This is a genomic window from Butyricicoccus faecihominis (assembly GCF_024462775.1).
Lineage (GTDB): Bacteria > Bacillota > Clostridia > Oscillospirales > Butyricicoccaceae > Agathobaculum > Agathobaculum faecihominis_A.
Genome location: NZ_JANGCE010000002.1, coordinates 115,343 through 230,685, shown reverse-complemented (window position 1 = coordinate 230,685; position 115,343 = coordinate 115,343). Strand labels below are relative to the sequence as shown.

94 protein-coding genes, 1 tRNA gene and 1 pseudogene (2 of these 96 running past the window's edge) are annotated in these 115,343 nt (G+C 54.8%); 72 read left to right on the top strand and 24 right to left on the bottom strand.

Translation table 11 applies throughout. From position 1 onward, the window contains the following. From NE562_RS02630 to NE562_RS02595, 8 genes are all read left to right on the top strand, one after another. Positions 1-569, top strand: partial view of a lysophospholipid acyltransferase family protein gene (locus NE562_RS02630; RefSeq protein ID WP_280960840.1) — the 3' portion only. 16 nt of this gene lie to the left of the window's left edge; 569 of the gene's 585 nt are visible here — the last part of the coding sequence; its start codon lies off the left edge, out of view; its stop codon occupies positions 567-569. Beyond that, positions 566-2,500, top strand: a complete 1,935-nt coding sequence (locus tag NE562_RS02625) for a bifunctional 4-hydroxy-3-methylbut-2-enyl diphosphate reductase/30S ribosomal protein S1 (protein WP_280960839.1) — start codon at positions 566-568, stop codon at positions 2,498-2,500. The genes NE562_RS02630 and NE562_RS02625 overlap by 4 nt, the downstream gene beginning before the upstream one ends. Positions 2,501-2,677: 177 nt before the next feature. Further along, positions 2,678-3,361, top strand: coding sequence for a sporulation protein YunB (gene yunB, locus NE562_RS02620; protein ID WP_280960838.1), 684 nt, complete (start codon positions 2,678-2,680; stop codon positions 3,359-3,361). Positions 3,362-3,550: 189 nt separating this feature from the next. Beyond that, the gene (gene ligA, locus NE562_RS02615) at positions 3,551-5,548 is read left to right on the top strand and encodes an NAD-dependent DNA ligase LigA (protein WP_280960837.1); all 1,998 of its coding nucleotides are present in this window, start codon (positions 3,551-3,553) and stop codon (positions 5,546-5,548) included. Between the two features lies 1 nt (position 5,549). Continuing rightward, positions 5,550-5,837: an Asp-tRNA(Asn)/Glu-tRNA(Gln) amidotransferase subunit GatC gene (locus tag NE562_RS02610; RefSeq protein ID WP_280960836.1), complete on the top strand. Its 288-nt coding sequence runs from the start codon at positions 5,550-5,552 to the stop codon at positions 5,835-5,837. Between the two features lie 18 nt (positions 5,838-5,855). Then, on the top strand, positions 5,856-7,322 hold the full coding sequence (gene gatA / locus NE562_RS02605; protein ID WP_280960835.1) for an Asp-tRNA(Asn)/Glu-tRNA(Gln) amidotransferase subunit GatA: 1,467 nt from the start codon (positions 5,856-5,858) through the stop codon (positions 7,320-7,322). Positions 7,323-7,435: 113 nt separating this feature from the next. Further along, positions 7,436-8,866, top strand: coding sequence for an Asp-tRNA(Asn)/Glu-tRNA(Gln) amidotransferase subunit GatB (gene gatB, locus NE562_RS02600; protein ID WP_280960834.1), 1,431 nt, complete (start codon positions 7,436-7,438; stop codon positions 8,864-8,866). Between the two features lie 19 nt (positions 8,867-8,885). After that, positions 8,886-9,494: a carbonic anhydrase gene (locus NE562_RS02595; protein ID WP_280960833.1), complete on the top strand. Its 609-nt coding sequence runs from the start codon at positions 8,886-8,888 to the stop codon at positions 9,492-9,494. A gap of 307 nt (positions 9,495-9,801) precedes the next feature. Here NE562_RS02595 and NE562_RS02590 read toward each other — a convergent pair whose 3' ends face one another. Continuing rightward, complete coding sequence (locus NE562_RS02590) at positions 9,802-10,785, bottom strand: hypothetical protein (protein WP_280960832.1); 984 nt, start codon at positions 10,783-10,785, stop codon at positions 9,802-9,804. A gap of 206 nt (positions 10,786-10,991) precedes the next feature. Between NE562_RS02590 and NE562_RS02585 the strand changes: the two genes are divergently transcribed. From NE562_RS02585 to NE562_RS02525, 13 genes and pseudogenes are all read left to right on the top strand, one after another. Next, entirely contained in the window at positions 10,992-12,026 is a 1,035-nt protein-coding gene (locus NE562_RS02585; protein WP_280960831.1) for a M20/M25/M40 family metallo-hydrolase, read from the top strand. Then, on the top strand, positions 12,023-13,048 hold the full coding sequence (locus NE562_RS02580; RefSeq protein WP_280960830.1) for a M42 family metallopeptidase: 1,026 nt from the start codon (positions 12,023-12,025) through the stop codon (positions 13,046-13,048). Before NE562_RS02585 ends, NE562_RS02580 begins: the two co-directional genes overlap by 4 nt. Continuing rightward, on the top strand, positions 13,041-14,036 hold the full coding sequence (locus NE562_RS02575) for a M42 family metallopeptidase (protein ID WP_280960829.1): 996 nt from the start codon (positions 13,041-13,043) through the stop codon (positions 14,034-14,036). The genes NE562_RS02580 and NE562_RS02575 overlap by 8 nt, the downstream gene beginning before the upstream one ends. 229 nt (positions 14,037-14,265) lie before the next feature. Further along, on the top strand, positions 14,266-15,108 hold the full coding sequence (locus NE562_RS02570; RefSeq protein ID WP_280960828.1) for a sigma-E processing peptidase SpoIIGA: 843 nt from the start codon (positions 14,266-14,268) through the stop codon (positions 15,106-15,108). Between the two features lie 13 nt (positions 15,109-15,121). Further along, entirely contained in the window at positions 15,122-15,820 is a 699-nt protein-coding gene (gene sigE / locus NE562_RS02565) for an RNA polymerase sporulation sigma factor SigE (RefSeq protein ID WP_280960827.1), read from the top strand. A 130-nt stretch (positions 15,821-15,950) separates the two neighbouring features. Next, positions 15,951-16,862 carry a DMT family transporter gene (locus NE562_RS02560; RefSeq protein ID WP_280960826.1) on the top strand — a complete coding sequence of 304 codons (912 nt, stop codon included), beginning with the start codon at positions 15,951-15,953 and terminating at the stop codon, positions 16,860-16,862. Positions 16,863-17,012: 150 nt separating this feature from the next. Beyond that, positions 17,013-17,300 (top strand): annotated as a pseudogene (locus tag NE562_RS02555) (sigma-70 family RNA polymerase sigma factor); the annotation flags it as partial. A gap of 84 nt (positions 17,301-17,384) precedes the next feature. After that, the gene (locus NE562_RS02550) at positions 17,385-18,671 is read left to right on the top strand and encodes an amidohydrolase (protein ID WP_280960875.1); all 1,287 of its coding nucleotides are present in this window, start codon (positions 17,385-17,387) and stop codon (positions 18,669-18,671) included. 18 nt (positions 18,672-18,689) lie between these two features. After that, positions 18,690-19,505 (top strand): purine-nucleoside phosphorylase, encoded by an 816-nt coding sequence (locus NE562_RS02545; protein ID WP_280960825.1) that lies wholly within the window; start codon positions 18,690-18,692, stop codon positions 19,503-19,505. 87 nt (positions 19,506-19,592) lie between these two features. Next, positions 19,593-19,669 (top strand) — tRNA-Pro (locus NE562_RS02540). A 408-nt stretch (positions 19,670-20,077) separates the two neighbouring features. After that, positions 20,078-23,701 (top strand): HD domain-containing protein, encoded by a 3,624-nt coding sequence (locus NE562_RS02535; RefSeq protein WP_280960824.1) that lies wholly within the window; start codon positions 20,078-20,080, stop codon positions 23,699-23,701. A 26-nt stretch (positions 23,702-23,727) separates the two neighbouring features. Continuing rightward, positions 23,728-23,853, top strand: coding sequence for a hypothetical protein (locus NE562_RS02530; RefSeq protein ID WP_280960823.1), 126 nt, complete (start codon positions 23,728-23,730; stop codon positions 23,851-23,853). 140 nt (positions 23,854-23,993) lie between these two features. Beyond that, the gene (locus NE562_RS02525) at positions 23,994-24,836 is read left to right on the top strand and encodes a MaoC/PaaZ C-terminal domain-containing protein (RefSeq protein ID WP_280960822.1); all 843 of its coding nucleotides are present in this window, start codon (positions 23,994-23,996) and stop codon (positions 24,834-24,836) included. A 122-nt stretch (positions 24,837-24,958) separates the two neighbouring features. On the opposite strand, the gene NE562_RS02520 is transcribed toward NE562_RS02525, so the two are convergent. Beyond that, complete coding sequence (locus tag NE562_RS02520; protein WP_280960821.1) at positions 24,959-25,402, bottom strand: MarR family winged helix-turn-helix transcriptional regulator; 444 nt, start codon at positions 25,400-25,402, stop codon at positions 24,959-24,961. A 400-nt stretch (positions 25,403-25,802) separates the two neighbouring features. On the opposite strand from NE562_RS02520, the gene NE562_RS02515 reads away from it, so the two are divergent. The 8 genes from NE562_RS02515 (at position 25,803) to NE562_RS02480 (ending at position 34,912) form a co-directional block, all read left to right on the top strand. Then, the gene (locus tag NE562_RS02515; protein WP_280960820.1) at positions 25,803-26,981 is read left to right on the top strand and encodes an acyl-CoA dehydrogenase family protein; all 1,179 of its coding nucleotides are present in this window, start codon (positions 25,803-25,805) and stop codon (positions 26,979-26,981) included. Between the two features lie 49 nt (positions 26,982-27,030). Then, positions 27,031-28,209, top strand: a complete 1,179-nt coding sequence (locus tag NE562_RS02510; protein WP_280960819.1) for a CaiB/BaiF CoA transferase family protein — start codon at positions 27,031-27,033, stop codon at positions 28,207-28,209. Positions 28,210-28,246: 37 nt separating this feature from the next. Next, complete coding sequence (locus NE562_RS02505) at positions 28,247-29,449, top strand: CaiB/BaiF CoA transferase family protein (RefSeq protein ID WP_280960818.1); 1,203 nt, start codon at positions 28,247-28,249, stop codon at positions 29,447-29,449. Positions 29,450-29,546: 97 nt separating this feature from the next. Further along, on the top strand, positions 29,547-29,843 hold the full coding sequence (locus NE562_RS02500) for a 4Fe-4S dicluster domain-containing protein (protein WP_280960817.1): 297 nt from the start codon (positions 29,547-29,549) through the stop codon (positions 29,841-29,843). Beyond that, positions 29,840-30,253, top strand: coding sequence for an acyl-CoA thioesterase (locus NE562_RS02495; RefSeq protein WP_280960816.1), 414 nt, complete (start codon positions 29,840-29,842; stop codon positions 30,251-30,253). Before NE562_RS02500 ends, NE562_RS02495 begins: the two co-directional genes overlap by 4 nt. Positions 30,254-30,286: 33 nt before the next feature. Continuing rightward, on the top strand, positions 30,287-31,936 hold the full coding sequence (locus NE562_RS02490) for a BCCT family transporter (protein WP_280960815.1): 1,650 nt from the start codon (positions 30,287-30,289) through the stop codon (positions 31,934-31,936). A 281-nt stretch (positions 31,937-32,217) separates the two neighbouring features. Then, the gene (gene groL, locus NE562_RS02485; RefSeq protein WP_280960814.1) at positions 32,218-33,834 is read left to right on the top strand and encodes a chaperonin GroEL; all 1,617 of its coding nucleotides are present in this window, start codon (positions 32,218-32,220) and stop codon (positions 33,832-33,834) included. Positions 33,835-33,955: 121 nt separating this feature from the next. Continuing rightward, positions 33,956-34,912 carry a DMT family transporter gene (locus tag NE562_RS02480; protein ID WP_280960813.1) on the top strand — a complete coding sequence of 319 codons (957 nt, stop codon included), beginning with the start codon at positions 33,956-33,958 and terminating at the stop codon, positions 34,910-34,912. A gap of 244 nt (positions 34,913-35,156) precedes the next feature. On the opposite strand, the gene NE562_RS02475 is transcribed toward NE562_RS02480, so the two are convergent. The 3 genes from NE562_RS02475 to NE562_RS02465 form a co-directional block, all read right to left on the bottom strand. Then, positions 35,157-36,533: an IS3 family transposase gene (locus tag NE562_RS02475; protein ID WP_280960812.1), complete on the bottom strand. Its 1,377-nt coding sequence runs from the start codon at positions 36,531-36,533 to the stop codon at positions 35,157-35,159. Between the two features lie 198 nt (positions 36,534-36,731). Further along, on the bottom strand, positions 36,732-36,965 hold the full coding sequence (locus tag NE562_RS02470) for a hypothetical protein (protein ID WP_280960811.1): 234 nt from the start codon (positions 36,963-36,965) through the stop codon (positions 36,732-36,734). A 202-nt stretch (positions 36,966-37,167) separates the two neighbouring features. Continuing rightward, positions 37,168-39,186 carry a sigma-54-dependent Fis family transcriptional regulator gene (locus tag NE562_RS02465; RefSeq protein ID WP_280960810.1) on the bottom strand — a complete coding sequence of 673 codons (2,019 nt, stop codon included), beginning with the start codon at positions 39,184-39,186 and terminating at the stop codon, positions 37,168-37,170. A gap of 289 nt (positions 39,187-39,475) precedes the next feature. Between NE562_RS02465 and NE562_RS02460 the strand changes: the two genes are divergently transcribed. The 11 genes from NE562_RS02460 to NE562_RS02410 all read left to right on the top strand — a co-directional run bounded on the left by NE562_RS02460 (position 39,476) and on the right by NE562_RS02410 (position 50,620). Beyond that, positions 39,476-40,672: a CaiB/BaiF CoA transferase family protein gene (locus NE562_RS02460; RefSeq protein WP_280960809.1), complete on the top strand. Its 1,197-nt coding sequence runs from the start codon at positions 39,476-39,478 to the stop codon at positions 40,670-40,672. 9 nt (positions 40,673-40,681) lie between these two features. Further along, positions 40,682-41,635 (top strand): CoA transferase subunit A, encoded by a 954-nt coding sequence (locus NE562_RS02455; protein WP_280960808.1) that lies wholly within the window; start codon positions 40,682-40,684, stop codon positions 41,633-41,635. After that, the gene (locus NE562_RS02450; protein WP_280960807.1) at positions 41,583-42,392 is read left to right on the top strand and encodes a hypothetical protein; all 810 of its coding nucleotides are present in this window, start codon (positions 41,583-41,585) and stop codon (positions 42,390-42,392) included. The genes NE562_RS02455 and NE562_RS02450 overlap by 53 nt, the downstream gene beginning before the upstream one ends. A gap of 30 nt (positions 42,393-42,422) precedes the next feature. Beyond that, positions 42,423-43,919: a sugar ABC transporter ATP-binding protein gene (locus NE562_RS02445; protein WP_280960806.1), complete on the top strand. Its 1,497-nt coding sequence runs from the start codon at positions 42,423-42,425 to the stop codon at positions 43,917-43,919. Beyond that, entirely contained in the window at positions 43,912-44,877 is a 966-nt protein-coding gene (locus tag NE562_RS02440; RefSeq protein WP_280960805.1) for an ABC transporter permease, read from the top strand. Before NE562_RS02445 ends, NE562_RS02440 begins: the two co-directional genes overlap by 8 nt. A gap of 30 nt (positions 44,878-44,907) precedes the next feature. Continuing rightward, positions 44,908-45,798, top strand: coding sequence for a CoA transferase subunit A (locus tag NE562_RS02435; RefSeq protein ID WP_280960804.1), 891 nt, complete (start codon positions 44,908-44,910; stop codon positions 45,796-45,798). Position 45,799: 1 nt separating this feature from the next. Continuing rightward, a complete protein-coding gene (locus NE562_RS02430) occupies positions 45,800-46,681 on the top strand; it encodes a CoA-transferase (protein WP_280960803.1) in 882 nt (293 codons plus the stop codon). Further along, positions 46,678-47,652 carry a substrate-binding domain-containing protein gene (locus NE562_RS02425; RefSeq protein WP_280960802.1) on the top strand — a complete coding sequence of 325 codons (975 nt, stop codon included), beginning with the start codon at positions 46,678-46,680 and terminating at the stop codon, positions 47,650-47,652. Before NE562_RS02430 ends, NE562_RS02425 begins: the two co-directional genes overlap by 4 nt. A gap of 62 nt (positions 47,653-47,714) precedes the next feature. Then, positions 47,715-48,116: a cupin domain-containing protein gene (locus NE562_RS02420; RefSeq protein ID WP_280960801.1), complete on the top strand. Its 402-nt coding sequence runs from the start codon at positions 47,715-47,717 to the stop codon at positions 48,114-48,116. Between the two features lie 60 nt (positions 48,117-48,176). Then, entirely contained in the window at positions 48,177-49,298 is a 1,122-nt protein-coding gene (locus NE562_RS02415; protein ID WP_280960800.1) for an iron-containing alcohol dehydrogenase, read from the top strand. A 14-nt stretch (positions 49,299-49,312) separates the two neighbouring features. Further along, a complete protein-coding gene (locus NE562_RS02410) occupies positions 49,313-50,620 on the top strand; it encodes an acetyl-CoA hydrolase/transferase family protein (RefSeq protein WP_280960799.1) in 1,308 nt (435 codons plus the stop codon). Positions 50,621-50,816: 196 nt separating this feature from the next. On the opposite strand, the gene NE562_RS02405 is transcribed toward NE562_RS02410, so the two are convergent. After that, positions 50,817-51,857 carry a zinc-dependent alcohol dehydrogenase gene (locus NE562_RS02405; protein WP_280960798.1) on the bottom strand — a complete coding sequence of 347 codons (1,041 nt, stop codon included), beginning with the start codon at positions 51,855-51,857 and terminating at the stop codon, positions 50,817-50,819. Between the two features lie 28 nt (positions 51,858-51,885). Continuing rightward, positions 51,886-52,953 carry a GntR family transcriptional regulator gene (locus tag NE562_RS02400; protein WP_280960797.1) on the bottom strand — a complete coding sequence of 356 codons (1,068 nt, stop codon included), beginning with the start codon at positions 52,951-52,953 and terminating at the stop codon, positions 51,886-51,888. A 483-nt stretch (positions 52,954-53,436) separates the two neighbouring features. Here NE562_RS02400 and NE562_RS02395 point away from each other — a divergent pair, with 483 nt between their 5' ends. The 10 genes from NE562_RS02395 (at position 53,437) to NE562_RS02350 (ending at position 63,937) form a co-directional block, all read left to right on the top strand. Continuing rightward, positions 53,437-54,444, top strand: coding sequence for a sugar ABC transporter substrate-binding protein (locus tag NE562_RS02395; RefSeq protein WP_280960796.1), 1,008 nt, complete (start codon positions 53,437-53,439; stop codon positions 54,442-54,444). A gap of 124 nt (positions 54,445-54,568) precedes the next feature. Next, positions 54,569-55,522, top strand: a complete 954-nt coding sequence (locus NE562_RS02390) for an ABC transporter permease (protein WP_280960795.1) — start codon at positions 54,569-54,571, stop codon at positions 55,520-55,522. 86 nt (positions 55,523-55,608) lie between these two features. Then, complete coding sequence (locus NE562_RS02385; RefSeq protein ID WP_280960794.1) at positions 55,609-56,532, top strand: ABC transporter permease; 924 nt, start codon at positions 55,609-55,611, stop codon at positions 56,530-56,532. A gap of 10 nt (positions 56,533-56,542) precedes the next feature. Then, positions 56,543-58,057 (top strand): sugar ABC transporter ATP-binding protein, encoded by a 1,515-nt coding sequence (locus NE562_RS02380; protein WP_280960793.1) that lies wholly within the window; start codon positions 56,543-56,545, stop codon positions 58,055-58,057. Continuing rightward, complete coding sequence (locus tag NE562_RS02375; protein ID WP_280960792.1) at positions 58,015-58,863, top strand: type I 3-dehydroquinate dehydratase; 849 nt, start codon at positions 58,015-58,017, stop codon at positions 58,861-58,863. The genes NE562_RS02380 and NE562_RS02375 overlap by 43 nt, the downstream gene beginning before the upstream one ends. Continuing rightward, positions 58,860-59,669, top strand: a complete 810-nt coding sequence (locus NE562_RS02370; RefSeq protein WP_280960791.1) for a type I 3-dehydroquinate dehydratase — start codon at positions 58,860-58,862, stop codon at positions 59,667-59,669. The genes NE562_RS02375 and NE562_RS02370 overlap by 4 nt, the downstream gene beginning before the upstream one ends. Before the next feature lie 3 nt (positions 59,670-59,672). Next, positions 59,673-60,851, top strand: coding sequence for a scyllo-inosose 3-dehydrogenase (iolM, locus tag NE562_RS02365; protein ID WP_280960790.1), 1,179 nt, complete (start codon positions 59,673-59,675; stop codon positions 60,849-60,851). Positions 60,852-60,863: 12 nt separating this feature from the next. Beyond that, entirely contained in the window at positions 60,864-61,709 is an 846-nt protein-coding gene (locus NE562_RS02360) for a sugar phosphate isomerase/epimerase family protein (RefSeq protein WP_280960789.1), read from the top strand. Positions 61,710-61,747: 38 nt separating this feature from the next. After that, entirely contained in the window at positions 61,748-62,770 is a 1,023-nt protein-coding gene (locus tag NE562_RS02355; protein WP_280960788.1) for a Gfo/Idh/MocA family protein, read from the top strand. A 15-nt stretch (positions 62,771-62,785) separates the two neighbouring features. Further along, the gene (locus NE562_RS02350) at positions 62,786-63,937 is read left to right on the top strand and encodes a Gfo/Idh/MocA family protein (RefSeq protein ID WP_280960787.1); all 1,152 of its coding nucleotides are present in this window, start codon (positions 62,786-62,788) and stop codon (positions 63,935-63,937) included. An 81-nt stretch (positions 63,938-64,018) separates the two neighbouring features. On the opposite strand, the gene rbr is transcribed toward NE562_RS02350, so the two are convergent. The 3 genes from rbr to NE562_RS02335 all read right to left on the bottom strand — a co-directional run bounded on the left by rbr (position 64,019) and on the right by NE562_RS02335 (position 69,859). Further along, a complete protein-coding gene (rbr, locus tag NE562_RS02345) occupies positions 64,019-66,076 on the bottom strand; it encodes a rubrerythrin (protein ID WP_280960786.1) in 2,058 nt (685 codons plus the stop codon). A gap of 411 nt (positions 66,077-66,487) precedes the next feature. Continuing rightward, positions 66,488-67,411 (bottom strand): glycyl-radical enzyme activating protein, encoded by a 924-nt coding sequence (locus NE562_RS02340; RefSeq protein WP_280960785.1) that lies wholly within the window; start codon positions 67,409-67,411, stop codon positions 66,488-66,490. Between the two features lie 66 nt (positions 67,412-67,477). Further along, positions 67,478-69,859 carry a glycyl radical protein gene (locus NE562_RS02335; RefSeq protein WP_280960784.1) on the bottom strand — a complete coding sequence of 794 codons (2,382 nt, stop codon included), beginning with the start codon at positions 69,857-69,859 and terminating at the stop codon, positions 67,478-67,480. A 303-nt stretch (positions 69,860-70,162) separates the two neighbouring features. On the opposite strand from NE562_RS02335, the gene NE562_RS02330 reads away from it, so the two are divergent. From NE562_RS02330 to NE562_RS02320, 3 genes are all read left to right on the top strand, one after another. Further along, positions 70,163-71,872 carry a sigma-54 interaction domain-containing protein gene (locus tag NE562_RS02330; RefSeq protein WP_280960783.1) on the top strand — a complete coding sequence of 570 codons (1,710 nt, stop codon included), beginning with the start codon at positions 70,163-70,165 and terminating at the stop codon, positions 71,870-71,872. Positions 71,873-72,228: 356 nt separating this feature from the next. After that, complete coding sequence (locus tag NE562_RS02325) at positions 72,229-73,668, top strand: sodium:solute symporter family protein (RefSeq protein WP_280960782.1); 1,440 nt, start codon at positions 72,229-72,231, stop codon at positions 73,666-73,668. A gap of 185 nt (positions 73,669-73,853) precedes the next feature. Beyond that, entirely contained in the window at positions 73,854-74,771 is a 918-nt protein-coding gene (locus NE562_RS02320; RefSeq protein WP_280960781.1) for an exopolyphosphatase, read from the top strand. Positions 74,772-74,841: 70 nt separating this feature from the next. Here the strand turns inward: NE562_RS02320 and NE562_RS02315 are convergent, their stop codons facing one another. Beyond that, positions 74,842-77,784: an ATP-binding protein gene (locus NE562_RS02315; protein WP_280960780.1), complete on the bottom strand. Its 2,943-nt coding sequence runs from the start codon at positions 77,782-77,784 to the stop codon at positions 74,842-74,844. Then, a complete protein-coding gene (locus tag NE562_RS02310) occupies positions 77,777-79,054 on the bottom strand; it encodes an ABC transporter substrate-binding protein (protein WP_280960779.1) in 1,278 nt (425 codons plus the stop codon). Before NE562_RS02310 ends, NE562_RS02315 begins: the two co-directional genes overlap by 8 nt. 340 nt (positions 79,055-79,394) lie before the next feature. On the opposite strand from NE562_RS02310, the gene NE562_RS02305 reads away from it, so the two are divergent. Both NE562_RS02305 and NE562_RS02300 read left to right on the top strand, forming a co-directional pair. Further along, entirely contained in the window at positions 79,395-80,174 is a 780-nt protein-coding gene (locus NE562_RS02305) for a sporulation initiation factor Spo0A C-terminal domain-containing protein (protein WP_280960778.1), read from the top strand. 69 nt (positions 80,175-80,243) lie between these two features. Then, a complete protein-coding gene (locus NE562_RS02300) occupies positions 80,244-81,170 on the top strand; it encodes a YitT family protein (protein WP_280960777.1) in 927 nt (308 codons plus the stop codon). 64 nt (positions 81,171-81,234) lie between these two features. Here NE562_RS02300 and NE562_RS02295 read toward each other — a convergent pair whose 3' ends face one another. Then, positions 81,235-84,327, bottom strand: a complete 3,093-nt coding sequence (locus NE562_RS02295; RefSeq protein WP_330645824.1) for an S-layer homology domain-containing protein — start codon at positions 84,325-84,327, stop codon at positions 81,235-81,237. Positions 84,328-85,842: 1,515 nt separating this feature from the next. Here NE562_RS02295 and NE562_RS02290 point away from each other — a divergent pair. Then, positions 85,843-86,232, top strand: a complete 390-nt coding sequence (locus tag NE562_RS02290; protein WP_280960775.1) for a hypothetical protein — start codon at positions 85,843-85,845, stop codon at positions 86,230-86,232. On the opposite strand, the gene NE562_RS02285 is transcribed toward NE562_RS02290, so the two are convergent. The 3 genes from NE562_RS02285 to NE562_RS02275 all read right to left on the bottom strand — a co-directional run bounded on the left by NE562_RS02285 (position 86,229) and on the right by NE562_RS02275 (position 91,035). Continuing rightward, positions 86,229-88,523, bottom strand: coding sequence for an S-layer homology domain-containing protein (locus tag NE562_RS02285; RefSeq protein ID WP_280960774.1), 2,295 nt, complete (start codon positions 88,521-88,523; stop codon positions 86,229-86,231). The genes NE562_RS02290 and NE562_RS02285 overlap by 4 nt on opposite strands. Positions 88,524-88,933: 410 nt before the next feature. Then, a complete protein-coding gene (locus NE562_RS02280; protein ID WP_280960773.1) occupies positions 88,934-89,806 on the bottom strand; it encodes a DegV family protein in 873 nt (290 codons plus the stop codon). 29 nt (positions 89,807-89,835) lie between these two features. Then, on the bottom strand, positions 89,836-91,035 hold the full coding sequence (locus tag NE562_RS02275; protein ID WP_280960772.1) for a M24 family metallopeptidase: 1,200 nt from the start codon (positions 91,033-91,035) through the stop codon (positions 89,836-89,838). Between the two features lie 143 nt (positions 91,036-91,178). Here NE562_RS02275 and cls point away from each other — a divergent pair, with 143 nt between their 5' ends. The 6 genes from cls to iolG all read left to right on the top strand — a co-directional run bounded on the left by cls (position 91,179) and on the right by iolG (position 96,856). Continuing rightward, positions 91,179-92,705 carry a cardiolipin synthase gene (gene cls, locus NE562_RS02270; protein WP_280960771.1) on the top strand — a complete coding sequence of 509 codons (1,527 nt, stop codon included), beginning with the start codon at positions 91,179-91,181 and terminating at the stop codon, positions 92,703-92,705. 21 nt (positions 92,706-92,726) lie between these two features. Then, positions 92,727-93,488, top strand: coding sequence for a threonine/serine exporter family protein (locus NE562_RS02265; protein ID WP_280960770.1), 762 nt, complete (start codon positions 92,727-92,729; stop codon positions 93,486-93,488). Next, entirely contained in the window at positions 93,488-93,952 is a 465-nt protein-coding gene (locus tag NE562_RS02260) for a threonine/serine exporter family protein (RefSeq protein ID WP_280960769.1), read from the top strand. Before NE562_RS02265 ends, NE562_RS02260 begins: the two co-directional genes overlap by 1 nt. 382 nt (positions 93,953-94,334) lie before the next feature. Further along, positions 94,335-95,477 carry a Gfo/Idh/MocA family protein gene (locus tag NE562_RS02255; RefSeq protein WP_280960768.1) on the top strand — a complete coding sequence of 381 codons (1,143 nt, stop codon included), beginning with the start codon at positions 94,335-94,337 and terminating at the stop codon, positions 95,475-95,477. Then, positions 95,417-95,785: a Gfo/Idh/MocA family oxidoreductase gene (locus NE562_RS02250; RefSeq protein ID WP_419195982.1), complete on the top strand. Its 369-nt coding sequence runs from the start codon at positions 95,417-95,419 to the stop codon at positions 95,783-95,785. Before NE562_RS02255 ends, NE562_RS02250 begins: the two co-directional genes overlap by 61 nt. Before the next feature lie 51 nt (positions 95,786-95,836). After that, complete coding sequence (gene iolG / locus NE562_RS02245; RefSeq protein WP_280960766.1) at positions 95,837-96,856, top strand: inositol 2-dehydrogenase; 1,020 nt, start codon at positions 95,837-95,839, stop codon at positions 96,854-96,856. 42 nt (positions 96,857-96,898) lie between these two features. Here iolG and NE562_RS02240 read toward each other — a convergent pair whose 3' ends face one another. Together NE562_RS02240 and NE562_RS02235 are read right to left on the bottom strand one after the other, a co-directional pair. Further along, on the bottom strand, positions 96,899-97,222 hold the full coding sequence (locus NE562_RS02240) for a permease prefix domain 1-containing protein (RefSeq protein WP_280960765.1): 324 nt from the start codon (positions 97,220-97,222) through the stop codon (positions 96,899-96,901). Beyond that, positions 97,209-97,559, bottom strand: a complete 351-nt coding sequence (locus tag NE562_RS02235) for a PadR family transcriptional regulator (protein ID WP_280960764.1) — start codon at positions 97,557-97,559, stop codon at positions 97,209-97,211. Before NE562_RS02235 ends, NE562_RS02240 begins: the two co-directional genes overlap by 14 nt. 158 nt (positions 97,560-97,717) lie before the next feature. On the opposite strand from NE562_RS02235, the gene NE562_RS02230 reads away from it, so the two are divergent. Then, positions 97,718-98,212, top strand: a complete 495-nt coding sequence (locus NE562_RS02230) for a COG2426 family protein (RefSeq protein ID WP_280960763.1) — start codon at positions 97,718-97,720, stop codon at positions 98,210-98,212. Positions 98,213-98,258: 46 nt separating this feature from the next. Here the strand turns inward: NE562_RS02230 and NE562_RS02225 are convergent, their stop codons facing one another. From NE562_RS02225 to NE562_RS02215, 3 genes are read right to left on the bottom strand one after another with little or no spacing between them, the layout of a single operon-like run. Beyond that, a complete protein-coding gene (locus tag NE562_RS02225) occupies positions 98,259-99,437 on the bottom strand; it encodes an MFS transporter (RefSeq protein WP_280960762.1) in 1,179 nt (392 codons plus the stop codon). 24 nt (positions 99,438-99,461) lie between these two features. Then, on the bottom strand, positions 99,462-100,202 hold the full coding sequence (locus NE562_RS02220; RefSeq protein WP_280960761.1) for a sulfite exporter TauE/SafE family protein: 741 nt from the start codon (positions 100,200-100,202) through the stop codon (positions 99,462-99,464). Next, positions 100,199-101,104, bottom strand: coding sequence for an AraC family transcriptional regulator (locus NE562_RS02215; protein ID WP_280960760.1), 906 nt, complete (start codon positions 101,102-101,104; stop codon positions 100,199-100,201). Before NE562_RS02215 ends, NE562_RS02220 begins: the two co-directional genes overlap by 4 nt. Positions 101,105-101,851: 747 nt before the next feature. Here NE562_RS02215 and NE562_RS02210 point away from each other — a divergent pair. From NE562_RS02210 to NE562_RS02175, 8 genes are all read left to right on the top strand, one after another. Continuing rightward, positions 101,852-102,871 carry a sugar ABC transporter substrate-binding protein gene (locus NE562_RS02210; RefSeq protein ID WP_280960759.1) on the top strand — a complete coding sequence of 340 codons (1,020 nt, stop codon included), beginning with the start codon at positions 101,852-101,854 and terminating at the stop codon, positions 102,869-102,871. A 136-nt stretch (positions 102,872-103,007) separates the two neighbouring features. Beyond that, positions 103,008-104,507, top strand: a complete 1,500-nt coding sequence (locus NE562_RS02205) for a sugar ABC transporter ATP-binding protein (RefSeq protein ID WP_280960758.1) — start codon at positions 103,008-103,010, stop codon at positions 104,505-104,507. After that, a complete protein-coding gene (locus NE562_RS02200; protein ID WP_280960757.1) occupies positions 104,504-105,532 on the top strand; it encodes an ABC transporter permease in 1,029 nt (342 codons plus the stop codon). The genes NE562_RS02205 and NE562_RS02200 overlap by 4 nt, the downstream gene beginning before the upstream one ends. 578 nt (positions 105,533-106,110) lie before the next feature. Further along, positions 106,111-107,283, top strand: a complete 1,173-nt coding sequence (iolM, locus tag NE562_RS02195) for a scyllo-inosose 3-dehydrogenase (RefSeq protein WP_280960756.1) — start codon at positions 106,111-106,113, stop codon at positions 107,281-107,283. Between the two features lie 71 nt (positions 107,284-107,354). Beyond that, positions 107,355-108,317 carry a 3-dehydro-scyllo-inosose hydrolase gene (gene iolN / locus NE562_RS02190; RefSeq protein WP_280960755.1) on the top strand — a complete coding sequence of 321 codons (963 nt, stop codon included), beginning with the start codon at positions 107,355-107,357 and terminating at the stop codon, positions 108,315-108,317. A gap of 96 nt (positions 108,318-108,413) precedes the next feature. Further along, positions 108,414-109,493, top strand: coding sequence for a zinc-dependent alcohol dehydrogenase (locus tag NE562_RS02185; protein WP_280960754.1), 1,080 nt, complete (start codon positions 108,414-108,416; stop codon positions 109,491-109,493). A gap of 115 nt (positions 109,494-109,608) precedes the next feature. Beyond that, entirely contained in the window at positions 109,609-110,427 is an 819-nt protein-coding gene (locus tag NE562_RS02180; protein WP_280960753.1) for a sugar phosphate isomerase/epimerase family protein, read from the top strand. 197 nt (positions 110,428-110,624) lie between these two features. Next, the gene (locus NE562_RS02175; RefSeq protein ID WP_280960752.1) at positions 110,625-111,398 is read left to right on the top strand and encodes a DeoR/GlpR family DNA-binding transcription regulator; all 774 of its coding nucleotides are present in this window, start codon (positions 110,625-110,627) and stop codon (positions 111,396-111,398) included. Positions 111,399-111,562: 164 nt separating this feature from the next. Here the strand turns inward: NE562_RS02175 and NE562_RS02170 are convergent, their stop codons facing one another. Genes NE562_RS02170 through NE562_RS02160 form a run of 3 tightly spaced genes read right to left on the bottom strand, consistent with a single transcriptional unit; the run spans position 111,563 to position 114,511 of the window. Further along, positions 111,563-112,525, bottom strand: coding sequence for a transketolase family protein (locus tag NE562_RS02170; RefSeq protein ID WP_280960751.1), 963 nt, complete (start codon positions 112,523-112,525; stop codon positions 111,563-111,565). A gap of 3 nt (positions 112,526-112,528) precedes the next feature. Next, positions 112,529-113,371, bottom strand: coding sequence for a transketolase (locus NE562_RS02165; protein ID WP_280960750.1), 843 nt, complete (start codon positions 113,369-113,371; stop codon positions 112,529-112,531). 24 nt (positions 113,372-113,395) lie between these two features. After that, the gene (locus NE562_RS02160; protein WP_280960749.1) at positions 113,396-114,511 is read right to left on the bottom strand and encodes an iron-containing alcohol dehydrogenase; all 1,116 of its coding nucleotides are present in this window, start codon (positions 114,509-114,511) and stop codon (positions 113,396-113,398) included. Positions 114,512-114,987: 476 nt separating this feature from the next. On the opposite strand from NE562_RS02160, the gene NE562_RS02155 reads away from it, so the two are divergent. Next, positions 114,988-115,343: the 5' portion of a LacI family DNA-binding transcriptional regulator gene (locus tag NE562_RS02155; protein ID WP_280960748.1), read on the top strand. It continues 664 nt past the right edge of the window; the window shows 356 of its 1,020 coding nt (coding positions 1-356); it begins with the start codon at positions 114,988-114,990; the stop codon falls past the right edge of the window.

Here is a 115,343-nt window from a genome sequence, read left to right as displayed (position 1 = left end):
ATCGCTGGTTTCAGCGCATCGCGATCCCGTTCGTGGCGCTGGCCTATCATATCTATTATGGCTTTACGGTAAAAGGGCGGGAAAACATCCCGGCGGGCGGCTGCGTCGTCTGTCCCAACCACTGCCAGCTGTCCGATCCGCCGCTGGCCGCGTCCGCGCTCGGCGGCAAGGTGCCGCTGCGGCTGATGGCGAAAAAGGAGCTGTTCCAGAAGGGCTTGCTCGGTCCGCTGATCACTTGGCTGGGCGCGTTCCCGATCGACCGGGGCGGCGCGGATATCACCGCGATCAAAACGGCGCTGAATACGGTAAAGCAAGGGCAAAAACTCATCATCTTCCCGCAGGGCACGCGCGACGCGGCCGAGGGGGAGACGAAAAAGGGCGCGGCGATGCTCGCGGTCAAGACCCGCGCGCCGATTCTGCCCATGTACATTTCAGAGGGCAAGGGCCGCCGCTGCCATGCCACGGTCGTGATCGGCAAGCCGTTCCTGCCAGATTCCAAGGAAAAGGATTACGCGGTGATCGCGGACGATATCCTGCGCCGCATTTATGCGCTGAAGGATACCATATGAGTGTGACCGTCGCCAAAACCGCCGGGTTCTGTTTCGGCGTGCGCCGCGCGGTCGAGCTGGCAGAGGCGGAAGCTGAAAAACGCGGTCGCATTTACGCTTACGGCGAGATCATCCATAACCAGCATGAGATAGACCGGCTCACCGAAAAGGGCGTGCAGACCGCGGGGGAGATCGCGCTGATTCCGGACGGCGCGCCCGTTTTGATCCGCGCGCACGGCGTGCCCCGCGCGGCACTGAGGCAGCTGGCCGAAAAGCGCTGCGAGATATTCGACGCGACTTGCCCCTTTGTGCATAAGATCCATAAAATAGCAGACGAGCAATCGGCCGACGGGCGGCTCGTCGTCATCTTCGGCAGCCCGGGCCATCCAGAGGTGGTGGGCATACAGGGCTGGTGCGGGGAATCGGTCGTTCTGGCAAGCGAAACGGAGACCGCGCGCGCCGTGGAAGACCCCGCCTTTTGCCGGCGGCCGATCTCTGTCGTCGCGCAGACGACAGTAAACCGAACGCTTTGGAATAAATCTATCGGCTTACTAAAAAAAAGGTGTACAAACCTCAAAATTTTTGATACAATATGTAAAGCGACGGATGAGCGCCAGTCGGAGGCTCGTCTGCTTGCCGGTGCGTCGGATGAGATGATCGTAATCGGTGATAAAAAAAGTTCCAACACCAAACGGCTGTACGAGATCAGCCGCTCGCTGTGCGGAAACGTCCTGCTCATCGAGGACGCCGAGGAGCTTCAGGCACAGGAGCGCGGGCACGGCCGCAGGGTCGGGATCACGGCGGGAGCATCCACACCGGCATGGATAATTAAGGAGGTCAGTAACATGATGAGCGAAGAAACGAAAATTGAAAATGGTGAAGACTTTGCGGCGATGCTCGAAGAGTCCTTCAAAACTTTAAATACAGGAGAGAAAGTCACCGGTACGGTAGTAGCGATTTCCTCGACCGATGTGCAGGTCGATTTAGGCGTTAAGCATACCGCTTACATCCCGCTGAGCGAGCTGTCCGACGACCCGTCCTACGACGTAAACGCCAATATCCACCCCGGCGATGAGATCGAAGCCGTTGTCGTTCGTGTCAACGACGGCGAGGGTACCGTTACCCTGTCCAAGAAGCGCGTCGATCAGCTCAAGGGTTGGGAGACCATCGAGAAGGCGTTTGAGGACCACGCGGTCGTCGAAGGCATTATCGTCGAAGAGAACCGCGGCGGCGTTGTCGCCACGGCGTTCGGCGTGCGTGTGTTTGTGCCCGCCAGCCAGACCGGCGTGCCCAAGGATCAGCCGATGAGCCAGCTGGTTAAGACCAAGCAGTCCTTCTATATTACCGAGATCAACCGCCAGCGCAAGCGCGTGGTCGGTTCGATCCGCCAGATCCAGCAGGAAGCCCGCAAGGTTGCCGCTGAAAAGATCTGGGAGACCATCGAGGTCGGCAACGAGTACGACGGCACCGTAAAGTCCCTGACGAGCTACGGCGCGTTCGTAGACATCGGCGGCGTGGACGGCATGGTCCATATCTCCGAGCTGTCTTGGGGCCGCATCAAGCACCCGAGCGAGGTCGTCGCTGTCGGCGATCAGATCAAGGTGTTTGTAATCGGTCTGGACAAGGAAAACAAGAAGATCTCTCTCGGCTACAAGCGCGAGGAGGACAATCCGTGGAACGTATTTAAGTCCAACTACGCTGTGGGCGACGTAGCGGAAGTCAAGATCCTCAAGTTCATGCCCTTCGGCGCGTTCGCTGAGATCGTACCGGGCGTGGACGGCCTGATCCACATTTCGCAGATCGCCGATCACCGCATCGCCAAGCCCGAGGATGCGCTGACCGCCGGCCAGCAGGTGGATGCCAAGATCATCGACATCAACGATGAGAAGAAGAAGGTATCCCTTTCCATCCGCGCTCTGCTTGTCGATGACGACGAGTACGACGACGAATAAGTTTCAAATGCGTTCAAAGGCCCGCTGCATGCTGCAGCGGGCCTTTTTGTCTTTAGAAAACGTCCATCATGCGGCGGCGGGCACAAAATAGAAAACAGCAGGCGGGGTGCCGCGTTCAATCTTTGTGATACCAGACTGCGTGTTCCGCGTATACTGACCCTGAAGGGGTTGGTGTGAATGCGGCGAAGAAGGTACCGGAGAAGAGGGCGGGGCGCGCGGTGGCTGGTCGTTTGCGCGCTGGTTGTATTGGCGCTCGCCGCTGTGATCACGTTGCGGTTTCGGCCGGTTTTTATGGAATATGCAGTGAATTTATGCGAAGACAGCGCCTTGCAAGAGATCAACAACGTTTTGCAGGATAAAATATACGCAGACCGAGAAACCTATGAAAATCTGGTCGTACTGGAAAGAGACGACGAAAACCATGTCACCGCGCTGAAAACCGATGTAATCGCGATCGGCCAGATCAAGGCCGCGCTCGTCAACGGCCTATTTGAACGGCTGGAGGATCTGGAGCAGACAACGGTAGAGGTGCCGCTCGGCTCGGTGTTCGCGCCCTCGCTGTTCAGCGGCATGGGGCCGACGGTGGATGTCGGCATGACCGCGCTATCGCAGATGTCCGCCGAGTTCGTCAGCGCGTTTTCCTCCGCCGGCATCAACCAAACACGGCATAACATCCTGATCGAGGTGCGGGCGGGCTTCCGCATCCTGACCCCGTTCGGCGTGACGTATAAAGAGGTGAAGACTTCCTATCCGGTGACGGATACCGTGATCATCGGCACCGTACCCGAGCAGTATACCTATATCGACGATACGAGGGACGGTCTGCTGGGAAAAATCAACGATTACGCGGAAACCAATTAGGAATTAGTAGTTAGGAATTAGGAATTAAAAACAAGGAATGGCCGCGGGCCGATTGATTTGATGATCGCGCCCCGCGCGATACCACAATTACTAACTACTCATTACTAATTCCTAATTAATTAAATTCCCTCTTTCAGTGGGCGAGAAAATTTGGTATAATAAACTGTATTGGGATTGGAGAAGGTGCTGATGGATACGCTCAGTCAGATCACCGCGCTGCGTGAAAAGCTGCGGTATCACAATGAAAAATACTATAACGAAGACGCGCCCGAAATTTCGGATTATGATTATGACATGCTCCAGCGCGAGCTGCGCGCGCTGGAAGCCGAACACCCGGAGTACGCCGACGCTGATTCGCCGACCCAGCGGGTCGGTGGTTCGGCATCCGGCCGTTTCGCCAAGGTGCGGCACGCGTATCCGCTGGAAAGCTTGCAGGATGTGTTTTCCTTCGAGGAGCTGGGTGAGTTTTTTGCCCGTGTCGAAGGCGCGGTGGGCGAAGCCGAATATGTGGTCGAATACAAGATCGACGGACTTTCGGTCGCGCTCTTGTATGAAAACGGCGTATTCACGCAGGGTCTTACGCGCGGAGACGGTCAGGTGGGCGAGGATGTGACCGCCAACCTGAAAACGATTAAGGACATCCCGCTTAAGCTGGAGGACGCGCCGCCGCGGCTGATCGTTCGCGGCGAGGTGTATATGAAAAAATCGGTGTTTGATGCGCTGAACGCCGAACTGGAGCTGCACGAAAAGCCTCTGCTCGCCAACCCGCGCAACGCGGCGGCGGGCTCCTTGCGGCAAAAGAGCAGCAAGGTCACCAAGGAGCGCCGCCTTTCGATCTTTTGCTTCAACATCCAAAACGCGGACGAGCTGCCCCTTGGCAGCCATACGGAGTCGCTCGATTATTTAAAAAAACTGGGTTTTCCGGTCAGTCCGGTGTATCCGATCTTCCACACAGCGGATGAGTGCCACAGCGAGATATTGCGCATGGGCGAGACCCGCGGCGCGCTGGATTTTGATATCGACGGCGCGGTGATCAAGGTAAACGACTTTTTGCAGCGTGAAACGCTTGGCTCCACCGCGAAATTCCCGCGCTGGGCGGCGGCGTATAAATATCCGCCCGAAATCAAGCAAACGCTTTTGAAGGATATCGTCATTTCGGTCGGCCGCACGGGCGTGTTGACGCCGAACGCCGTTTTAGAGCCGGTCCGCCTCGCGGGCACGACCGTGTCCCGCGCTACGCTGCACAACCGCGATTTTATCCGGGAGCTCGATGTGCGCGTGGGCGATACGGTATCGGTGCGTAAGGCGGGGGAGATCATTCCGGAGATCGTCGAGGTGGAGCTGGACAAGCGCCCGGCGGACGCGGCGCCTTATGAAATGCCGCGCTTTTGCCCGGCTTGCGGCGCGCCCGTATTCGAGGACGAGGAGGAAGCCGCCATTCGCTGCACAGGCGCGGCCTGTCCGGCGCAGCTTTTGCGCAATTTGATGCACTTTGCCTCGCGCGACGCGATGGATATCGACGGCTGCGGCGAAGGAAATTTGGTCAAACTGATTGACGCGGGTCTTGTCCGTTCGGCGGCCGACCTGTACGACCTAACGCTCGAACAGCTGTTGCCGCTTGGCAAAAAGGTCGATGTGTGGGCGGGCAATCTGCTGCGCGGCATTGAGGACAGTAAAACGCGCGATCTGTCGCGGCTGCTCTTTGCGTTCGGCATTCGCCATGTCGGCCAGAAGGCGGGCAAGGTACTGTCCAACCACTTCGGCAGTCTGGACGCGGTTTTGGCCGCCACGGTGGAGGAAATGACCGAGATTCGCGATATCGGGCAGACCACGGCGGAATCCATCGCCGCGTGGCGCGAGCTCGACCAGTCGAAGACGCTGATCGATCAGCTGCGCGCGCACGGCGTGAACTTTACCGGCGAAAAGACCGCCAAAAGCGATCTGCTCGCGGGCAAAACAATCGTCGCCACCGGCAGCCTGACGCTTTACAGCAGGCAGGAGATCAACGATCTAATCGAGTCGCTGGGCGGTAAAGCGTCCGGCTCGGTTTCCAAAAAGACAGCTTACGTCGTCGCAGGGGAAAACGCGGGCAGCAAGCTGCAAAAAGCGGCTGAACTCGGTATTCCCGTGCTGACAGAAGAAGAATTTCAAAACATGATACGAGAAGCAGCAGAGGAGGAAAAATAATATGGCAATTTCGCGGGGTGAGATCGAGCACATCGCCGTTTTGGCGCGACTCGATTCCAATGGCGGCGTGTTCGACCGGCTGGCGGAGGATATGCAGGGCATCGTCGGCATGGTGGACAAGCTGGCCGACCTTGATCTGGGCGATATCACCGATGTGATCGACACCGAACGCAAGAACGCGTTCCATGAGGACGAAGTGATTCAGGAATTTACACCGGACGAGCTGGTCGCGCCGAACGCGCCGGACTTTCAGGCGGGCGGCGTGGCCGTGCCGCGCGTCGTCGAATAAGGGAGGGACAGCAGCAGAATGGAACTTTTTAAGCAGACAGCAGCGGAACTGTCCGATAAGCTCCGCAATAAGGAGATCTCCGCCGTCGAGCTGGCGCAAGACGTGCTGGCGCGCACCAAGGCCGTGGAGGACAAGGTACAGGGCTATGTGACCGTGACCGAGGACGCGGCGCTTGCCGCCGCGAAGGCGGTGGATGATAAGCGCGCCGCGGGCGAAGCGCTTTCGCCGCTTGCGGGCATTCCGGTCGCCGTGAAGGATAATATTTGCACCAAGGGAACGCTGACCACCTGCGCTTCCAAAATGCTTTATAACTTTAAGCCGCCGTATAACGCGACGGTCGTGGAAAAGCTGGCCGCGCACGGCGCGGTCATCACCGGCAAGGCCAATATGGACGAGTTCGCCATGGGCTCTTCCTGTGAAAATTCAGCCGTGCATCCGACGCATAACCCGCACGGGCTGGACCGCGTGCCGGGCGGCTCCTCCGGCGGCTCGGCCGCGATCGTGGCCGCGGGCGAAGCGCCGCTTTCGCTCGGCTCCGACACCGGCGGATCAATCCGCCAGCCCGCGTCGTTCTGCGGCGTGGTCGGCCTCAAGCCGACGTACGGCGCGGTGTCCCGCTATGGCCTGATCGCGTTTGCATCCTCGCTGGATCAGATCGGCCCGTTCGCCCGTTCGATCGAGGACGCGGCCATGCTGCTGGACGCGATCACCGGCCACGACCCGCTGCACGATTCGACCTCGGTCAAGACGCCGTTTGAGGGCTCGGTCCGCCAAAACCTGAACGCGGACGTCAAGGGCATGAAGATCGGCCTGCCGAAGGAGTATTTCGGCGCGGGCGTTTCGGATGAGGTTCGCGAAAACGTGATGAAGGCCGCCGAGACCTATAAAAGCCTAGGCGCCGAGGTATTCGAGATCTCTCTGCCGCTTGTGGAGTATGCGCTGCCGGTTTATTACATTTTGTCGTCGGCGGAAGCGTCCTCCAACCTCGCGCGGTTCGACGGCGTCAAGTACGGCTACCGCGCCGAAGGCTTTGAGGATCTGATCGACCTGTATGTTAAAAGCCGTTCGGAGGGCTTTGGGGCCGAGGTGCAGCGCCGCATTATGCTGGGCACCTATGTGCTGTCCTCCGGCTATTATGATGCTTACTACAAAAAGGCGCGCGCCGCGCAGCGCAAGATCAAAGAGGAGTTTGCCGAAGCGTTCCGGAAGTGCGATGTGATTCTAACCCCGGTCGCGCCGACGACGGCGTACGAGCTGGGCTCCAAGACCGCCAGCCCGATCGAGATGTACGCGGGCGATATCTGCACGGTATCGGTCAACATCGCGGGCCTGCCCGGTTTGGTGCAACCCTGCGGCTATGACGCGGCGGGCCTGCCCGTCGGCATGCAGCTGATCGGCCCGCGCTTTGGCGAGCAAAAGCTTTTAAACGCCGGCCTTGCGTTTGAGCAGGCGTCCGGTCTCAAGAATATTATCGCGGCACTGTAAGTTACCCGCATCGTCTTCCTGAGCGCAGCGAAGGAACTCGCGCGTACGCGCGGGATTCTTCCTCGCTCCGCTCATCAGAATGACAGATAGGTTTAAGGAGTGAATACATTTAAATGAAATACGAAGCTGTCATCGGCCTTGAGGTGCACGCGGAGCTATCGACGAAGAGCAAGATCTACTGCTCGTGTTCGACCGGATTCGGTGCGCCGATCAACACCCATACCTGCCCGGTCTGCACGGGCATGCCGGGCGCGCTGCCCGTATTGAACCGCGAGGTCGTGCACTATGCCGCCAAGATGGGCAAGGCCACCGGTTGCACGGTAAACCGGCTGTGCAAGGCCGACCGTAAGAATTATTTTTACCCTGACCTGCCCAAGGCCTACCAAATTTCGCAGTTCGATGTGCCGATTTGCGAAAACGGCGAGGTGTTCTTCTATGTGGACGGCGAAAAAAAGTCCTGCCGGTTGGAGCGCATCCATTTTGAGGAGGACGCGGGCAAGCTGTTGCATGACGAGATCGACGGCACGGTCGTCGACTTTAACCGCTGCGGCGTGCCGCTGATCGAAATGGTCACGCGGCCCGACCTGCGTTCCTCTGCGGAGGCCAAGGAATTTCTCGAAATGATCAAGACCACGCTCGGCTACCTCGATATCTCGGATTGCAAGATGGAGGAAGGCTCGATCCGCTGCGACGTGAACGTGTCCATCCGCCCGGAAGGATCGGATACGCTGGGTACGCGCGTGGAAATGAAGAACGTCAACACCTTCTCGGGCGCGGTGCGCGCCATTGATTACGAGATCGCGCGCCAGATCGATCTGGTAGAGCACGGCGGTGAGGTACAGCAGGAAACGCGCCGCTGGGATGATGTGAAGCTGAAAAACACCGTCATGCGCACCAAAGAGGACGCGCAGGACTACCGTTATTTCCCCGATCCCGACCTGATTCCGGTCGAGATCGACGACGAGTGGATGCGCCGGATCGAAAGCGAGATCCCTGAGCTGCCGATCAGCCGCTACGAGCGCTATCTGAACGAGTACGGCATGACCGCGATGGAAGCGCGCCTGATCTCGGAGAACTTCGCCAAGGCGGAGCTGCTCGACCGTTGCGCGAAATCCGGCAAGGTAAAACCCAAGGCGGCCGCCAACTGGATTCTTTCGGATATTTCCAAGTATCTGAACGACAAGGCGGTCGAGTTGGAAAGCACGAGGCTGAACGCCGATAAGCTGATCGATCTGATCGTGCTGATCGATCAGGGCACGATTTCGGGCGCGGCAGGCAAAAAGGTGCTGCCCGCCATGTTTGAGACCGACGAAGCGGTCGAGGCGATCGTCGAACGCATGGGCCTCAAGCAGGTGTCCGATGAGGGCGCGATTCGCGCGATCGTGCAGGACGTGCTGGCAAACAATGAAAAGGCCGTTTCCGACTTCAAGGCCGGTAAAAACGTCACCGGCTTCCTTGTGGGCCAGTGCATGAAGGCCTCCAAGGGACAGGGCAATCCGCAGATCATCAATAAGCTGATCGCGGAGGAGCTTGCAAAGCTGTAACAGGGAAGGGGCCGATGGCATGAAGCAAAGCGGGCAAGGCCGGGCGGTGCTGGAAAGCCTGCTGGAGGGCAACCGCGCCTTTCGCGAAGGGCAAGGCCCCGCCATCGCGGACCGGACGGAGATTGCCCGCCTCTGCAACGAAGGGCAGCGGCCGCGGGCGGCGGTGCTGTGCTGTTCGGATTCCCGCGTCACGCCGGAGCTGGTTTTTTGCCAAGGGCTGGGGCAGATTTTTTCGATCCGCACAGCTGGAAACGTGGTTTCGGATTTTGAACGCGGCAGCGTGGAATACGCGGTCGCCGATCTGGGCGCGCGGCTGGTGCTGGTGATGGGCCATTCGGGCTGCGGCGCTGTGGCGGGCGCGCTGCAAGGCAAGGGAAACGGCTGCATGAAGCGGGTGCTGAGTCATATCGCCCCCTCGGTCGAACAGGCGATCCGACAAGCGGCCTTGCCCGAGCAGGTGGCCGAACAAGCGGAGAATTTCAATATTTTAAGCAGCCTTGCCCTGCTTCGGGCAGACCCCGTGCTGGCAAGCGTGCCCGATTTGACCTTTGCCGCCGCCAAGTACAATACCCAAACCGGCGAGGTCACGCTTTTACAGGTGAATGAGCCGGAAAACTCAAAAGCATGATAAAAAGGAGGAGGGACAACCGTTTGGTTGTCCCTCCTCCTTTTTAGCGTGTCGACAAAGTCGACACGCTGTCTAGGGGGCACGGGGTGCCCCCTAGACACTCGACCAGTTTCGGAGAAACCGGTCTCGATACCCCCGGGTTACGCGCCCGGTGGCGCGGGTCGAGGTGTTTTTTCGAGGTACACGCCCCCGAAAAAACAGATTTTACGTCGCTTCGCTCCATTTTCCATTCTATGCGCGCTGCGGCGTGACCACACGCCGCCGTTTTGTCCACCATGGGGGAGAGCTGCGGTAGCTTGCCGCGTCTTTACTGAAACATTGGATAGAGCCGCAGGCGCGCGCCGTAAACGGGTACGCGTAAACCTACGCCGCCGACGGGTACGGCGCTGGGCACGGCCTCGTACAGAACATTATCGATCCGCAAAAGCGGTACCTTGCCGGTTCGCAGCACCTCGACTTCGTGGTTTTTAAGACGCTCCAAAACATGAGCCAAAAAGTCCTCGTTCGATTCGTACAGCTTTTCCACATCGATAAAGACTGATTGATTGCGCTGAAAAACAGGGAAAAGAAAGTTCAGGCCGACCCCGCAGTCTGCGGTGGACATGTTCTTTTTCCCCACCAAAAATTCCTTGATCTTTTTCTCCATATTTTTATGGATCTCGAGCGGAAACAGCACTTTGGCGAGTGGGGAAAAGGCGCTTGCTTTTTGCATCTGCACATGGACCGTGGGCATCTCGCCTTCGGAAAACAAGTCGTGGATGCAGCCGCTTTCGCGCAGCAGGAAAAAGAACAGCACGTTTTCATCGTCCATTTGGTCGTCCGTCAAAATCTCGGTGTGGAGGGCTTCGGCGATGGAATGATACGCCTCCCGCTCCGCGCGGTATTCGAGCAAATCCATGTTTTGTACGTCAAAATCCATATCGCACGCGAGCAGGGATTGAACCTCGTCCAGCAGATTTCGGCCTTTTAACAGATCGGTCACCGCGCGCTCAACGGCGGCGAGCGCCTTATCATGCAGATGCGCGGTGCGCGCGAGCAGGTCGATGGCCGTGTCTGCAGGCTGGGGGTCCAGCGCTTCAAGCGCCGCCTGTTGGTAAAGCGACAGAGAAGGATCGCCCGGCGCGGTGAGAAAAGCGCTATCCAGCGGAAAGCCGCGATCAAGCTGTACTTCACAAACAGCGGCGGCAGCCGTGCAGCGCAGCGCCATGCGCTTGGCAACTGTCATATGCAGGCTATCCTGTGCATTGAGAGAAAGCAGCGCAAAACGCGCGGCAAGGGTGAGCTCGGTCATGTTCGATCCCTCCATTTTCAAAAAGGTAAATAATATTTACGTTTTGCTATAACAACAATATACCACCGCGTGGCAAGGCCGTCAAGTGAGAATCAACAGAAAAGGGAATTATAGCGGCAAAGCAATCAGATTTTATTGTAATGGGAGGGCCCAAAGGGTATAATATTCCTTGACAAAACAAATCAGGAAAGGGAGGAATGAATGTTTTGGAGATATTTGAGACCCTAAAAACGCTGTGCGCCCTGCCGGCGGTGAGTGGGTTTGAGCCAAAGGCCGCGGAAACGGTAGCGGATATGCTGCGGCCCTATTGCAGCGAAGTCTCGGTCGATGTGCACGGCAATGTGCTGGCGCGCAAAAGCTGCGGCAAGCCGGACGCCCCCACCATCCTGCTGGACGCGCATCTGGATCAGATCGGTTTTCTGGTGACCGATGTGCTGGAGGGCGGCTTCTTGCGTTTTGCGCCGGTGGGCGGGGTTGACCCGCGTATGCTGCTGGCGGGAGAGGTGACCATCCTAGCGGAAGAGCTGTTGTTCGGCGTGGTATCCTGCCTGCCGCCGCATCTGCTGAAGGCGGGCGAGCAGGACAATGCCGTACCGGTCGACGAAATGCTGATCGACACCGGTCTTTTGAACGCGAAGGAGAAAATCACGATCGGCACGCCGATCGTGTTCGCGGGCGAGCCGGTGAGGCTCGCGGGCGACTGCGTTTCGGGCAAAAGCTTGGATGACCGCGCGGGCATTGCCGCCATCCTCAGCGCGATGGAGCGGCTTGCGGGTGAAAAATCGCTGCGATGCGATGTGGCCGTATTGATCAGCGCGCAGGAGGAAGTGACCGGCCTCGGCGCGGCCACGGGTACGTTTGCGGTGCAGCCTTCGTTTGCGATCGCGGTGGATGTCAGCCATGCCAAAACGCCGGACGCACCGGCGGAGGGCGTGTTTGAATACGGCGGCGGCCCGCTTATCGGCGTGGGCCCCAACCTGCACCGGGGGCTGACGACGGCTATTCAGAAGACCGCCAAGGCGGAGGATATCCATTATCAAACCGAGGTGATGGAAGGGAATACCGGCACCAACGCTTGGACGATGCAGATCGTCGCGCACGGCGTGGCGACCGCGCTGCTCTCCATTCCGCTGCGCTACATGCACACGCCGATCGAAGCGATCCGTCTGTCCGATCTGACGGACACGGCTGATCTGATCTACCAGTTTGTCCGCAAATTCGATGGGGAGGTGGGCGCATGATCGAGCTGCTGAAAACCCTGTGCGCGCTGCCCGGCCCCTCGGGCTGTGAGGACGCGGTACGGGACTTTATCCGTGGACAGGCCGAACCCTTTGCCGACGAAATACGCGAGGATGCGATCGGCAACCTGATGGTATTGCGCCGGGGCGAAAAAGCGCCCGAGCGCCCGGTCGTGCTGGCCGCGCACATGGACGAGGTCGGCGTGATTGTAAAGCGCGCGACCGAGGACGGCATGCTGAAATTTGGCTTTGTCGGCGGGGTCGATCCCCGCGTCGTCATCGGACGGCGCGTGCGCTTCGGCAAAACGGTGGGCGTGATCGGCATTAAGGCCGTACACCTGACCACGGCGGCGGAACGAAAACACATGCCAAAGACGCGCGACCTGTATATCGATATCGGCGCGGAGAACCGTGCTGCGGCGGAGGCGCTTGTCGCGCCCGGCGATTACGGCGTGTTTGATTCCCCGCCCGTTTTGTTTGGCGATGGCTTTTTAAAGGCCCGCGCGATCGACGACCGGATCGGCTGCGCCGTGCTTTTGACGATGCTGAAGGACAAGCCGCCGGTTGATACGTGGTTTTGCTTCACCGTGCAGGAGGAAACCGGCCTGCGCGGATCCGCGACCATGGCGTATGCGCTCGACCCCGGCTTTTGTCTGGTGATTGAGGGCACGACCGCGGCGGACCTGTACGATGTAAAGGATGGCAAGGCTGTCTGCCGCCTGCGCGGCGGCGCGGTCATTCCGTTCATGGACGGTTCGACGATCTACGACGCCGCGCTGTTCGAGCTGCTGCGGGACGCCGCGGCTACGCGCCATATTCCGTGGCAGACCAAAAGCCGCGTTTCCGGCGGCACGGACGCGGGCCGCATCCACAAGAGCCGCGCGGGCGTGCGCGTGTGCGCGGTCGCCGCGCCGGTGCGCTATATCCACTCGCCCGCAAGCGTCGCGGCCACGGCGGACTGTGAGGCTGTTTTGGCGCTCTGCCGCGCATTTTTAGAGGAACTCGGAGGGAACGACGATGAGTAAAATATTTGACCTTTACCAGAAGGTGGGCGGTGCGTTCGGGCCGTCCGGCCGCGAGCAGGGGGTGCGCGAGACCATTGCCGCCCTCGCCGCAGACTATGTGGACGATATGACGACGGACGCGCTCGGCAGCCTGATCTGCCGGAAAAAAGGCGGCGGCAAAAAGATCTTGCTGGCCGCGCATATGGATACGATCGGTGTGGTCGCCACGTATATCGACGATAACGGCTTTCTGCGCTTTTCGCCGGTCGGCGGCCTATTTAAGGGCGATCTGATCAATATTCAGGTGCGGTTTGCAAACGGCACGCGCGGCGTGATCTCCTATGAGGAAAAAACGCCCTTTAAGGAGCTGACGCTCGACAACCTGTTTATCGACATCGGCGCGAAAGACCGCGCAGAGGCGGAGCGGCAGGTTCAGGTGGGTGATTTCGCCGTGTTTGCCGCGCCGAGCTTTTCACAGAACGGCGTGCTGTGCGGCCCCTATCTGGATAACCGCATCGGCTGCGTGACGCTGCTGCTCGCGATGGAGCAGCTCGCCGAAACGGATAACGACCTATACTTTGTGTTTACCTCGCAGGAGGAGGTCGGCCTGCGGGGCGCGGGCGCCGCCGCGTTCGCGGTTGAGCCTGATCTGGCGCTCGCGGTCGATGTGACCGATACCGGCGACCTGCCCGAGCGCAAAAGCCCCATGGCGGTATCGCTCGGCGGCGGCCCCGCGATCAAGGTCATGGATCGCTCGGTCATTTGCGCGCCGCAGGTCGTCGCGGGGCTGACGCAGGCGGGCGAAGCGCTCGGCCTGCCGCTCCAGCGCGAGATATTGCAGTTTGGCGGCACGGATACGGCCGCCCTGCAAAAGACGCGCACGGGCGTTTTGTCCGGCGCGGTGTCCATCCCGACGCGGTATATCCACTCCCCAAGCGAAATGTGCGCCGAAAGCGACGTCGCCGCCGCGGCCGCGCTGCTCGCACACGCCGTTTGCCATACGTTTTAATTTTTAAAGTAGGGGTTAGGAAGTAGTAATTAGAAATTAGTAATTAGTAATGGTGGAGTTCCGGCAAAGCCGGATATTCAATCATCGCGCTTTGCGCGATACCACAATTCCTAACTACTAATTACTAATTTCTCATTACTTCCTATCTCCTATTTTTTTGCTTGTGTCCTTTCGTCAAAAAGCTCGGCCGCAAAGTGATATGATAGCAATCGGCGGAGGGAGGGCGCGTATGACGGTCTATGTGGATGTGCTGTTCGCGGTGAACGCACTGATGGATTACGCGACCCTGCTGGCCGCGGCCCGGCTGGGCGGTATACATAGCGGAAGAGGGCGCATCGCCCTCGCGGCGCTGCTGGGCGGCGCTTATGCGGTGCTGGGCGCCGTAATGCCGGTACTGGGAGCCCTGCCGCTGCGGCTTGCAGCGGGCGTGGGGATTTGCGCCGCGGCGTACTATGGCAAAGGGCCGTTCGTGCGTGTCTGCGCGCTTTATCTGCTGGTATCGGCCGCGTTCGCGGGTGTGGCGCTGGCGCTCGGCGCGGCGACCGGGAAACGGCTGCTGTTCGGCGCGGGCTATTACCTCGCGGTGCCGCTGCGCTTGCTGCTGCTGGCCGCCGCCGTGGGATACGCGGTAAGCGGCGTGCTGCTCCGGGGCGACGCGGCTCACGGCGCGGTACGGCGGCAGATCGGTACGGTCACGGTCTCGTTGTTTGATAGGCGCATACAGGTGAATGTGCTGCGCGACACAGGCAATGAGCTGGCCGAGCCCGCTTCCGGAAAACCGGCGCTTATTCTGGGGCAAAGCGCCGCTGCGCGGCTGCTGGGCGAACGGTTTGCCGCGCTGCAAGGGCTGACGGCGGGGAACGCCGCCGCCTGCTTTGCCGCCCTGCCGCCCGAGCTGGCGCGGCGCGCGGGGCTGCTGCCGTATCAGGCGGTCGGCACGGCGAACGGCCTGCTGTTGTTTTTCAGGCCGGACGGGGTATGGGACGCCGCCGGCAAAAAAATAGATTGTGTATTGGCGATTGGAACGGAACGAATGGATCAGGGCGGTTACGAAGGCTTGCTGGGCGTGTGAAAGGGAGAGCATCATGCTGAAAAAATGGCTGGGAAAATTACTGAACTTGCTGAAACGGCGCGGGCGCGTCTATTATATCGGCGGCAGCGAGGTGCTGCCGCCGCCGCTTTCCGCCGTGGAGGAGGCGCAGCAGGTCGCCGCCTGTCAGGCGGGAAGCGAAGCCGCGCGCAATACGCTGATCGAGCACAACCTGCGCTTGGTCGTTTTTTTGGCGCGTAAATTTGAATCGAGCGGCGTTGGCACGGAGGATCTGATCTCGATCGGCACGATTGGGCTGATCAAGGCCGTGGGTACTTATAAAAGCGATAAAAACGTGAAGCTTGCCACCTATGCCTCGCGCTGTATCGAAAATGAGATTCTAATGCATCTGCGCAAGATCGGCAACCAGCGCACGGAAATTTCTTTTGACGAACCGCTTTCCTCGGATTGGGACGGCAACGAGCTGCTGCTTTCCGATATATTGGGTACAGAGGCCGACAGCGTGCTGCGTCCACTGGAGGACGATGTGGATCGGGCGCTTTTGCTGCGCGCGCTAGACCGCTTGCCCGAGCGGGAGAAGCGCATTATCTCGCTGCGCTTCGGCATCGGCATGGCCGAAGCCATGACGCAGAAGGAGGTAGCCGATCTGCTCGGCATTTCGCAAAGTTACATCTCCCGTTTGGAAAAGCGCATCATCGCGCGCATGCGCAAGGACATTCTGAAGTGGGTATGAGTGTGGTTCCCGCACTGAAACGCCGCGGCTTTTGCCGCGGCGTTTTTTTACCGGCTGCACCGTGCTGTAAAACTTGCATGGAGCGGAAAAATGCGGTAGAATAAAAACGTGTCTGGGGGAAACCAATAAAATGAAAAAAGCGTATTTACTCATCGTTGCGGCTGCGGTGTGCTGGGGCGCGATCCCGGTGTTTTACAGCGGGCTATCTGCCGAGGGTCTGACGAGCATGCAGACGATTACCATGCGGTTTGCACTCGCCGCGGTGGGATATGTGGTGTATCTCGCGGTGCGCGATCCGGCGGCGCTGCGCATCAAACGGCCGCGGCATTTGCTCTACTTTATCGGCACGGGCGTGTGCAGCTTGGCCTTCTTTAATTTTTGCTATATCACCTGCATCAAATATGCGGGCGTCGCGGTGGCGGCGCTGCTGCTGTATACCGCGCCGGTTTTTGTCATGGTGCTTTCCGCCGTACTGTTTCATGAAAAGCTTTCCGCGCGCAGCGTGACCGCGTTGGCGCTCACGGTATTGGGCTGTGTGTTCGTGGCGGGCGTATTTACCGCGGGCGGGGTACGGCTCACGCCTGTGGCGCTTCTCTGGGGGCTCGGCTCTGGCTTTGGCTACGCGTTATATAGTATTTTCGGCAAGTTTGCGCTTGTTCATTACAAGCCGGAGACCATTACCGCCTATACAGCGGTATTTGCCGCATTGGCGACAATCCCGCTGTCGCAGCCGGTACGGCTTTTGGGGCTGTGCCGCAGTCCTGCGGTTTTGCGAAACGCGCTTGGCTGCGCGCTGGTGTGCACGGTCGTGGCGTATCTGTTATACACGGCGGGACTGGCTAAGGTGCCCGCCGGACAAGCCGCCATCCTTTCCACGGCGGAGCCGGTCGTCGCCACTGTTCTCGGCGTAACGCTGCTACACGAAGCGGTATCGTGGGATAAGCTTTGCGGCATTCTGCTCGTCCTCAGCGCGATCGTGCTGCTGAACCTGCCCGCAAAATTAAAAAAGAACAAAATGGAAAGCGCGGGCGACAGTCTGTAAGGCGTTTGCCGGTATAAGCACAAACCCGGGCAAAATCCAGTCGAAAAAAGTCGGCTGGCAAAAAATTTCGGCAGTATATTCATTTGGTGCGCAGGGGAAAATCCTCATGTTGAACACTTGCTCTTTGGATCAGGGACAGGAGGTTTTTTCGTGCAAACAAAGGTAGAGATATGCGGGGTCAATACGGCCGGGCTCACCGTATTGACCGCGAAGGAGACCGACGCGCTGCTGCGTCGCGTTAAGGATGGGGATAAACAGGCGCGGGACGAGCTAATCCGCGGCAATCTGCGGCTGGTGCTTTCGGTCATCCAGCGGTTTCACGGGCGCGGCGAATCGCCGGACGATCTGTTTCAGGTCGGCTGCATTGGACTGATGAAATCGATCGATCATTTTAATATCGATCTGGGCGTGCGTTTTTCTACCTATGCCGTGCCGATGAACGTTATTTGGGGAAAACGCCTCCACAATATTTGTAGTTAAGCCGCCAAACCCATACATACACCCAAAGGACAGGTGAAAATCATGTTATTTTGCAATATTGATCTGTTAAACGAACAACTGGAACTGGAACGGGACCGGTATGTCGGCGTAAAAAACGGCCGTATCGCCTATATCGGCGAAACCGCGCCGCAGGAGGATTACGGCGAACGCTATGACGGCCGCCGCCGCCTGCTGCTGCCTGGCTTTTACAATGTGCACAGTCACGCGCCCATGGTGCTGCTGCGCGGCTATGCGGAAAACCTGCCGCTGGACAGGTGGCTGAATGAAAAGGTGTTCCCGTTTGAGGACTGCCTGACGGATGAGGATGTGTACTGGGCCACGCAGCTGGCCATTGCCGAAATGGTGCAGTGCGGTACGGTATCCTTTACCGATATGTATTTTGAATGCCAAGCGATGGCGAAGGCCGTTTTGGAAAGCGGCATCAAGTGCAATCTCAGCCGGGGCCTGACCGTATTCGACGGCAGCGCTTACGAGCAGATTCAGGCGTACCGCGACAATGAGGAGCTGCTGCGCGATTATCAGGGCGCGGGCGATGGGCGGCTTACGATCGACCTGTGCATTCATGGGGAATATACCTCCTCTCCGGCGGTGGTGGAAGCCGTGGCCGCGCAGGCGAAAGAGCGGGGCACGCGCATGCACATCCACCTGTCCGAGACCGAGTCCGAACACAAGGGCTGCAAGCTGCGGCACGGCATGACGCCCGCCGCTTATATGCAGGCGCACGGCATTTTTGATGTGCCCACAACGGCGGCGCACTGCGTCTGGCTGGAAGGGGAGGATTTTGAAATTCTTCGTTCTCACGGCGTTACCGTGGCCTGTTGTCCGGCCAGCAACCTGAAGCTGGCTTCGGGCTATGCCAACGTGCCGGAGCTGATGCGGCGCGGTATCTCCGTGGCGATCGGCACGGACGGCGCGGCTTCCAACAACAACCTGAATATCTTGCAGGATCTGTATCTGTTCGCCACAGCCTACAAGGGTTACTACCATGATTCCACGCTCATTACGCCTAAGGAAGCGCTGTACGCGCTGACGCGCGCGGGTGCGCACAGCCAAGGCCGGGAGGACAGCGGCGCAATCAAGGTGGGCGGTCGGGCCGATCTGTGTGTGATCGATACCGATTCGCCGCAGTTTACCCCGATGACGAACGCCGCCTGCAATGTGGTCTACGCCGCCGGCGGCAGCGATGTCAGACTAACCATGGTGGACGGTAAGGTGCTTTATCGCGACGGCGCGTTCCTGACGCTCGACATCGAGCGGGTCAAGGCGGAAGCGCAACGCAAAACAGACCGCATTCTGGCGGGCCTGTAAAAAGGGAAGGAGACGCTCATGGATCATCAGCAGGTACGGCAGGCGGCGGAAGCCGTCGCGAAGCGGCTATCGCAAAAGCCGGAAATCGGTCTAGTGCTCGGCTCCGGGCTGGGCCCGATCGCCGATGAGATTGGGGACGCGGTCTTTGTGCCCTATGGGGAGATTCCACACTTTAAAACCTCTACCGCGCCCGACCACGTGGGCCGGTTCGTTTGCGGCAAGCTGGCGGGCAAAACCGTTTTGTGCATGCAGGGGCGCCTGCACGGCTATGAGGGTTACGAGCCCGCGGACATCGCTTTTCCGGTTTATGTCATGCAGGCGCTCGGCGTGCGCGCGCTGGTGCTGACCAATGCGTCGGGCGGTATCAATACGGACTTTTCGGTCGGCGACCTGATGCTGATCGAGGATCATATCAATATGACCGGCAAGAGCCCGCTCACCGGTCCAAACGATGCGGCGCTGGGTACGCGCTTTCCGGATATGACGTTTGCCTATGCGCCCGCTCTGCGTGAACTGGCCAATCAGGCTGCCGCGGATTGCGGTATTGCGCTGCGCCACGGTGTTTATTGCGGTGTGAACGGCCCGCAGTTTGAAACGCCCGCCGAAATTCGCGCGTTCCGCGCGCTCGGCGCGGATGCCGTCGGCATGTCGACCGTGTACGAGGCGATCGCCGCCGCGCATTGCGGCCTGCCGGTTGCCGCCGTGGCGATGATCACCAATATGGCTTCCGGCGTTCTGATGCAGCCGTTATCCGGCGCGGAGGTAAACGAAATCGCCGCCGCGCGCGGCCCCGTGTTCCGTTCGTTCATCCTCGCGCTGATCTCCCATATATAAAATTAAAAATTGAGTGAAGAAATAGTTGACAACACCTCATAAATTCGATATAATAATAAAGCTGTCACAGGAAAAAGACAGCATAATCGAGGTGTGGCTCAGCTTGGTAGAGCGCTTCGTTCGGGACGAAGAGGCCGCAGGTTCAAATCCTGTCACCTCGACCATATTTTTAGACCGCCCAACACGTTAGAAATGATGTGTTGGGCGGTCTTTTTGCGATTTTTATAAACTTTTTAGATGCGACGATATAAGTGGCCTCTCTTATGCACCGACTTCGACTACACTCGTAATAGACTGTTCCGCGTTATTTGCTTTGATATTCAAAACAAACAAAACTTCTAAAATGTCCCAAAATGACCAAGGATAAGGTGGAAATTCTGAAATAGTATGATATAATATATACAAAACAAGTGGGCGGCGGCAAGGGGAGTGTGGTCGTTATGACGAATCCAATTTGCCGTAAACTCCTATGCAATACTCTGCGAGCAACGATCAGCAGCCTGCCGCCTGCTGTTACTGAGTACTGTACTGACTGAAGCTACAAATGAACGGAATAGGTAAAAGGTGATACTATGAAAACGATCCTTCAGCTGTCAGATTTTCATATCAAAGCGACAATGGGGGAGCCGGAGGACAATGTTGTTTTTTGCACAATGGTGGATTTTATCAAGGGGCTCAACCTATCGAATATTATTTTGGTATATAACGGGGATGTAATTGATAGCAAATGTATCGGACGGCGTATTCCAGAATCCTCTTCGGCGGAAGAAAAGGCGGCGCTATGGGAAAAGGAAGCCAGCACAGCCTTTGCATTGGCCGAAAAGTACTTTGCCTATCTGATGCGGGAACTTGATATTGCGAATAACAGAATGATCATATGCTGCGGTAATCATGATGTCAATATGTTCGCTGCCGGAAATAACAAGGTGGTTTGCGAATTGCATAATGTGGAATATGGCGATAGGAGATTTTCCTTGATCAGCCGGTTCATTGATAAAATGATCATGAAGAAAAACACCTATGAAACACATTTCAGGAAAATTGAAGGAATTAATTTTCTGGTTCTAAACAGCCATTGGATTGATAAAGGTACGCAGAAGCTTTGCGTGGATTGCGATTCGATTGAAAAAAACATAGAGAAAAACAAAGATGCGTTGATTAAAACGAAAAACAATTTAAGCAAGCAGCACAATGTATTGGTGGCTCATGCGCCGAGAACGGATTATTGTGAGCACGCCTTGTTGACCTACCCGGAAAACGAATACACCGCTGTTCTTGACCAAATAGAAACACTGTTCGGTTTGCAGCTATATGGCGATAAGCATACGGATAGCGCGCATAATTATGACTATATTGTCGGCGCGCCCTTGGATAGCGACCATATCACATGCGGCTTGCACCAATTCAGCGATACCAATCAGTATTATCACCGTACGATCGTGTACAAGGATGAGAAATGGCAAATTGTCGGTTCTCTCAATGACATCGAGCGGATTTTGGAGCTGAGTGAATCGTCGCTCAAACGGCAAGCGTTACGGTATTTGTTCGGTACAAAAGAGGTGCACAATCTGGCGGAACGGGTCAAGAGCTTTGAGGCGGTTCGTTCCGGACCAGAATGGAGATTGATCGACATTCTTTTCCGTTCCTTTGCAACCCTGCAGCAGCCGCAAGCGGGCATGGCAGGCAACGTAATCAGTGCGAAGGATGGTTTGATCAATACACTATCACAATTGATCCAGAAATCTGAAAAACGGGTAAGCGTAACATTAAGGGGCGAAGCCAGACTAGGGAAAAGCCTTTTTATGTCAATCACCTATTTAAATTTGCTTTATAAGTTTGGCAGCGGTACCTTTGATTTTTTGCCGATCTATATCAATCTGGAAGAGATTATTCATACGCATTCCCGACAGAATGAGAATAAGGATTCGGCAGCCTATGTCAATAAAATAAAACGGAAGGTAGAAGATATACTCAGACGGGGACTAGATCTGTCGAAGAAATACAACTGCCGGCCGTGCTGCATGATAGATGGACTGAGCCAGCATGTATTTTATCATAACGCACGCATTGAGAAAATGATCGACCAAACGATCAATAGCAAAGAGTTTCAGCCATATGCACACTTTATTTATGGGATCGATACGGATGAGGATCTCAATCTTGAGTTTACGCCGCAGCAAATCGCGCGCGATGCCGAATATTTAATTTATTTCAACCGGATCCGAACACATAAGGTCAATTCTACGATCAAATATGAAAACTTTATCAGGGCGTTTTGCGATTTGAACAGCTATGAAGACGATACGTATGACTGTATCATGGAAAATATCAATAGAATGCAGATTCTAGAGATCGACCTGAACATACTGGTTGTTTTTGGAGAATACCTGTGCAAGCGAAATACACACACCTTCTTTGATATGTTAGATGACTTTGTTAGATCTAAACTGGGGAACGCCAATATAGCAAAAGCGGCAGAAATGAGCTATCACCTGTACATGGGGAAACCGCAAAAGAATTATACTTGGATCCGTGAGCATGTCAAGCAGATCAGCAATCAGGATTTTGAAGTAATCCGAACCCAAAAGCTGATTGCAAGGTATTTGCTTGCAGCGAACTATGTACTTAGCGCGCAAAACGTGAAAGCCATCACGGAAATATCGCCACATTCAGGTCTGGATCAGCTATATGGACACGAAATTTGTTCTTATATCCGGGGCTTTGTAGACAAATTGAATCTGCATGCGGAAATGATCTCGTTTGCGCAGTTACAATATGACAAGCTATCGTATACTGGGAAATCAACGATTTCGCACCTGCTGGGCCGCACGCGGGGAGATAACGATACAATTCTTCAACTTTTGGCAGAGCAGGAACAAAGTTTGGATCAGCTGGCGCAAGCAGGAACGATTGCAAGTGCGGATTTTTATGAGTTTTCTGTTGCGAAGCGGTCGATCTGTTTAAGCAGAATTGCAAATTCTAACAACCAAGATGAAATGATTGACGCGTACATCGACCGGTTGCTGTCCGATAAATGGGAGAGAAAGGTCAATCGCGATTTTTACCTGCAATTTTACGGCGATCGGAAGGCGGAAGACATTTCGATCAGAGAGGATGTCGTATACGAAGGGTTTGATATTTACAATACGTATCATCTTTTAGCGAGCCGTTTGAAAACGCGGATCGGTGCAAATAAGCACTATCCCTTGCTGCGGCTGGAACTTTTCACCCTATGCGATCTGGTGCAGGTTCGTATTGATTCGCCCCTTGCACTGAGAAAAAACAGCGAAAAGAAAATCCGTTCCTTTTTTTACAACAGTAAATATAATACATATGACGACCCTATGGCAATTAATATTTTATCATCACTGATTGAAATAATCGATATCTATGTCAGACGGTTTCAAAAAACGAACAGGAAGGAACTTTTTATCCAGTATCTTATTCATCAAAAGACTGCTTTTGAAACGTGTAAAGAAAGAATGCGTTCGGGGGATGCTCTGCGTCCGGACGATCTCTTTGATCCCGGTGCGCTTTTGGAAGAATTGTCTCAGTTGGAACGGGTAAAAAAGACTGGCTGGTGCATCCCGGATAAACAAGACAGCTTAAGCAAAGCGGATTATTTACGAATCGTTCAGAACGGCGAGCAGCATGAAACCACGCTCGAGCATGTGTTTGAAGCGTATTTGATCGGATTGCTGTTCCTGCCAAGCAAAAGCTATACCCATAGTGATTATGATAAGCAAAAAATTCTCAATATGCTGCTGATACATGATATGGGCGAGGCCTATACGGGCGATTACCCGCCATGCTGCGTGCAATATGAGGGGATGAAAGAGCTGGAAAGCAATTACTGCGAGAAGGTGTTCTTATCTGGCACGCACCGCGATGTAGCAGATTTGACGGAATATCTGAAGCTATGGTTTAGCTGGGATGATCAAACGATCACGGATTATAATATAAAAATAGCAAAAGATATCGATAAACTGCAAATGCTTTATAAGCTGCTCACGCTTTTGCATAAAAGAGAATTGCATTTGACCCGGGCACGCTTTTTAGACTTTTGGAAGGCGGTCAACACGATCCGTACCGATGAGGGAAAGAAAATATTTAACGTTATCATCGCGAACAATAGGGCGTTTACAGAAACCGCGCAAGAGTATGATGTACCGCTGCAAAAGTTTGAGTTGGAGTGATATTCTATATGCAGAACGGCTTGGTAATGCAAAAAGTAAAACCGCCGTGGAGCGTCAGCAAAGTAATCAGTACGCTTTTTAAACAAATGGACGGTGTGGCGTTGGAAGAAATTAACGCGGATACCTATGCGCAATACGCCATGCAATGGTAACCGTGAAAGATCAGGGGGCGGCTGGCGGTTTCACGTGCAGGAATGAAGTGCATGAAAGCAAAACCGCTGCTGCTTGCAATCAGTCCGGCGCCTGTGATATAATGGAAAAACAATGCAAACGAAAGGGGCGAACGGTCAGGGTGGCGCTGAAATTTGAAGTAATCGGCCGGAAAAGCGCGCCGATGGAGCTGCGCTACGATTGGCGCAAGCTGGCTCTTTACGCGCTCAGTGTCGGTGCGAATGTCGATGGCGAGCTGGAATATGTATACGAGAAAAATATGAAGATCATTCCCACCTATTGGGCGGCGATCCTCGGTTTTAAGACGTTTACCGATGCCTACGAATACGGACAGAGCCTGCCCGATACGCTGCACTACGGTTTTGAGATCGAATATCACAAGCCGATCACCAACATCGAAGGCAGGATCGGCTATTCTGTTGAGCTGCTGGATATTTATGACCGTGGCTTAGGGCGCGGCAGTTTGGCGTTCATTCAAGCCGAAGCGTTTGACGAACAGGGAGACAAGGCGTTCACATTGCTGACCAAGGATATCGATATGTCCACCGGTGGTTTCGGTGGCAAAAAGCCGCCCAATGTGACGGTGGAGTATCCCAAACGCGCGCCCGACTTCGTGGTGGACGACCATATCGGCCCGAATCAGGCGGCGCTTTACCGCATTGATAACGATCCGAATATCCTGCATATCGATCCGGACTTTGCCGCTCTTGGCGGTTTCGACCGGCCTATCCTCATGGGGATGTGTACGGCCGGCTATGCCTGCCGCGCGCTGATCAAGGCGGTCTGCCCGGGGCGGCCGGAGGCGATCTGTTCTCTGTCCGTTCGCTTTACCTCGGCGCTGGAGCCTAACCGCCCGGTGCAGACGCAGATCTGGAAGATGGATGACCGGCAAATCGTGTTCCGGCTGATCGACCTGACGACCGGCGACGCGGTCCTCAACTTCTGCACCGCGCGGATCGAATAGGAGAGAGGCGGTCCCGCTTGGGATAAAAACAAATATGGAACGCAGAAACAGAAATCGGCGGCCCGTATAAAACGAGCCGCCGATTCTTTTGCTTTTCAGGGGGGTATAATCCCTGCTGTTTTTTATTCTTCCCCCAAGGCGTGAGCCAAGCCGTGCCACAGCTTTTCCATATTGTCCACAAAGGCGATTTGGTCCTCACCGGAAAGCGCCTCAAACGCGGATAACTCGATGCGGCGCATCGCACGGCCCATCTCGCGGCCGGACGCCCGTCCCTGCTCGGTTAAGCTGATCACACGGCTGCGCCGGTCGCCCTCGGCTATGCTGCGCGTGACCAGACCGCGCGCCTCCAGACTGTCTACCACGCTTGTCACGGTCTGTCTGGATAGGTTAAGTTCCTTGCTCAGTTCATTCTGTGTCATGGGCGCGCGCTGCTTATAGAGCAGCGTGAGAATATTCATGATATTTGAGGTGACGCCATGGTTGGCTGCGATTTTATCATACGCAGACTCTATCCCGCGCCAACTTTTATAATAACGGTCAAATAGTTCATTGAACTGATGTTGCATGGTCATTTCCCCCTTAGTCCATACAATTATAATTCTATATATTATATGCCATATACAGCCTGCGCGTCAATGGTTTTATATGCCAAATGACATAAAATCACACAATCATTCTGCTTTAAGAAACAAAAGGGGACGTAGCACGCGCCCGGTATGACGGCGGTCCGTCAATTATGCCCACGGCAGTTCGGATTCCTCGTACTGCACAAAGTTGGACGGGCTTTTCTGTGGAAACATACAAATCGAACAAAAATGAAGAGAATGCTATTGACTTTTTGGGCAGATGACATATAATAAAACCATAAATTATCCGATGCCGGACAAACCGAGAACAGACAAACAAATAACAGACAAACCGACATCGGTCTAACTAAAATCTCTTTTTATGAAAGGAAGCGTTAGTATGGATTTCAAACTGAGCAAGGAGCATCGCGCACTTCAGGAGAAGGCAAGAGAATTTACCGAGCAGGTACTGTTCCCGTACGAGATGGAGTGCGAGGAGAATAACGGCATCTCTCCCGAAACGCACAAATATATCACGGAGCAGGTTATGGAGTGGGGCTTCAACGCCACCAACCATTCCAAGGAGCACGGCGGTCAGGGCATGACGTTGTTCGAGCAGATGCTCTGCAGCGAGCAGTTCGGCATGTCCACCGGCGCGATCTGGGATGCGGTTCCGCAGCCGTCCTTCCCGATGAAGTTCGGCACCAAGGAGCAGATCGACGAGTACCTGATCCCCAGTAACCAGTGCAAGCGCCGCGATGCATACGCCATCACGGAAGCTGACGCCGGTTCCGACCCGACCATGTGCCAGACCACTGCTGTTAAGTGCGACGGCGGCTACAAGATCAACGGCGAAAAGTGGTACGTAACCGTTGGTAATATTGCCGACTTCTTGCTGGTACATACCCACATCGACGGCGATGCAAACAAGGCCACCGTATTCTTCGTTGAGAAGGACGCGCCGGGCGTAAGCGTTAAGCGCACCCCCGAGTTTACGCATCACTTCGCGTTCAAACACCCCGAATTCCTGTTCGAGGACGTCGTTGTTGACGAATCCAAGATCCTGAAGGGCATCGGCGAAGGCTTCAACATGACCAAGGACTGGTTCGTAGAAGCTCGTCTGGGCATTGCGGCTCGCTGTGTAGGCGGCGCGGAGCGCGTGCTGAAGGAAGCCAACGACTTTGCGGCCAACCGCGTTCAGGGCGATCGCGTGATCCGCGACTATCAGGTAATCGAGCACATGCTGGTTGACATGACCATGGAGATCATGGCCGCTAAGAGCCTGCTGTACCGCGTATGCTGGGAGATTTCCGGCGATATGGACCGCAAGCTGAAGCATGCCCGTGCATCCGCCATCAAGCTGTGGTGCTCTGAAATGGTTAACCACGTAACCGATAAGGCTGTTCAGATCCTTGGCGGCCGCGGCTACATGCGTGAGAACGCTGTCGAGCGTCTGTGGCGCGACCAGCGCGTTGACCGCATCTGGGAGGGTACCTCCGAGATCCAGCGCAACGTCATCGGCGGTCAGATCAAGAAGCGCGGCGTAGAGCTGTACACTGGCTGGGCTTACGAGGAGTAATTAAAAACAAACCCGTGAGGCTTTCTTCTCACAGTAATAGGAGGTCACTATGTATCCTTTAGAAGGAATCAAAGTACTCGATTTGATGACACTTTCCGGTTACTGCGGGATGGAACTGGCTGATTACGGAGCGGAAGTTATAAAAGTTGAAGCTCCGGAGACCGGGGATCCGCTGAGAATGCTGGCGCCATTAAAAAATGGCGCCAGTATTCATCATAGCTTCCGTGATCGCGGCAAGAAGAGCATTACGCTCGATCTGAATCATCCCGAGGGCAAAGAGATATTCAAAAAGCTGGCGGCCACGGCCGATGTTGTTTTGGAGAACTTTCCTGCCGGCACGATGCAGGCGCTTGGTCTGGGATATGAAGAATTATCAGCTATCAAACCATCCCTCGTATATGGACGCATTTCGGCATACGGTTCGACCGGCGAAGGGGCGAACACACCGCAGTACGATCTGATCGCGCAGGCCAAAAGCGGCGTGATGCACTTTACCGGCTTCCCGGAAAATCCGCCCGCGCGGATCGGCTTCTCAATCTCGGAGCGCTACGCGGCGAGTTTCCTATCCTCCGCGGTGTGTCTGGCGGTCTATCACGCCAAGGAAACCGGCGAAGGTCAGCTGGTGGAAACGACGCTTTGCGGTTCGGCCATCGCTATTTCAGAGGATAAGGTCATCACCTACGGCGCGGAGCATGAGGACCCGATGCGCACAGGCAACGCCCATCCGCTGATCAACCCCTATGATATTCTTAAATGCAAAGACGGCTACGTCGCCATGGGCATTTCGTCGGATGCACAGTGGGCCAAGTTCTGCGATGCATTTGAACGGCCGGAGTGGAAGGAAGACGAGTTGTACTGTTCCAATCTGGTGCGCGGCTACCATTATTTCGGCGATCTGCGCGTCAAGCTGGAAACGCTGTTCTCGACCTACTCCATGCAGGAAATTGCAGATATTTGCGATAAAACGCTGATTCCGGGCACGATGTGTTCGACGACCAAGGAAGCGCTCCAGCAGCCGCAATTAAAGGTAAGAAATATGATCGTTTCTGTGAAGGATAACGATCTGGGCGAACTGGAAATGCCGGGCAAGCCGGTCAAGTTCGCCGAAGAGCAAGAGGAGCCTCTGCGCGCCGCGCCGGCGATCGGAGAGCAGAACGCGCAGCTCTACTCCGCCTTGGGGATCGATGCAGCGGCGCTTACAAAGCTGCAGCAGCAAGGCGTCGTTTGAGCGGCGTGTGTGGATAAGATAAGTGAGGAGAGTGAAAATGAAGAAAGGACCTCTTAACGGGATCAAAGTTCTTGATTTTTCTCAGGTTCTATCTGCTCCGTTCTGCGGGATGATGCTGGCGGATATGGGCGCGGAGGTAATTAAGATCGAACGGCCCGGCGCGGGCGATATCTCGCGCGAATACGGACCGTACGTCAATGATATCAGCTTGTATTTTTGCCAATACAACCGAGGCAAGAAGGGCATTGCGATCGATATGCGCTCCGAAGAAGGCAAGCGCGTCGTCCTTGATCTGGTCGCGCAGGTGGACATCGTTATCGAGAACTTCAAGGCAGGCACGCTGGAAAAACTCGGCATCGGTTACGATAAGATGCTCGAAGTCAATCCCGGCTTGATCTATGGCTCGATCTCCGGTTTTGGTACATATGGACCGCTGTCCCACCTTCCGTGCATGGATATTATCGCCGCGGCCCGCAGCGGTCTGGTAGGGCAGACCGGTATGGCGGGAGACGCGCCGATCAAGCCCGGTTTCTCTCTGTGCGATACTTGGGCCGGCTTGCAGCTGCTGCGCGGCCTGTCCATGGCGCTTCTGCACAAGCAGCGGACCGGCAAGGGACTGCGCGTGGACATTGCGATGCTCGACTGCGCATTTTATATGTGCGAGTCGCCGGTGCTGGAGCACTCCATCACGGGCGAGTTCACCGAGCGCACGGGCAACCATTATGTATGGTATGCGCCTTACGGTGAATTTGCGGCCAAGGACGGCAACGTCGTTGTGGCTGTGACCAAGGAGGAAGAGTGGCGGGCGCTGTGCAATACGCTGGGGCTGGACGCTCTTGTATCGGATCCGCGCTTCGCCGGCAACGAGCAGCGGGTTCAGAACAGGGAAGCATTGATCGCGGAGCTGGAAAAAGCGACAAAATCCATGGGCCGCTATGATTTGGAGAATAAACTCGGCAAGGCCGGCGTACCAGCAGCTGCGGTACAGTCGCTGCAGGAGTTTGATAACAACCCACAAACAAAATCACTCAATGTGATAACCAAGATCGATCAGCTTGGCGTAGGCGAGTACACCGTTACCAATACGCCCATCCTATTCAGCAAGACGCCGGTCGACCCGAACGCGTCGGCGGCCGGTTCCCCGGGTGCAAACAGCAAAGAGATACTCAGCGGGCTGGGATACAGCCAGCAGAAGATCGATAGCCTGATCGCAGATGGAGCTGTGCACCAAGCAGGTTGAAAAATGTTATGGGTGCAACAAACGATCCACCCAATGCACAGCCTGCATGAAAATGCAAGGCGGCGCATTGGGTGGATTTTTTGGAAAGGACATAGTTGTGAGAACCGTTGAACTGATTTCGCCGGATAAGGAAAAATGCGTTAAGTGCAATGCCTGTGTCGACATTTGCCCCATGCGCGTGATCGAGGTCGACGAGGAGGGCTATCCGCGGGGGATTACCACAGCCTTTCTGACCTGTATCAACTGCGGGTACTGCGTAGACGTGTGCGCCTTTGGCGCGCTCCGGCACAAAGTGCGTAAACGCTCGGCCAACGCGGCCGCTGCATTGCGCGCGGCGCAAAAGCGCCTGAATAGATCTCGCGAATACCGGAAGAAACAGGGAGAATCAAAATGAGAAAAGACTGCGTTTTCTTCTGCCCCTTGCGCGTTCGCTTTGGCGAGGTTGACCGCCAAGGCATTGTGTATAACGGCAATTATGTGGCATATACCGATTTGGCTTTTGAAGAATTTCTCCGCTCAAGAGGATATTCCTATAAAGAGCTTGCGGAAAAGTACGACTCCGAGGTGTGCCATAAAAAGTCTACCTACGAATTTGTTTCCAGTGCATATGAAGGGGATATGCTCGAGGTCGGCATTCGCAAGATCAAGATCGGCCGCAAGAGCTTTACCATTGAGTTTGAAATATACCGGCAGGGAGAGGACGATCTGATCCTGTGGTGCGAATCTGTATATGTAGGCTATGATATAGAAAAACGCGCCAGCCGTCCGATCACTGACTTGATGAGGAAAATATTAACGGTATGACCTAACAATAAACAGAACGGAGGCGAGGAAAGAATGGGAAAAAACACAAAGCAAGGCAAAAATTCAGATGTTGAAGTCGGTTTGATCGTCGTAAGCGTGGCGGTGCTCATTGTATTCATCATCTTCATGATCTTGAACCCGGAATCGACGCTGAACGCGATCAGTTCCTTCTTTAATTTGATGATTTCCGGATTGGGATCGATTTTTGAGGTAGTGGCGTTTGTGACCTTTATCGTTGGACTCTATCTCTGTTTCGGTAAGTATGGCAAGGTCCGGCTCGGAAACTGTAAGCCGGAATACTCTAATTTCAGCTATTTTTCAATGATGCTGTTGGCGTCGCTCGCGTCGGCCGCACTATATTGGTCCTTTACCGAGTGGGCGAGTTATTATCAAACGCCCGGTCTCGGCATGGTGCCCGGCAGCGTGGAGGTCATCGAGTCGTCTCTTGGTTATCAGTTCTTCCACTGGGGCGTTGTCAACCAATCCATGTACACCATCATGGGTGTGGCAATCGCCTACGGCGTATATGTCAGAAAGTTGAAGTCCTTCCAAACGAGCGCGGTCTGCTGCGCGATGCTGGGCGAAAAGGTAAAGGGAAAGAACGCTATTGGCAAGGTCATTGATTTTCTGGTTATTTTCGGCATTTTAGGCGCGCTGAGCTCTTCTTTGGGGTTGGCGGTGCCGCTGGCAACCGGCGGTCTCAAGCAGCTGTTCGGCTGGGAGGCAACTCCGGTGGTGCAGATCGGTGTCATTGCGTTCATCGCGGTCGTTTACTCGATCACGGCCTATCTTGGCACACAGAAGGGTATGAAAGTCATTAGCAATGCCGCTTCGATCCTCTGTGTACTGTTCCTCCTGTTCGTGTTGTTTATGGGGCCGACCACTTTTATTCTCAAGAACATCGTCAATTCGCTGGGCCATATGATCGTAAAGCTTCCCAGAATGGCGCTGTTCACCGATCCGGTCTCCAATACCGGTTTCCCCGAAGCGTGGACGATCTACTTCGTGGCGTTCTATCTCAACTATGTGGCGATGATGGGTATTTTCATTGCCAAGGTATCTAAGGGAAGAACGATTCGGGAAGTAGCCATCTACACGATGTTTATCATGACGGGCGGCGGTATCGCGATTTTCGGCATCAACGGCAGCTTTTCCATCTTTACGCATCTGCAGGGTACGGTCGATGTAATCGGTCTGGTTACCAGCGGCGTGGGCGATGCGGCGATCTACCGGATTTTAGAGGTACTGCCGCTAGGAAAAACACTGCTTCCATTTATTATACTATTGCTGATCGTTGGCTTCGTGGCGCCGTCCATGGACTCGGCCTCGTTGGCGCTGGCTGAAACTGTGACAAAACGGGGAACGCCTAAAATGGCCTTGCGTTTGTTCTTCTGCGTATTGCTCGCGGTGATCCCAATGGCGATCATTTTGGTTGGCGCAAGCTTTACTGCGATTAAGCAAATCGCGATCATTCTTTCAGCGCCGTTTTTAGTTATTCTGGTGGGCACGCAAATCGGACTGATGCGATGGCTCAAGCATGACGACCGAATCGGCCTGCACGCGAAGATTATTGCGCAGCAGGAAGAGGAGGAACGGCAGGAAGCGTTGGCGGAAGATGAGAAACAGGCTGATGAAGCAAAGCCACAAGAAAAGGTAGAAGAGAAGGTGGCAGTCAAGGTTTGATTGCCATACGGAAAGCGCCGAGGCCGTTTTAGGCAGCCGCGGCATCCAAGGAGCCTCGCGAAAGCGAGTCTCCTTGGCTTTTTTCGGATATTCCCACGCGGCGCGGTTCTTTCGGAGAAGAATCTAAAAAAGGCTTCAGCAGACTTGTGCGGTCCAAGGCTTTGCGCTGTTTTACTGGAATTACCAATTAATTTGTAGTATAATATAATTCGGTGGTATTTGCTTCCTTTCAAATCCTTAGATATCACCCATAATTGGATAAAAAGTTAGGAGAGACAAATATGGCAAGAGATTTATATTATGGTGAGGACGCCAGAAACAAGCTTTGGAACGGCGTGGATAAGCTCGCAAGCGCGGTGAAGGTCACGCTGGGGCCAAAGGGCAGGAATGTTTTGGTGGACAGGCCGTCCGGCACGCCGCTCATTGCAAACGATGGGGCGACTGTCACCAATGGCATCGAATTGGAGGACATCACTGAAAACCTAGGCGCGCAGATGCTCAAGGAGGTTGCCGATAAAACCAATAGCGAAGTCGGCGACGGCACGACGACGACGATCCTGCTGACGCAGGCCATCATTCGTGAGGGCCTGAAAAATATCGCCGCGGGCGCGAACCCCATGGCGGTCAGAAGAGGCATCCACGGCGCGGTCGACGTGGTGGTCAAAGCGCTGGACGAGCAGGCGTATCGCGTGGAAAAGACGGAAGACATCGCACGGGCCGCGACCGTGTCCGGTTCTGACGAAGCGGTTGGCCGTATGATCGCTCAAATCATGGAGCAGATCGGTCAAGACGGCGTTATCACGGTCGAAGAGGGAAAAACGCTGGACACCACGTTTGAGATCGTAACCGGTACGCAGTTTGACAAGGGCTATCTTTCCTCTTATATGGTAAGCGATAAGGAACGGATGGAAGCGGTGCTGGATCATCCTTATATCCTGTTTACAGATAAGAAGATCAGCGACTTGCAGGATGTCATTCCGCTGCTCGATCAGGTCGCGCAACGCAAACGGACGCTTTTGATCGTGGCCGATGACGTCGAGGGCAAGGCGCTCACGGCGTTGATCGTAAATAAGATGCAGGGTGCGATCGACGTTGTTGCGGTCCGCGCGCCCGGCTTTGGCGACAGAAAGAAGGCGCTGGTGGACGATCTGGCGCTTTTGACCGGCGCAACGGTGGTCCGGGAGGAAACGGGCGACGTGCTGAGCGAGGCGACCGTCGATATCCTCGGTCAGGCTGAAAAGGTTACGATCATGAAGGATCGGACGCTCATCATCAATGGCGCCGGCGATCAGGAGAAGATCGCGGATCGAATGGCGATGCTGCGCAGGCAGCTCGCGGAAGCAAAGACCGAATTTGATATCGATAAGGCGCGGGAACGGCTGGGTAAGCTCGCCGGCGGCGTGGGCGTCATCAAAGTCGGCGCTGCGTCCGAGGTAGAACTGAAAGAGAAGAAGCTGCGGATCGAGGATGCTTTGAATGCGACGCGCGCCGCTTTGGCGGAAGGCGTAGTCGCCGGAGGCGGCCTTGCTCTCTGCAATACGGTTGCCGCCGTGGAAGCGTATGCACAGGAGCTGACGGGCGATGAGAAAACCGGCGCGCGCATCATTTGCCGGGCGATCGAGGAGCCGGCCAGACAGATCGCGGAAAACGCGGGTTGCAGCGGCGATGTGGTCATAGCCGAGTCGATGCGGCGCGGCGAGGGCATCGGTTTTGACGCCGAAACCAATACTTATGTACCGATGATCGAAGCAGGCATCGTGGATCCTGTGAAGGTGACCAAGCAGGCGCTGAAAAACGCTGCCTCAATGGCCTCCACGTTTTTGACCACGGAAGTGGACGTGATCGATCCTAAGGACGAAGCATGGCTGCGCAAGCATGGCGGTAATCCGCTGATGTGACCCTGTGAGAAAGCTTTTCACTGTTCCATACAAGGCTTTCACCATATGCATACGGCTATGAATTTGCGCAAGAGCCGCCGGTTTGACGCAGCGAACATTTCCAATATGAGGGAGGATTCATATGGGAAGATACAAACGCATCGGTTATTTTATGGCGGCCTTTGGCGGTATGTGCTGGGCCTTTTCAGGCGCTTGCGGTCAATATCTGTTTATGAACCGCGGCCTCAATGCCGATTGGCTGGTTTCGGTGCGGCTGACGGTCGCCGGTATCCTGCTGACGCTGTATTCGCTTGCGCGCTGGCGCGGCAAAGCGACCGCGATGTTTCGCTCCGCGCGGAAAGTGGGCGCGTTGGTGGTGTTTGGGCTATTTGGCATGGCGCTGTGCCAGTATGCGTTTTTTCGCTCTATTGAGCTCTCTAACGCGGCTACGGCAACGACGTTGCAGTATACCGGTCCGGCGATCGTATTGGTCTGGCTGGCGCTGCGCGAAAAACGTATGCCGAGCAAGCAGGAATTGCTGGCTGTTTTGTGTGCGATCGTGGGCGTATATTTGTTGGCGACGCATGGCGATCCAACGCAGCTCGCGCTGAGCGGCAAAGCGTTTGTCTGGTGCATGATCGGCGCGTGTGCGTTTGCGGTATACAGCGTGCAGCCGCGCGCATTGATCGAACGGTATGACACGGTGCCGGTCACCGGCTTCGGTATGCTGATCGGCGGTATCGCGCTGGGAGCGATCTTTCAGCCTTGGCATATCGTTGGCCAATGGGATGCGGTTACGGTTTGTGGTTTGATTGTTATCGTTCTGTTCGGAACGATCTGCGCCTTCTGCTGCTATCTGGAAGGCGTGCGCCGCATCGGCGCGGCGAAGGGCAGCATTATTGCGGCGGTTGAGCCGGTTACTTCGGCGATTTTAAGCGTGTTTTGGCTGGGCGTACCGCTGCAAGTCATGGATTATGCCGGCATTGCGTTTATCGTCGCGGCAATGATATTGCTGGCGGGCAAGGACAAAAAGCCGATACCTGAGCCGGAAGCGGCGGAGCAACCTGCGCCAGCTGTGTCCGACGGAGCCATAGAATAAAATGCAGCAGATTAGCGGTGCTGCACTTGTATAACGAAAGAAAAAGCCAAGGCGTTTCGATTGGGCGAAACGCCTTGGCTTTTTTAACGCCGCACTTATATAAAAAAGAGAGCGCTGTTAAGCGCTCTCTTTGCAGACTGTCAAAGAACCTCCACGCGCCGCAGCGCGCATAAAATAGGATTTTGCCGCAAGAGCAAAATCCATAAAATCCGGGAGCATGGGAGGTGCGGACCAAAAGTTGGACTTACGCACAAAGCCCGAAATTTAGTCGATACTCGAGGGGGCTTCTCCCGCCAAGAGAGCATTTGATACGTTTTTCACGATACCAGAGCATATAGTCATCAAGCAACTGGATAAAGCTTTCAATGGAAACGTTAATCCAAGAAACCCCATAGAACATTTCATTTTTTATACGGCCAAAGAAGCCCTCACAGGCGGAATTATCCGGCGGGCAGCCTTTTTTCGACATGGAACGTTGCAGCTTCGCCTGCTCCATCCGTTCAATCCAGCCGGGCCAGCGATAGTGGCAGCCACGATTGGTGTGGACGACGGGATGCTCCCCTTCTTTTAGCGTAGAGATCGCGTCATCCAGCATTTGATTGACCAGTTCTGCATTGGGAGACGTGCCGATACGCCAGCAGACAGGCATGCCGTCAAAGCAGTCGATGATTGGGGAGAGATAAACTTTTCCTGCTGGAATGGCAAACTCCGTAATATCGGTCAGCCACTTCTCATTGGGGCGGTCTGCGTGAAAGTTACGCGCAATTACATTGGGGACCGCCAGCGTAATTTCACCTCGATAGGAGTGATACGCCCGTTTTCTTGGAATGGGCTGTATCTGTTCCTGTTTCATCAAACGGCGGATTACCTTTTCGGAAAGCTGTATACCGCGCTTTTTGAGCGATAAATAGATCCTTCTATACCCGTAGCATAGATGGTTTTCTTCAAAAATTGCTCTAATGTAGATCCGTTGTGTCACATATTGATCTGGCCGGTTTATTCTCTTGTTTTGATAATAGTAGCTGCTACGAGCACATTGTAAGGCCGCAAGCAACTTCGACAGCGGATACTTATTCTTCAGAGCGCCGATGATCGCTGCCTTCTCCGCATTCCGGAGTGTTGTCCGATCGACGCCGGGGTCTTTTTTTAATATGTTAAGCGTCTCCTTCAGAATATCGATCTCCATCTGCATATCCTGTATTTGAGCCTTCAGCTGGCCCATTTCTTCTGAAGACGACGGCCTGCACGGCACAAGCTTTTTTCTTGGATTGTCTTTTCGATTCATCAGTGCGACCGCCCCTTCCTGCTGGTACTTCCGTCGCCAGCTATAAATGCTGGCTCGGCTGTATCCGATCTCATTTGATACTAATCTTACATCTTCTCCAAGCTCAAAGCAACGGTGCAACGCTGCTAATTTCACTTTCACCGGCGGATGACGGGGGTGCTCCGGTGTATTGATCCCACGAAACCGCGATTTTTCCCTTGGCGGCTGTGCCTGTGCCTTGAGCCATCGATATAAGGTCTCACGTCCGGGATAGCCTAGCTCTCGTATGGTCTCGGTGACAGATTTGCTCTGCCTATATAACTCTATGGCACGCAGGCGCTTTTCTTCAGTGAACATCGTGCTTCCCTCCTCTTGGAGCCTTCACTTGTCCAACTTTTTGTCCGCACCTCCATGTATCTCGGATTTTATACAAACCGACTTCAAGTGTGCCTGTAAGGCGCGCGCAGAAGCCGGAATTCTCGATCGAAATGGGGCTTTGTTTCGATCGACAGACTGTCAAAAATAGTTTTTTGACAGTCTGAAAAGAGAGCGCTGTTAAGCGCTCTCTTTGTATGTTGGAGATAACTTTTCAATAACATCGGCGATAGAAAGACCGCTTTTTGTTAAGAACTCCATTAAGCGTTTGGCATCGGCCTGCTGCTGCAAATCCACGATTTCTTTGCGGCGGGCTTCTAGTGTCGATATCTGTGCTTTGTGTCTATTGATCTTTGCGTCGATCTCGGCTAGTTCGGCCGTATAATTGACTTCTCTTTTTACACCACGGGGCATAATACCACTTCCTTGTCAAAGATGAAAATAGTATAGCACCAATGAACTGGGAATAAACACGAATACTGGCACAAGAAAACGTAATGCACGAATACGGCGTGGACTGCATTACCATTATTTGCATAGTGAGTTGCCTGCAAAATGGATATAGAATAAATAATAGGTGAAGAAAGCTCGCTGAATGATTTATGAAGAATGTATTTTAAAATAGCTTGCGGATTCCATGGTAATCGATGTGATATTTATCGACCTTTCGATACAGTGTGCGGCGGCTGAGACCTAATCGCTCGGCCGTTTCTTTGATATTACCGCAGCAAATTTTCAGTGTGGTTTCGATCAACTCTTTTTCGGCCGCCTCAACGGGGCGGATCGAAGAGCCGGAGGATGCTATTTGAATGCGAAAAGCCTTGTCGTCACGCTGCGAAGAAGCGGAATTGTGAAATATTGTACCTTTCAAAATGTTAATGGGCAAGTGTTTGGGCGAGATTTCGTGCTCTTGGGTGAGTAAACACGCGCGCTCAATCGTGTTTTCAAGTTCGCGGATGTTGCCGGGCCAAGGATACTGTAGAAATAACTGCCGTACGGAAGGAGAAATGCCAAGTAACGATTGCCTGTGCGGCTGCTGGTATTTTTGAATGAAATAATCGGCCAATAGGAGCGCATCCTGTTCACGCTCTCTAAGTGGAGGGATGTGAAAGGTCAGTACATTTAAGCGGTAGTATAGATCACGCCGAAACGTTTTTTTCGCGATGGCTTGCTCCAGATCGACGTTGGTGGCGGCGATGATTCGGATGTTCAGTGGGATTGGCTTGGTTCCGCCGATCCGCGTGACTTCTCTCGTTTGCAGTATGCGAAGCAGATCGATCTGCACCTCATATGGCATATCGCCGATTTCGTCAAGAAATATAGTGCCGTTGTTCGCAAGCTCAAACTTGCCGGCGTTACCGGACCGTTTGGCGCCAGTAAAAGCGCCGGATTCATAACCGAACAACTCGCTTTCGATTAAGGTGCGGGGAATCGCTCCGCAGTTAACCGCAATGAACGGGCCATTGCAAAAGCTGCTGCTGTTGTGAATGGATTGTGCAAATAGCTCCTTGCCGGTGCCGCTTTCGCCAACTAACAGAACGTTGGAGCCGTTTTGCGCAGCGATTTGTGCGTTCTCTTTGACCGATACAATCGCGGTGGATTCGCCAATGATATCGTCGAAGGTAAAGTAGGCATTGGAACCAATGTACTTGTTGACAAGATTATGCACACGCTCAGACTCTCTAAATACGATCAGGAAAGAATGATAGGCATCCTGATCGATCCTATGCAGGGTGACAAAAAAATTTTCTGTTTTAAATCGTGTGTGAAACGATAGCTCTACATCATAGACAGCGGATTCAACATTTGAAAAATCCAGCTTTTTAATAAAAGAAAAGACCGACTGATTAATGATCTCATGCTTGCCAAATCCCAAAAGCTTTTGGGCGGTACGGTTCGCATCGATGATCGTATAATTGCTGTCAATCAGAAAAACGCCCTGATCAAAGGTGTCCAAGATCGTTTGCAGCTGGTTTTTGGTGGTAGCGAGCTGCGTGTTGGTTTGCTGCAAAGCAAATTGCTCTTCAATGGCTCTGCTGGCGGCGGTGATCATACCAAGCGTATGCCGATGTACTTTGTTGGGGGGACCGGACATGGATAAAGCGCCGATCGGCGTCCCGTTGGCTAAGATGATGGGAGCGCCTGTACCGCTCACCGGATGAGGCTCCAAACGGAAATGCTGGTTGGGCGTCAACTGAATGGGCTTGCGCAGAGCGAGCGACGTTCCTATACCGTTGGTGCCAAATATATTTTCGCTGCGGCAGGAACCTTCAACCAAGGGGTTGTCTTTATGCTTATAGTCCCGCAGAATAGACGGATCGCCAATGAGCTTTAAGATGTAGCCGTCGCTATCCGATAGCATAATTGAAAAATCAGTATCCTTGACGACCTGATAAAGCAATTCCATGAATGGTACGGCAATCGATAAGAGCTGCGCGTTTTGATCGCAGCGCATTTTAAATTCACCTTTGGATAAAACCTTTTTCATGGGAGCCGCGGGATCAAGATGATGTGCTAGACAGCGCCTCCATGAGTCATAGATTTCCTCCGGAAAAATGTTGAGATCGCAAAAGCCTTGTTCAAAAAAAAGCTGCCGCGCCTGCTGCTCTCTTTGCAATGACAAATCATTACTCATAGAATCACCCCGATTCAATGCTACATTTTATTTGGTCTTTCTATTGTATAGAAAGATTGCATAAAAAGCAAGCGCGTTGATTTGATATATTATAACATGTGACAAAATGGACGCACGCACATGTCGCATGTGTCAATTATGACACAAAAGTTTGCGCTGTTCGGAGATGGGAAGTAGCAAAAATAGCCCTAATAACGCGATAAAAAATATTTTTCGATTTTTGCAGAGTTGGCACGGTAATTGCTTCTAACTAAGTATCCAAATATGCAACGAAAGAGGGGATTCACCAATGGTGCCGTTTTTAAAGGGAATGAAGGTATTGGATCTTTCGCGTTATATTTCAGGACCGTTTGCAGGCATGCTGCTCGGCGACTTAGGCGCAGATGTGATCAAAGTAGAAAAAGCCGGCGTGGGAGATGATACAAGAAGCTTTGAACCTAAAATCCATGGGGAAAGTATCTACACTTTTGCGGTAAACAGAAGCAAGCGCAGTTTGGAATTGAATTTCCGCACGAAGGAGGGTCAAGCGCTACTGCGAGACCTCGCAAAAGAAGCGGATGTGCTAATCGAAAATTTTCGACCGGGAACGATGGAAAAGATGGGATGCGGCTGGGAAACACTACACGAAATCAATCCGCGTCTGATCATGGTCTCTATTTCTGGGTTCGGCTCGAAAGGTCCCTACCGTGATAAACCGGGATTTGACGCGGCGATTCAGGCAATGAGCGGACTGATGTCGGTAACCGGCGACCCCGACGGCCCGCCGATGGTGCACGGCACTTTTACGGTAGATCATGTGACCGCAATTTATGCCGCATATGCGATTCTAGCGGCCTATATCGGCCGACAGCAAAACGGGCAGGGGCAGTTGATAGAGCTTTCGTTGTTGGAATGCGCCGCCACACTGCTGCTCAGCAGCATACCGGATCAGGCGGCAAACGGAAAAATCGCTTCCCGTGTGGGGAATCAAGATCGCTACTTATCGCCGGGCAACTGCTATCGAACGATGGATGGAGCGCACATATTATTGATCGCCGGCAGCCAACCGCATTTTAAAGCACTGTGTGAGGCAATGGCCCAAACCGACCTTTTGAAAGATGAACGCTTTGCGAAGCAGCAAGCCCGCTTCCAGCATCGCGACGAGATCGACAGGATCGTGGGCGCATGGATCGCTGAAAAACGCGCGGAGGAAGTGCAGCTTATATTGGAACAACACGGGTTGGTATGTTCACGGGTGGAAAACACGGCTGATCTGATCAAAAATCCGCAGCTCCGCTATCGGAAAAAATTGATTCAAATAGAGCATCCGATCATGGGTAATGTGACCATGATGGATATGCCTTACCATTTTTCAGCGTTGGATATTCCGCCACAGCGGGCTTGTCCGGTGTTGGGACAGCATAATGAGGAGGTGTTGAAGGATTGGCTGCGGCTGGATGACGTACAACTGGAAGAATTAAAGAATAGACATGCAATTACGCAATAGGAGTTTCATATGTCAAAAAGAAAATCAAAACTATGCAGTATGCGGCAGGCAGTTTCGCTCATTCGGGATGGCGATCGTATCGCGCTTGGCGGCTTTGCGATCTATCAGAAGCCCATGGCGTTGGTGCATGAGCTGATCCGGTCGCAGAAAAGGGACCTAACCGTAGTTGGCTCGGTGAACTCGATCGACGTGGATATGCTGGCGGGGGCCGGTTGTCTCAAAGGTGTGGAAACCTCGTATGTCGGTCTTGAAAAGTTTGGTCTTGCCGCAAATTATCGCCGTGCGGTACAAGCCGGTGAGATACGCGTGGTGCATTATCCGGAGCTCATCAGCTGGGACCGTTTTCGGGCAAACGCGGAGGGCCTGAGTTTTTGGCCGGTCTCCTATTTAGGCGGTTCGGATATTGTCAATCTGAATCAGGATATTCAAACCTTTCTAGATCCAATAACCGGAAAGACACTGTATGCCGTTCCGGCGGCAAACCCGGATGTTGCGGCGATACATGTCCCGGCGGCGGATATCTATGGAAATGTCAGAATACAGCCGAGACATTTGCTGCCGCAAAGCATGGACGTGGCGATAGCAAGAGCGACGCGGAATCTGATCGTGACAGCCGAAAAGATCATTAAAACAGAAGAGATACAAAAAACTCCGCATTTGAATGTGATACCTGCGTTCCGCGTTCGGGCGGTCGTGCATGCGCCGAACGGTTCTCATCCGACGCCGGTGCTCGGTGTACGCAAGATGGATGATGCGTTTTTTGAAAAATACGTAGAAGCCTCGGCGGATCCACAAGCCTTTCATACGTTTCTGCAAACGCTGATCTTGCAAACGAGGGATCAGGCGGCGTATTTAAAGCAAATAGGGTACGAACAGATCGGTGCATTGACGGAAGAAAAGGAGGGGAAAGATGGAGTACAACATAGCGGAGTTGTTGGCGGTGAATTTGGCCCATACAATTAAGGACAACGAAGTGGGATTTACCGGTCTGGCAACAGGAAAGTTAGCAGCAATGTACAATACCAACATACCGCTCTTGGGAATGGAGTTGGCAAAGCGGACCCATGCCCCGAATCTAACGATCTTGCTATGCGGCTGGCTGCACAACCCCGTGCTGAGCAAGCTTACCGCAATGCCGTCCTGTGAATTCAGCAATGATCTGCTCAATCTGGAATGCGAGGCGCAGATGCAGGATTATCCGGGCACATGGGCTTACAAAGCGGGCGACATTGATTTTGCATTTGGAACAGGCGTTCAAGTGGATCGTGAAGGCAATATCAACTGTACGTACATTGGTGAGCCCAAGGCGGTGAAAGTACAATTAGTCGGTCCGATTTTTCTGCCCGAGCATTTCGCGGTATTCGGTCGCGAATATATCATGATGCCACATCATGATAAAAGAAACTTCGTAAACAAGGTGGATCATATTTCAGGCGTCGGTTATCCCGGCGGCATACAGGGACGCCGCCGACTCGGCTTGCCGGGAAACGGCCCCAAATATATCTTTACCCCAAAATGTATTTTTGCGTTTGATGAGTATGGAAAGATCTATGTTAAATCCGTTCATAAGGGAGTTTCCAAACAAGAGCTCATTGAAAGCACCGGCTTTGACATAGGCGATCTGGGTGAGGTGCCGATGACAACGGAACCCACGCAAGAAGAGCTGAGACTTTTGAGAAAGGAGATTGATCCAAAAGGAATTTTACAGGGAGGAACATGATGGGAAAGCGTTTGAAGGAGGGTGAGAACAGTGCATGAGGATTACATGGTCGAAATGCGAGGAATAAAAAAGCAATTTCCCGGTGTTTTGGCCTTGGATCAAGTGGATTTGTTTGTGAAACGGAAGCAGATTCATGCTATTGTCGGCGAAAACGGCGCGGGAAAGTCCACCTTGATGAAGGTGCTGAGCGGGATATATCCGAAAGATGAGGGCGAAGTGCTGTATGATGGCAGAAAGGTCGAATTCCGCAATGCGATGGATGCGAGAAATGCCGGGATCGGTTTGGTTCATCAAGAGCCGCAAATCATTCCGACCATTTCTATCGCAGAAAATATTTGCTTGGGAGAACTGCCGAAAAAGGGTTTCTTTGTCGATCAAAAGGGATTGTTGGCGGAAAGTAAAAAGGTTTGCGAGCATTTGGGTATCCAGAAGCCCGTAACCATACCGGCTGGGCGCTTAAGTATGGGAGAACAGCAACTGCTGCAATTTGCGCGGGCGTTGTATTATCGATCACGACTGATTATTATGGACGAGCCTACCTCCTCTCTGACCGAGCATGAGAAAGAGCATATTTTTGGAATCGTACGGAAGTTGCGTGCGGAGGGCGTTACCTTTGTATATATCACACATCGAATGGAAGAACTGTTTGAGCTATGCGATGAAGCGACGATATTAAAAGATGGAAAACTGGTAGACACGGTCAAAATCAGCGAGGTGGACAAAAAGAGTCTGGTCAATTTAATGGTAGGGCGCGAAGTTGGATTGAATTTCCCGAAAAAGGCGGATACCGTCGGCGACGAGATCCTTCGTGTGGAAAATCTCGGTGTGAAGGATGTGTTCCGGAATATCAGCTTTTCTGCGTATGCGGGTGAGGTGTTGGGATTCGGCGGTCTGATCGGAGCGGGGCGCACGGAGATCATGGATGCAATTTTCGGTATGCGTCCGGCAGATGCCGGAACTGTCGTGGTAAAGGGGCGTACAGTCAAAATCAACTCACCCAATGATGCGATTGCGGCCAAGATCGCCTATGTAACGGAGGACCGCCACAGCGGTATGGTCATGCATGCCTCGATCCGCGAAAACATGACATTGGCTTCGCTCAAGATGTTTGTAAAACACCTGTTCATCAATGAGACAAAGCGTGGAGAGGCTGCAAAAAAATACAAGGCCAGACTGTCGATCCGTGCGCCGGACCTTATGACCCCGGTGGACAGTTTAAGCGGAGGCAACCAACAAAAAGTAGTGTTTGCAAAATGGCTGATGAGAGACGCTGATCTATATATTTTCGACGAGCCGACGCGCGGCGTGGATGTCGGCGCAAAGGAAGAAATATATAAGCTGATCAGAGAGCTGACAAATGCGGGGAAAGCGGCGATCGTCATATCCTCGGAGCTGCCCGAATTGATCGGTATGAGCGATCGGATATTGGTAATCCATAACGGAGAAATCGCAGGAGAACTTGCTGGTCAGGATGCCACGGAAAGCTTGATTATTCAATATGCGACGGGAGTGGTGAAAAATGGATAGAAATACTGCGGCACAGCCGTACAGCTTTTCAAAAGTAAAAAATTTTTTTAGTTTTAAAGCAAACGATAAATTAGGCATATTGATTGCGCTTTTGGTATTAATCATTGTTTCATCTGTTTTTTCGCCGTCGTTTTTAAAAGTAAACAATTTACTGAATATTCTGCGGCAAAATGCCATGCTGGGCATTGTACTGATCGGCATGACCATGGTGATCATTGGCGGCGGCATTGATCTGTCTGTAGGCTCCACGGTGGCGATCTGCGGTCTCGTAACCGGCTATTGTATGCATTTGCCGCCGGTGCTCACGCTGGTAGCGGTGCTGGCTACTGGCATAGCGGCGGGAATGCTTAACGGCTATCTGGTGGCATATCAGAACATGGAGCCTTTTATTGTGACGCTAAGCACACAAATCGCCTTGCGCGGGCTGTGTCTGTTTCTGACCGGCGGGACCTATATTTCCAATGTGAAAACCTATTCCTGGCTAAACAGCAAGATTGGAGTGGTATCCGTGTCGGCCATCATTCTGGTGGCAATGTTTATTATTTTCGACGCTATTGCGGTTAAAACGATATTTGGACGCAACGTATTTGCGAGCGGCGGCGGAGAGATCGCGGCGCGTTTATCCGGTATTCGGACAAAAAAGGTACGAATGATGACCTATGTCATCAGCGGCGGCATGTGTGCCATTGCGGCGCTCATCAATGTCGCACGGCTGTCCACTGCGGAGCCGTTGGCGGCAGAGGCATTGGAGGTTGATGCGATCGCGGCGGCTCTGGTGGGAGGGAACAGCCTGCTCGGCGGCAGAGGATCGATTTCCGGCGCATTTCTGGGACTGTTGGTGTTCGCGGTTTTGGCGAACTTCTTTAACCTGATCGGTTTGGGCTCTTCGGAACAACAGATTCTAAAGGGGATCATCATTGTGATCGCGGTGCTGATCAGTCAGCGGCAGAAAAGATAATCAAAACTTTGCGAAGGGAGCTGAATCATAATGACTGCTCGTTTGGAAAGCCGCACCATTAAATTGAAAAGTATACACGACGCGGTCGCGCCCATTCGGTCGGGAAGCGAGGTCGCCATTGGCGGTTCTTATAATCGCCGCCATCCAATGGCCTTGGTGCACGAATTGATCCGTCAGCAGAAAACGGATTTGGTGCTGAAAGGTTGGAATAACGGAATCGATTATGATCTTTTGATCGCGGCGGGGCTGGTGCGTGAAGCGCATTCATCGTACGTGGGAATGGCAAATTTGGGACTGGCAAAAAATTTTCGCAGGGCCTATCAAGAGCGTCGCATACGGTATGTGGATCATACGGAAACAACAGCGCAGGAGAGGTTCTTGGCAGCGAGCAAAGGCCTGACTTTTGCGGTATCAAAAGTTCCCCTACATACGGCGCTGATGGAGCAGGCTGATTACCAAAAAACCATTTCCTGTCCTTTCACAGGGGAACGATATGTTGCCTTACAGGCATGGACGCCCGACTATGCCTTAATCCATGCAAGTCGGGCGGATGAATACGGAAACATTCAGTTCGATGCGGTGCGCATGATGGAAAATGAACCCGATATTTTTATTGCGAAAAGCGCAAAAAAGCTGATCGTTTCGGTCGAAGAGATCGTTGATACGGAGGTGATTATGAAAAGCAAATTCCAAACCTTATTGCCGGGTTTTTTAGTGGAAAGCGTTTGTCTGGCGCCGTTAGGCGCACACCCGAACTCGTGCGATGCGCGCTATGATTTTGACTTGAAACATGGCGAATACTATCAGGCATGCTGTGCAACGGATGAAGGCAGCCGGCAGTATATTGAAGAGTTCGTCATGGCCCCCGGAGACTGGCAAGAGTATTTGGCCAAAGTAGCGATACAAAGGGAGGGGAAGTGAAATGAAACCATGTGACTATACGTTGGAAGAGCTTCTGGCGGTTGAAATGTCACGCCACATTAGGCCGGATGATCTATGCGGTTTTATCGGAACAGGGACGGGCGGCAAGGCTTATATTCGTGCGGTGGGCATTCCGGCGGTGGCGGCGCGGTTAGCGCAACTAAGACAAGCCCCTGATTTTATCATGTGTCTGGGCTCGGTGGTAGATATGGAACTGGATGGGGACTGCATACCGGAAACGAACTTTGAACCGGACGTATTGGCGTGGCCCGGCCGCGCGCAGCTACCGTCCCACGATGTGCTCAACTTTTTTATGCGGGGACACGTCAGTATCGGTTTTATTTCTGCGCCGCAGGTCGATCAATTCGGCCATACTAATCTTGTGCAGATCGGCAGGGGAGAGCGCATCAAAGCACGTTTTCCGGGCTGTCTGGCGCAAAGCGAGATCATGTCTATGGCCAAGCGAACGTTTGGCATTTTTCAGCACGACCGCCGTACCTTTGTGGACCATGTGGACTTTGCATCTTCGGCAGGCCAAAATGACCGGGAAGGCTTGCCGGGCGCGGGACTGGTGCTCGTATTGACACAGTACGGCGTCATGGAATTTGGGATAGATGGCAAAATGAAAGTGCGAAGTATCCATCCCGGCTGTACCAAACAAATGATAGTCGAAAACACAGGGTTTGCCATTTCCATACCGCGAGACGTTTCGGTAACGGAACCGCCGACAAAAGAGGATCTGGCGCTGATTCGCACGAAGATCGACCCCAAACGAAAATTCCTAAATGCAGGCATAACAGGAGAACCGGCAACTTTGCAGATTGATCTCCAAAAAGTTGCGTCTGACGAGAATAATCATACGAAAAGGAGCGAAAAAGAATGAAAAAGCGATTTGCACTGATTATGGCAGGGTTCATGCTGGTCTCTGGTCTGGCAGGCTGCACGGGCGGCGAAACAAATGCGGATGGGAACGAGGAAGTTCGCAGCGACGGCGCCGAAAAGCTGGTGATTGGTTTTTCGCAGGATAAGAACGATATCGATTGGACGCAAAGTATGAAAGAGGACATTCAGGCGACTTGCGAAGAAAATGACGTGGAACTGACGATCACGGATGCGAACGGCAGCGGGGAAAAAGCAGCTTCCGATATTGAAGATTTAATCACCCTTGGCGTGGACGCGATCATTGTACAGACATATCACGCGGATACGATTGCAAACGCGGTGCAGGATGCGGTCGACGCGGGCATTCCGGTGATCGCACTGTCATCCGAGATCCCGGGGGCAAACGTAACGTCTCTGATTACTGTGGACGCGACGGAAACCGGACGGATGATGGGAGAATATGTACAGAATAAATTCCCGGACGGCGCCTATATCGTGCAGCTCACAGGCAAGGAAGGGTCGCTGGTCAATGTGAACCGCGGCGTGGGGTTCCATGAGATTATTGACGCCAATACGAAATTTACGGTTTTGTCCGAACTTTCCTGCAACTATGAACGCAGCAAAGCTATGACCGCTATGGAAGATCAACTGCAAGCGCACGGGGATAAGATTCAGGTCGTGTACTGCCATAACGATGACATGGCGCTGGGCGCGATTCAGGCGATCGAATCGATGGGGTATACGGCGGATATCGATCATGGCATTTGTGTGGTATCCGCTGCGGACGGTATGATTCCCGAGGTTTTGGATAATGTTGAAAACGGGAAAATGGTTTCCGGTTATTTTCCCACCTTTGGCAAGGAAGGCGTCGAAAACGCACTGAAAGCCATTCGGGGTGAAGCGGTGGAGGCTAAAATATTGGTTCCCTCCGAGGTGATCACCACGGAAAACGTCGACCACTACAGACGTTAAACGGAGCGGCGGAGACTGGTTTTTTTACACAGTCTCCGCCACGAATGAAAGGTGGTAAGACAATGAATTTATGCAGCAATGAGCGCGATGGAGAAAAGCGCGATATGAATGGCCGCCGGGTTTATTGGTTGCAAACACCGCAAAAAACAGGCGGCATGTACAGCTCTGTTTGTACGGTCGTTTATGAACCGGGCGCCAGAGCCAAGCCGGCCCATGCGCATGATCATGGAGAGGAAACCGTTTTTGTTCTTTCAGGTACGGGTAAAGTAAAAGTAGGTGGTGAAACTTTTGGGCTGGAGCCGGGAGCTTGCGTTTTGTTTCCGCAGGGCGTTCCGCATATGGTTTGGAACACGGGGGAAATCCCGCTGCACCTCGTGTGTTTTTATGGACCGAAGCCGGATGCTGTTCAGTACACCTTTTATGAGGATTTTGATTTTCCGGAATTTTCTCAAGAGAAGAGGTAGCGGCTCATTCGCGTCCAATCGGAAGAAAGTCCAAAGGAAGGAATCGGGTGAAAGACGAATATGAAAGATTTTAAAATTGTCACCGGTATGAAGGAGTTTGCAAGCTTTCAGCAGTTTGCCAATGAAGAACATTTGGGCATCGATGATTTAATACTGACCAATGCGTATATTTATGAACCGGCAATCGCACGGCTGGATTTGTCCTGTCAGACTTTGTTCCAAGAGGAGTTTGGTGCGGGCGAGCCTACCGATGTGATGGTGGACGGGATTTTGCAGTCGCTTCGCGGCCGGAAGTACCGCCGGATCATTGCGGTAGGCGGCGGCACGGTGATCGATATTGCGAAGGTTCTGGCGGTCGCCCAACGCGATGATACGGTAGATGCTATGTACGGGCGTATGGCCGCGCTGCAAAAGGAGCATCCGCTGATCCTTGTCCCCACGACCTGTGGTACGGGCAGCGAGGCGACGAATATTGCGATCCTCAATCGAACGAGGAAGGGGATAAAGGTCGGGCTGGTATCGCCGGCGATGTTTGCGGAAAAAGCTGCGCTTATACCGGAGTTGCTTGCTAGTCTGCCATATCCGGTGTTTGCAACAAGTTCGATCGACGCTATGATACACGCGGTGGAAAGTTACTTAAGCCCGAACGCCTGTGCGCTGAGCGAGGTGTTTTCCGAGCGTGCGCTGCAGCTGATACTGCGCGGGTGGAAAATTACGGTGAATTGCGGGGGGCCGGAAGGATGGAAGGGGCAGGCGTTGGAATTTTTGCGTGCGTCTAACTTTGCCGGTATTGCATTTGGCCATGCGGGCTGCGGGGCTGTACATGCGTTGAGCTATCCGCTGGGCGGTGTGCATCATATCCCGCATGGACAGGCCAACCAGCTGATGTTCGCGGATGTGATGCGCAAATATCAGGAGAAAAAACCGGTGGGCAAGCTGAACCGGCTGCAGGAATTGCTCTCGGCTGCGCTGTGCAGTACGCCTGAACGCGCGCTGGACGAGCTGTATGGACTGATGGACAAGGTGATGAAAAAAACGCCTTTGCGCATGCACGGCGTGACAGAGGAGGAGCTTCCGGTGTTCGCGCGGAATGTGCTGAATACGCAGCAGCGTCTACTTGAGAACAACTATGTGGAGCTTTTGGAAGACGATATTTTGGATATCTATCGGCGGGCGTTTTGAGCAGGGAGGGCGCAATGGATTGGAGGACCTATTATAAAGAGCATACGCTAACGCCTGAGCAAGCCGTATCGGTGATTCATAATGGCGACCGTGTGGTGTTCGGCCATGCGGTGGGCGAGCCGATCGTCTTTCAGCGTACGATGGCGCGCATGGCCGATCGGTTCAGCGGCGTTGAGGTCGCGCATATGGTCTATCTCGGTTCGGGTGAGTATTTGCAGCCCGGCATGGAGGGGCACTTTCGGCACAACGCGTTATTCGTCGGTGGGCCGGCGCGCAAGGCAATCGCGGAGAACCGGGCGGATTATACGCCGGTTTTCTTCTCCGATGTACCGCGAATGTTTCGTGATGGAACACTTCCCGTGGATGTTTTCGCATTCACCTGTTCGCCGCCGGATGAGCGCGGATATGTGTCGCTCGGTCTTTCATGCGATTACGGCGCGCAGGCGGTCAAATCGGCCAAAACGGTGATTGCTGAAGTCAATTCCAATATGCCGCGTACTTATGGAGAGAGCTTTGTGCATGTGTCCGAAATTGACGGCTTTCTTTGTTCATGGGAACCGCTGCCGGAGAGCAAACCGGCTGTAATCGGAGAAATCGACCGCAAGATCGGTGAACATATTGCGGGCCTTGTTCAGGATGGAGATTGTCTGCAGCTGGGGATCGGTGCGCTGCCGGATGCGGTGTGCACGTTTCTGGGTAGCAAAAAGGATCTTGGTTTGCATACCGAAATGATTTCAGATGGTGTGTTGCCACTACTGGAAAGCGGTGTGATCAATGGCAAACGTAAGCAACGCGATATCGGTAAAGTCTCGGTCACCTTCTTGATGGGAACGCGGCGTTTGTACGATTATGTCAACGATAACCCGATGATTCGTATGCTTCCGGTGGACGTGTGCAACAATCCCGCAGTGATTTCGCAAAACGACAATGTTGTTTCCATCAATTCCTGCGTGCAGGTCGATCTGCAAGGGCAGGTTTGCGCGGAAGCGATCGGCCTGCGGCAGATCTCTGGCATTGGTGGCCAGATGGATTTTGTGCGCGGCGCCAATCTTTCAAGCGGCGGACGGTCGATCATTGCCCTGCATGCGGCAACAAACGACGAATCCGCGTCCAAAATCGTGTCCACCTTGACAGACGGCGCGCCTGTGACAACAAGCCGTTGCGATGTGGGCTATATCGTGACCGAATACGGTGTCGCGTGCTTGCGTGGTCAGACGCTGCGCGAGCGAGCGAAACGCCTAATCGCCATAGCGCATCCGAAGTTCCGCAAGGAGCTGGCCGAGGAATATCAGGCGCGTTTTGGGACATGTCCGTCATTTTGAAAAAGTATGTGCGATACAGGGTATAGCAAGCCTTCCGTAGCTTGATTGTATCGGTGACGCGATACGAAGGACGACATTTGCATGGTTGCAAGACCGTGCAAATGTCGTCCTTTCGCCGTGTCAAAGAACCCTTCGCGCCGCAGCGCGAGGGGGTTCTTTTTTGTAGCGCCAGTGAGGAGGCGACGGGCAGGGGCACTTAAGCAATAGGCGAACCGTTTGGATAAACAATCACGCGGCATGCTTCCTTCCGGCGCATCAGATCAATGCCTTGCAGGATGTCGTCCAGTGCGAGCCGGTGTGTAATAAAGCGGTCGAGCGCAAGATCCTTGCGCTTTAAAATTTCAAGCGCGGAGGGAAAGTCTTTGCCCAGCACGCCGCAAACGGAAAGTTCGTTTAAGGTAAAGAGAGAAGGCGGCAGTGTGGTGGAAGCGTTGGCGTCAAAACCAAACAGGATAAGTCGGCCCTGCGGGTTCATCAGCGGCAGCGCCTCGGAAAAGATCGGGCCGCGGCCGACCGCGTCGATGACTAGGTCCGCGCCGTATGGCCAGTGCGCCCGCATCACGTCCTCCACTCGTTCCTTTTGCGTATCCACGACGATGTCCGCCCCGCAATTTCGCGCCTCCTGCACCCGCCGTTCCCCTTTGGCGGTGACGATAAGGTTCTGTATGCCGAACAGCTTCAGCACGCGGACAAAGGTCAGCCCGATCGGCCCGGCGCCGTACAGCAGCACATGGTCGACCGGCGTGGGGCGCGCCCGATGGATGGCGTTCATTACGCAGGCGAGCGGCTCGGCTTGCGCCGCGATTTCTGGGGGAATGGACGGATCCACGCGGTAAAGCTGCTTCGCTTCGACCAAAGCGTACTGCGCGAAACCGCCGTCCCCGGTCTGGCCGTAGTGGTAGGAATTGGAGCAAAGATCGCCCTTTCCGTGGGTGCATTCATAGCAGGCGCCGCAGCGCACGCGGGGATTGACCGCGACCCGCTCGTTCAAGGCGAAGCCTTGAACGGCTTGGCCCATTTTAACGATGGTACCGCAAAACTCGTGCCCGTAGACGATGCCGGGCTTCATGTACTGTCCCGGCGGTACGGCAAGTCCGTGCAGATCGCTGCCGCAAATGCTGGCCGCCTCGATTTTGAGCAGCAGCTGGGTATCTCGCTGGAGCTGGGGGATGGGGACGGACTTGACCGTTAATACGCCGTTTCCTTCAAAAATCGCGGCACGCATCAGATTGCTCATGGGATGAATCAGTCCTTTCGTAAAAAAATTATGGGTCGGCGATACGCCGTACGGAGGAGCGCTCGACGATTTCGGGTTCAAAGATATAGGTCGCGTCAAAATTCGGATCATCAATTCGCCGCAGCAGATGTTCCGCCGCGACCCTTCCCAACTCGTTGAGCGGATAGGAGATGCAGGACAACTCGAGCGGGTGCATGGACAAGAGCGAATTATCATAGCTCATCACCGAAAGGTCGTCCGGGATCTTGACGCCGCGCTGCAGCAGCGCCGGCACGACCTTGGCGGCAATGTCGTCGTTGTAAAAAAAGACCGCGGTACACTGCTGAATCTTTTGGCATAGGGACTCCATCAAGCCCTCCGGAACATTGGTATAGAGCGGTTCGGTGACCCAAAATACGTGATCCTCGGAAAACGCAAGCCCATGATCCGTTAAAGCGCCGACATAGCCTTGATACCGCAATACGCCTTGCAGATCATCGATCTTCCCCACGTGGAAGATTTTTTTGTGTCCGTGTCGGATGAGATATTCCGTGGCTTTATAGCCCCCCTTGCGGTCGTCTAACGATACATAGGGGATCTCGGGGAAATCGGGATAGTATCCGTCGATCAGGATGACGGGGAGCTTTTGGCTCAATTCGGCGATCAGCTTGCTGGAACGGGGGATCACTGCCTTGGTGATCTCGATGATCGCGCCGGCATAATTGGTGGATAGGATCTCGCGGATGGTGTTTTCCTCATAGTCGATCCGGTTGTTGGTGACGAATACATTGCTGATATAACCGTGTTTGGTCAAAACGCCATTGATGCTGGCTGATTTGTAGGGAAAAATGTAACTGTCCGCGTCCGTGATCAGCACGGCGATGTTTTTGGAATTGGTGGGCGGAAAAACGCTTTTGAAAACAAAAGTGCCGGAACCCTTGACGGTATAGATCAATTTCTTTTTCAAAAGGCAAGAAAACGCGTTGCGGATCGTCTGCCTGCTGACGTGGAACTGGCTCATCAGTTCCTTTTCGGTAGGGAGCTGTGTGCCAGGCTGTAAGGTATGGGACAGTATCTGCTGCTCGATTTGGTCGGCGATTGATAAATATTTTGGCATAATAACCTTCGCTCCATCATCCTACATGCTCTAAAACATGAAGATATCCTATGTATGTTGCTGTATCGATCCTATATATCATACATTTTAGCACGGTTATTCTGCAAAAACAACCCGATCGTCCGCTGAAAAAGGGTTGGATGGTACGCGGTTAAGGGAAAGATCGTTCTTACTGCGTATATACATGTTTGCAAATCCTGTTGTTAATATGTATTTGATATGTACTAAAATTAGAATAAGACATATTGATGTCAAACGCAATGGATATTGTGCTGAAATGGGCAGCGGAAAAATGTATAGAATGCATAAATTAACGATTGATTCAAAGAAATAACAAGCGATGTGGCTAAATATAGCCTATAAAATTTGGGAGAATAATGCATTGAAACAGATGGAAGGAAGGATGTACTATATAAGCATACAAAATACATGATTCTAAAAAGAATATGTATTTAAAATGCATTGTTGAAAGGAGCATGAAAAATGGCAAAGAGAAGAAGAGGTATCGCGTTGCTGATGGCCGCTGGGTTGACGGTGGGTCTCGTCGGATGCGGAACGCCGCAAAGCGATGTCGGAGGTTCAGCAACAGCCGCGGGCTCGGACAATGAAAAGGGGACCATCGTTTTCAGCACCAAAACGATCACAAACAACGAATTTCAGCGGGTTATGGTCGAAGAATGCCAGAAGGAAGTGGAGGCGGCGGGCTTTAAGTTCGAGCTGACGCTGGCGGGCGATGAGTTGACGGTATCAAAGCAGGTGGAAAACATTGAAAACGCCATCAACCGCGGGGCGAAAGGTATCGTCATAGCGCCTATGGACGGCAACGCGATCATACCGGCGCTCAAGAAGGCGAAAGAAGCGAATATCCCGGTGATTATCGCCGACGCCGCCGTGGCGGAAGGCAACGAGGATCTATATGTGACCTATATCGGCTCTGACAACTATAAAATTGGCTATGAAGCGGGCAAGCGGATGATCGAAAAGGTCAAGGAGGGCAAGGTCTGTACGGTTCGCGGCGCGTCCGGCGCCATGGGCGGCGAGCTGCGTGCGCAGGGCTTCCAAGAAGCGATTGAGGAGCAGGACAAGGTCAAGCTCGTCAACCAGCAGGCCGGCAACTGGCTCAGCGACGTCGCGATGCAGGTCACGGAGAACATGCTGTCGTCCGATCCCGATATGAAGGGCATTTTCCTCTGCTCGGACGCCATGCTTTCCGGCGTGATCAGCGGCGTGCAGAACAAGGGACTGAATCCGGCGGATATTGCGATCATATCGGTGGACGGCAACAAATCGGCGTTGGATTCCATCAAAGCGGGCAACTGCTACGGCTGTGTCGCCCAGTATCCCGGCGTGATCGGGCAGAAAAGCGGAGAGATCATGGCCGATATTGTAAGCGGCGAAACCAAAGCGGAGGATTACGACAAATACATCGACTCGGGCTACTTTTTCATCAATCCGGATAATACCGAAGAAGCGGAAGACGTGGTATTCTAATGCGATATTTCATATGAAGTTGCCGCCGAATGCTTAGGCGCGGTCGGGCGGCGTTCGGTTCGGGTGAATAATCTTTGGTTATTCACCCGAACTTGTACCCACGGAAAAAGGAGGAGTATCGGAAGTGAAGCGTAAGAGCGTTCAAAAGAAGCATATTTTTTATTTGGCCTTACTGATCCTGCTTTGCGTCTGCGGAAGCTTTATCCCGGGCTTTTTTACGTTCAATAATATCATGAACGTTACCAGACAGGCTTCCACCATCGCGATCTGTGCGTTGGCCATGACGCTGGTACTGATTATTAAGGGCATCGATCTGGGTACCGGCGGCGTGATGGCCTTTTGCGCCATGGTCAGCGGGTTCTTGATGCTGGGAGGTATCAATATCTATCTTTCCATGCTAACGGGCGCGCTTGTCGGCATGCTCATTGGCGTGTTGAACGGTATTTTGGTATCCAAGATCAATATCCCCCCCTTCATCGCCACCTACGTCACCGGACAGATCATGCTCGGCCTTGCGCTGGTGGTAGGCAAGGGCACCTCGATCAGCGGTCTGCCGGATTCCTACGCCGCCATTGGAAACAACCTGATCCTCCGTATCCCAATCAACACATGGATTATGGTGATTCTGTTTGTGATCACGTCGGTAATCCTGCGTTACACCCGTATGGGCAAGCATATTTACGCGCTGGGCGGCAGCGAGAACACGGTCAAGACCGAAGGAATTTCTCCCTCTCGCGTGAAGATTTTCGCGTTTGCCGTTTGCGGCCTGTTTTCCGCGATCGCGGGCATTCTGCTGAGCGCGCAGATGGCGACCGTGCACCCGACGCAGGGCGCGGCTTATCAGTTGGACGCCGTCGCGGCTTCGCTGATCGGCGGCGTAAGCATGCTGGGCGGCGAAGGCAAGGCTTGGATGAGCGTGGTGGGCGCGCTGATCATCGGCTTTTTGCGCAATGCTTTGGATATGCTGGCCTTCGATCCGTTTTATCAGAATTTAGTCATCGGCGCGGCGATCATCGTCGTGGTCGGCGTAAGCGTATTGAACAAGAACAAAGAGCTCAAATCGGCGAAGGTCTTTTAACGGACGGAGAGGTGTAAACAATGGCTGCTGTAAAAAATGTTGCCGCACCCTCGAAGGGGAGCGGAAAACAAAATGTAAAGCATTTTGTGAAATCCTATGGTAATGTCATTATTTTTGTTGCCGTCTGGCTGTACGGCATGCTGTTTGTCGAAAATTTTATCGGCGTCGACAATGGCGTCAATATCATCACACAGGGCTCGATTGCCGCAATTTGCTGCTTGGGCATGACCTTTGTATTGATGACCGGCGGCATTGATCTGTCGGTCGGCTATTTGGTCGGCTTTTGCGCGTACATCTTTGGGTTTTGTTCGGTCACAAAGGGCATGCCGGTTCTGACCGCCATCCTCCTTACGCTGCTCGTTGGCGCGCTGTTCGGCCTGCTCAACGGGATTCTGGTGCAGCTTCTGCACATTCCGGCGTTTATTGTAACACTCGGAACGGGGTATATCATTTATGGCATCGCGCAGATCTTCAGTAACGGCTCGGCAATCACCAACCTGCCGGAATCCGTGCTCGCGGTCGGCCGCGTGCAGATCTTGGGGTTGTCCTCTACCGTTTGGATCATGCTGCTGGTCGCGCTGGTCTGCTTTTTTATCCTGCATAAATCTACTTACGGCCGGGCGCTGACCTCGGTCGGACTGAACGCGGCCGCCAGCCGCCTGAGCGGCATCAACGCCGCCTTTACGACTGTCGCGGTGTATGTGATATGCGGCCTGTGCTCCGCGTTGGGCGCGGTGCTGATGGCGGCGCGCGTCAACAACTGCGTGTGCACCATGGGGGGGACCGACTTTACGTTCACGGTCATCACCGCGGCCGTGCTGGGCGGCGCGAGCCTGTTCGGCGGCATCGGTTCGGTGTGGGGATCGCTGCTGGGCGTCATGACGATCTTCACCATACAGAATATATTGGGTCTGATGAGTGTGAACTATTACATGTACACAGCGGTACAGAGCATTATTATTTTAGCTGCGATTATCTTTGAAAACGTGAAAAACCGAGTGATTCAGTAAAGGCGGCGGCATGATGGCAAAAATATTAGAGATGAAAAACATCACGAAATATATCTTTGATGAATACGGCAAAAAGATCGCCGGCACCACGGTAAAGATCCTCGACCGGGTGAATTTTGATTTGGAACACGGAGAAGTACACGTTCTGATGGGAGAAAACGGCGCTGGCAAGTCCACCCTGATGAAGGTGCTTGGCGGCAATATCGCGGCCGACGAAGGAGCGATCACGCTGGACGGATCGGCCTATTCGGTCAAGGGCCCGAAAGAGGCGCGGGAAAAGGGCGTGGCATTTATCCACCAAGAGCTCAACCTTTGCTTGAATCTGGATATCGCGCATAACATTTTTCTCGGGCGGGAACCGGTAAGGCGCGGCTTTGTTGACCATCAGTATATCTATCAAAAAAGCCGCGAGTATTTGGACGAATTCGGCTTCCGCGAGATCGACCCGAAAACCATGATCCGTGACCTTTCCACCGCGCGGCAGCAGGTCGTGGAGATCGTCAAGGCGCTTTCGTACCAATCAAAGATTCTGATCATGGACGAGCCGACCGCGTCGCTGACAGCCAGCGAGATCAATCATTTGTTCGACCTGATCCGCAAGCTCAAGGCAAACGGGGTCAGCATCATCTACATCTCCCACCGTATGGACGAATTACAGGAGATCGGCGACCGCCTCACGGTGCTGCGCGACGGGCAATCGATCCAGACCATCTCCATGCGGGAATTTGATCAGGATAAGGTCGTTAAATTAATGGTCGGGCGTACCATCTCGAACATGTATACCTGTACGCATACCGTGGGTGCCGAGGATGTGATCGAGGTGGAAGGCCTGCGGATAGGGCCGAATACCGAGCCGATTGACCTGCACATCAGAAAGGGCGAGATCGTCGGCATGGGCGGCTTGGTCGGTTCGGGCCGGTCGGAGCTGGCCCGGAGCATCTTCGGCGTGCGGACGTACTTCGGCGGGAAAATCGTTTACAAGGGCCAAACCTATACCGCGCCGACAGCGGGCCGATCCATCAAACAGGGGATCGCCTACCTTTCCGAGGATCGAAAGATCGATGGATTGATCATCGATAAGGACATTAAAGAAAATATTTCACTGGCTTCGCTCTATCGGCTGTTTCAAAACCATATGGTGAACAAAAAATTGGAGCGGCAGGAGGCCGCCGCGAAGATCGAGGAGTTAAACGTTATTTGCCGTTCCATGGATCAGCCGGTCAGCACGCTCAGCGGCGGCAACCAGCAAAAGGTGTTGTTCGCCAAGTGGCTGGAAAGCAAGCCCGACCTGCTCATTTTGGACGAGCCGACCCGCGGTATCGACGTGAACGCCAAGGCGGAAATATATGAGATCATGGACGGCATTGCGAAGCAAGGCGTGGCGATCATGATGATCTCGTCCGAGTTGCCCGAGCTGATCGGCATGAGCGACCGTATCTATGTGATGAAAAAGGGATCGATTTCGCTGGAAATAGAGGATAAATGCCAAATGACGCAGGAACGGATATTGGAAAGCACTTTGTAAAGGAAAACGGTGAGATCATGAAGCTGCAAAGCAAGAAAAAGGTACGGGCAAAAACGTGTGAAATCGGCGGTAGCCGTTATCGGGTATTCGGAAGCATGGCGCCGGAAAACGCGGAAGCGCTGCGGCGGCAGCTGAACCTGCCCTGTGTCGGTACGTTGGACGTGTTAGAGATCGTCTTGAACCAATACGGCGCGCTTAACCGTTTCGCGGAGGATCTTGCGGCGTGCGTTTCGCTAGAGATCCCTATCAGCCTTCGGATAAAGGAGCAAGGCGCCGACGACCCGGTTGACAAAACGCTGGGCCTTGCGGTACTGGAAGCCTGTGTGCGCAACGGCCTTGCTGATTTTGTGGATATAGAGCCGGAGGACAGCGGGTTTGTTTCACAGGTAAAGGCGCTGCTTTCGGGCACGGGCGTAAAGCTCATCCTGACCCGGCAAAATTACCGGGGCGTTGGCAGTAAGGCGGAAGTGTTACAGGCGGCACAGACGGTCGAAGCGATGGGACCGGCGCTGACGCGGGTGCTGTATCTGGCGGTGGACGATGTGGATATGCTCCACATCGCGCAGGCGGCGCGAAGCGCAAAGCAGCAGGGCATGCTCGAAACGCCGTTTTGTATTTCCGCCATCGGCGAAGCGGGGCTGATGCTGCATCTTTTCGGCGAGCGCTGCGGCAATGATTTCGGAAGCTATCCGCTCAGCCGGAAAGCGAACGAGGGCATGGCGCTGGAGACCCTTGACGAGTACCGAAAGCTGCGGCGCATATACGCGATCGATCATGAGTACGATGGGGACGGTGACGGGACATGAAATTATCAAGCAGGCTTCAATATCCAATGAACGGCGTGACCATGGGCGGTGAAAAATACCTTTCCTGCATCATGGTCAAGGAGGGCAGCCAGCACGCGATCCTTGCGGCGGCCGAAGAAGTCATGCTGCATGCGCCGGACATCGTGGAATGGCGGCTGGATTACGTAGCCCCCATGGCGGATACGGATTTTGCCGAGCGCCTGCTATGCGAGACCGCGAACCGTTTGGCCGATATTGTCAGGGATTCCACGCTGCTCGTGACCTTCCGCGTCAAGGAGCAAGGCGGCGTGCGTGCGTTCCCGCGCGATCTGCGGCTGCGCATGGTCAAGGCCTGCATCCAAACCGGGCGTATCGGCATGGTGGACGTGGAGATCGACAGCGATGAAGCATATATCGAAGCGATCAAGGAAACGGCCGCGCGCTTCGGCACCAAGGTGCTGCTTTCGTTCCATGATTGGGACCGCGTACCGGATAACGAATTTATGCTGAACAAAGTGCGGGAAGCGATGGACAAGGGCGCGGACATCCCCAAGTTGTATTTGACCGCGCACAGCTACGAGGATGTGATCCGCATCGCGGAAACGGCGAAACGGATTCGGGAGCAGGGCATATGCAAAACGCCGTACTGCATGTGCGGTATGAACCACATTGCCATGGTCACGCGTATTTTGGGCGGCGAATGCGGTTCGGATTTTGGATATTTTACGTGCAGCGGCGCGCGCGGCGGCTACGAAGAGGACGAGGATTATTTTAAGGCCATTCTCGAGGTGTTTGATATGACGGAAAGCGAACTGGGGGTGCGGTAAACGATGCGTGCATTTGTGTTGCGAGGGGAATGGGCGCCGACCGGCGGGGTCAAGCTGGGTGAAAGGGAGCAGAAGGAGCATCGCTCCTATACCTCCGGCTTGTGCTGGAAGAATCTGTCCTATCAGATGGAGGATGTGCGGACGCCCGAACCCAAAGAGGACGAGGTGCTGATTCGAGTCGGCGCTTGCGGCGTTTGCGGGAGCGATATCCACTCCATTGCATCAAAAGAAAACGGTTATATGCAGTACAACTGCCATACGCGGCTGCCGGTCATTCTAGGGCACGAGTTTTCAGGCGAGATCGTGCAGACCGGAAAAAACGTAAAGGAGTTTAAGGCTGGCGATCTGATCGCGGTCGAGCAGATTCATTATTGCGGGAAATGTAACAACTGCCGCATCGGCCTTTACAACAACTGTGATGAGCGCGAGGACATCGGCCTTTCCGCGGATGGCGGTTTTTGCGAATACGCGGTCGTGCCGGAAAAGTATTGCTGCAAGATCAACGACATCGCGGAATTGCTGGGCAGTAAAATGGCCGCTTTGGAAGCGGGCGCGCTGGCTGAACCGACCGGCGTTGCCTATCATTCGGTCGTGATCAACGCGGGCGGGATCAAGCCGGGCGCGCATGTCGCGGTATTCGGCGCGGGGCCGATCGGTCTGTCGGCGGTGGCGCTCTGCCGTGCGGCGGGCGCGGCGAAGGTCTTTGTGTTCGATACGGTTCCCGAAAAGCTGGACCTTGCAAAGAAAATGGGGGCGGACGTTTGCTTGAACCCGTTGGATTATCCGGCGGCAGGCGAGCTGCCGGGCATTGTATTAGAACTGACCCACGGCATCGGCTGTCATATGTGTATTGAAGCGGCCGGCAACCCGGGCCAAACCTATCCGCAGATCGCGGGCATGATGTCCGCGCATGCCAAGCTGGTACAGATCGGCTTGCCCGGGCGGGTGCCGCCGATCGATATGACGCCGTTCATCTACAACGGCACCTCGGTATACTGCTGCAGCGGTTCGGCGGGCAGCGACATTTTCCCGAGCGTACTGCGCATGTTCGCGACAAAGGTACTGGATATGCGGCGCTGCATCGGCGGCCGTTATCCGCTCGAAAAGACCGATCAGGCGATCGCGCGGGCCGGTTCGGGCTGCGCGGGCAAAATTTTAGTCAGCCAGTTTTATGAGGCGTAAGGAGAATACAAGATGTGTACTGCGTTTGATTCGGAAAAATATAAGCTGGCCGTACCCGAATGGTGTCTGCCGGGCGATAGTATTTTTAGCATGAAAATGGCCGCCGCGCTGGGGATGGACGGGGTGCAGATCGAAGCGGGGTTTTATGAGACCGGGTTCAAACTGGGCCATCCGTGGGTTCGGTCGCTGTATCGGGAGGCGGCCGAGCAATATGGGGTCGAGTTAATTTCCATTGTCATGAACGATTTAAACGTTCACGGCTTGCGCAACGGCCGCGGCACGGCATTTGGCGATATTGCCTATGAAGGGCTGGATATCGCGCTGGAAGCGTCGGCGGCGCTGGGCGTTCCGGTGCTGATGATCCCCAGTTTTGTCGATAACGATATGCGCACCGAGCGGGATATCGAAAACACGGTGGAAGCGCTACGGTATGCATGCGACGAAGCCGCGCAAAGCGGCACGATCATCGGGACCGAAACCGCGATCTCGTCGGCGCAGCTGCAGCGGCTGCTCGGCTTAGTGAATCGTGAAAACTTAAAGCTGTTTTACGATTCGCAGAATTACAGGTGCTTTCGCGGCTATGACCCCATGGAGCATTTGCCGATTGTCTATCCCTACATGGTAAACCAACTGCATGTAAAGGACGGCTTGGGCGAAGCCTACAGCAGCAAATGTCTGGGCGAAGGAGATTCGCGTTTTGAGGAGCAAATCCGCTTTTTGCGCGAACAGGATTATCGGGGCTGGTTTGTTTTTGAAAACTATTATACAAAGCTGCCCCTGCGGGGAGAAGCGAAGGACCCCAATGATCTGTTCCGGAAGGATATTGCGAAGCTGCGATACGAACTGACAAAGGACTGATTATTTTAGGCATGGGTTATTCAAAAGGAGTGGGAAACATGTTACGCATTGGAGTTATAGGGACCGGCGGTATGGGTCGGCACCATATCGGGAACATACGGTCGGTCATTCCGGGGGCAAGGGTCACGGCGGTCAATGATGCGAACGAGGCTATCGCAAAGCAGGTCGCAGCAGACTGCGGCGCGCGCTTTATCGCGGAGCCGCGGCAGCTGATCCGCGCGGACGATGTGGACGCGGTGATGATCGCGTCTTGGGACCCGACGCATGAGGAATTTTCGATCGCCGCCATCGAAGCCGGAAAATATGTTTTCTGCGAAAAACCGCTGTCGGATACGCCCGAAGGCTGCCTGCGCATCATGGAGGCGGAGCAAAAGGCGGGCAAGCGGCTGCTGCAAGTCGGCTTCATGCGCCGCTACGATCAGGCTTACCGGGAACTGCGCGCGGTCATTGAAAAGGGAACCATCGGCAGGCCGCTGGTGGTACGGGCGCAGCACCGCAACCTAGCTCCGGCGGGCGGCGCAACAATCACGAGCGATATGTCTGCGACCAATGCGCTTGTGCATGAATTTGATATTACCCGCTATTTGATCGGCGGCGAAGATACCTACGTTTCCGCGCAACTGGTCGCTCCGCGTTCTTCGCGCTTTTGCGGGGACGACTTGATCGATCCGCAGCTCGTGTATTTGGAAACCAAGCAGGGCGTTCGCGTGGAGTTGGAATTGTTCTGGTACTGCCACTATGGGTACGACATCCGCTGCGAAGTGGTGGGGGATCTGGGAACGGCCAGTCTGCCCGATCCGGCCCACACGGTCGTTCGCTGCGACGGACAAAGCGCCTTTCAGATCGTTCCCACTTGGCAGGAGCGTTTTGATGAGGCGTATATCACTGAGCTTCGCGAATGGATCGCCTCGGTACAAGCGGAAAACATTACCGGCCCCTCCGCGTGGGACGGCTATATCGCAAGCTTGGTGGCGAGCGCCTGCCGCCAGTCCCGCCTGACAGGCGGGATTGTCCCGATCCGATCGGTCGATTGTCCGGATTTTTACCATGTAAATTTTTAAAGAAGGTGATGCGAAATGAACAAGTTAACATTTGGTATGGTGGGCGGGGGCGGCGGCTTCATCGGCGATGTGCACCGGCATGCGGCGCTGATGGACGACCTCGCCATCCTCAAAGCGGGCTGCTTTTCGCGCAATATTGAGAAAAACCGCGCGTTTGCGCAGCGGTGGAACATTGACAAGCCGGAACGCGTGTACGCAAGCTATGCGGAAATGGCCGAGCGGGAGGCCGCGCGCGCAGACGGGATTGATTTTGTGTCCATCACTACCCCGAACGACACGCACTACCCGATCGCTAAGTGCTTTCTGGAGCGCGGCATCCACGTCATGTGCGATAAGCCGCTCGCGCTGAATGCCGCGCAGGGCCGCGAATTGGCCGCGCTCGCCAAGGAAAAGAGTTTACTTTTTGGCGTGACCTATACATATACCGGCTATGCGATGATCCGGCAAGCGCGCGAAATGATCGATGCGGGAGAACTCGGCAAGATCACCTGCATACAGGGTGAATATCCGCAGGAATGGCTGGCGGTATCGTTGGTGTCCGGTAGTTCGGAACAGGCGACTTGGCGGCAGGAACCGGCGCGCTCGGGCGCGTCCGGCTGCTGCGCGGATATCGGCACGCACGTTGAGTGCCTGATCGCGAAAATGACCGGCCTGCATCCGCGCCGTGTCATTGCCCGGTTCGACAGCATTCCGGCAAATATCCCGTTGGAGACCAACGCGCAGGTCATGGTCGATTTTGACGGCGGCGTGCCGGGTATGATCTGGACCTCGCAGATTGCCATAGGCCATGAGACCGAGCTGACCGTACGCATTTTTTGCGAAAAGGGTTCGGTCGAATGGAGTCATCTCAAGCCGTGGGAGCTGCGCGTGACCCGGATCAACCAACCGCCGCAAATCTATACGACCAATCGCGATTATTTATATCCGGCGGCCAGAGAGCTGTGCCGTTTGCCGTCCGGCCATATTGAGGGGTTTTATGAGGCGTTCGGCAATTTGTACCGTGGGTTCTGCGTCAACCTGATCGCCCGCAAGACCGGCGGCGACCCGGGCTCTTTCCGCTATCCAACCGTTGAGGATGGCGTGAAGGGGATAGCATTTGTAGACGCCTGCTTGGAATCGAACGCGCATAACAATGTATGGGTCACGGTAGACAACGGAAACGGATAATCTGATTGCATCAAAAAAGCACCGCTCCGCCGGCTTTCAGCCGGCGGAGCGGTGCTTCTATATAATACGAAGTTTAATCGCTTAGAAATTGTCCATATGTACTTCAAAATAGCTCTGCGAGTATTTGCAAACCGGGCATACTTCGGGCGCTTTCGTGCCCACTACGATGTGGCCGCAAATGCGGCACTCCCACATGGCCTGACCGCTTTTTTCAAACACCTGCCGCATCTGGATATTCTCAAGCAGTTTGCGGTAGCGCTCCTCGTGGCGCTTTTCGATCGCACCGACCTTGCGAAAACGCTCTTCCAGATCGTGGAAACCTTCTTCGTCCGCGTCCTTTGCCATGCGGTCGTACATATCAGTCCATTCGTAATTCTCACCTTCTGCGGCGGCGAGCAGATTGGATGCCGTGTCGCCGAGGTGGCCCAACTCCTGAAACCAGATGCGGGCGTGCTCCTGCTCGTTTCTGGCGGTTTTCAGGAATAGCTCGGCCATTTGGTCATAGCCTTCGTTTTGCGCGACTTGTGCAAAATAAGTATACTTGTTGCGCGCCTGACTTTCGCCGGCAAAGGCCTCCATCAAATTTTGCTCTGTTTTGGTGCCGGTATAGGGGGAGGCGCCGGCAGCGGCGGGCTGTTCTTCCTGCTTTTCAAACGCGGAAGCGGGCTGCTTGCAAATCGGACATTTGAAATCCGCGGGCAGCTCGTCCCCTTCGTATACATAACCGCATACCTTGCATTTCCATTTTGCCATTTGCTTCATTCCTCCTTGATGTAAATCGTTGCTTCTGTCCTGATAGGCTGTATGCAGCATCTTTTCCGCCGTATCGCTCAAGGGCTTGCCGTAGAAATCGGCATACAGCTGTTGGATCTCCGGGTTTTCATGGCTGAGCCGCAGCGTCATTTTCTCATCTTGGCTATAAAGGCTGCCGATGCGCGCGTTGCGCACGGCGTCTGCGTCCGCTTCCAGATCGCGGGGCTGACCGCCGCCGCCGATACAGCCGCCCGGACAAGTCATGACCTCGATAAAATGATACTGCTTGGCCCCGCTTTTGACGAGCTCTATCATTTTGCGGGCGTTGGCAGTGCCGTAAACAACGGCGACATGGACCTCGATCCCGGCGATATCGATACTGGCTTCGCGTATGCCGTCGCAGCCGCGCACCGCTTCGAGCTGATAGAGCTGTTTCGGGGCCTTTTCCTTGGTAATGAATTCGTACGCGGTCCGCAGGGCGGCTTCCATCACGCCGCCCGTATTGCCGAAAATGACACCCGCGCCGGAAGCCTGTCCCATCAGCTTATCGTATTCGCTTTCGGCAAGCGCGTCGAAGCGAATGCCGGCCTGCTTGGCCCAAAGCGCTAATTCACGCGTGGTGATCACATGATCCATGTCCCGCATTTCGGGCTGGCCGAGTTGCTTGCCGGCGGCGTTCATTTCGCTTCTGCGAATTTCAAACTTTTTTGCCGTGCAGGGCGTGACCGCTACATTGACGATCTTTTCAGGTGCGATACCCATCTTTTTTGCAAAATAGGTCTTGATCGTGGGTCCTTGCATGCCGATCGGGCTTTTTGCCGAAGAAATATGGGCAAGTATATCCGGGTAATAGGTTTCTGCAAACTTGACCCACGCCGGACAGCAGCTCGTATACTGTGGCAGCGGCTTGTTTTTCTTGGTGATGCGTTCGATCAGCTCCGATGCTTCTTCCATAATGGTCAGATCGGCCGCGAAATTCGTATCCAACACGTAATCCGCGCCCAGCGCACGCAGAAGCGCCACCATTTTGCCTTGTACAAAGCTTCCCACCGCGCCGCCGAATTCCTCGCCAAGCGCCACGCGAACAGAAGGCGACGTTGAAAAGATTACTATTTTTTCAGGGTCGTCGATCGCGGCTTGGACCGCGGGATACTCATATACCTCGGTGATGCTTGCCGGCGGACAGACGTTGGCGCACTGGCCGCAGTTGATGCAGATCGCATGATCGCCGGTCTCCTCTAACGTATAGCTGTCATGCACGCCGATATCGCGGGTGCATACCTCCTTGCACATGCCGCATTTAATGCACTTTTCTTCCTGACGGCGAATGCTGGGATTGTCCCTGTCGATCGCGACGCGGACACTAAGGGGTAGATGTTTTGACATAAACTTTCCTCCTTTGCTAATATTCGTTGTTAATTAATAACAGTATAGCATAGAGAAAAATTTTTTACAATGAAAAAAGTTCTTAATATCGACTCTACAGTCTGAGGCCGCCGACCCAAGTCGGCGGCCTTTCAGCTTGTCAAAGAACCCCTCGCGCCGCAGCGCGCATAAAATAGAATTTTGCCGGGAGCGGCAAAATTCATAAAAACCGGGAGCATGTATCTCGGTTTTTATACAAACCGACTTCAAGTGTGCCTGTAAGGCGCGCGCAGAAGCCGGAATACTCGATCGAAATGGGGCTTTGTTTCGATCGACAGACTGTCAAAACTTGTTTTTTGACAGTCTGTGAGGCCGCCGACCCAAGTCAGCGGCCTTTCGCTTTCCAATCGATGCGATTGCTTTGCGGCTGTACTACCCGGCCACATGGATGGAAAACGGGAGATCTGCCGCGGATAGAAAGCGGATGCGCGCGCGTGCCTGTTCCGCCGTCATGCTGGGGCGGTCCTCCATGGCATAGTCTCGGCCCAGATAGCCGTAGGCGGCGGCGCCCAGCCGGTGATAGGGGAGAAACTCCAATGCGGCGCATGAGGGGAGTTCTCGGCAGAACGACACGGTCGCCGCCAAGTTTTCTTCGGAATCATTTACACCGGGAATCAGCGGTACGCGCACCCGCAGCGGCGTTTGAGGGAAGTCCGCCGCAGCGCGGCGGATATTTTCCAAAATGCTCTCATTTCCCTGATCGGTCCAGCGGCGATGCTGTTCGGTATCCATCAGCTTAATGTCCACATAGTAGCCATCTAAATACGGGACGATCTGACGCACATTGTCGTACGCCCCGAACATATCAAGTTCGGCCATGGTATGGATCGCATCCTCTTTACAGGCCATCAGGATCGCGCGCGCGAAATCCGCTTGCAGCAGAACGTCGCCGCCGCTGAGCGTAACGCCGCCGCCGGAAAAGAAATAAAAAAGCGATTCCTTGCGAATCTCCGCCATGACCTGCTCCACCGTCATCGTTTCTCCGTAAAGCCCGGTCGCGTGAGAGGGACATACTGTTACACAGTGGTAGCAGTGAACGCATTTCCCCTTGTCGCGGACAACGCCGCGCCGGTTGGCCGCAACCGATAACGCGCCTTGGGGGCAAGCCTTGATACAACGCGCACAATGCAAGCATTTGTTTGGTTGATAATAAAGCTCCCGCTTGGCGCATTGGGATTCCGGCGTAGAACACCAAGCACAGCGGAGCGGGCATCCCTTGAAGAAAACGACGGTACGCAGTCCCTGACCGTCATTGGGAGATATTTTTTCAATACGTAAAACGGTTCCCTGAACCATACCGTCCCCTCCTGATATCCGCATCGGCCGTGTGGGGGGCTTTGCTCTTCTGCCACACGGCACTGGTCAAATGGAAGTTTGCGAGGTACGGGAGATAATATCGCCCTGCGTTTCCGGCCCGAGCTCGGTAAAATACGCGGTATAGCCTGCAACACGGATCAGCAGGCCGCTATGATCTTCCGGGTGCGCCTGCGCGTCACGCAATTCTTCTTCGTCCACGACGTTGAACTGTACATGGAACACACCCATCGCGCACATGCTCTTAAGGAAGGACATCAGCGATTGGACCGAGTTTTCACCGCGCGCGAAAATCGGGTCAAGCTTCTGATTGAGCAGCGTGCCCTGACTGAAGCGGCCGTGCGGAATATTTGCAACGCTTTTGATTACCGCGCTCATACCGTTCGTATCCGTGCCTTGCTCCGGGCTGAGCCCGTCGGCCAACGGCATCCATGCATGGCGTCCGGTCGGCAGCGCGCCGACCTCCATGCCAAACGGGGTATTGCCGGATACCGGCAAGATGCCTGCGGTATAGCGCCCGTAGATATGTCGGAAACTCTCGATATAGTCGGCGATAAAGTTGAATATATCACGCGCCAGCGCATTGGCGACCTCGTCGTCGTTGCCGTACTTAGTCGTGTTACGGCATAGCTGTTGGATAGCCTCATACCCATCGAAATCCGCATCCAAGGCTTTGCACAGCTCGTCCATGGTCACGGCCTTTTGCTCGTATACCAGTTCCTTGACGGATAAAATGCTGTTGATTAGATCGGCAACGCCGATGGCGTCCAGACCATCGCCCATACTGTACTTGGGGCCGCCCCACGCATAGTCGGAAGCATTTTCGGTGCATTCTTTAAAGGTCAGGGAAGCGACGGGGCATTCCATATCGCGGACGATCTCGGTGGTGACTTGATTGCCGGCGACCATGCGTTTGAGCACATAGCGGATCTGGGTTTTGATCGCCTCCAGAAACTGCTCGTAGGTTTGGAAAGTGCGCGGGTCGCCGGTGCGCGCCGCTACATAGCGGTCATACTTGCGGCTTTTGCCATCGTTCAGTGCAAATTCGACGATGGCGCCAAGGTTATAGTCCGCGTAAGAGGTGTAGCAGCGCTGCTTGCCGGCAAGGCTGGTCTCCACGCAGCCGCACGGATTCCAACCGTATGCCTCCGGCAAAGGAACGCCCTTGTTCAGCATCATCAGGATACCGGCCTCGTCCGAGTGGAAGGCCGGAAAGCCGGTGCCAAGCTGGATCAGCTCCACCACCTTGCGCAGGAACCGGTCGGGGTTGTGCGCCAAATTGTATTTGACGGAAAGCGACGGCTGGAACATCCGTACATCCATCGTCGCTTGCAGCACCAGATAGGACAGGTCGTTAACCGCATCCATACCGTTTTCGTCTACGCCGCCGACGCAGAGATTTTGGAACAGCGGGTAGCCCGCGGAATAGCGCGCGGTCGTAGCGTCTTGAAAAAGGCACGGTTCGGAGAATTTGACCCACAGGCAGTCAAGCAGTTCCTGCGCTTGCTCCTCTGTGATGCGGCCGGCCTCGATATCCGCCTTGTAGAACGGATACATGTACTGGTCAAAGCAGCCCGGGTTGTAGCTCGCGGATTCGTGCTCCATGTAGACGCAGGTGTGCAGGAAGAACATCGATTGGATCGCTTCATGAAAGGTGCGCGCCGGATGCTCTGGAACATGGTCGCAAACCTTGGCGATTTGCAGCAATTCCTGCTTACGTCTCGGATCGGCCTCGGCCTTGGCCATTGCCGCCGCCTTGGCGGAGTAACGCTTGCCCAGCTGGCGCAGACCCTCCGTGATGTATAGCAGAGCTCGCAGATAGGTAATCTTTTTATAGTCGCCCGGCGCGGTAATATCTAATTTGCTCATCGCGTCGTGAATGCGCTTTTCAATGCCGGTCACGCCCTCGTTGAGGATCATCGCATAATCGACGGTCAATTCGCCCCAACCGCGCACGCACTTACGGTCGATGTACAGCACGCCGCAGTCGCGGAGCGCGGCCACGTCGTCAGGGATCTGTGCGTTCCACTTATCATTGATGGAGCGGCCCTTCCAGTACGGCTTGACAATCTCAAGAAACAGCTTTTTGTCCTCTTCCTTTAAATGAAAGGGATCGTACCGGCGCGTATTGATCGTGTCGATCTCGCGGTCCAGAAACGCCCAGCAATCATCCGGACAGACCAGACCGCCGCGTTGTTTGCTGCCTGAGTTGCCGACGATCAGCTCGTCATCCCAAATGGGGATGCTCTTTTCCAGCAGTGTTTTGTAAACGGAATAAGCCTTTTGTAAATAATGCGGCTGGCCCTCGGTTTCCTGAAAAGCCCGCGTCACAATAATTGCGTTCTCCATATCCACTTCGGGCTCGGTATCCAGCACGCGCTGCTTCAGGCGGTTGATACGCTCCATATAGCTTTTGGTTACACTCATCATTAATCGCTCCTCTCATTGGTTTGCTTAAATAGGCTTGTTGCCCATATAGCAGCAAGTCGCGTGCCAAACACGAGAAAGCGAGGAGAATCCTTGCAATTTTCTTGTTTTATAAGATGCCAATAGACAAAGTCACCAAATTAAGCTGCTACTTTTATACTACTCGCATAATTGATGGATGGATATCGTTCGGTCCATTGACAAAAAAACCGTCCTGTCATAAGATAAGATCAATAGATGCCACTGATTGTTGCAGCGCTTTAATGAACCGCCAATATTATTGGCGGTTGTGCATGGAGGGATGGGATGATGACGTACCGGAATGTGATGGATGCGTTTTCTCACTGCGGCCTTGGCGCGATCCTGACCGCGCAGGACAACGCGATTCTGGATATCAACGAGACGGGCGACCGTTTGCTGCACGGCGAAGGGAAAATGAAAGGCATGGTGCTCGATCAGGCCGCGCCGTTTTTGCTAAAAGACGAGGGAGCGGACTGCATCGGAAATCCGGCCTTTAATGTATATTTAAAAGCCTGTCCTTCGCCGGAACTGGCCGATCTGCCTCCCGGCACCCGGCTGCTGGTATTCCGCGATGCAACGCAGGAGGTGCGTCACGATATCCTGCTGAGCATACTGGACCATGTTCCCGAAGCAATTACGGTGTACGACAGCGAATGTCGTATGCTCATGCTGAACGGCGCGGCGGAAAAACTGGAATCTCATTTATCGGAGAACATCCTTGGAAAGCATGGGGAGGAGCTGTTTACGGCGCAAAAGGACAGCGTGCTTGCGATTCCATTGGTGCTGGAAGAAAAACGCCCGATCTTGAATCTGCGCCAAAACTTCGTCACCCATTTGGGAAAGAAGCTGCATCTTGTCTCCAACAGCTATCCGATCATGGAAAAGGGCCGCTTGGTCGCCGCCATGTGTATGCAGGAGGACCTGTCCGCTCTGGACAACCTTTCCAAGCGCGTCTCGGAGCTGCAACGATTGTTGACAGTGGCGCACAACAGCCCAAAAGCGCAGACAGGGCCGAGCCTGTCTGCCTCATATCACTTCAGCGATATCAGCTATACGGGCGCGGCGATGCGGAAAACCATAGAAAGATGCCAGCTGATCGCCGAATCGGATTCACCGGTCATGATATACGGTGAGACCGGTACGGGAAAGGAGCTTTTCGCGCAGAGTATCCACAATGCGAGCCGCCGCCGCGACCGGCCGTTCATCGCCATTAACTGCGCCGCGATTCCGGGCACTCTGCTGGAATCCATGCTGTTTGGCACGGAAAAGGGCGCGTACACCGGCGCGCTCCAGCGGGAAGGCTTGCTTGAGCAGGCGAATATGGGCACGCTCCTGCTTGACGAGATTAACTCTATGGATATTACGCTGCAATCCAAGCTGCTGCGCGTCTTACAGGATGGCATGGTGCGCCGCGTGGGCGGGCTGAACAGCACCCATGTGGATGTGCGCATCATCTCCAATACCAATATCCCGCCCATGCAGGCGATCGAAGAAAAGCAGCTGCGCAAGGATCTGTATTACCGGCTGGGCGTGGTAAATATCACCATACCGCCGCTGCGCGAACGAAAGGACGATATTCCGCTGCTGGCAAAAAACTTTATCATGGCGGGTAACGAAAAGATCCGTAAGAATGCATCCGGCTTGGATGAGCAAACGCTGCAGATTTTCTATGCCTATGATTGGCCGGGCAATGTGCGCGAGCTACAGCACGCAATAGAATACGCGCTCAATATCTTGCCGCACGATCTGGAGATCATCCTGCCTGAATATATACCGGAACATATTTTAGAAGCGGTCGGCGCACAACGGTATGCGCCCGTCCCAGCTCATCGGGAGCCGCAAAATGTGCGGCAGGCTATGCAGGAAGCGGCGCGGCGCTGCATACGGCAGGCGTTGGAGCAAAATGGAAACAATATTTCCCGCACGGCGAAGGCTGTCGGTCTAACGAGGCAAAATCTGCAGCATTATATCAAAAAGCTGGGAATGATCCCTTGATGCAGGCGGTTTTAATCCGGATTTGTGCGGATGCAATTTAAAATGGCGGTTTGCTGCATGGGGTGCAATTATAAATTGCGCCCCATGCTTTTGCTTTCCGTTAACTGTATGTTTTGTCAGTTATCGTTTCTGCCTGCTAAGTAGAGACGACAAGACACTATGCATTTTATATAAATACTATATAAAAAGATTGGGCATTACGCCTTCCGTATACTTGCTGAGCTGGCACGCTTTTTGCATGATATGAAGCAAGGGCTTGTTACAACAACAGGGATACGGGAAAGGAAGATGCCTTTGATGGAATAGACCTAATTAAAACTATAAAAATAATAGGGCAGGGTGAAAGGAGCTATAAAATGTCTATTATGTACAGGGTTCTTGCGATCTTGGTTCTTCTTGCAGATCTCGGTTTCTGTATCATCACCGGCATTCGGAAAAAAAGCGCGGTCAATAATGCGGACGATTATTTTATCGCAGGCAAAAAGACCGGTATGTTTTTTATGACGATGACCGCTTTTTCGAGCCTTTTGGGCGCGGGACTGTTTATGGGACAATGCGGCCGCGGCGCGATGTATGGTATTTCAGCCTATTGGCAGCTTTTCGGCGAAGGTATTGTCGCGGGTATCGTCATGGCGCTGCTGATCGGTCCGTTTTTAGCTCGCTTTAAATATTATTCCATGGCGCATTTTATTGGGGACTATATCTGCGGCGGAAACAAGACGATCCGGCGGCTGGCAGGTGTGGCAAACCTTTTCCCAAATGTGTTTTGGGCAGGCGCGCAGATCATGGGCATTTCCTATGTGGTGCAGAACATCATCGGCATCGATTACCGCGTGGTTGCGGTTGTCTGCGGTATCGTATTCATCTTCTATACGATGATGGGCGGCATTGAATCCGTTTTGGTAACGGACGCGCTTCACGGCATCATTGCCATCATTTCCTGCGTCACAGTCATCTTCCTCAGCCTAAAGCTGATGAACTTTGATATTGGCGCGCTGAAAGCGAATGTGATGGCGATCGACCCGAACATGTGGAATATGCACACCATGTCCCCGCTTCAGATCGTGACAGCGTTCATGACCGGCTTCCTCGGCACTTTGGCAAACCCAATTTACTGGAACCGCGCGTTTGCGGCAAAGGATGCGTCCACCTGCCGCAAAGCATACATTTTTGCTTTTACCGTTGGCACCATCCTACCGCTGGCCGCGATTCTGATGGGACTGTTGGCATTTTCGATGAATCAAGGAGTGGGCGATCAGGCGCTGGTTTGGCTGGTCACGAACAACATGCCGCCAATCGTTACCGTTTTGCTCGGGCTGTCCGTATTGGCGGCAACGCTCAGCTCCGCGGATACGCATTTGAACTGCTCTGCGGCCAATGTGGTGGCGGATATCATGGACCCTGAAAAGAAATTTACGACCGAAAAGACCCTTCGGCTCAGCCGTACCGCAACGGTTGTCAGCGGTGTAATCGCCATTGCCGTGGCCATGTATTTCCCCTCTATTTATGAGCTTGCCAACTTTGGCTATACGGTTTGCGGCGGTGTTTTGGTACCGCTGTTCGTTATTGGACTGGTGCTGATGGATCGAAAATCGAAGGCCTATTCCTCCAAACTGAAGCCGTCGGGCGCAATGTGCGGTATCGTGGCGGGTATCGTGGTCGCGATCATCTTCCAAGGCGTTCCGGAGCTGAACGCCATGTTTAACGGCGGCATCCTTCCCGCCGTTGCCGCGACGGTCATCGGCGTTCTGATCGGTAATTGCTTTGGGGGCAAAAAGGAATCTGGTTCTCGCTAAACGCCGTTTTTACAATCGGAACAGCAGGCATTTCAAAATGTCTGCTGTTCCGATTGCGGGCTTCCGCGGATAAGTCGCTGAATCTGTCGATTACGCATTGCGGTTGTGAAATGGAAATGGTATACTAATTGTAACCGGATGTTTCATCCGTGCGATACGATTGAAATGAAGAAAGCTGGGTGCATATGAGACTGCTGACACGTTCAGATTTTGACGGTTTGGCCTGCGCGGTGTTCCTTAAGGAAGCCGGTATTATCGACCATTGGAAATTTGTACATCCCAAGGATTTGCAGGACGGCTTGGTGGAAGTCGGCCCGGACGACTGTCTGGCAAACGTGCCTTTTGTAGAGGGCTGCGGCCTGTGGTTCGATCACCATTCGAGCGAGCAGGAACGGAACGCCTATAAGGGAAAATACAAGGGGGAAAGCCGCAGCTGTCCGAGCTGCGCTCATATCATTTATGATTATTACGGCGGCGCCGAACGCTTCCCGGACTGCAAAGCTCTGCTCGACGCGGTGGATAAAGTGGACTCCGCTAATCTGACGCGTGAAGAGGTCCTGCACCCGAACGACTGGATACAGCTCGGCTTTATCATGGACCCCCGCACAGGGCTGGGCCGTTTTCATAACTTCCGCATCAGCAACTATCAACTGATGGAGGAACTGATCGACTGGTGCCACACCAAGCCCATTGAGGAGATCATGGCCAACCCGGATGTGAAGGAGCGGCGCGACCTCTATTGGGAGCAGACGGAAAAGTTTATTGAAATGGTGCGCGCCCATACCGTGGTGCGCGGCCCGGTGATCATATCCGATCTGCGCGGGGTCGATCCCATCTATTCCGGCAACCGGTTTATGATTTACAGCCTATACCCGGAGCAGAACATTTCGGTGTGGATTGTCAGCGGCAAGGGCGGCAGGGGGTGCTCGTGCGCCGTGGGTTACAGCATTATGAACCGCACCAGCCAAGTGGACGTCGGTAAGCTGATGCTAAAATACGGCGGCGGCGGTCACCGGCAAGTCGGCACCTGCCAATTCCCGGACGAGGAAATGGAAACGAAGATCCCGCTCCTGCTGGACGAGCTGGTGGACCTGAGCCGGTAACTCCCAACGCAATTATAACAAGAAAGAGCACCGCTTTGTAAACAGCGGTGCTCTTATGTTTTGGGCTTCTCTAGTCGTCGGTCAGCCATTTGCGGAGGGTCTCGTGTACCGCGTTTAGATCGATCGGTTTGGAGATGTGGCCGTTCATACCCGCGCGGCTCGCCGCTTCCATGTCTTCCGCAAAAGCGTTGGCGGTCATGGCGATGATCGGCAGCGCTTTGACGTCGGGCCGGGCCAACTGCCGCAACTGCCGCGTGGCCTCGTAACCGTCCATGACCGGCATCTGCACGTCCATAAAGACCAACGCGTAATATCCGGGCGGGTTCTGTTCTATTTTTCGTACCGCTTCCAAGCCGTTGCAGGCCGTTTCGATATGCACGCCGGTCATCCCGATCAGCTCCTGCGCGATTTCCAGATTCAGCTCGTTATCCTCTACCAGCAGCAGTCGTTTGCCGCTGAACGCGGCTTCCTCTTGCAGCGGCGGAAGAAGCGGGCGGTCCTCCAACAGGCGCGGCGGCGCTTCCGTCGGCTTGGCGCCGTGTTCCTGCAACTTCAAATGCAGCGTGACCGTGAAAGCGGAGCCCTTGCCCGGCTTGCTCGTCACATAGATGCTGCCGCCCATCATATCAAGAATGTTCTTGGTGATCGCCATGCCCAGACCGGTGCCGGCGATCTTGCTAGTGGTGGAATCCCGGCTGCGTTCAAAGGGCAGAAACAGCTTTTGGAGGAAATCCTCGTCCATGCCGATGCCGGTATCCGTGCATTCAAACTGGTAATTGCCGTACCCATCCTGATAAGGCGCAACCTGCGAAAGCATCAACCGCACTTCGCCGCCGGGCAGCGTGTACTTGATGGCATTGCTGATGATATTGATCATCACCTGCCGTATGCGGAGCGGGTCGCCGATGACCTGCTCGTCGCGCATGTGGATCAGGTTGGCTTCCATGGTGAGCGAACCGTCCCTCGCTTGCGGACGGACCAGCTCGACCACATTGGAGAACAGCGCGGTCAAGTGTACCGGCTCTTCTCGGAGCGACAGCTTACCGCTTTCGATTTTGGACATGTCCAGCACGTCGTTGATCAGGCTGAGTAGATGCGCGCTGGAAAGCTCGATCTTGTGCAGGCAGTCCTCGATCCGGTCGCGCTCGTCCAGATGCGCCTCGGCAATGGTCGTCATGCCCATGATGGCGTTGAGCGGCGTGCGGATATCGTGGCTCATGTTGGAAAGGAACTGCCCCTTGGCCTGACTGGCCGCATTGGCGGCGTCCAGCGCGGTTTGCAGCGCCTGCCGGTTTTGCTCCTCATCGTGTTTTTGCTCGTCGATACAGCGGATGAGCAGAATGGCGGTGCAGTCCTCGGAAAAGGGATTGTCCACGTGAAGGATCTGCAGCGAAAGCCAATGGTACATACCGTCTGTGAACAGACCGCGCGCCTCCCAATACACCTCGCTTTTTGCGCTGCTGAGGCATTCGAGCAAATGCTTCGGGGATAGGCGCGACCGGTACTCCTGCCGGAAATCCGGGTGGATGGACGCTTCAAACGCGCCGAAGATACCGGTGCAGGTGCGTTCGGGGAGCAGCGGCATCCGCATGGTGGGCGCGGCGTAAAGCACATTCAGTTCGTCGCGCGTCAGGTTCAGGCTCAAAATAAGGGGATAGGCGTTTGAAATCGCGCTGATGAGCGAGCGGCGCTCGATCAGCTTTTCGCGTTCCTCTTCTTCTTCGGCGAGCTTTTCTCTGGTAATATCGTGGAAGGTGGCGATGAGAATGGCGGTACCGTTCATATCCACGATACGCTCCACGATGCCGGATGTCCAAAAATAGCTGCCGTCCAGCTTAACGATCTGATTGACGATGCTCTGCTTGCCGCCGCCCGCCGCGGCTTCGCGCAGCTTTTGTTTGATCTGCTCTTTATCATCGGGATGCAGCATCGCCTCGATCGGCCCCGTCTGCGAAAAATCGTTTGGCGTGTCCTCCGGATAGCCCAGCAGGCGGCGGCCTTCCCGGTTGACCTGAATAAAGCGGAAGGGCTCTTCCAAGCTGATCAGGGCAATGCCTTCCGGCACGGAATTGTAAAGATGGGTGATAAAGGCCGCCTGATTTTCCAGCGTGCGGTGCGTTTTGCCGCTGTTGTACAGATAGACCGCCAGCAGCAGCGTCATGCTCAGCAGCACCAATGCCAAGAGCAGCATGGCCTTGAATAGGATATTATTGGTCTGCGCCTGAATGACTTGTTCCGGGATGATGGAAACAAGGTACCAATCGTTTTCCTCCATCAGCGGCGTGTAGCAGAAAATCGTGTTTGCATCCTTGTAGGAGAAGCGCGCCCAGCCGGTCTGCGCGCTGATCAGCGCCTGCCGGAACTGATCGACGACGGGGGGATCGTTTTGCTCCTGCGACAGCATGTCGAAAAGGTTTTGGATCGTCTTGTTGCTGTTGACATGAGCGGAGCGGATCAGCACCGTGCCGCTTTGGTTAACCAAATAAGAAAAACCGGTGTTGTCATAGAACGAAAGGGAAAACTGCGCCGCAGTTTCATCCACCCCGTATTCTTTGACGATGAAACAATCCGTCCCATCGGCAAGCTGCGTTCTGAGGTAGACATCAAAGACGTTTTTGCCGGTAACGCTGGAGATATGGGGATCAATCATGCCTTCGTCGCCGGATGCGTCGCCCAATGCGTTAACGACAAAAAGGTCGGGTTCGGCCGAAGCGGAAACGCGGGTGCCGTCCGCCAGATAGAGCGAGGTGCCGCTATCGATCGTGTCATAAGATGCGAGCTGGGAGACGGAGACAGAGCCAAAGCGTTTGGATAAAGGCCGCAGGATGTCGTAATCCTTTTGCAGCTGAATGCGCAAAGCATTCGCCCCCTGCCGGGTGCTCTCCATAATGGTGCTGATGGAGTTATCCCAAAGCTGCGCGCGCACGTCGCTGATAAATAGATAGGTAGCGGCGCAAAGCACGGCCGCCAGCATAGCGGAAGCTAAAACAAACGCAAATTTCTTTTTATTCATGCAGCGCCACCAATACCTGTTCGTCGAGCCAATCCATCGTTTGTTCTAGACTGTTTCCGGCAAGCAGCAGCGCGCAGGCGTCGGCCGTAAGGTCCCAAATGGGGAAGTCGAGCAGACTGTCCGATCCGATCACGGTGGGGCTTGTCCGGAAGCTGTCGACCACGGGCTGCAACTCGGGCAGAGAGGTGGCAGAACCTGCCTGTAGCGGGCTGAAAGAAGCCTGATTATCCGCGAATTTTTGAATATTTTCCTGTTGCAAAAAGTAAGAAACAAAGTCAAGAGCCGCTTGCGGCTCAGTACTGTCCGCGCTGACGCTGAGCCGGGTATCGGGGTTGATCACCAAAACCGAGCCGTCCTCCAGCACGGGGTAGGGGATCACCTGAAAATCAAAGTCCGGTTCCAGCGCCTTGAACCGGCCCGCCGCCCATGCGCCGGTCAGCATAAAGGGCGCGTCCCCTTCGGCAAACGCGGCAAGGTCGTCGGAGGTCTTTTTCGTTTCAAGCGCGGCCGCCGCATCGATGTAGCCCTTTTGGCAAAAAGCCTCGGCCAGCGCGAAGCCGGGCTTCAGGTAATCGCTCAGCAGCGCCTCGCCGGCGTTGATGCGGGCAAAAGTATTCTGCTGCTGGTTATCCCGGTAAAGCGGATAAAAACCAAGGGCGATGGCCAAGGTTTTCAGCGAAATATCGTTATTCGCCACAATGGGGGTCATGCCCTGCGATACAAAATGGTCGCAGACGGCCTGCCATTCCGCAAGGGTGGCGGGCACCTTCTGTTTATGCTCCTTCAACAGATCAAGGTTGCAGTAAAGGCCGAACGCGGAGATCGTGGTCGGCACCCAGTAGATACTGCCGTCCGGCTCGGTCATCTGGCTCAGCATGTGTTCGGAAAATTCGGAGATCGCATCCAGACCGGACAGGTCCGCCAGCTTTCCACCCATAGTAAAGGCGAGCGCGGTATCGTGGTTGACCATGAAAATATCATCCGCACTGTCTGCGGCCATCCGTTTTTCCAGCGCCGTATAGTAATCCGCGCCCTTTAGGCTTTCGTAGGAAATTTGCACATCCTTGTGCTCCAACATAAAGTCGGTCAGAATCTCTTCTATTATCTTTACGTTTTCCGGTTCGTATTTGTTGCCGAAGAACGTGAGCTGCTTTGTGGGCGCGGGCTGTTCCGCGTAATTATGTACCTCGTTTGCCGTGCCGCAGCCGGTCAGCGTCAGCAGCAACGCGAGCGCGCCTGCGCCGATCTTTCGTAATAAGCGTCGTACCATTCTCTTGCCCTCCCGGCGAAGCGCTGTTCGGGTAGCGCGTGAACTAACATATTTTCTCTATTTTATCATATTTCCCGCTGGCCGTAAATGCATCTGTGCGGCAAAGGACGGAAATAAAATTTTTTGTCATGTACGATGATATCTTGACATACGCTTATGGTATAACCTGTATGGGCGCTCAAAAGATAACAGTTGGTGCGGTTTTGTTTCTATATGTCGGCGCATGTCGGTAGATGTCAACATGTTTTTCGTCGAAAGTAGTCGGATGCCTTGAAGATTTTTATGAAATATGGTAATTTATAGACAGGAAAAAAATTCATATTTGAAGGTGGCGGGAACAATGGAAGAGCCTAAGAGGATCATCCGTGTGCTGCTCGCGGAGCGTGATGACGAATTTCGGAGAATCGTGGCGGCGGCAATGGAGCAGTGCGGCTGGATTGATCTTATCGCATCGGTGAAGGATGGCGCGGAAGCGCTGCGCATCGCATTGGAAAAGCGGCCGGATGTTGTCGTTCTCGACGCGATGCTGGCGCAGCTGGACGGCGTGACAATCGCGGCGCTCCTGAAGAAAGAACGGCTGCCGATCGACGTTGTACTGCTGACGTTTTTCGTCAGCCCGCAATTCAGCCTTGACTGCCACTATTTGAAAGTAGCCGCCGTTTTACAAAAGCCCTTGCTAACGCAAACCATTTTAACGCGGCTGGAAGTGCTGCGGGACAGCAAGGGCCAGCAGCAGGAACGGGATCAAGAATTGCTTTGGCAGAAAAGCGTGGTCAAAATGATGCATGTGCTTGGCATTCCGCAGGGAACCAAGGGCTACCTTTATATCAATAGAGCGATCCTTTATGATTTGATGCATGAAGGCGCGGCAAGCAACATCACCAAGCAGATCTATCCCGAACTGGCCGCGAAGTTTGATAATAAGCCGGAAAACGTGGAACGCGTCATTCGCAACGCCATAGAAAAGATCGTGGAAAAAGGCAATCGGGAACTGCTGGAAGAGTATTTTGGCCCGGTATCGACTTGGAAAAAGGGCCATCCGACAAACGCCGCATTTATCGCCCGCGCTTCCGAGCTGCTGCGGCAGGGTGAAATAGAACAAATGCTGCAAACAGATTGAACAAAAAAACGCGCGCGCTATCTTAAAAATTTGGTTTAAACGTGCTATAATAAAAGCATCGGTAGCCTTATGAAAAAGAAGCGAGGTGCGGCGGCAATGGGACAAACGGATAAACCGGCGGAAAAACGTGCGGCGCAGGCGCATGCCGGGCGGGAAATGGCAAAGCGTCTGGCGCTTGTGATCTTGGCCAGCGTGCTCATGGCGATGAACATCAAAAGCTTTGTGGAAGCGGGCGGCCTATTCCCAGGCGGATTTAACGGCCTGACGCTGCTGATCCAGCGCAGCGCACAGCAGTTCGCGGGCATTACCCTTTCGTTTACGCTGATCAATTTTTTGCTCAACGCGGTGCCCGCGGTTATCAGCTTCCGGCTAATCGGCAAGCGCTTCACCATTTATTCCTGCCTGATGATCGTGCTGACCAGCGTGTTGACCGACCTGATCCCTTCCATGCCGCTGACCAACGACGTGCTGCTCGTCTGTATTTTCGGCGGCTTGATCAACGGGTTTGCGATCAGCCTGTGTCTGCTGGGCCGGGCGACGAGCGGCGGCACGGATTTCATCGCGGTGGCGCTTTCGGAACGCCTGAATATTGATGCTTGGAATTATATTTTAGTCGGCAACGCGGTGATGCTTGGCATTGCCGGCGTGCTCTTCGGCTGGGATAAGGCGCTGTATTCGATCATCTTCCAATTCGCCTCCACGCAGGTGGTCCATATGATCAACCCGCGCTATAAGCGCACCACGCTGTTCATCATTTCGGACAGGGCCGCGCAGGTATACGAAAACATCAAGGATACCACGCACCACGGCGCGACGCTGTTTCGCGGCACCGGCCTGTATAACGGTACCGAGCGGGATATGATCTATTCGGTCATTTCGGGCGATCAGGTTAAACGCATCACCAAACAAGTGCGCGAGATCGATCCGCATGCGTTCATCAATATTTTGAAAACCGATCAAGTCGCGGGCAATTTTTATCAGCGCCCGCACGACTGACAAGCCTATCATATACAAAAAGCCCCGCGCAGTCGCGCGGGGCTTTTTGTATGCCTTGTCAAGTTTATTGGACCAGATACCGCATCAGGATGGCGGATACCTCGGCGCGCGTGGCGGAAGCCTTGGGGTCGAGCAGGCCACCGGGCTTGCCGGTGAGCAGGCCCTCGTCCACGGCCCAGCGCAGCGCGCTTCCGGCATAAGAGGACGCCTGCGCCGCATCCGCAAAGGACAGCGCCGCATCGTTTACGGCCGGGCTGCCCGCGTAGCGGTACAGCATGGCGGCGAGCTGTTCGCGGGTGATGGGGGAAAGGGCGTTCTTACCGTCCGATATCCCTGCGTTTTGCGCCCATACCATGGCTTTTTCGTAGTAGGTCGCGCCGCCGGATACGTCTTGCCCGTCCAGACGCGCCAGCACGGTCATCAGCATGGCGCGCGTCATGTCGCTGCCGGGACTGAACGTGTGTTCGCCGGTGCCGCTGAACAGCTCGCGCGCCGTGGCAAAGGCAACGGCGGTGTGCGCCCAGTGATCCGCGGGCACATCGGAAAAGTCCTTTGCGTTCTCCGAAAGGGTCAGCGTGGCGTCGCCCGTCAGGGTGACGACCAGCGTGTCGCCTGTGACATAGGCGCCGGGCAGCAGCGTGCCGTCCGCCCTTACGATCAACGAGGGCTGCGTAACCTGCACGCTAGCGGCGGTCTTGCCGTCCGCCAGCGGCGTGCTGGTGTCGGGGATCAGCAGCTTGCCCACCGGTACGCGCAGCGTGATACTGCCAAGGCCGGTAACGGCTTTGCCGTCCGCCTTTACGGATAGGCGGATGGTGGCGACATTTCCCGCTGAATCGTTTGCGGCAGGCGTGACCGACACGGAGAGTAATAGCTCCTTCGCGTTTGCCACCGTGCTAAGCAATTCAGGCGGCAGCGTGATCGAGCCTGCCGGGGTTTCAATGGAAAGCGGCTGGTCCTGTGGGATCGCTTTTGCGGGAACGGTGGCCGCCGCTTCGGCCGTGCCGTCCGCTGTAACGCTTGCTTCGGATTTGATACCGGAAGCGGTCTCCGTCTTGGCGGTAACGGAACCATCGGGCTTTGTTACGGTTTCGCTGGTCGAGCCGTCCTTTTCCTTGACGGTTTCGGTTATGGTGCCGTCCTTTTGGGTCTCCGTTACTGTTGTGGAGCCGTCCGTAGATTTCGTGGTCTCGGTAACTGTGCCGGTAGTTGGATCGGTGACCGTCGTGGTGACGGAACCGTCCGCCCCTGTCGTCGTATCGCCTTTGGAGGTGTTGGTATTGACGCCGCCACCGCCGCCGGAACCGCCGCCGCTCGGACGGTGATAGGGCTCGGCCAGCACGGCAATGGTTTTCTGCGCGGCGGTGTAGGATTTTTCGCCCGCGGCAAGGGAAGAAGTAAAGGTATAGCTGCCGTTTACCCCTTCCGGCTTTTCGGAAGTACCGCCCACCGGCGCGGTATAGGATACCTGCGTAACGGTGACGGCGATCGATCTGTCATTGACCGCGGTCTCCGCAAGGCCCTTGACATAGGCGGCGAGCGCCTCCTCGCCGGCAACCGAGGTGTCCGCGTAAGCGGCCGCGTCCAATCGGGCGCACGCGTCCTCGAACCCCTGCTCGGCTTTGTTTTTCAGCACAAGCGTGCCGTTTTCAAAATAGCACTTATAGGCTTCATCCGCCGTCATAGCAAGGCCGTTCAGCGTTGCCGGGAAGGTGAGCTCGCGGGTACCGTTACAGTAACCGTTGGCTTCAAGCGTCGTCACTGTCATAGCGGTGTTCGGCGCGGTGGCAATACGTACCGGCTTGTCCGCCGTAGCGGTGCCGTCCACTTGCACCGCACCGCCGAACGCGCCTGAGAGGGTGAGCGCCGCGCCACCCTGAAGCGTCAATATGGACGGACCGCGATCCTTGGGGTAGGCTGTTGTGCTGGTGTTCTTGGGATCCTCGGGCTGGAAGCTGTCATATAGCACCATTTGATTGGCGGCGCCAGATTTTGCGGTTTTATCAGAAACGGTAAGCGAAGCGCCGTCCGCCACGGTGATGCTTGCACCCGGCATAAATTTTAGACGCTCGTTTACCGTCCACGCACCGGAAGTCAGAATAAAATCCATATCGCCGTCGATGGGGTAAAGGAAGCTGGAGGTGCTCAGATCCATGCCGACGATCTCGAGTGTGCTGGACTCGATCGAACCGCCGCCGGAAAGCACTAGTTTTTCACGGTCCGTATTCGGGTCATAGGTCTTGACAACCGATCCGGTATGTTGCCGGATTAAGCCGTTTTTCGGATCGACCTGCGGAAATCGGGTGTAATAGTAGCTACCGGAAGCGTTCATTTTCACTGTGCCGGTCAGGCTGCCGCCCGCCTGAATCACGGTCTTCGCCTCGATGTTATGCATATCCACCTGATTCATCGGATAAACCTCGGGGAATACCTCGAAGGCCTGCGAACCGCCGCGCCAGTTGCGTACCACATACAGGTCGCGTATCTCGCCGCCGGGCAGAGCGGTGACGGTGCCGCTGCCTTTTATATAGCCGCATACGTCCAATAAGCCGCCGGACGAAACGTCTATGCTGCCCGCAAGGTTGATCTGCGCAAAGCCGCCGGTCACATCCATATCGTAGTGTCCTGCCGCGGGTCGGCCTGTTACGGCGTTGACCAGTACCGAGCCGTTGATGGTGAGCGTTTTATCGGCGGGGACCGTTAGCGTGCAAAACCGCTTGGCGTTCGGTGAAACACCGGTGTTCGGCTTGGTTTCGGTGCCGTCCGGATTATAGCCGGTGGAAGCATTGTAGCCGGTGTCGGTTTGGGCATAAGGAATTAGAAGGGTTACGCCCGCGGGCACCGTGATATTTTCCGGCAGCGTATAATCGTGCAGCAGGCGCACGGTACCGCCGGTTTGTGAAAGCGCTTCAAACGCTTCGGGTAAGCTGTCGTAAAGGTTCAGGCCCGCCTGTGCAATGCTTCCGCCGGGATCGGCGAATAAGGCGGTAATGGATTGATCCTTTCGCGCGACAAAAGAATAGGTGGCTTCAGCGGATAGCAGATTGTTTTCCGCGTCCAACCAGCCGAGAAATTGGTTGTTGCCGGTGGGAGAGGCTGTAAGCGTTATGAGAGTACCAATCGAGATTGCGTTCGTTCCCGGCTCAAGGCCACTCACTGTGCCGCCCTTAGAAACATTGAGTATAATACTTTTAGTACCCACTTCGTATTTCAGGTTAGAAAGTGCGGCATAAGAATTAGGAACAGTACCTGCATCCATATTTTCGTAGTTGATTTCGATAGACTTTGGTGTATTGGAGGATGCTACTTCGATCGGAAGCTCGAAATGCGTCCAGCCTTTTTTACCACTGATAGAAAGTTGCTGGACATTGTCGCTCTTCACAGTAAAAGTGTTTCGGTCGCCGCCATCGACCAGATAATCGAAGGATAAAAGTCCGGTATGCTTTGCGTGAAGTTTTAAGTTAGATTCCGGGAAAAGTTCCCCATCGTGCGCAATCCTGTTAGTCGTGGTGAAAACAGTGCGATCTGGCGTGCTGGCCGAGGGATCGTATTGCCATGGAAAGGCTTTGTTGTGATATAAATCGATTGGGCTGTTGTTGTCGATATTAAGATCACTTTCGGAAAAGTCCCACGCCTGTTCAAACAGTATCGTAGGCCAAATAGCTATGGTGCGAACAAACGTATCGCTCGCGCCTTGCGTGCAGAGCACTTCAATATTATGGAGTTGACTACCCGGTGTCAATTCGTAGCTAAAAGGAGCGGATAAAACGGTTTTGGAGCCGTTATCAACGATTGCAATACTGTCATACTGTGTTTCACCCGGTGTAACTTTGACTTGCCATTGACGATCTTGATCTGTACCATAGGCTTGCGACCACCAATTGTCCTGTGTAGTTAGGCTGTCACTGCCACTGGCAGGCACCCAACTGCCCGATTCGTTTTCACGCGTCAAAAGTTCTATTTTGTCTGGTGTGGGGGTAAACCATTCAGAGGAGAAAATGGCATCATAGGTATCGGGGTCTGTGATAAGCCACCCAGTAAATTTTTTGTCTTGGCTAGAATCAAACTGATTTACTGCTTCACCCTTGCTGTTTGTAACAGTCCATCCATGCATGGAAACATCGTTACTATCGGGCCAAAAATATAGGTCACAAGATGAATAAAGGGGGACGACTGTTGAACATGGCGCGAAGAAATCGTATCCGAAGTCGTCGTTATGTCCAAAAAGTGTCATTTCACCATGGTTTTCGTGAAATTTTAAATTGATCGTGGCCTTATATGGGTCGGGTAGGCTATCAACAGATGAATAGATACGTATATTAGAAATAAAAGCCCGGCCAACTGTATTGGAATCCTGTGAATTATGTATATGCTCTAGCCATAAGTTTGGCTTAAGCGCATTAAATTCTGATAAATCAATCACTGCGGTCTGCCATTCGGCATTGGAAAGTGAGGCGACATCAGAAAAGTCAATGCGATTGTCACTAGGAATTTTACTATAATATTTTGCGCCTCGAAATGAGGTTTTAGATAAATCAGGTGTCATATAATGATTAAATGTGGAAGCGTCTTTTGAGGCTAATACATAGTCATATACTAGGTAACACTCTTTGTCAAAACCAATGGCTAATGCAGAAGTAACACCGGCGGTGTTATCGCTTTGCCATACCACATGGCCATTATGGTTAAAATCAGCTTTTTCCCAAGAGTATCCCTTCCGGTTGGCATTGTTTTTGAAGGTCGCCGTTATATCGGTATCGCTGTAGGTAATCAGGCCGCTGTAATCAGCGGTATCTGCATCGGTATAGTACTGGATTGTAACATTAGTGGGCGCGGGATCGTTTTGTTGGATAGTATCAGTGCATTCAAGATCAGCAACTTTAGCATCGGTTACCGCCAGCGCGGGCGCCATGCCAGTGAGAAGGCAAGCGGAGAGAAGCAAGCTGATAAGTTTTTTGCCGATAGGTTTCATTTCGTATTCCCCCGATTTCATTTAGTAAAAAAGCCCGAGGAAAGCCGTAAAGCGTTTCCCCGGGCTCTGGAGCAAGGAGGCTTAGTTTAAGCGGTGGTATATACAAATGCTACGGTATATTTGTATTCGTGACCGCCGCGCGAGGTGACGACTACGTCCACCTTCTGCGCATTGAGAACGGAAAGCTTGGTGTTGCCGCCAACCTTTTTATCGCCGTCCATCAGACCGGAGTTCTTGATCGCTGCGACCAGCGCAACCAGATCCTTATCCTTGATCTGATCGTAGGTCAGCGCATCACTTTCGCCGATCTTCAGCGTCGTGAAATCATTATACTTGGCCAGCTCAATAGCCAGCGTGTCGCTCATGATGGTGTAAACGTCCTTAACGGACTTGTCGCCATCGGTAATGTTGACGGTCAGCGTGTTATCGGCCCACTCGCTGGTAGCTACATCGGTCAACTGGTCGAATACAGCCTTCATGCTTTCCTGTGCGCGCCCGTTGATCGCAGCATCGGACATATCCTTGAAATGCAGCGTGTAAGGAACGCTGTAGTCCGTGCCGCGGCTTGAACCGTTTAAGGTAACGGTCAAATCCTTGCCTACTACATCGGCCAGCGTTTTGCCGCCCGGAATCCAGCCCTTTATGGCAGAAATGATCTGGGTGCTCAAATCGGCATTGTCCGCCGCGATCGAGATATTGTCAGAATCCGCGATCTTGATCGTGGTAATCTGGCCGTAGTCCTGCACGATTTTAATAACGGGCGAGAGCACATCCTGTGCCACGCTGGCGAGACCCTTGGTTACGTCGTAGATCTCTACATCCACGCTTACTTCGTAAATATCGCTGTTTTCCACCGCTTCAGGATCTAGCAGAGTGGCATAGTCCATGTTATCGTTAACTTCCGGAATCTTGGCTTTGACCGCGGCCAGCAGATCGGCACGGAGCGATTCAGCGGACGGTGCGGAAGAACCACCGCCACCGCCGCCGCCACCGCCGCCGGTGGTCGTGCCGCTGGTCGAACCGGTTTTGCCGGGTTCTACCGTGCCCTTATCGGTCTTGACCGCGTCCGCGCCTTTATCAACGGTGATGGAGGTGCCGGGGGTCGTTACCTTCGCGCCGGTCGAGCCTGCCTGCGCCTCTACCTTGGTCACCTTGCCGTCGCCCTTGACTTCGGTGTTCGCGGCGGCGGTCTGTACCTTGGCGATCGTCGCGCCCTTTTCGGCGGTCACGGTCGCGTTATCGCCCTGTACGGCCACGGTGTCTACCTTGCCTGCTACGGTCAGCGCCGTGTTCGCGGCGGCACTGTCCACGGTCACGGTCTTAACGGTGGAGTTTTTGTCCACGGTCACATCCGCACCCGCCGCGGAGACGACGACCTCGTCCACCTTGGCGTTTTGCAGCACAACCGGCACGTTCGCCGAAGCGATTTCGACCTTGCCTACCGTGCCTTCGATGATCACATCGTCCTTACCGTCGTCTACAACGATGGTCTGCACCTTGGCGTTGCCCTCGGTCGCGACGCGCACGTTGCCGTCTACCTTGGAAACAACGACCGTGCCGATCTCGGTCGAGCCGGAAATAATGATCGAGTGTACGCCGCCGCCGCGAACGACCAGACGGCCGGAAACCTTGCTGTCCCGAATGGTGACGTTGCCGTCGCCCACGCCGTCGCCAAGGATCAGATCGCCCTTGATGTCGGCCTTGTCGAGCACCGCGCCCGCTTCACGCACCATCGCGTTGCCGTCCGCCGTGCCCGTGTATTCCTTGGGCAGGTAGGCGGAAACGAGGTTGTCCGCGATCTGCGCGAACTCCGCGCGGGTGATCGAAGCGGTCGGATTGAGTTTGCCGCCCGAACCGTTCACATAGCCCGCCTCGGTAAGCGCCGCGACCGGGCCCTTGGCCCACGAGGAAACAGCCGAGGCGTCCGAGAACTTCGAGAGGGAAGAAGCGCTGCCGTCCGCAAGGCTGAACGCGCGCGCCAGCACGGTGAACGCTTCCTGCCGGGTGATGGCGCTGGCCGGGCTAAGCTTGCCGTTCGAGCCCTCAAAGGTGCCCATATGTACGGCCTTTTGCATATCCGCATAGTACCAAGCGCTCGCCGGAACATCGGTATAAGAGGAGATATCCGCCGTCTTGGTCGCGCCGAAGGCGCGGTTGACGATAGCGGCCAGTTCCGCGCGGGTGAGCAGGCCGGAGGCGTTGATCTTGCCGTCCGAACCGTTCAGCAGGCCGTTGTTAATCGCGTTTTCCAAGGCGGGGCGCGACCAGTCGCTCGGCATGTCGGCAAAGTCCGACGGCGAGGCGGCGAACGCGCCCACGCTCAGCGAGGACAGCACGACCGCGGCCGAGACCAGCCCGGCCAGTTTTCTGTGTAACTTCATTGAATCACTCCGTTCTGAATTCATTAGTTTGCCATTGCCTTACCAGTTTCAGACGGCATCAACCCCCCCACCCCTTATTGTTGGCAAACGACAACGGCGGCTGGGGCTTCCGCGCACAGCGGTGCTAACCGCCGTGGCGTTGCGGCCCTGCTATTCAAAGAGTTTGCCGTTTGGTTACCACATAATGTGAATTATGTGGTGTTTTTATTATGAGTTCATTTGCATTGTAGCACAGGCCCTCTAATATTGCAACCGGGTTTGCTTGTATTTTTGTGAAAAAGACACAAAACTGAAAGGGAATTTAAGGGCCTAAAAGTATAATTAACCGGCAAAAGCACCACATAATTCACATTATGTGGTGCTTTTTGTTTAAAAATATGGAAATCCTTTTTTCGGATACCGCGGTAAAGTTACTCCGCCTTGCGCTCGCCGCCGATAAAGAAGACCGCAAGGATGCCCGGACCGGCATGCGTGCCAATCACGGTGCCGCAATAGCGGATCTCCGACCGAACGGCGCCATGCTCGAGCAGATAGGCGGCAAGCGCCTCGGCATCCTCTATACAATCGCCGTGGCAGATGCGGACGATCTGCTTTTTGTCCGTCATTTCGCGCAGCGCGCGGCTGCCGAGGTATTCAATGGCTTTTTGACGCCCGCGTACCTTGTGGCCGACGCCCAGCTTGCCTTCGTTATTGACCCAAATGATCGGCTTGATGCCGAGCAGTCCGCCGACCACCGCGGTCGTTTTGGAAAGGCGGCCGCCGCGGTGCAGATGCTCCAGATCGTTTACCGTAATCAGGTGGATGATGTGCAGGCGCATTTGGCGGATGGCTTCGGCGGTCACCTCCACGGTGCAGCCGCTGTCGCGCAGCTCGCGCGCGCGGTCAAGCAGCAAAAACTCGCCGCCGGTTGCGGAGAGCGTGTCCACACAGACGATCTTGCGATCGGGATAGGAGGGGGCGAGCTCGTCCCGCGCCATGCAGCCAGCCTGAAACGTACCGGAAAGGCCGGAGGAAAAGCCGATATACAGCACGTCCTGCCCGGCGTTCAGCGCATCGCGGAAAATCTGCAAAAAGGTTTCCAGCTTGGCTTGCGAGGTGACGGACTTTTTGCCCTGCCGCAGCAGATCGTAAAACTGGTGGAAGGACACGGTCTGTCCGCAATCCTCCTCAATGGTGCGTCCGTCAATGGTAAAGGAGAGCGGCGCACATTTGATATCGTGCGTTTCAAAATATGAGGCGGATTCGTCGATCGTGGAGTCGGTCACCAAAACAAATGGATACATAGCGGTTTTCCTCTTTTCCGCGGCATGTTTCAGCCGCTGATTTCAAATAGCGTTTGGCACGCGCCGGACAGTGACGGCGCGGGGCCATGACTGACGACTTCATAAGTGTTTTCCGTGCCGATCAGGCCAATGCCGGGGAGCGCGATTTTGGGTTCCACCGCGATCGTCATGCCGGCCGCGAGCGGTGTGGTAAAGCCGGGGGCGAGCACGGGCGTTTCGTCCATCGTCAGCCCGATGGAATGGCCAAGGAATTTAGCGCCGTTCATGAAGCCCTCGCGGAAGCGGGAATCGACGATGGCGAGCACCTTTTCATAAATCTCAGCGGGCGCCGCGCCCGCCGTCAGCATGGAGGCGATCTCGTATTCCAAAAAGACGCAGTGCTCGTGCGCCGCGCGGATCAGATCGCCCTGCGGATGATCGGCAAGGCGGCCGAAGAAGAAGGAAATGCTTTTATCCGTGTGATAGCCTCGAAAACCGCAGGGGATATCGAGCAGGATGGGTTCGCCGTTTTGCAGGCGCCGCTCGGACGAACCGATGGATTTCATGGCGATCGAGGTGCCGACCGTGCCGCTCGGAGAATCAAGCGCGGCCTCGCGCAAACCGTTTTCCCCAAAGCTGCACACGCCGAGCACATCCTCCGCCGCAGGCTGGTTGAAGCGCGAAATGCCCATGCCGCCTTGTTCCAGCAGCGCGGTGCAGATCTCGCCGCAGAGCCGCGCCTCGCTCACACCCTCGCGCAGCAGAGCGGGGGCGAGCGTTTCGATCACATGCGCGTGGATCTCGCCTGATTTTCTCATACAGGCGCGTTCGTATTCGCTCTTTTCCGCGCGCAGGGCGGAAAGCACATGGTCGGCCGAGAGATAGGCGGTAAACGGCAGGTGCTTTTGCAGCATGGAAAGCTTTTGCAGCGTCATGGTGCGGGTGGAGAAAAATACGGTTTCGGGCACCTGCGGAAATGCTTCGCGCAGCGCGCGGAATCCGCCCATGGGCCGGATATCCGCGAAGAGCGAATCACGCTTCGCGCAGTCGAAGGAGCGGCGGACGAACAGCACGGCTTCGTCGGGGGTGACGACGAGCGCGCCCTCCTGCATGGTGCCGGTAAAGTAATAAAGATCGATCTTATTGTCCAGAATGATCATGTGCCAATCCGGATGGTGGCGGTGCATTTCAGCACGCAGACGGGTGAGCCGGCTGGTAAGTTCCTGAGCCGGGACCGGGGTATGGGGCATATTTGTTTCCTCCCGAGGTGGTAAATTTAACTTTCGCTTTATTTTACCATAGTTTTGCCTGTTCGGCAATGCGCGCGTTGACTTTTGGCATTTCGTGCGATATCATGATATTTGGAGAAGAATTCGTAGAAGGGAGGCGCGCCATGCGTAAATTGTTAGGCCGCTTTTTGGGCGACCGACGTGTTGTGGGAGGTTTGCTGGTCCTCATCCAGTTGGTCATCGTTATGTTCGGCGTGGGGCTGCTCAGCGAGAAATGGCTGTGGATGCCGCGCGCGCTCGTGGTCCTCAGTATTATTATAGTGATCTGGCTGGTGCGAAAATATGACAACCCTACGTATAAAATATCGTGGATCGTAATTATTTTGACGCTGCCGCTGTTTGGCGGCCTGTTTTATCTGCTGTGGGGCAACACACCGTTCAACCGCGCGCGCACCCAGCATAAGTACGAGCCCCAGCCGCCTGATTTTAATGAATACATGCGGCATCCGGCGACCGAGGCGCTGGCCGCGGACAATCCCCGCCACGCGTCCCGTGCGCGCTATATCCAGAATTTAGACGGCATGCCCGCTTGGACCAATACGGAAGCGCACTATTTCCGCGTGGGCGAAGAAATGTTCGAGTCCATGTGCGAGGAACTGAAAAAAGCCCGCCGCTTCATTTATATGGAGTACTTCATCGTGGAAGAGGGGATCATGTGGGACCGCGTCCTTTCGATCCTCAGTGAAAAGGTTCGCGAGGGCGTTGATATCCGCCTGATCTACGATGATGTGGGCTGTATCGCGACGCTGCCCACGAATTATGACCGCTATCTCGGCACGCTGGGCATCCGTGCCGTGCGGTTCAACCGCTTTATTCCGACGCTGAACACCTATTTAAATTACCGCAACCACCGAAAGATGATGATCATTGACGGCAACGTGGGATATATGGGTGGTATCAATCTGGCGGATGAATATATTAATGAAAAGGTGCGCTTCGGACACTGGAAGGATACCGGCATCCTGCTGCGGGGCGAAGGCACAGCAAGCATGACCTCGCTCTTCCTTCAAATGTGGGAATACGCCACCGGCGAGCCTGTGCCGCCGCTCGACGCGTACCTGCCCACGGTCAAGCTGCCGGCGGACGGCTACGTGCAGCCCTTTGCCGATTCCCCGCTGGATGACTTAAACATCAGCGAATCGGTCTATTTGCAGATCATCCACACCGCGCGCGAGTATGTATATATCACCACGCCCTATCTGGTGCTGGATAACGAGATGATCACTGCGCTGACCATTGCGGCGCAGTCCGGCGTCGATGTGCGCATTCTCACGCCAGGCATCCCGGATAAAAAGCTGGTGTATCTGATCACGCGGTCGTACTATCAGCAGCTGCACCGCGCGGGCGTTAAGATCTACGAATATACGCCGGGCTTCCTGCACGCCAAGTGCATTGTTTCAGACGACGATACCGCGGTGGTCGGCACGATAAATATGGATTTCCGTTCCTTCTTCCTGCACTTTGAGTGCGCCACCTGTTTCTACGATAGCTCCGTGGTGCATGCGGTCAAGGAGGATGTGCTCGAAACGATCAACAAATGCCGCATCGTGGACGACGCATGGCTGCGGCGCGTGCCGTGGCTGCGGTCGATCGCGGCGTCGGTTCTGCGGCTGTTCGCGCCGCTGCTATAACATATCAAAGGGGAACGGGAGATGGAAAACAGCGAGCAAATACTCAGCTGCATTCTGGACGCGGGCGAAATGCTGCTTACCTCGGGCGCCGAGGTGAGCCGTGTAGAGGACACAATGAGCCGCATGGCTGTTGCCTATGGCTTTGAACGGGCCGATGTGCTCACCATTACGGCAAGCGTGATTGTTACGGCGCGCCATAAAGACGGCGCTGTCTATACGCAGACCCGCCGCGTCACCCGACGCGATACCGACATGCGGCGGATCGAGCAGGTAAACGCCCTTTCGCGCGAGGTCTGCGCCGCGCCGCTGCCGCTGGCGGTGCTGCGGGGCCGCATCGCCGCGATCGCCGCTGCCCCGGCGGGCTCTGCACTGTCGCAGGTCATGGCGTATCTGGTTATCGCGGGCTCCTTTGCCGTGTTTTTCGGCGGCTCCGCGTGGGACGGTCTGGCGGCGATGGTTTGCAGCCTGCTGCTTTATGCCGTGATGCGGGGCGGCGCGCGGGTGCAGCTACAGCCCGTCGTGCTGACGATCGTGGCCTCCGCCGCGATGTGTCTGCTGGCGGTAGGGCTGACGCAAATCGGCGTTGGGCAAAATGTGGATAAGATCATCATTGGCAACATCATGCTGCTCATTCCCGGCATTGCGCTGGTCACGGCGCTGCGGGATGTGATAAACGGCGATACGATCAGCGGCCTGATGGGCGCGTGCGAAGCGCTGCTGCGCGCGCTGGCGATCGCGGGCGGCTGCGCCTTGGTGCTGATGCGGTTCGGAGGGGGCGCGTGATGGAGATAAGCTATGTGGTCCAAGTGCTGATGGCGCTGATCGGCGCCATTGGGTTCGGCTGGCTGTTTCACGTGCCGGGCAGCAAGCTGGTCGCGATCGGCCTTGGCGGCGCGCTCGATTGGATCGCCTATCTGGTGGCGTTTGAGCTGACCGGGGGCCGCGTGTTCGCTTTTTTTGTGGCAGCGCTGGCAACAGCCGCCGTGGCGGAAGTGACCGCACGCGTGCTTCGCACACCCGTTTTGACGCTGATGGTGCCCATGATGGTGCCGCTGGTGCCGGGCGGCGATCTGTATTACACGACGCTCGCACTGGTCAGTGGGGATACGGAGCGTTTTACGCATATGGGCAGCCTCGTCCTCAAGGAGGCGGGCGTGATCTCCTTCGGCATTATTTTAGCCGGCTGCGCCGTGCAGGCGGTGCTGCATATCCTTGCCTTTGTGCGGCAAGGAAAAAAGGCGCATTGATTAGGACTACAGACTGTCAAAAAACCCTTCGTGCCGCAGCGCGTAATAAAATTGAAAATTGTTTTTGACAGCCTGAAGGACGCTTGCAAACAAGTTTGCAAGCGTCCTTTTTTTCTTGCTGTTTTGCATAGGGAACGGAAATTTAAAGTGTGAATGCATCGAAAGAAAATCAAATATTATAAAAATAAATCGAACAAAATCAAAATATAAAGCGAAAAAATAAAAAAGATGCATGATAAATAATCGGAAAGCTTGTGCATTATTCACGTATTGACAGGAGAAATCAGGAATAGTATAATGCAGACAGATAGAAAAAATCGAACAAATTTTGATAAGAAATAAAACGGTTCACTGAAGCGCATAAAATGAAGGAGGCAGTTGCATGAAACTCAAATTCGGTATGATCGGCGGCGCAGGCGGAGGGATCGGCCCGGTACATATGCGCGGCACGCTGCTGGACCACAAATGCGAACTGACGGCTGGTTGCTTTAGCCGCCATGAGGAAAAAAACCGTGCGCAGGCGGAGGAATGGGGCATACGCGATTTGACCCGCCTGTATCCCGATTACCGCGCCATGGCGGCGGAAGAGGGCGCGCGCACGGGAGACGACAGGCTCGACTTCGTCGTGATCGTCACGCCGAACGATACGCATTACGAGATCGCCAAGGCGTTTATGGAGCAGAACATCCATATCGTTTGCGACAAGCCGTTGGCCTTTACCGTGGAAGAGGGCGAGGAGCTGGCCCGGATCGCCAAGGAAAGGAACCTGCTGTTCGGCGTTACCTATACCTATTCCGGCTATGCCATGATCCGGCAGGCGCGCGAGCTGATCGAGCACGGCGAGCTGGGCGAGATCACTTATATTAACGCGGAATACCCGCAGGAGTGGCTGGCGCTCGCGCTGGTGCAGGAAAACAGCGCCAACGCGATGTGGCGGCTCGACCCCGCGCGGGCGGGCGAATCACAGGCAACGGCCGATATCGGCACCCATATCGAATATCTGGTTAAAGCGGCCACAGGCCTTTCGCCCGAGCGCGTGCTGGCGCGGTTTGACCATATTCCGCGCGACCTGAAAATGGAGAGCAACACCACCATTCTGTGCCAGTATCCCAATAATGTGACCGGCCTTCTGTGGGCTTCGCAGATCGCCATCGGGCACGAGTGCGATATCAAGCTGCGCGTGTTCGGCACCAAGGGCGCGATCGAATGGCAGCATCAGGACGCGGGACGGCTCAAGTTCACCCGCCTTGGCGGGCCGGTGCAGTATTATTCGGCGGCAAGTCCGTACAACTACGAGGAATCCATTCGCCTGAGCCGCACCAATCCCGGCCATCCGGAAGGCTTGTTTGAGGCGTTCGGCAACATCTACCGTTCGTTCTGCGAGGTGCTGCTGGCCCGTAAGCAAGGCCGCGAGCCGGAAAGCTTTACCTTCCCGACGGTGGAGGACGGCGTGCGCGGGTTAAAATTCGTTCATGCCTGCGTGGAAAGCGACCGGCGGGACAGTGTCTGGATGCCGGTGGAATAACGGGAGGAAATTGCGATGGAGCAAATCAAAATCGGCATTGCGGGGTTGGGCGGCTGGGCAGCGTGCATGCGGCGAATCTGGCGTTTCGCATTCCCGGCGTACAGCTCGCTTCGGCCTGCTCGCCGGTCGAAACGGAGCTTACGCGCGCCCGCGAACAATTCGGCATAGCAGATACCTATACGGATTATGATAAAATGCTGCAAAAGGCGGATATCGACGCGGTCGCGATCGTTACGCCGAGCGTGATGCATTTTGAACAGATCACCAAAGGGCCGCATGGCCTTTGCGACCACGCAGTCCTTCCGTGAAAATCATCCGGTACAAATCGAGTATTGATCAATAAAAGGAGTGCTATCGCAATGAAAAAGTCAATTCGCGTTGCCATGCTTGGCGTCGGACGTATCGGCAAAATGCACACCCGCAATATCCTTACCATGAAGGAATTTGAAGTCGTTACCGGCATGGACCCATACCTGACCGCGGAGCAGGAAGCGGAGCTTCTGGAAATGGGCCTGCCCAAGTTTACGCGCGACCCGGACGAGGTGTTTAACGATCCCACCATCGACGCGGTCATCATCAGCTCAGTCACGGAGACGCATTCCGATTTGATCATCCGCGCCGCCCGCAAAAAGATGGATGTGTTCTGCGAAAAGCCGATCGACCACGACGTGCCCCGCATCCGCGAAGCGCTGAAGGCGGTCAAGGAAGAAGGCGTGATCCTTCAGATCGGCTTTAACCACCGCTTTGATCTGCACCACGGCAGCATGCAGCGCATGATCGCCGAGGGCCGCGTGGGCGATGTGGAGGTGCTGAAGATCACCTCGCGCGATCCCGCGCCCCCGTCCATGAAGTACATTCAGGAATCCGGCGGTATCTTTGTCGATTTTATGATCCACGATTTTGATATGGCGCGCTTCCTAACCGGCAGCGAGGTAGTCGAGGTGTTTGCGACCGGCACCTCGGTGTGCGATCCGCAGATCAGCGAATACGGCGACGTGGGCAGCGGCCATGCGGTGCTCAAGTTTGCAAACGGCGCCATCGGAATTCTGGAAGTCAGCCGCCGTTCGAGCTTTGGCCACGACCAGCGGATTGAAGCGCTCGGCTCCAAGGGCTGCGTAATGGATGATAACGTGTATGAGAACAACGTGCGGCTGTTCAATGAAACGGGCTATCACGGCGCTAAAGTGCCCTATCATTTTCCGGAGCGCTACAAGGAAGCGTATTTCGACGAATTACGCGCCTTTGCCGCTTCGATCGAAAACCGAACCCAGCCGCTCGTCACCGGTTTTGACGGTCTGCAGGCCGTGCTGATCGCGGAAGCCGCCGCCCGCTCTTTCAAGAGCGGCAAGCTGGAAAAGGTAGAAATCATCGACGTGTAAAACACAAAAAGCGCGCTGTACCATCACTGGTTACAGCGCGCTTTAACGTATCAAACAGTTTAACAGCATGATCAGGCAGCAAAGAATACCCGCCCAGATTACGCAGGTGAAGCACACGAAAAGGATGCGGCGTAGCGGACGGCCTTCGCGGTGCAGCGCGGCGCCGATCTCGTCCGGGTCGCCCATCATACAGATGGCCTGCGCGACGGCTTCGCTTTCGCTAAAGCCGCGATCGTTCATCAGGTATTCGGCGCGGGTGAGGATATGGTCGGTCAGCTCGCGCCGGATACGGTCGCGGTAGGGCCGCCAGCGGATGTGGACGCATACGCGGGTAAGGAAAGCCTCGATCCGTTCAGAGGACGACACAGGCTTCACCCCCGACCACTTTGCCGAACTGGCGGCAGAAGGCCTGCCACTCCTGCCGGCAGCGGGCGAGTGTTTTAACGCCTTGCCGCGTCAGCTTGTAATACCGTCGTCGCCGGCCGGCTTCGGATTCGCGTTCGTAGCTTCGCACCTCGCCGCGCTCTTCCAGTCCGTGCAGGATGGGGTAAAGCGTGCCCTCCTTCATGGAGAAGGTTTTGTCCGAACGGCATTCCAGCTCGCGGATGATTTGGTAGCCATACTTATCCTCATCCTCAAGAAGGGCGAGGATGAGCAGGATATTGCTGCCCGCAAACGCGGGCTCTTCTTTTCTCTTTGGCATAAAAACACCTCCAAGCAACCTATGATACTCTATGTGTGGACAGTATACCTCGATGAACGAGGTATGTCAAATGTAAAATTTCCAGAAAAGGCTTGTGCTTGAGACGTTTTTGGGGTATTATAGGCAGTAGTTTCAGCAAAAAAGGAAGGACGGAATACATGTTTGCCGATTTATTCAACTGGCTGCTCGGCGCGGGCGCGGAGCTGGCGGTAACGATCATTTCCATGGTGCCGCTGGTGGAGCTGCGCGGCGCGGTGCCGCTCGGTGTGGCGGCCGGACTGCCGTGGCATGTCGTGTTGCCGCTCGCATACCTCGGCAATATGCTGCCGATCCCGTTTCTGTTGTTTTTCGGGGAAAAGATACTCGACTGGGTGATCTCGCTGCGGCCGTTCACCAAGCTCGGCACGGCTTATAAAAACAAACTTTTGAGCAAGACCGACAAAGTCACCAAGTACGCGCGCATCGGTCTGTTCCTGTTCGTTGCGATACCGCTGCCCGGAACGGGCGCATGGTCTGGCGCGCTGATCGCGACCATTCTGAAAATGCCCAAGGGCAAGGCGCTGTTCTCCATTCTGTGCGGCGTGGTCACGGCGGGGCTGATCATGCTGGCCGCCTCGCACGGCGCGCTGGGCGTGTTTCAGAGCTTCCAATAAAAAAATCCTTCGGACGGTTATGCGCTGTCCGAAGGATTTTTTTAATTTACCCGGGGTTTTTTATCCGGTTGCGGATGGCGAGCAGCAGGGCGATCACGGCGGGGAAGAGCAATACGCCCATGCCGAGGCGCATGTCGGTATGCTGTGCGATCGCGCCGATGATCGAGGGCGTAATGATCGCGCCGATGCCGCTGGCCGTGACGAATACGCCCATGGCGAGCGGATACTTACCGAAAACGTCGCCCGCGTTGGCGACCGTTGTGCCGTACATGCCCGAAAGTGAAAGGCCGAGGCCGATCGTACCGAACAGCATGGGAACAAGGCTGTGGCAGAAAAGCAAAACGATAAGGAACAGGATGATGCCGCTGCACAAAAACAGGATGATACGCGCGGATGAAAAGCGGCTGGCAAGCGCTGAACACGCGAAGCGCCCGATGAGGATCGTCACCCAAAGCAGCGAGGTGAGAAGCTGCGCCGAATCCTGTGTGGCGACGCCGGAATCGATGTAGTAGGTGACCATCCAGCCCATGACCGAGGCCTCGACGCATTGATAGAAAAACATGATCGCGGCGGACAGTAAAAGCTGCCGGTCCTTTAAAAAGCCGAATGAGCTGCCGCCCTCGGCGGAATCCGCGCTGGGCGCGCTGTCCATTTTCATAAAGGGCGAGGAGATCATCGAGATGATGCCGAGCACGATGATGGCAATGACGGCATACCGCCAGCCGTGGTCGCTGTTCCGGGTGCAAAAGAGCACAAGAAAGGGCGCGGAGACCGCGCCGATCGCAAAGAACCCGTGCAGCATGTTGAGCGGCGCCGCCGAGCCCCCCGAAAGAGAACTGATGATCTGATTGTTATAATTGCTGATCGCGCCGCGGCCTACGCCGGTGAGCAGCAACGCGAAAATCAAAAGCAGCGGATTGCCGGTGACCAGCGTCAGCGCAAAACCGATAAAGGGCATGGCGTTGAACATTAAGAGCGAACGCTTGGTGCCCAGTCCAAGGGCCACCAGACCGGCGATCAGCGCGGTGAGTTGGTTGCCGATGGAGTGCGCCGAGATCAAAAAACCGCCGATGCGGTAGTCCAGTCCGTATTCCGCTTTCATCATCGGCAGGATCGAGCCGATCAGGATGGTAAATATACCTTGGATCAAATACAGAAAGAAAAGGTTGCCCACCATGAAACGGTCGCGGGGCACAAGAGACCCGAAAAAAGATTGTTTCTTCATGTCGGTTTCGGATTGTCCTCTCTATCAGGCGCGGAACAGCAGCGCTTTGATCAGCGTTGATAGGCCGCCGAGAATAAATACATAGATGATCAATTTTTTGATGCGCTTTTCGTCGATATGCTTGTCGATCTGCGAGCCGATCCACATGCCGAGGAAGGCCGCGGGAATGGTGACCAGCGTGATCTGTAATGTGAACGCGGTGAAAATGCCGTTATAGATGTAAACGATCGTGCGAAACAGATTTTCGAGAAAAAAGACAAAGCACACATTGGCGCGAAATTCCTGACGGCCCTTTGCGGTGCGCTCTAAGTAGATAAGGAAAAGCATATTGATGCCAAACAGGCCCGCGGTAACGCCGGAGAGAAAGCTCATGATCGCCTGAACGGCCGGATTGGGCTTCATATCGCCCGTATCCTTGCGGGTGAGCATCTCGATGCCCAGGCCGATGATCAGCAGGCCGAGCACGACCTTGAGGATCCACGGCGCGCCGAGCTTGAGGAGCATCGTGCCTGGGATGATGCCGAGCAGCACCCAAAAAGCGATCGGCGCGACGGCGCGCAGAGAAAACGCCGCGCGGTTTTTCAGCACGATAAAGGCGTTCAGAATGAGCGAAACGGGAAGCAGGGCGGGGGTGATGTCCTTGTTGTCCAGCCGCATGGCGAGCAGCGGATTGGAGATCAGGGGATCGCCGAAGCCCGCCAGACCCTTGACGATAAAGGAAATGGAAATAATAATGAAGATATAAACGGCAAGTGATAAGGTCATAACAGCTTCCTCGTTTCCGGTATTTTTTCACCGCTTTTCCGATCGACATAGGAAGAGCGGTATTTGCTGGGCGACATGCCGATATATTTGGAGAACATGGTGTTGAAGTGGCACGGATTGCCAAAACCAACCATGACGGAGATTTCCGTCATCGTCAGCCCGGTCGAGATCAGCAGGCTTTGCGCTTCGCCCAAACGGCGGCGCAGCGTGTACTGCATGGGTGAATAACCGGTCTGTGCCTTAAAAACATGGGAAAGATGGTATGGACTTACATGAATGGAATCGGAAATATCTTGTAAAGTGAAGGGTTCGTCAAAATGCGTGTTGATATAACTCTTCACTTGTTCTACAATGATATCAGTACGGGTGTGCACCGTATCGCCCGCGATCGCACAGTGCTTGCGGATGACGAGCAGCAGCTTGCACAGCAAAGCGACGGTAAGGTGCTGACAGGTCTCCACCGAGCCGGAGGGATCGCTCGCGAGCATGCTGTGAATCATGGTCATCAGCGAGCCGACGATTTCGGCGGATTCGCCCGCGGGGAAAACGGGGGAGTATTGCGCGTCGATCAAATGGTTTTGCGGCAGGCCGATCACGTGGACGTCGGATACCGAGATGCAAAGGGTGTTTAGATCCTGACTGCAGGAGGGGTCCTCGTCGTGCAGCCGCCCGGAATTGCAAATGATGATGTCGCCTGCTTTGATGGCGTAGCGCGTTTCTTCAATGATATATACGCCGGTGCCCGAGCGAACATATAGAATTTCTAAAGAATCGTTGTGTTTGTGCAGCACGCGCGGGTGTGAAGAATAGGACGAGTCAATCTTGCTGGCGAAAAGCAAGCGGGGCGTTTTCCCAGCCTCAAAACTGGACTGATACGCAGAATCGGCAAAGCACTGGATCACGTGGCAAACCTCCTTTATAGTCGGATGACGGCGCGGACGGTCTTGTCCATACCGCAAGATTTAATAGATAGCGCTAACTTTATACCACGTCAGCGCAAACTTGTCAATCGCTCGAACCCCAAAAAACAGGCGGGTGGAATCGCAAGAAATCAAAAGGATACCATATCATATGCGAAAAAGGCACAAGTTTTGAGCAACTTTTGTTCGCAAGAAAGAGAAAAACCGGACAGTGCTTGAATTCTTTGAAAAAGTTGCACAAAAATTTAAGATTTATTTGTGCAAGTTACTGAACGGGATGAGGTTACAAGTCCGTAAAAGGCCCAAAAACGCAAGATTACTAAATTGACATTCTTGAAGAGGCTTAAAACAACCCTAAAAGGGTGTAATCGCCGCAATAATTGTATGGCAAAACGACGATGGAACATGATATGCTAATTGCACGCTTGAGGGCGGGTGTTGTCCGGACATGCCGGGCGCACCGATAAACAGGGACAGGCGGTGAAAACCGCACCCGCAATATTTTGGTTAGGCTGCTTGCCGGCGTGGGCGTTTTATAGAAGAGGCGCCCTTTTCATTTGGTGCATATATGCATCGGCTGAGTGAACTGACCCAAAGAACGGCGCCCTGTGAACCCTATGCGTGCGCGCAGCCGCAGTACATAATTCCTCCCGTGAGGGGTGGCGGCGCGCTAAGAGACGATATGAACCACTCGGTTGGTTTATATAAAACACTCAAGGAGGAAGAAAAATGAAAAAGAGATTACTTGCAATGCTGTTGGCGGGTGCCATGGCATTGTCGCTGACCGCTTGCGGCAGCGAACCGGCCAAGACCGACGACACAAAGACTCCGGACACCAGCGCTGAGGGCGGCGACGACAGTGCCGCCGGCGGCGATGTGCATGTTGGCTTTGTTGTAAAGAGCTTGGCCGACCAGTACTGGGTACTCGTTCAGGCGGGTGCGAAGGAAGCTGCTGACCGCCTCGGCGTTAAGCTGGACTTCATCGCTCCGAACTCGGAATCGGACGTGCAGGCTCAGGTTGACATGATCCAGAACCTCGTTGGTCAGAAGATCGACGTGCTCTGTCTGGCTCCGTCCTCTCCGGACACCGTTATCCCCGTTCTGCAGCAGGCTGACGATGCCGGTATTCCGGTTATCGCTGTTGATACCGACCTGCCGACCTTTGACAAGAAGGTTTCCTTTATCGGCACCGGTAACGAAGCAGCCGGCAAAATCGGCGGCGACTTCGCCGGCAAGCTCGTAGGCGAAGGCAAGAATGCCATCATCCTGCGCGGCCGTGCGGGCGACACCACCCATGATCAGCGCGAAGCTGGCTTCAAGGCCGGTCTGGAAGAGGCTGGCGTCAACATCCTTGAGATCAAGGCTGCCGACTCCGAGGCTGAGAAGGGCATGAACGTCATGCAGGACCTGATGAACCGCTACGACAACATTGACGTAGTCTGCACCACCGCCGACTCCATGGCGCAGGGCGCTGAGCGCGCAATCACCAACGCGGGCAAGACCATTCCGGTTATCGGCTTCGACGGCACGATCCCGGTTTGCGAGATCATCGCCGGCGGCAGCGACGTAATGGTCGGTACCGTTGCGCAGAGCCCGTACAAGATGGGCCAGCTGGGCGTTGAGAACGCTGTTAAGCTTGCCAAGGGCGAAACGATCGAAGATCGCATCGATTCCGGCGCGGAGATGGTCAGCGCGGAGAACGCTGCCGACTTCGTAGCGAACCTCAAGGAGCTGGTAGGCGAGAGCTGATCCGTACTTAGTACTGTAAGAACGAAACAGCTACCCTGAAAGTCTTGAACTATATGGGGAAAGGCAATGCCGGGGGAGTAATATCCCCCGGCTTCCTTTTAAAACGTATCTATCGAAAGTAGGTGATTGCGGCATTATGAACGAAGTAATCATGGAGTTAAAGAATATCACCAAATACTTCCCTGGTGTTGTCGCGCTGGATGATATGTCCTTTACGGTGCGCAAGGGTACCGTGCATGGTCTGATCGGAGAAAACGGCGCGGGTAAAAGTACGCTCATCAAGGTTTTTACCGGCGTAAACCAGCCGGATAAGGGCCAGATCTTTATCGATGGTAAGCAGGTCCATCTGACCAACCCGATGGTCGCAAAGCACGCGGGCGTCGGCTGTGTGTATCAGGAGCTGAACATCGTTCAGGAACTGAACGTCACGGACAACCTGTTTATCAACTATTACAAAACCAAGGGACCCCTGTGTGATTATAAGACAATGCACAAGCGCGCCGCGGAGATCATGGCCGACCTCGGACAGCCGGTCGATCCCCGTACGGAATGCTCGAAGCTCGGCCTTGGCGTGCAGCAGACAATTGAGATCGGCAAGTCCATCCTTTCGGATGCACGGCTGATCATCATGGACGAGCCGACCTCGTCTCTATCCGAGTCGGAAGTAGAACAGCTTTTCAAAACGATCAAGATGCTGAAGGATAAGGGCATTTCGATCGTATTCGTTTCGCATAAGCTGGAAGAGATCTTCGAGTGCTGCGACGATATCACGGTCATGCGTGACGGCAAATGGATCTCCACCACGCCGGTACAGGAAATGACCAAGGACCTGCTGATCTCCCACATGGTGGGCCGCAGCCTTGACAACCTGTTCCCGAAGGAATTCGCCCAGAAGGGCGAGGAAATGCTCCGCATTGAGCACATGAACAGCGCGGGCGTTCTGCATGATGTTAGCTTTACCGCATACGCGGGAGAAGTGCTCGGCTTCTCCGGTCTGGTCGGCGCGGGCCGTACCGAGACCATGCGCGCGCTGTTTGGCGCGGATATCCGCGACAGCGGCGATATCTACATTAAAGGTAAGAAGGTAAATATCGTCCGTCCGGCGGACGCTATCCATAACAAGATCGCGTTCCTGACGGAGGACCGCAAGGGCGAGGGCTTGATCCTCGATGCATCGGTCATGAACAACCTGCACCTTGCCACGATCGACCGCGACCGCAAGGGCTTGCTGCTCGATGAAAGCAAGCACAGAAAGGTAGCGGAAGAGAACGTTAAGACCTACCGCATCAAGACGCCGACGCTGGAAACGCCGGTCGGCTCGCTTTCGGGCGGCAACCAGCAGAAAGTCGTTATCGGCAAGTGGGTCAACACGGACGCGGATATCTACATCTTCGACGAACCGACGCGCGGTATCGACGTCGGCGCAAAGATCGAAGTTTACAACGTCATGAACGATCTGGTCAAAAAGGGGAAAGCCGTGCTGATGGTCTCTTCCGAACTGCCTGAGATCCTTGGCATGAGCGACCGCGTGATCGTTATGCGTCACGGCAGAATCATGGCGAAGATCGACCGTGATTCCGAACACTTCAATCAGGAAGATATTATGAAAGCCGCATGGGGAGGAACTTTGGAATGACTGAAACCACGAAAAAATCGTCCTTTAAGGACGCTCTCGGCAAGCTCGGCCCGCTGCTTGCTCTGGTGCTGATCTGTGTAGCGCTCGGCATCGCGACCAAGGGCAACTTCTTTACCATGACCAACATCCTAAACCTGCTGCGTCAGGTGCCGATCGTGGCGCTGATGAGCGTCGGCATGTTGTGCGTTATCCTGCTTGGCGGTATCGACCTATCCGCGGGCTCCCTGCTCGCGATCTCGACCGGCGTGACCGCCGTATTGATGAAGAAATTCTTTTCCGCCGATACGATGGTCAACTCGATCGTCCTGATCGTCATCTGTCTGGTCATCGGCGCGGTAGCGGGTATGATCAACGGCCTGCTGCTGACCAAGCTGCACCTGCCTCACCCCTTCATCGCAACGCTGGGCACCAAGAACATCTACCGCGGCATCACGCTCGTTATCATGGGCTCGGCTTCTATCGCCGGCTTCCCGAAGGGCGTACTGACCGTGGGCACCGCGGAGCCTGTTGGCATTCCGCTCTCGTTTATCCTGACGATCGTTGTATTTGTTCTGATGCACATCTTCCTTTCCAAGACGCCGCTTGGCCGTAAGATTTACTCCTTCGGCGGCAACTCGGAAGCGGCCCGTCTGGCCGGTATCAATACCGATAATGTACAGATCACCTGCTATGCGCTGAGCGGCTTCTTCTGCGCGCTGGCCGGCGTCGTGTACATCGGCCGTCTGAACTCTGCGGTACCGCTGGCATCGCAGGAAGGCGATCTGGATGCTATCGCGTCCTGTATCATCGGCGGCGCGTCCTTCCTCGGCGGCAAGGGCAACGTTTGGGGCACGCTGATCGGCGCGTTCATGATCACCGTTATCCGCAACGGCTGTAACCTGCTGGGCGTTTCGTCCGACTTGCAGCTGATCGTTATCGGCGCCATCATTATCGCGGCGGTATTCGTCGACGTAGTCCGCAGCCGTATGGAAGCTAACGCAAAGCGTCTTGCTGTTGCTAAGGCTGAAGAGAAGAGCGAAAAGTAATGACAGACCCAAACTGCTCCTATATAAGATGTAAGAGCGGCATCGAGGGCCGGAACGTAAGTTCCGGCCCTCTTTATTTGCCCCGGGGCCGCGTTGCGCGTGCCGCCGGGGCTCTGTGCTTTTGCCCATACCGCGCGCAAGGGGAATGGAAATTTTGCGATATGGCCGGCGTTCTGATGATTTCACAATGATTTATACCTTGCGCCTCGATTATGCGAAGTAAACAAAAAGAAGGGTGTAAATTATAAATAATCGCCAAAACAGCGCATATTGGTCTTCTTTGGGAGGGGGAAGGGGGAGAGGAAAGCAGGAATGCCCAAGAAAGGGGCGCCGGACACCGCAAGAATTAGGTGCTCGCAAGAATGTGAAAGAACGAGGCGGGATTTCACGAAAAACGGCCCTCAAAAAGAAAACATGGCACAAGAAAAATATAGCGGAAAGCGGCGTGCAAAGCTATAATAGAGACACAAAAGCAAAGAGGGAACGCAAGGCGCGCAGCGTTCCTTAAACCCCCGGATATACCATAAACCACGAAGGAAAGCAACCAAACGAACTGCTGACGAAAAGAGGATAATGAAATGAGAGCATTTTATGTGGAAGCGGATCACGCGCCGCGTGAAGGCTATGTCCTTTCCGAACGGGAAAAGACGACCGGACGTGCGCTGCGCGGCAACCAGATCTGGAAGAACATCCACGGTTCTGTGACCGACCGTCCGATGCCGGTTTGCGGCGACGAGCAGGTCATGATCAAGGTAGGCGCCGCCGGCATCTGCGGCACGGACGCTCACCTGCTCAAGCAGGACGCGGACGGCTACTCGATGTATGACGGACACTCCAAGTACCCGATCATCACCGGCCACGAGTTCGCCGGCGAGATCGTCGAGGTAGGCAAGAACGTCAAGAAGCTGCAGGTAGGCGATCTGGTGTCGGTCGAATCCATGCACTGGTGCGGCGAGTGCGACGCATGCCGCCGCGGCATGTTCAACCAGTGCAAGGAGCTTGAAGAGCCCGGCCTTACATATGACGGCGGCTTTGCCGAGTACACGGCGGTTCATGCCAAGTACTGCTACAAGCTTAACGATATCATGAACTACTATGGCGGCGACAAGATGACCGCTTTCGAGCTGGGCGCGATGATCGAGCCCACCGGCGTTGCTTACAACGGCCTGTTCGTTCGCGGCGGCGGCCTTCGTCCCGGCGGACACGCGGCGGTATTTGGCTGCGGCCCGATCGGTCTGGCTGCCATTCAGCTGCTCAAGACCTCGGGCGCTGCCAAGCTGATCGCTTTCGAGAGCGTGCCGGAGCGCGTGGAGCTGGCCAAGGCCTGCGGCGCGGACTACGTGTACGATCCCACCTCCTTCAAGTCTCCCGACGAGCAGGCGGAAATGCTGATGGACATGACCAACGGCGCGGGCATCTCGCTCTTCGCGGAGTGCGCGGGCGCCACCAAGTTTACCTACCCCGTTATGGGCAAGGCGCTGGCGATCGGCGGCAAGACCGTGCAGATCGGCCACACCGTGGGCATTACCCCGGTCGATATCTTCAACTGGCAGTGGAACGCGGCGACGATCTCGGGCTCCAACGGCCAGTCCGGTCAGGGCATCTACCCCGATGTGATCGCGCTGATGGCTTCCGGCCGTATTGATATGCGCAAAATGTGCACCGGCCGCTTCAACCTTGAGGACATCCTCGAAGGTATGAAGATCACCGCCGGCAAGGTACTGGTATCCACCAGCTACCCGCGCCTGTAATCACTTTCGCGATCTATCTTTAACAACCATATAAATACACACACTTCAAGAAAACTAAGGAGGAACAAATTATGTCCAAATGGAACCTGCCCGCTAAGGGCGGACACATGGAAGCGCAGGACGGCATCTACTACCAGAACATGACCACCAAGATGCTCGACGAGCGCCTGAAAAAGAACGACGTACTGCTGCTGCCTGTCGGCTCCACCGAAAACCACGGTCCTTCCGCCCCCTACGGCGAGGATACTTACCTTGATACCCGCCTTTGCGAGCTGGTAGCGGAAAAGACCGGCTGCACGGTCGCAATGCCGATCTGGTATGGCTCTCATCCGTATCACCACCTCGGCCAGAAGGGCACCATCATGATCCCCGAGAAGATCTTGGCCGATTACATCGCTTATGTGCTGGCCGGCTACTGGAACACCGGCTTCCGAAAGATCATCATCGTCAACGGCCACGGTCAGGACTATGTGATCCCGCTTGCGATTCACACCTTCGGCAAGAAGTGGCAGGTGCCCGGCATCGTGCTGTACACCCACTTCTGGAACTGCGCGGGCGATCAGATGTTCACCAAGGAGAAGGGCGGGCCCTACGACATGCCGTTCGTACACGCTGACGAAGTGGAGCAGTCCTGGTGCCTCGAGCTCTTCCCGGAGTTCATCCACATGGAAGACGCGATCGCTGTCAACAAGGCTCCGCTCCTGCCCGCCGGCCACATCAATACCTCTGCTGAGGACGGCGCTGGCCCGATCAAGTGGTACAACGCGTTTGGTTCCTGCGGCATGGAATGCATCTGCCAGCCCGAGGGCGTTATCGGCGATGCGCGCATGGCTGATGGCAAGAAGGCGGAAGCAGGCGTAGAGCGCACGCTCGATTACCTCGAGAAGCTCGTAAACGACATCCTCGAGATGTACCCGGCCGGCAAGCTGCCTCCGATCGACAAGATGACCCAGCGTTCGCGCGAGGACATCGAAGCCGTCATCAAGGGGCCGAACGAGCCCGGCGGCCGTCACATCTACACGCTGGAGTATTGATTCCCGACGTCTGAAAACGAATGACCGCGGCGGGGACTTGGGTCTCCCCATGGCCCCGCCGCAACGAATAAACAGTTAAGAAAAGGAGCGTTTATTATGAATCGTCCTAACAAGTGCAAGGCTGCGTTTATGCATGGTCCGTTCGATCTGCGCATCGAGGAGCTCGAGCTGCCGCCGCTGAAGCCCAACCAGATCCTGATCAAGCTGAAGGCCTGCGGTATCTGCAAGTCCGACGTAGAGTGCTTTGAAGGCGAATCGGCCGAAGGCCGTTACGATCTGGGCCCCTACACCCCCGGCCACGAATGGGTGGGCGTCGCGGCTGAGATCGGCTCCGGCGTTTCCTCCGTTAAGGTTGGCGACAAGGTCGTTGGCGACTGCGTGCTGCCCTGCCATGAGTGTGCAAACTGCAAGGACGGCAAAATGTCCTCCGCGTGCCTGAACATGCGTGAAGTCGGCTTCCGTCCCGACTCGCCCGGCGGCTTTGGCGAATACATGATCCTTGAGGAAGCTTACACCCACGTGATCCCGGACGATTGGTCCGACGAAATCGGCATCTTTGTTGAAAACTTCAACGTTGCTTACTGGGGCATTTGGGGCAACCACTGTGATCCCGACGCTTCGGATGATGTTGCAATCATCGGCGGCGGCCCGATCGGCTGCTCTGCCGCGATGGTAGCGGCTACCTCCGGCGCGACCGTTATCGTGATCGATCCGGTAGAGTCCCGCCGTCAGAACGCCATGAAGTATGGCGCGACCCTGACCGTAGACCCCTCCCAGTTCAAGGAGCCGGGCGCGCTCGAAGCTGAGCTCAAGCGCCTGACCGGCGGCCGCGGCCCGTCCGTTGTCATCGAGTGCTCGGGCAACGACATCGGCATCGCGTCCCTATTCGATATTGCCGGCCATTCCGCCCGCGTAGGCGTTGTCGGCCACTCCATCGGCCGCAAGGTTCCGGTCGAGATCGGCAAGACCATCTGGAAGACCCTGCACATCTCGGGCTCCGGCGGCACGACCAACTGGTTCCCGCGCACGATCCGCTTCATGTCCAAGATCAAGGATAAGTACGACTTCAAGGGTCTGGTTTCCCACTACTATAAGTTTGACGATCTGGATGAAGCCATGAAGATGGCGCAGAATCAGGAAGTTGCCCGCAAGGTCATGCTGACCTTCGACGACTAAGTTCGCTCTCAATTCTCTATCCTTTATATCTTTCCTATTCTTCTCTCTCTCATGTGGATGGGGCCTCGTTTGCGAGGCCCCATTCGCAAATCCGGCTTTATTAGGAGGCGGCTTGATGTATAATTGGAAATTTGCTGTATCTTCGGCGGACGACGCGCCGGCGACGGCGCCGATCCTGCTCAAGGGAACGGTGGAAGAAAACCTCGAAAAGGCGGCAAGGCTTGGCTATGACGCGATTGAGGTGCACACCCGCGAGGACGTCGAATTTGACTACGACGCGATCCGCGCCGTGTCCGAGCGCACCGGCGCGCGCGTCGGCATGGTCATCACCGGCAGGCTCAATACCGAAGGCATGTGCAGCTTGATCGCGGACGAGCCCTATATCACGCAGGCCGCGCTGGACGGCATGCGACAGTATATCGATATGGCGCAGAAGTTCGGCGCCGATATCGTGGTCGGCTGGGTCAAGGGCAATGTGCCGAAGGGCGGCAGCCGTGAAAAATATTTGTCGCGTCTGGCCCAAAATATGCGCATTCTAAACGATTATGGCAAGGAGCGCGGCGTTAAGCTGAATATTGAGGTAATCAACCGCTACGAAGTGAACATTTTCACAACAGCGGAAGAGACCATGTCCTTTTTGGAGAAGTATAATCTTGATAACTGCTACGCGCATCTGGATGCGTTCCACATGGGCATTGACGAATGCGACCCGATCGCGGCCATCCGTCGCTGCAAGGGGCGGCTCGGCTACTTCCATCTGGCGGACAATTCCCGCCAGTATTGCGGCAGCGGTCAATTCGATTTTGGCCGCATGCTGGAAGCGCTCGACGAGATCGGCTATGAGGGCATCCTCTCAGTCGAGTGCCTGCCCGTGCCGAACGGCGAGGAAGCGGCAAAGCGTTCGATCGAGCATATGAAAGCGCTGATCCATTAAATAGCGCGACGCAAAAGGCGAAGTACGATAGGTGCTTCGCCTTTTGCTGTTGTGAAAAACCGGGCTGCCTTGGCGTGAATTTACAAAAACAGCTTGTGTTTGGGTCGCTTTTTCAGTAAGATAGAGGTAAGAGAGAAAAAACGCCATATCTTGCCAAGCAGGGCGGGCGTTTATCAGAGCGAAAAGGCGGGATTCGTATGGTATTACCGGCAGAGCGAAGACAAAGAATTGTGGGTTTGGTACGGGAGCGGCACAGCGTCACCTGTGTGGAGCTGTGCGAGCATTTCGACGTGTCCCCCGGAACGATCCGAAAGGACCTTGAAACACTCGAGGAGCGGGGCGTGCTGAAGCGGACGTACGGCGGCGCCGTTCTGCCCGAACGGGCGGAGGACAAATCCGTATGCATCAGCGAGCGCGAGGTGACCAACCAAGTGGTCAAGGACCGGATCGGCGCGCTGGCCGCCGGGCTGGTAGCCGATGGGGAAACGATTTTTATCGATGCTTCGTCCACCTCGCTTTTTGTGGCAAAACACCTCAAGGCTCGAAAAGACATTACCGTGATCACCAATGCCGAACGCGTGGTGCTCGAGCTGTGCGATGAGGAGGGCGTGCGCGTGATCTGCACGGGCGGCGCGCTGCGCAAGAAGAACCTTTCCTATGTGGGAGAAACGGCGGAAAAGCTGATCCGCACCGGCTTCTATGCGGATAAGGTGTTTTTCTCCTGCTGCGGCATTTCACAAAAATTTGGTATTTTCGACGCGGTGGAGGCCGAGGCGAATATTAAAAAGGCAATGTTTGCCTCCTCCAAGCAAACGGTGCTGCTTTGCGACAGCTCCAAATTTGAAAAGCTGGGTTTTCCCAAGCTTGCCGATTTTGAAGCGGTGCAGACGATCATTACCGACCGGCCGCCGGACGCGGCGTGGCGGCAAATGTTTGAAAAACTGCATATCGATGTTCTGATTGCTGAATAAAAAAATCGGGCCGCCGCGTATGTGTTACGCGGCGGCTTGGTATGTCTGCCAGCAAAGCGCAAAAGCCGGCGACCGTAAAAAGGGACCGGCTGTCCGTTTTGCTTCTGCGCGGAGAAAACGGGCAGCCGGCCGATAGAAGAGAGGAGAAAAAGAGAGAAGCTGTTTTATTTGCGGCGCAGCACTTCTTTGGCCGCGTCCACGATATGGCGAACGTTCATGCCAAAGGTATCTTTCAGGTAATCGATCGAGCCAACCTCGCCGAAAACGTCCGGCACACCGATGCGCTTGAGCGGGACCGGGCAGGTCTCGCCCAGCACTTCGGCAACGGCGGAACCCAGTCCGTTGATGATACTATGATTTTCAACCGTGACGAGCGCGCCGGTCGCGCGGGCAGCCGCGGTGATCGCCTCGGCGTCGATCGGCTTGAGGGTGAAAATATTGAGCACCTTGGCGGATATGCCTTCGTTCGCGAGCAGCCCGGCGGCGCGGAGCGTGTCCGAAGTGGAATAGCCGGAACAGACCAGCGTCACATCGCTTCCGTCGCGCAGCTCGGCGGCCTTGCCAATGGTAAAGGTGGAGCCTTCCTCAAAAATGCGGTCGGTCACCTTGCGGGTGATGCGAATGTAGTATACGCCGTGCAGATCCTTGGTCTGCCGCATCAGGTCGGCCAGCATGACCGAATCGGTCGGTTCCAGCAGCGTGACCTGCGGGATGGTGCGCAAAAGGCCCATATCCTCGATCGGCATGTGCGTGCCGCCGTTATAGGAGGCGGTCACGCCGGCATCAGAGCCGACCATGCGGATATTGAGGCCCGCGTAGGCGGCGGAAATGTAAACCTGATCGATGACGCGCCGCGCCGCGAAGGGACCGAAGGTGTGCGTAAAGGGTTTTAGGCCGACGGCGGAGGCGCCCGCGGCGGCGGAGATCATATTGGATTCCTGAATGCCGCAGTCGACGCAGCGGTCGGGATATTTCTTGGAGAATGCCGTCATGCCGATTGAATTGATTACGTCGCAGTCGAAATAGACCACATCGGGATCGGCCGCGGCCAATTCCTCCATGGTAGCGGCAAAGGCTACGCGCATTTCCTCGTTTTCGGGGCGGATATCGCTGACTACTTTGTACATGGTTCAGTCCTCACTTTCCAGCTTTGCGATTTTTTGATCCAGCCAGTCGGCAGCGTTTTGATAATCCTCCTCCGAAAAGCGGATAAAGTGGTTGTAATACTGATCGGCAAAGCAGCAATCCTTGCCCTTTACCGTGTGCAGCACAATCATGGAAGGCTGGCCGGGCGTTTGCTTGGCCTGCTCGATGGCGGCAAGAATGGCGGCGATATCGTGGCCGTCCACCTCCTGCGCGTGCCAGCCAAAGTCCTCAAACTTTTGGCGCAGGTCGCCCACGTCGCAGATTTCCCGGGTAAAGCCGTCCAGCTGCTTTTGGTTTTGATCGACAAAGGCGATCAGGTTGCCGAGCTTTTTGGTCGCCGCGAAAAGGGCGGCTTCCCAAACCTGTCCCTCGTCGCATTCGCCGTCGCCCAAAATGGTATATACGATGTTGGGCATGCCGCGGTACTGCATGGCCCAAGCCGCGCCCACCGCGCACGAAACGCCCTGTCCGAGCGAGCCGGTGGTCATATCGATGCCGGGGGTACGGTTGCGGTCGCAGTGGGAGGGGAGGCGGGTGCCTTCCTTATTCAGGGTCTCCAGCTCGTCCTCGGGGAAATACCCCATGAGCGCGAGCGTGCCGTAAACGGCGGGGCCGCAATGCCCCTTGGATACGACCAGCCAATCGCGTTCCGGCCACTGGGGATTTTTCGGATCGACCCGCATGGCCGCGCCGTATAGCGCGGCCATCAGATCGGCCATGGACATGGAGCCGCCGACGTGGCCGCCATGGAACGAGTTCATCGAGCGCAGCGCCGCCTTTCGGATCCGTGCGGCGAAAATGTTGAGCTCCTTTAAATTGTTATTCATGTTTCATCCCTTCGCTTTCTTCCATCAATAAACCGCCTGATAGATATCAATCATATCCGCGATCGTCAGCGGCACATAGTTGTTGTTCAAAAGGCGCGTCTGCCCTGCGAGCACGCCCTCGGCAAAGCCGGAAAGCGCATCCTGCGGGATACCGTACTCGCGCAGCGGCCGGCGGGCCTGCACCTGATCGAACAGCGTGAAGGCGGCTTCAAGCGCCTCTTCGGCGGGCACGCCCAGCCATTCGCCCCAGAGCGCCTCCAGCGCGTTCAGCTTGCCTACCGGCTGCTTCTCCTTATATTTGCGGAAGGTGGCGGCAAAAACGAGCTGATTGGCCTCGCCGTGAGGGATGTGGTAGCCGCCGCCAAGGGGATAGCTGAGCGCGTGCACGGCGGCGCAACCCGCGGAGCAGAACGCAAGGCCCGCGAAATTGGATGCGCTGATAAAATCCGAGGCGCGGTCGGCCCATTTGTCCGTTCCGTTTTGCAGAATGTACCGATACCCGCTGATGATCAGCCGCATCGCTTCCTTGGAAAACAATTCGGAAACCGGCGAGGCATTGGGGGAAAGGAAGGATTCGGCCGCGTGGATTAGCGCGTCGATCGAGGAGGTGGCGAAAAAACGATAGGGCAGGCCCTCGATCAGCGCGGGGATCAGCACGGACTTCGCCGGGAACATCAAGGGGCTGTTCAGACCGCGCTTGGTGTGCAGGCTGGTCAATTCGACGGCGCAGGCGTTCGTTACCTCGCTGCCGGTGCCGCAGGTGGTGGGCAGGGCGTAGACCTCGTAAATGCGCGTGGGCGCTTGCTGGCCAAGAAACAGATCCTCCGTCTTTTCGCTTGGCACATGAAGCGAGAGCATTTTGGCGATATCGATGACCGAGCCGCCGCCGATCGCGATCAAGCGGCGAATGCCGGCGGGCAAATCCTTGCGAATGGCGTCTACCATATCGGTCGTCGGCTCGCCCTTTCCGTAGGCCTCGATAAAGAGCGCGCCGCACGGCGGGGCGAGGGGACTTACAAATTCGTGATAGAGAAATTCGTTCGTAAGGATAAAATCGTTTCCATCGATCCGTTCGCTTTCCATAAAGTCTTGCAGCGAATCCTGATAGACGATATCAGCGTACATTTTAAATTCTTTCATTTGTTAGACAGCCTCCTTAGCGTTTGAAGCACGAGTGATCCTATCGATATTATGATTGAAGCCTTGCGCGGGAGCGGTACCGCGACGTTACAAAAAGAAAGGCGCGGACGGTTCGGCACAGCCGGACCGATCTCCTGCGCATTCCTGTTTCTATGGCAACTATAAACCGGAGCGGAGCGGAAGTCAAGCGCTTTTGCGAAATTTCAATAAGTTTGAAAAGATTGCACGAAACCGTTCCCGGGAGATAATGCAACCTGCACAAAGTCCTATTGTAAATCCACATAAAACGATGGGAAATACTCTGCGGGAACGGTTTTATGAGATTTATACAAAGATCATCTGCACAGAATGGCGGTTGTTCACAAAATTGCCGCGAAGGGGTTAAAAATACGCCTTTCGGGTATTGACAAAGCGGACGGTTGAACGTATAGTGTGAAACAGACAGACGGAACAACGGACGGAGGAGGGGAGAAACGATGGCCAATATCACCATATCTGAAATTGCGCGGGAAGCCGGCGTTTCCAAATCCACCGTTTCGCGTGTGCTCAACAGCAAGCCGGATGTACTGCCGGAAACCAAGCAGCGGGTGATGGAGATCGTGGAAAAGTACGGCTTCCAACCCAGCGTGTACGCGATCAGCATGTCGCAAAAGCGCTGCAACTGCATCGGCGTGGTCATCCCGCACGATATCGACTATATTTTCAAAAACCAGTATTATTCCGAAATTCAGCGAACCATGCTGAAAGCGGCTCAAAAACGCGGCTATTATGTGCTGCTGCTGTGCTGCAAGGATATGAAGGAAGCCATTAACGCGGTCAAGCAGCGCCGGGT

What these genes read in the sequence shown, in the direction of transcription:
- NE562_RS02625 (WP_280960839.1), top strand. Translation starts at nt 566, where the DNA reads ATGAGTGTGACCGTCGCCAAAACCGCCGGGTTCTGTTTCGGCGTGCGC.
- yunB (WP_280960838.1), top strand. Translation starts at nt 2,678, where the DNA reads ATGCGGCGAAGAAGGTACCGGAGAAGAGGGCGGGGCGCGCGGTGGCTG.
- ligA (WP_280960837.1), top strand. Translation starts at nt 3,551, where the DNA reads ATGGATACGCTCAGTCAGATCACCGCGCTGCGTGAAAAGCTGCGGTAT.
- NE562_RS02610 (WP_280960836.1), top strand. Translation starts at nt 5,550, where the DNA reads ATGGCAATTTCGCGGGGTGAGATCGAGCACATCGCCGTTTTGGCGCGA.
- gatA (WP_280960835.1), top strand. Translation starts at nt 5,856, where the DNA reads ATGGAACTTTTTAAGCAGACAGCAGCGGAACTGTCCGATAAGCTCCGC.
- gatB (WP_280960834.1), top strand. Translation starts at nt 7,436, where the DNA reads ATGAAATACGAAGCTGTCATCGGCCTTGAGGTGCACGCGGAGCTATCG.
- NE562_RS02595 (WP_280960833.1), top strand. Translation starts at nt 8,886, where the DNA reads ATGAAGCAAAGCGGGCAAGGCCGGGCGGTGCTGGAAAGCCTGCTGGAG.
- NE562_RS02590 (WP_280960832.1), bottom strand. Translation starts at nt 10,785, where the DNA reads ATGACCGAGCTCACCCTTGCCGCGCGTTTTGCGCTGCTTTCTCTCAAT.
- NE562_RS02580 (WP_280960830.1), top strand. Translation starts at nt 12,023, where the DNA reads ATGATCGAGCTGCTGAAAACCCTGTGCGCGCTGCCCGGCCCCTCGGGC.
- NE562_RS02575 (WP_280960829.1), top strand. Translation starts at nt 13,041, where the DNA reads ATGAGTAAAATATTTGACCTTTACCAGAAGGTGGGCGGTGCGTTCGGG.
- NE562_RS02570 (WP_280960828.1), top strand. Translation starts at nt 14,266, where the DNA reads ATGACGGTCTATGTGGATGTGCTGTTCGCGGTGAACGCACTGATGGAT.
- sigE (WP_280960827.1), top strand. Translation starts at nt 15,122, where the DNA reads ATGCTGAAAAAATGGCTGGGAAAATTACTGAACTTGCTGAAACGGCGC.
- NE562_RS02560 (WP_280960826.1), top strand. Translation starts at nt 15,951, where the DNA reads ATGAAAAAAGCGTATTTACTCATCGTTGCGGCTGCGGTGTGCTGGGGC.
- NE562_RS02550 (WP_280960875.1), top strand. Translation starts at nt 17,385, where the DNA reads ATGTTATTTTGCAATATTGATCTGTTAAACGAACAACTGGAACTGGAA.
- NE562_RS02545 (WP_280960825.1), top strand. Translation starts at nt 18,690, where the DNA reads ATGGATCATCAGCAGGTACGGCAGGCGGCGGAAGCCGTCGCGAAGCGG.
- NE562_RS02535 (WP_280960824.1), top strand. Translation starts at nt 20,078, where the DNA reads ATGAAAACGATCCTTCAGCTGTCAGATTTTCATATCAAAGCGACAATG.
- NE562_RS02530 (WP_280960823.1), top strand. Translation starts at nt 23,728, where the DNA reads ATGCAAAAAGTAAAACCGCCGTGGAGCGTCAGCAAAGTAATCAGTACG.
- NE562_RS02520 (WP_280960821.1), bottom strand. Translation starts at nt 25,402, where the DNA reads ATGCAACATCAGTTCAATGAACTATTTGACCGTTATTATAAAAGTTGG.
- NE562_RS02515 (WP_280960820.1), top strand. Translation starts at nt 25,803, where the DNA reads ATGGATTTCAAACTGAGCAAGGAGCATCGCGCACTTCAGGAGAAGGCA.
- NE562_RS02510 (WP_280960819.1), top strand. Translation starts at nt 27,031, where the DNA reads ATGTATCCTTTAGAAGGAATCAAAGTACTCGATTTGATGACACTTTCC.
- NE562_RS02505 (WP_280960818.1), top strand. Translation starts at nt 28,247, where the DNA reads ATGAAGAAAGGACCTCTTAACGGGATCAAAGTTCTTGATTTTTCTCAG.
- NE562_RS02495 (WP_280960816.1), top strand. Translation starts at nt 29,840, where the DNA reads ATGAGAAAAGACTGCGTTTTCTTCTGCCCCTTGCGCGTTCGCTTTGGC.
- NE562_RS02490 (WP_280960815.1), top strand. Translation starts at nt 30,287, where the DNA reads ATGGGAAAAAACACAAAGCAAGGCAAAAATTCAGATGTTGAAGTCGGT.
- groL (WP_280960814.1), top strand. Translation starts at nt 32,218, where the DNA reads ATGGCAAGAGATTTATATTATGGTGAGGACGCCAGAAACAAGCTTTGG.
- NE562_RS02480 (WP_280960813.1), top strand. Translation starts at nt 33,956, where the DNA reads ATGGGAAGATACAAACGCATCGGTTATTTTATGGCGGCCTTTGGCGGT.
- NE562_RS02475 (WP_280960812.1), bottom strand. Translation starts at nt 36,533, where the DNA reads ATGTTCACTGAAGAAAAGCGCCTGCGTGCCATAGAGTTATATAGGCAG.
- NE562_RS02470 (WP_280960811.1), bottom strand. Translation starts at nt 36,965, where the DNA reads ATGCCCCGTGGTGTAAAAAGAGAAGTCAATTATACGGCCGAACTAGCC.
- NE562_RS02465 (WP_280960810.1), bottom strand. Translation starts at nt 39,186, where the DNA reads ATGAGTAATGATTTGTCATTGCAAAGAGAGCAGCAGGCGCGGCAGCTT.
- NE562_RS02460 (WP_280960809.1), top strand. Translation starts at nt 39,476, where the DNA reads ATGGTGCCGTTTTTAAAGGGAATGAAGGTATTGGATCTTTCGCGTTAT.
- NE562_RS02455 (WP_280960808.1), top strand. Translation starts at nt 40,682, where the DNA reads ATGTCAAAAAGAAAATCAAAACTATGCAGTATGCGGCAGGCAGTTTCG.
- NE562_RS02450 (WP_280960807.1), top strand. Translation starts at nt 41,583, where the DNA reads ATGGAGTACAACATAGCGGAGTTGTTGGCGGTGAATTTGGCCCATACA.
- NE562_RS02440 (WP_280960805.1), top strand. Translation starts at nt 43,912, where the DNA reads ATGGATAGAAATACTGCGGCACAGCCGTACAGCTTTTCAAAAGTAAAA.
- NE562_RS02435 (WP_280960804.1), top strand. Translation starts at nt 44,908, where the DNA reads ATGACTGCTCGTTTGGAAAGCCGCACCATTAAATTGAAAAGTATACAC.
- NE562_RS02430 (WP_280960803.1), top strand. Translation starts at nt 45,800, where the DNA reads ATGAAACCATGTGACTATACGTTGGAAGAGCTTCTGGCGGTTGAAATG.
- NE562_RS02425 (WP_280960802.1), top strand. Translation starts at nt 46,678, where the DNA reads ATGAAAAAGCGATTTGCACTGATTATGGCAGGGTTCATGCTGGTCTCT.
- NE562_RS02420 (WP_280960801.1), top strand. Translation starts at nt 47,715, where the DNA reads ATGAATTTATGCAGCAATGAGCGCGATGGAGAAAAGCGCGATATGAAT.
- NE562_RS02415 (WP_280960800.1), top strand. Translation starts at nt 48,177, where the DNA reads ATGAAAGATTTTAAAATTGTCACCGGTATGAAGGAGTTTGCAAGCTTT.
- NE562_RS02410 (WP_280960799.1), top strand. Translation starts at nt 49,313, where the DNA reads ATGGATTGGAGGACCTATTATAAAGAGCATACGCTAACGCCTGAGCAA.
- NE562_RS02405 (WP_280960798.1), bottom strand. Translation starts at nt 51,857, where the DNA reads ATGAGCAATCTGATGCGTGCCGCGATTTTTGAAGGAAACGGCGTATTA.
- NE562_RS02400 (WP_280960797.1), bottom strand. Translation starts at nt 52,953, where the DNA reads ATGCCAAAATATTTATCAATCGCCGACCAAATCGAGCAGCAGATACTG.
- NE562_RS02395 (WP_280960796.1), top strand. Translation starts at nt 53,437, where the DNA reads ATGGCAAAGAGAAGAAGAGGTATCGCGTTGCTGATGGCCGCTGGGTTG.
- NE562_RS02380 (WP_280960793.1), top strand. Translation starts at nt 56,543, where the DNA reads ATGATGGCAAAAATATTAGAGATGAAAAACATCACGAAATATATCTTT.
- NE562_RS02375 (WP_280960792.1), top strand. Translation starts at nt 58,015, where the DNA reads ATGCCAAATGACGCAGGAACGGATATTGGAAAGCACTTTGTAAAGGAA.
- NE562_RS02370 (WP_280960791.1), top strand. Translation starts at nt 58,860, where the DNA reads ATGAAATTATCAAGCAGGCTTCAATATCCAATGAACGGCGTGACCATG.
- iolM (WP_280960790.1), top strand. Translation starts at nt 59,673, where the DNA reads ATGCGTGCATTTGTGTTGCGAGGGGAATGGGCGCCGACCGGCGGGGTC.
- NE562_RS02360 (WP_280960789.1), top strand. Translation starts at nt 60,864, where the DNA reads ATGTGTACTGCGTTTGATTCGGAAAAATATAAGCTGGCCGTACCCGAA.
- NE562_RS02355 (WP_280960788.1), top strand. Translation starts at nt 61,748, where the DNA reads ATGTTACGCATTGGAGTTATAGGGACCGGCGGTATGGGTCGGCACCAT.
- NE562_RS02350 (WP_280960787.1), top strand. Translation starts at nt 62,786, where the DNA reads ATGAACAAGTTAACATTTGGTATGGTGGGCGGGGGCGGCGGCTTCATC.
- rbr (WP_280960786.1), bottom strand. Translation starts at nt 66,076, where the DNA reads ATGTCAAAACATCTACCCCTTAGTGTCCGCGTCGCGATCGACAGGGAC.
- NE562_RS02340 (WP_280960785.1), bottom strand. Translation starts at nt 67,411, where the DNA reads ATGGTTCAGGGAACCGTTTTACGTATTGAAAAAATATCTCCCAATGAC.
- NE562_RS02335 (WP_280960784.1), bottom strand. Translation starts at nt 69,859, where the DNA reads ATGATGAGTGTAACCAAAAGCTATATGGAGCGTATCAACCGCCTGAAG.
- NE562_RS02330 (WP_280960783.1), top strand. Translation starts at nt 70,163, where the DNA reads ATGATGACGTACCGGAATGTGATGGATGCGTTTTCTCACTGCGGCCTT.
- NE562_RS02325 (WP_280960782.1), top strand. Translation starts at nt 72,229, where the DNA reads ATGTCTATTATGTACAGGGTTCTTGCGATCTTGGTTCTTCTTGCAGAT.
- NE562_RS02320 (WP_280960781.1), top strand. Translation starts at nt 73,854, where the DNA reads ATGAGACTGCTGACACGTTCAGATTTTGACGGTTTGGCCTGCGCGGTG.
- NE562_RS02315 (WP_280960780.1), bottom strand. Translation starts at nt 77,784, where the DNA reads ATGAATAAAAAGAAATTTGCGTTTGTTTTAGCTTCCGCTATGCTGGCG.
- NE562_RS02310 (WP_280960779.1), bottom strand. Translation starts at nt 79,054, where the DNA reads ATGGTACGACGCTTATTACGAAAGATCGGCGCAGGCGCGCTCGCGTTG.
- NE562_RS02305 (WP_280960778.1), top strand. Translation starts at nt 79,395, where the DNA reads ATGGAAGAGCCTAAGAGGATCATCCGTGTGCTGCTCGCGGAGCGTGAT.
- NE562_RS02300 (WP_280960777.1), top strand. Translation starts at nt 80,244, where the DNA reads ATGAAAAAGAAGCGAGGTGCGGCGGCAATGGGACAAACGGATAAACCG.
- NE562_RS02290 (WP_280960775.1), top strand. Translation starts at nt 85,843, where the DNA reads ATGGCCATTATGGTTAAAATCAGCTTTTTCCCAAGAGTATCCCTTCCG.
- NE562_RS02285 (WP_280960774.1), bottom strand. Translation starts at nt 88,523, where the DNA reads ATGAAGTTACACAGAAAACTGGCCGGGCTGGTCTCGGCCGCGGTCGTG.
- NE562_RS02280 (WP_280960773.1), bottom strand. Translation starts at nt 89,806, where the DNA reads ATGTATCCATTTGTTTTGGTGACCGACTCCACGATCGACGAATCCGCC.
- NE562_RS02275 (WP_280960772.1), bottom strand. Translation starts at nt 91,035, where the DNA reads ATGCCCCATACCCCGGTCCCGGCTCAGGAACTTACCAGCCGGCTCACC.
- cls (WP_280960771.1), top strand. Translation starts at nt 91,179, where the DNA reads ATGCGTAAATTGTTAGGCCGCTTTTTGGGCGACCGACGTGTTGTGGGA.
- NE562_RS02265 (WP_280960770.1), top strand. Translation starts at nt 92,727, where the DNA reads ATGGAAAACAGCGAGCAAATACTCAGCTGCATTCTGGACGCGGGCGAA.
- NE562_RS02260 (WP_280960769.1), top strand. Translation starts at nt 93,488, where the DNA reads ATGGAGATAAGCTATGTGGTCCAAGTGCTGATGGCGCTGATCGGCGCC.
- NE562_RS02255 (WP_280960768.1), top strand. Translation starts at nt 94,335, where the DNA reads ATGAAACTCAAATTCGGTATGATCGGCGGCGCAGGCGGAGGGATCGGC.
- iolG (WP_280960766.1), top strand. Translation starts at nt 95,837, where the DNA reads ATGAAAAAGTCAATTCGCGTTGCCATGCTTGGCGTCGGACGTATCGGC.
- NE562_RS02235 (WP_280960764.1), bottom strand. Translation starts at nt 97,559, where the DNA reads ATGCCAAAGAGAAAAGAAGAGCCCGCGTTTGCGGGCAGCAATATCCTG.
- NE562_RS02230 (WP_280960763.1), top strand. Translation starts at nt 97,718, where the DNA reads ATGTTTGCCGATTTATTCAACTGGCTGCTCGGCGCGGGCGCGGAGCTG.
- NE562_RS02225 (WP_280960762.1), bottom strand. Translation starts at nt 99,437, where the DNA reads ATGAAGAAACAATCTTTTTTCGGGTCTCTTGTGCCCCGCGACCGTTTC.
- NE562_RS02220 (WP_280960761.1), bottom strand. Translation starts at nt 100,202, where the DNA reads ATGACCTTATCACTTGCCGTTTATATCTTCATTATTATTTCCATTTCC.
- NE562_RS02210 (WP_280960759.1), top strand. Translation starts at nt 101,852, where the DNA reads ATGAAAAAGAGATTACTTGCAATGCTGTTGGCGGGTGCCATGGCATTG.
- NE562_RS02205 (WP_280960758.1), top strand. Translation starts at nt 103,008, where the DNA reads ATGAACGAAGTAATCATGGAGTTAAAGAATATCACCAAATACTTCCCT.
- NE562_RS02200 (WP_280960757.1), top strand. Translation starts at nt 104,504, where the DNA reads ATGACTGAAACCACGAAAAAATCGTCCTTTAAGGACGCTCTCGGCAAG.
- iolM (WP_280960756.1), top strand. Translation starts at nt 106,111, where the DNA reads ATGAGAGCATTTTATGTGGAAGCGGATCACGCGCCGCGTGAAGGCTAT.
- iolN (WP_280960755.1), top strand. Translation starts at nt 107,355, where the DNA reads ATGTCCAAATGGAACCTGCCCGCTAAGGGCGGACACATGGAAGCGCAG.
- NE562_RS02185 (WP_280960754.1), top strand. Translation starts at nt 108,414, where the DNA reads ATGAATCGTCCTAACAAGTGCAAGGCTGCGTTTATGCATGGTCCGTTC.
- NE562_RS02180 (WP_280960753.1), top strand. Translation starts at nt 109,609, where the DNA reads ATGTATAATTGGAAATTTGCTGTATCTTCGGCGGACGACGCGCCGGCG.
- NE562_RS02175 (WP_280960752.1), top strand. Translation starts at nt 110,625, where the DNA reads ATGGTATTACCGGCAGAGCGAAGACAAAGAATTGTGGGTTTGGTACGG.
- NE562_RS02170 (WP_280960751.1), bottom strand. Translation starts at nt 112,525, where the DNA reads ATGTACAAAGTAGTCAGCGATATCCGCCCCGAAAACGAGGAAATGCGC.
- NE562_RS02165 (WP_280960750.1), bottom strand. Translation starts at nt 113,371, where the DNA reads ATGAATAACAATTTAAAGGAGCTCAACATTTTCGCCGCACGGATCCGA.
- NE562_RS02160 (WP_280960749.1), bottom strand. Translation starts at nt 114,511, where the DNA reads ATGAAAGAATTTAAAATGTACGCTGATATCGTCTATCAGGATTCGCTG.